General features: G+C 38.5%; 105 protein-coding genes (1 of these 105 only partly in view). 8 read left to right on the forward strand and 97 right to left on the reverse strand.

From position 1 onward, the window contains the following. Positions 1-233: 233 nt before the first annotated feature. The 49 genes from CBM15_RS00305 to CBM15_RS00540 form a co-directional block, all read right to left on the reverse strand. Positions 234-809, reverse strand: a complete 576-nt coding sequence (locus CBM15_RS00305) for a hypothetical protein (protein ID WP_087615320.1) — start codon at positions 807-809, stop codon at positions 234-236. Positions 810-1,329: 520 nt separating this feature from the next. Beyond that, on the reverse strand, positions 1,330-2,244 hold the full coding sequence (era, locus tag CBM15_RS00310) for a GTPase Era (protein WP_087615321.1): 915 nt from the start codon (positions 2,242-2,244) through the stop codon (positions 1,330-1,332). Beyond that, positions 2,231-2,638: a cytidine deaminase gene (locus tag CBM15_RS00315; RefSeq protein ID WP_087615322.1), complete on the reverse strand. Its 408-nt coding sequence runs from the start codon at positions 2,636-2,638 to the stop codon at positions 2,231-2,233. The genes era and CBM15_RS00315 overlap by 14 nt, the downstream gene beginning before the upstream one ends. 25 nt (positions 2,639-2,663) lie before the next feature. Next, entirely contained in the window at positions 2,664-3,014 is a 351-nt protein-coding gene (locus CBM15_RS00320) for a diacylglycerol kinase family protein (protein WP_008403131.1), read from the reverse strand. Then, positions 3,001-3,486 carry an rRNA maturation RNase YbeY gene (ybeY, locus tag CBM15_RS00325; RefSeq protein WP_087615323.1) on the reverse strand — a complete coding sequence of 162 codons (486 nt, stop codon included), beginning with the start codon at positions 3,484-3,486 and terminating at the stop codon, positions 3,001-3,003. The genes CBM15_RS00320 and ybeY overlap by 14 nt, the downstream gene beginning before the upstream one ends. A 14-nt stretch (positions 3,487-3,500) precedes the next feature. Then, entirely contained in the window at positions 3,501-5,615 is a 2,115-nt protein-coding gene (locus CBM15_RS00330; RefSeq protein WP_087615324.1) for an HD family phosphohydrolase, read from the reverse strand. 215 nt (positions 5,616-5,830) lie between these two features. Continuing rightward, on the reverse strand, positions 5,831-5,923 hold the full coding sequence (locus CBM15_RS19430) for a PhoH family protein (RefSeq protein ID WP_139377735.1): 93 nt from the start codon (positions 5,921-5,923) through the stop codon (positions 5,831-5,833). A 16-nt stretch (positions 5,924-5,939) separates the two neighbouring features. Continuing rightward, on the reverse strand, positions 5,940-6,899 hold the full coding sequence (locus CBM15_RS00335; protein ID WP_008403135.1) for a PhoH family protein: 960 nt from the start codon (positions 6,897-6,899) through the stop codon (positions 5,940-5,942). 2 nt (positions 6,900-6,901) lie between these two features. Beyond that, positions 6,902-8,011 (reverse strand): sporulation protein YqfD, encoded by a 1,110-nt coding sequence (locus tag CBM15_RS00340; RefSeq protein WP_087615325.1) that lies wholly within the window; start codon positions 8,009-8,011, stop codon positions 6,902-6,904. Continuing rightward, positions 8,008-8,244 carry a hypothetical protein gene (locus CBM15_RS00345; protein ID WP_008403137.1) on the reverse strand — a complete coding sequence of 79 codons (237 nt, stop codon included), beginning with the start codon at positions 8,242-8,244 and terminating at the stop codon, positions 8,008-8,010. Before CBM15_RS00345 ends, CBM15_RS00340 begins: the two co-directional genes overlap by 4 nt. 110 nt (positions 8,245-8,354) lie before the next feature. Then, entirely contained in the window at positions 8,355-8,864 is a 510-nt protein-coding gene (locus tag CBM15_RS00350) for a hypothetical protein (RefSeq protein ID WP_087615326.1), read from the reverse strand. A 149-nt stretch (positions 8,865-9,013) separates the two neighbouring features. After that, entirely contained in the window at positions 9,014-9,484 is a 471-nt protein-coding gene (locus tag CBM15_RS00355) for a hypothetical protein (protein WP_008403139.1), read from the reverse strand. A gap of 23 nt (positions 9,485-9,507) precedes the next feature. Continuing rightward, positions 9,508-10,515 (reverse strand): flotillin-like protein FloA, encoded by a 1,008-nt coding sequence (gene floA, locus CBM15_RS00360; protein ID WP_008403140.1) that lies wholly within the window; start codon positions 10,513-10,515, stop codon positions 9,508-9,510. Between the two features lie 2 nt (positions 10,516-10,517). Beyond that, the gene (locus tag CBM15_RS00365; RefSeq protein WP_087615327.1) at positions 10,518-11,852 is read right to left on the reverse strand and encodes an NfeD family protein; all 1,335 of its coding nucleotides are present in this window, start codon (positions 11,850-11,852) and stop codon (positions 10,518-10,520) included. Positions 11,853-12,171: 319 nt separating this feature from the next. Next, on the reverse strand, positions 12,172-12,345 hold the full coding sequence (gene rpsU, locus CBM15_RS00370) for a 30S ribosomal protein S21 (protein WP_004227078.1): 174 nt from the start codon (positions 12,343-12,345) through the stop codon (positions 12,172-12,174). A gap of 109 nt (positions 12,346-12,454) precedes the next feature. Continuing rightward, the gene (deoC, locus tag CBM15_RS00375) at positions 12,455-13,123 is read right to left on the reverse strand and encodes a deoxyribose-phosphate aldolase (RefSeq protein ID WP_087615328.1); all 669 of its coding nucleotides are present in this window, start codon (positions 13,121-13,123) and stop codon (positions 12,455-12,457) included. A 91-nt stretch (positions 13,124-13,214) separates the two neighbouring features. After that, positions 13,215-13,754 carry an adenylate cyclase gene (locus tag CBM15_RS00380; protein WP_087615329.1) on the reverse strand — a complete coding sequence of 180 codons (540 nt, stop codon included), beginning with the start codon at positions 13,752-13,754 and terminating at the stop codon, positions 13,215-13,217. A 456-nt stretch (positions 13,755-14,210) separates the two neighbouring features. Then, positions 14,211-15,560, reverse strand: a complete 1,350-nt coding sequence (mtaB, locus tag CBM15_RS00385) for a tRNA (N(6)-L-threonylcarbamoyladenosine(37)-C(2))-methylthiotransferase MtaB (protein ID WP_008403144.1) — start codon at positions 15,558-15,560, stop codon at positions 14,211-14,213. A gap of 171 nt (positions 15,561-15,731) precedes the next feature. Further along, complete coding sequence (locus CBM15_RS00390) at positions 15,732-16,766, reverse strand: HEAT repeat domain-containing protein (RefSeq protein ID WP_087615330.1); 1,035 nt, start codon at positions 16,764-16,766, stop codon at positions 15,732-15,734. 264 nt (positions 16,767-17,030) lie between these two features. Further along, positions 17,031-18,464, reverse strand: coding sequence for a glycosyltransferase family 2 protein (locus CBM15_RS00395; RefSeq protein ID WP_087615331.1), 1,434 nt, complete (start codon positions 18,462-18,464; stop codon positions 17,031-17,033). A 6-nt stretch (positions 18,465-18,470) separates the two neighbouring features. Continuing rightward, positions 18,471-19,514 carry a HEAT repeat domain-containing protein gene (locus CBM15_RS00400; RefSeq protein WP_087615332.1) on the reverse strand — a complete coding sequence of 348 codons (1,044 nt, stop codon included), beginning with the start codon at positions 19,512-19,514 and terminating at the stop codon, positions 18,471-18,473. Between the two features lies 1 nt (position 19,515). After that, on the reverse strand, positions 19,516-20,370 hold the full coding sequence (locus CBM15_RS00405) for a response regulator transcription factor (protein WP_087615333.1): 855 nt from the start codon (positions 20,368-20,370) through the stop codon (positions 19,516-19,518). 86 nt (positions 20,371-20,456) lie between these two features. Then, positions 20,457-22,649, reverse strand: a complete 2,193-nt coding sequence (locus CBM15_RS00410; RefSeq protein WP_087615334.1) for a hypothetical protein — start codon at positions 22,647-22,649, stop codon at positions 20,457-20,459. 146 nt (positions 22,650-22,795) lie between these two features. After that, a complete protein-coding gene (locus CBM15_RS00415; RefSeq protein WP_087615335.1) occupies positions 22,796-23,410 on the reverse strand; it encodes a PH domain-containing protein in 615 nt (204 codons plus the stop codon). A 77-nt stretch (positions 23,411-23,487) separates the two neighbouring features. After that, a complete protein-coding gene (locus tag CBM15_RS00420; protein WP_087615336.1) occupies positions 23,488-25,062 on the reverse strand; it encodes a phytoene desaturase family protein in 1,575 nt (524 codons plus the stop codon). A 340-nt stretch (positions 25,063-25,402) separates the two neighbouring features. Next, the gene (locus tag CBM15_RS00425) at positions 25,403-26,146 is read right to left on the reverse strand and encodes a 16S rRNA (uracil(1498)-N(3))-methyltransferase (RefSeq protein WP_087615337.1); all 744 of its coding nucleotides are present in this window, start codon (positions 26,144-26,146) and stop codon (positions 25,403-25,405) included. Positions 26,147-26,228: 82 nt separating this feature from the next. Further along, positions 26,229-27,167, reverse strand: coding sequence for a 50S ribosomal protein L11 methyltransferase (gene prmA, locus CBM15_RS00430; protein ID WP_008403155.1), 939 nt, complete (start codon positions 27,165-27,167; stop codon positions 26,229-26,231). Positions 27,168-27,181: 14 nt separating this feature from the next. Then, positions 27,182-28,303, reverse strand: coding sequence for a molecular chaperone DnaJ (dnaJ, locus tag CBM15_RS00435; protein ID WP_008403156.1), 1,122 nt, complete (start codon positions 28,301-28,303; stop codon positions 27,182-27,184). A 522-nt stretch (positions 28,304-28,825) separates the two neighbouring features. After that, the gene (dnaK, locus tag CBM15_RS00440; protein ID WP_065217043.1) at positions 28,826-30,682 is read right to left on the reverse strand and encodes a molecular chaperone DnaK; all 1,857 of its coding nucleotides are present in this window, start codon (positions 30,680-30,682) and stop codon (positions 28,826-28,828) included. Between the two features lie 91 nt (positions 30,683-30,773). Next, positions 30,774-31,331 (reverse strand): nucleotide exchange factor GrpE, encoded by a 558-nt coding sequence (grpE, locus tag CBM15_RS00445; RefSeq protein ID WP_087615338.1) that lies wholly within the window; start codon positions 31,329-31,331, stop codon positions 30,774-30,776. A 77-nt stretch (positions 31,332-31,408) separates the two neighbouring features. After that, positions 31,409-32,434: a heat-inducible transcriptional repressor HrcA gene (hrcA, locus tag CBM15_RS00450; RefSeq protein WP_008403160.1), complete on the reverse strand. Its 1,026-nt coding sequence runs from the start codon at positions 32,432-32,434 to the stop codon at positions 31,409-31,411. Positions 32,435-32,563: 129 nt separating this feature from the next. Next, on the reverse strand, positions 32,564-33,709 hold the full coding sequence (gene hemW / locus CBM15_RS00455; RefSeq protein ID WP_087615339.1) for a radical SAM family heme chaperone HemW: 1,146 nt from the start codon (positions 33,707-33,709) through the stop codon (positions 32,564-32,566). Positions 33,710-33,848: 139 nt separating this feature from the next. Beyond that, on the reverse strand, positions 33,849-34,175 hold the full coding sequence (locus CBM15_RS00460; RefSeq protein ID WP_008403162.1) for a hypothetical protein: 327 nt from the start codon (positions 34,173-34,175) through the stop codon (positions 33,849-33,851). A gap of 513 nt (positions 34,176-34,688) precedes the next feature. Continuing rightward, positions 34,689-36,215, reverse strand: coding sequence for a methyl-accepting chemotaxis protein (locus CBM15_RS00465; protein ID WP_087615340.1), 1,527 nt, complete (start codon positions 36,213-36,215; stop codon positions 34,689-34,691). A gap of 814 nt (positions 36,216-37,029) precedes the next feature. Next, positions 37,030-37,896: a 2-oxoacid:ferredoxin oxidoreductase subunit beta gene (locus CBM15_RS00470; RefSeq protein ID WP_008403164.1), complete on the reverse strand. Its 867-nt coding sequence runs from the start codon at positions 37,894-37,896 to the stop codon at positions 37,030-37,032. Between the two features lie 2 nt (positions 37,897-37,898). Next, a complete protein-coding gene (locus tag CBM15_RS00475; RefSeq protein ID WP_087615341.1) occupies positions 37,899-39,632 on the reverse strand; it encodes a 2-oxoacid:acceptor oxidoreductase subunit alpha in 1,734 nt (577 codons plus the stop codon). 661 nt (positions 39,633-40,293) lie between these two features. Next, positions 40,294-40,560 carry a stage V sporulation protein S gene (locus tag CBM15_RS00480; RefSeq protein ID WP_008403166.1) on the reverse strand — a complete coding sequence of 89 codons (267 nt, stop codon included), beginning with the start codon at positions 40,558-40,560 and terminating at the stop codon, positions 40,294-40,296. Positions 40,561-40,681: 121 nt separating this feature from the next. Beyond that, the gene (locus CBM15_RS00485; RefSeq protein WP_087615342.1) at positions 40,682-41,404 is read right to left on the reverse strand and encodes a CpsD/CapB family tyrosine-protein kinase; all 723 of its coding nucleotides are present in this window, start codon (positions 41,402-41,404) and stop codon (positions 40,682-40,684) included. Beyond that, complete coding sequence (locus CBM15_RS00490; RefSeq protein ID WP_087615343.1) at positions 41,405-42,130, reverse strand: YveK family protein; 726 nt, start codon at positions 42,128-42,130, stop codon at positions 41,405-41,407. A gap of 33 nt (positions 42,131-42,163) precedes the next feature. Beyond that, on the reverse strand, positions 42,164-43,999 hold the full coding sequence (locus tag CBM15_RS00495; protein WP_087615344.1) for a polysaccharide biosynthesis protein: 1,836 nt from the start codon (positions 43,997-43,999) through the stop codon (positions 42,164-42,166). 532 nt (positions 44,000-44,531) lie between these two features. Further along, complete coding sequence (locus CBM15_RS00500) at positions 44,532-45,029, reverse strand: VanZ family protein (RefSeq protein WP_087615345.1); 498 nt, start codon at positions 45,027-45,029, stop codon at positions 44,532-44,534. A 513-nt stretch (positions 45,030-45,542) separates the two neighbouring features. Next, positions 45,543-46,340: a TIGR00282 family metallophosphoesterase gene (locus CBM15_RS00505; protein ID WP_087615346.1), complete on the reverse strand. Its 798-nt coding sequence runs from the start codon at positions 46,338-46,340 to the stop codon at positions 45,543-45,545. Between the two features lie 106 nt (positions 46,341-46,446). Next, positions 46,447-47,172 (reverse strand): NAD-dependent epimerase/dehydratase family protein, encoded by a 726-nt coding sequence (locus CBM15_RS00510; RefSeq protein WP_087615347.1) that lies wholly within the window; start codon positions 47,170-47,172, stop codon positions 46,447-46,449. A 48-nt stretch (positions 47,173-47,220) separates the two neighbouring features. Continuing rightward, on the reverse strand, positions 47,221-48,174 hold the full coding sequence (locus CBM15_RS00515; protein WP_087615348.1) for a glycosyltransferase family 2 protein: 954 nt from the start codon (positions 48,172-48,174) through the stop codon (positions 47,221-47,223). A 27-nt stretch (positions 48,175-48,201) separates the two neighbouring features. Further along, positions 48,202-49,113: an ATP-grasp fold amidoligase family protein gene (locus tag CBM15_RS00520; RefSeq protein WP_087615349.1), complete on the reverse strand. Its 912-nt coding sequence runs from the start codon at positions 49,111-49,113 to the stop codon at positions 48,202-48,204. A 525-nt stretch (positions 49,114-49,638) separates the two neighbouring features. Continuing rightward, complete coding sequence (locus CBM15_RS00525; protein WP_087615350.1) at positions 49,639-51,126, reverse strand: sodium:solute symporter family protein; 1,488 nt, start codon at positions 51,124-51,126, stop codon at positions 49,639-49,641. Beyond that, positions 51,123-51,323 carry a DUF3311 domain-containing protein gene (locus CBM15_RS00530; protein WP_065216372.1) on the reverse strand — a complete coding sequence of 67 codons (201 nt, stop codon included), beginning with the start codon at positions 51,321-51,323 and terminating at the stop codon, positions 51,123-51,125. Before CBM15_RS00530 ends, CBM15_RS00525 begins: the two co-directional genes overlap by 4 nt. Before the next feature lie 20 nt (positions 51,324-51,343). Continuing rightward, entirely contained in the window at positions 51,344-52,207 is an 864-nt protein-coding gene (locus CBM15_RS00535; protein WP_087615351.1) for a nitrilase-related carbon-nitrogen hydrolase, read from the reverse strand. 12 nt (positions 52,208-52,219) lie between these two features. Then, complete coding sequence (locus CBM15_RS00540) at positions 52,220-53,836, reverse strand: amidohydrolase (RefSeq protein ID WP_087615352.1); 1,617 nt, start codon at positions 53,834-53,836, stop codon at positions 52,220-52,222. A gap of 831 nt (positions 53,837-54,667) precedes the next feature. On the opposite strand from CBM15_RS00540, the gene CBM15_RS00545 reads away from it, so the two are divergent. The 4 genes from CBM15_RS00545 (at position 54,668) to CBM15_RS00560 (ending at position 57,559) form a co-directional block, all read left to right on the forward strand. Beyond that, a complete protein-coding gene (locus CBM15_RS00545; protein WP_158100181.1) occupies positions 54,668-55,399 on the forward strand; it encodes a conserved phage C-terminal domain-containing protein in 732 nt (243 codons plus the stop codon). Beyond that, a complete protein-coding gene (locus CBM15_RS00550; protein ID WP_158100182.1) occupies positions 55,396-56,661 on the forward strand; it encodes a replicative DNA helicase in 1,266 nt (421 codons plus the stop codon). Before CBM15_RS00545 ends, CBM15_RS00550 begins: the two co-directional genes overlap by 4 nt. Continuing rightward, entirely contained in the window at positions 56,654-57,133 is a 480-nt protein-coding gene (locus tag CBM15_RS00555) for a hypothetical protein (RefSeq protein ID WP_087615355.1), read from the forward strand. Before CBM15_RS00550 ends, CBM15_RS00555 begins: the two co-directional genes overlap by 8 nt. Before the next feature lie 138 nt (positions 57,134-57,271). Continuing rightward, entirely contained in the window at positions 57,272-57,559 is a 288-nt protein-coding gene (locus tag CBM15_RS00560; protein ID WP_087615356.1) for a hypothetical protein, read from the forward strand. Between the two features lie 354 nt (positions 57,560-57,913). Here the strand turns inward: CBM15_RS00560 and CBM15_RS00565 are convergent, their stop codons facing one another. The 40 genes from CBM15_RS00565 to CBM15_RS00760 form a co-directional block, all read right to left on the reverse strand. After that, the gene (locus CBM15_RS00565) at positions 57,914-59,218 is read right to left on the reverse strand and encodes a nucleotide sugar dehydrogenase (RefSeq protein WP_087615357.1); all 1,305 of its coding nucleotides are present in this window, start codon (positions 59,216-59,218) and stop codon (positions 57,914-57,916) included. A gap of 134 nt (positions 59,219-59,352) precedes the next feature. Continuing rightward, complete coding sequence (locus CBM15_RS00570; protein ID WP_087615358.1) at positions 59,353-60,627, reverse strand: lipopolysaccharide biosynthesis protein; 1,275 nt, start codon at positions 60,625-60,627, stop codon at positions 59,353-59,355. Continuing rightward, positions 60,614-61,729 (reverse strand): glycosyltransferase, encoded by a 1,116-nt coding sequence (locus CBM15_RS00575; protein WP_087615359.1) that lies wholly within the window; start codon positions 61,727-61,729, stop codon positions 60,614-60,616. The genes CBM15_RS00570 and CBM15_RS00575 overlap by 14 nt, the downstream gene beginning before the upstream one ends. Before the next feature lie 28 nt (positions 61,730-61,757). Further along, positions 61,758-63,206: a hypothetical protein gene (locus CBM15_RS00580; protein ID WP_087615360.1), complete on the reverse strand. Its 1,449-nt coding sequence runs from the start codon at positions 63,204-63,206 to the stop codon at positions 61,758-61,760. A gap of 1 nt (position 63,207) precedes the next feature. Next, entirely contained in the window at positions 63,208-64,296 is a 1,089-nt protein-coding gene (locus CBM15_RS00585; protein ID WP_087615361.1) for a glycosyltransferase family protein, read from the reverse strand. Positions 64,297-64,298: 2 nt separating this feature from the next. Next, a complete protein-coding gene (locus CBM15_RS00590) occupies positions 64,299-65,408 on the reverse strand; it encodes a polysaccharide biosynthesis C-terminal domain-containing protein (RefSeq protein ID WP_087615362.1) in 1,110 nt (369 codons plus the stop codon). A 50-nt stretch (positions 65,409-65,458) separates the two neighbouring features. Then, the gene (locus tag CBM15_RS00595) at positions 65,459-66,469 is read right to left on the reverse strand and encodes a polysaccharide biosynthesis protein (RefSeq protein WP_087615363.1); all 1,011 of its coding nucleotides are present in this window, start codon (positions 66,467-66,469) and stop codon (positions 65,459-65,461) included. Positions 66,470-66,490: 21 nt separating this feature from the next. Continuing rightward, the gene (locus CBM15_RS00600; protein ID WP_087615364.1) at positions 66,491-67,696 is read right to left on the reverse strand and encodes a glycosyltransferase family 4 protein; all 1,206 of its coding nucleotides are present in this window, start codon (positions 67,694-67,696) and stop codon (positions 66,491-66,493) included. A 68-nt stretch (positions 67,697-67,764) separates the two neighbouring features. After that, positions 67,765-68,478 carry a GNAT family N-acetyltransferase gene (locus CBM15_RS00605; RefSeq protein WP_087615365.1) on the reverse strand — a complete coding sequence of 238 codons (714 nt, stop codon included), beginning with the start codon at positions 68,476-68,478 and terminating at the stop codon, positions 67,765-67,767. A 12-nt stretch (positions 68,479-68,490) separates the two neighbouring features. Next, positions 68,491-69,120 carry a sugar transferase gene (locus tag CBM15_RS00610; RefSeq protein WP_087615366.1) on the reverse strand — a complete coding sequence of 210 codons (630 nt, stop codon included), beginning with the start codon at positions 69,118-69,120 and terminating at the stop codon, positions 68,491-68,493. 12 nt (positions 69,121-69,132) lie between these two features. After that, positions 69,133-70,350, reverse strand: coding sequence for a DegT/DnrJ/EryC1/StrS family aminotransferase (locus tag CBM15_RS00615; RefSeq protein ID WP_087615367.1), 1,218 nt, complete (start codon positions 70,348-70,350; stop codon positions 69,133-69,135). A 160-nt stretch (positions 70,351-70,510) separates the two neighbouring features. Then, positions 70,511-72,331, reverse strand: coding sequence for a polysaccharide biosynthesis protein (locus tag CBM15_RS00620; RefSeq protein WP_087615774.1), 1,821 nt, complete (start codon positions 72,329-72,331; stop codon positions 70,511-70,513). A 31-nt stretch (positions 72,332-72,362) separates the two neighbouring features. Next, positions 72,363-73,127, reverse strand: a complete 765-nt coding sequence (locus CBM15_RS00625) for a tyrosine-protein phosphatase (RefSeq protein ID WP_087615368.1) — start codon at positions 73,125-73,127, stop codon at positions 72,363-72,365. 45 nt (positions 73,128-73,172) lie between these two features. Then, complete coding sequence (locus CBM15_RS00630) at positions 73,173-73,886, reverse strand: CpsD/CapB family tyrosine-protein kinase (protein WP_087615369.1); 714 nt, start codon at positions 73,884-73,886, stop codon at positions 73,173-73,175. A 4-nt stretch (positions 73,887-73,890) separates the two neighbouring features. Further along, on the reverse strand, positions 73,891-74,655 hold the full coding sequence (locus CBM15_RS00635) for a YveK family protein (RefSeq protein ID WP_087615370.1): 765 nt from the start codon (positions 74,653-74,655) through the stop codon (positions 73,891-73,893). Positions 74,656-74,866: 211 nt separating this feature from the next. Next, positions 74,867-75,685 (reverse strand): hypothetical protein, encoded by an 819-nt coding sequence (locus CBM15_RS00640; protein WP_087615371.1) that lies wholly within the window; start codon positions 75,683-75,685, stop codon positions 74,867-74,869. Between the two features lie 157 nt (positions 75,686-75,842). Further along, positions 75,843-77,033: an S-layer homology domain-containing protein gene (locus tag CBM15_RS00645; protein WP_158100183.1), complete on the reverse strand. Its 1,191-nt coding sequence runs from the start codon at positions 77,031-77,033 to the stop codon at positions 75,843-75,845. Between the two features lie 425 nt (positions 77,034-77,458). Further along, positions 77,459-79,012 (reverse strand): ribonuclease Y, encoded by a 1,554-nt coding sequence (gene rny / locus CBM15_RS00650; protein WP_008403194.1) that lies wholly within the window; start codon positions 79,010-79,012, stop codon positions 77,459-77,461. A gap of 729 nt (positions 79,013-79,741) precedes the next feature. Continuing rightward, positions 79,742-80,818: a recombinase RecA gene (recA, locus tag CBM15_RS00655; RefSeq protein ID WP_014824449.1), complete on the reverse strand. Its 1,077-nt coding sequence runs from the start codon at positions 80,816-80,818 to the stop codon at positions 79,742-79,744. A gap of 166 nt (positions 80,819-80,984) precedes the next feature. Next, positions 80,985-82,244, reverse strand: coding sequence for a competence/damage-inducible protein A (locus tag CBM15_RS00660; RefSeq protein ID WP_087615373.1), 1,260 nt, complete (start codon positions 82,242-82,244; stop codon positions 80,985-80,987). A gap of 281 nt (positions 82,245-82,525) precedes the next feature. Beyond that, a complete protein-coding gene (gene pgsA, locus CBM15_RS00665) occupies positions 82,526-83,104 on the reverse strand; it encodes a CDP-diacylglycerol--glycerol-3-phosphate 3-phosphatidyltransferase (protein WP_008403198.1) in 579 nt (192 codons plus the stop codon). 46 nt (positions 83,105-83,150) lie between these two features. Then, complete coding sequence (locus CBM15_RS00670; RefSeq protein WP_239835804.1) at positions 83,151-84,053, reverse strand: helix-turn-helix domain-containing protein; 903 nt, start codon at positions 84,051-84,053, stop codon at positions 83,151-83,153. Between the two features lie 54 nt (positions 84,054-84,107). Next, positions 84,108-84,896, reverse strand: a complete 789-nt coding sequence (locus tag CBM15_RS00675) for a DUF3388 domain-containing protein (protein ID WP_008403200.1) — start codon at positions 84,894-84,896, stop codon at positions 84,108-84,110. A 267-nt stretch (positions 84,897-85,163) separates the two neighbouring features. Then, the gene (locus tag CBM15_RS00680) at positions 85,164-85,421 is read right to left on the reverse strand and encodes a DUF3243 domain-containing protein (protein ID WP_008403201.1); all 258 of its coding nucleotides are present in this window, start codon (positions 85,419-85,421) and stop codon (positions 85,164-85,166) included. A gap of 47 nt (positions 85,422-85,468) precedes the next feature. Then, on the reverse strand, positions 85,469-86,197 hold the full coding sequence (ymfI, locus tag CBM15_RS00685; protein ID WP_087615375.1) for an elongation factor P 5-aminopentanone reductase: 729 nt from the start codon (positions 86,195-86,197) through the stop codon (positions 85,469-85,471). Continuing rightward, the gene (gene yfmH, locus CBM15_RS00690) at positions 86,194-87,498 is read right to left on the reverse strand and encodes an EF-P 5-aminopentanol modification-associated protein YfmH (RefSeq protein WP_008403203.1); all 1,305 of its coding nucleotides are present in this window, start codon (positions 87,496-87,498) and stop codon (positions 86,194-86,196) included. Before yfmH ends, ymfI begins: the two co-directional genes overlap by 4 nt. 3 nt (positions 87,499-87,501) lie before the next feature. Next, entirely contained in the window at positions 87,502-88,764 is a 1,263-nt protein-coding gene (gene yfmF / locus CBM15_RS00695; RefSeq protein ID WP_087615376.1) for an EF-P 5-aminopentanol modification-associated protein YfmF, read from the reverse strand. Between the two features lie 905 nt (positions 88,765-89,669). Continuing rightward, entirely contained in the window at positions 89,670-89,795 is a 126-nt protein-coding gene (locus CBM15_RS19580) for a hypothetical protein (protein ID WP_275584031.1), read from the reverse strand. A 57-nt stretch (positions 89,796-89,852) separates the two neighbouring features. Then, entirely contained in the window at positions 89,853-90,812 is a 960-nt protein-coding gene (locus CBM15_RS00700; RefSeq protein ID WP_087615377.1) for an ABC transporter permease, read from the reverse strand. Position 90,813: 1 nt separating this feature from the next. Then, positions 90,814-91,863, reverse strand: coding sequence for an ABC transporter permease (locus CBM15_RS00705; RefSeq protein ID WP_008403209.1), 1,050 nt, complete (start codon positions 91,861-91,863; stop codon positions 90,814-90,816). After that, a complete protein-coding gene (locus tag CBM15_RS00710; protein ID WP_087615378.1) occupies positions 91,863-93,404 on the reverse strand; it encodes an ABC transporter ATP-binding protein in 1,542 nt (513 codons plus the stop codon). The genes CBM15_RS00705 and CBM15_RS00710 overlap by 1 nt, the downstream gene beginning before the upstream one ends. A 258-nt stretch (positions 93,405-93,662) precedes the next feature. Further along, positions 93,663-94,775 carry a BMP family lipoprotein gene (locus CBM15_RS00715; protein WP_008403211.1) on the reverse strand — a complete coding sequence of 371 codons (1,113 nt, stop codon included), beginning with the start codon at positions 94,773-94,775 and terminating at the stop codon, positions 93,663-93,665. Positions 94,776-94,836: 61 nt separating this feature from the next. After that, on the reverse strand, positions 94,837-95,565 hold the full coding sequence (locus CBM15_RS00720; RefSeq protein ID WP_014824455.1) for a GntR family transcriptional regulator: 729 nt from the start codon (positions 95,563-95,565) through the stop codon (positions 94,837-94,839). 199 nt (positions 95,566-95,764) lie between these two features. Next, on the reverse strand, positions 95,765-98,068 hold the full coding sequence (locus CBM15_RS00725) for an FtsK/SpoIIIE family DNA translocase (RefSeq protein ID WP_087615379.1): 2,304 nt from the start codon (positions 98,066-98,068) through the stop codon (positions 95,765-95,767). 595 nt (positions 98,069-98,663) lie between these two features. Continuing rightward, positions 98,664-100,331: a ribonuclease J gene (locus tag CBM15_RS00735; RefSeq protein ID WP_008403216.1), complete on the reverse strand. Its 1,668-nt coding sequence runs from the start codon at positions 100,329-100,331 to the stop codon at positions 98,664-98,666. 326 nt (positions 100,332-100,657) lie between these two features. Beyond that, positions 100,658-101,569 carry a 4-hydroxy-tetrahydrodipicolinate synthase gene (dapA, locus tag CBM15_RS00740; RefSeq protein WP_008403217.1) on the reverse strand — a complete coding sequence of 304 codons (912 nt, stop codon included), beginning with the start codon at positions 101,567-101,569 and terminating at the stop codon, positions 100,658-100,660. A gap of 17 nt (positions 101,570-101,586) precedes the next feature. Further along, positions 101,587-102,627, reverse strand: coding sequence for an aspartate-semialdehyde dehydrogenase (locus CBM15_RS00745; protein WP_008403218.1), 1,041 nt, complete (start codon positions 102,625-102,627; stop codon positions 101,587-101,589). 84 nt (positions 102,628-102,711) lie between these two features. Further along, positions 102,712-103,302: a dipicolinate synthase subunit B gene (locus CBM15_RS00750; protein ID WP_008403219.1), complete on the reverse strand. Its 591-nt coding sequence runs from the start codon at positions 103,300-103,302 to the stop codon at positions 102,712-102,714. Then, entirely contained in the window at positions 103,295-104,071 is a 777-nt protein-coding gene (locus tag CBM15_RS00755; RefSeq protein ID WP_014824458.1) for an NAD(P)-dependent oxidoreductase, read from the reverse strand. The genes CBM15_RS00750 and CBM15_RS00755 overlap by 8 nt, the downstream gene beginning before the upstream one ends. Continuing rightward, a complete protein-coding gene (locus CBM15_RS00760) occupies positions 104,064-104,336 on the reverse strand; it encodes a YlmC/YmxH family sporulation protein (RefSeq protein WP_008403221.1) in 273 nt (90 codons plus the stop codon). The genes CBM15_RS00755 and CBM15_RS00760 overlap by 8 nt, the downstream gene beginning before the upstream one ends. Before the next feature lie 250 nt (positions 104,337-104,586). Between CBM15_RS00760 and CBM15_RS00765 the strand changes: the two genes are divergently transcribed. The 4 genes from CBM15_RS00765 to CBM15_RS00780 are packed head-to-tail and all read left to right on the forward strand — an operon-like array spanning position 104,587 to position 107,016. Beyond that, positions 104,587-104,958: a GntR family transcriptional regulator gene (locus tag CBM15_RS00765; RefSeq protein WP_087615381.1), complete on the forward strand. Its 372-nt coding sequence runs from the start codon at positions 104,587-104,589 to the stop codon at positions 104,956-104,958. Positions 104,959-104,960: 2 nt separating this feature from the next. Further along, entirely contained in the window at positions 104,961-105,803 is an 843-nt protein-coding gene (locus CBM15_RS00770) for an ABC transporter ATP-binding protein (RefSeq protein ID WP_087615382.1), read from the forward strand. Continuing rightward, a complete protein-coding gene (locus CBM15_RS00775; protein WP_087615383.1) occupies positions 105,803-106,399 on the forward strand; it encodes an ATPase in 597 nt (198 codons plus the stop codon). Before CBM15_RS00770 ends, CBM15_RS00775 begins: the two co-directional genes overlap by 1 nt. After that, positions 106,396-107,016 carry a hypothetical protein gene (locus CBM15_RS00780; RefSeq protein ID WP_087615384.1) on the forward strand — a complete coding sequence of 207 codons (621 nt, stop codon included), beginning with the start codon at positions 106,396-106,398 and terminating at the stop codon, positions 107,014-107,016. Before CBM15_RS00775 ends, CBM15_RS00780 begins: the two co-directional genes overlap by 4 nt. A 43-nt stretch (positions 107,017-107,059) precedes the next feature. Here the strand turns inward: CBM15_RS00780 and CBM15_RS00785 are convergent, their stop codons facing one another. The 8 genes from CBM15_RS00785 to infB all read right to left on the reverse strand — a co-directional run. Beyond that, positions 107,060-108,286 carry a M16 family metallopeptidase gene (locus tag CBM15_RS00785; RefSeq protein WP_008403227.1) on the reverse strand — a complete coding sequence of 409 codons (1,227 nt, stop codon included), beginning with the start codon at positions 108,284-108,286 and terminating at the stop codon, positions 107,060-107,062. 232 nt (positions 108,287-108,518) lie between these two features. Further along, positions 108,519-110,633, reverse strand: coding sequence for a polyribonucleotide nucleotidyltransferase (pnp, locus tag CBM15_RS00790; RefSeq protein WP_087615385.1), 2,115 nt, complete (start codon positions 110,631-110,633; stop codon positions 108,519-108,521). Between the two features lie 283 nt (positions 110,634-110,916). Further along, the gene (gene rpsO, locus CBM15_RS00795) at positions 110,917-111,186 is read right to left on the reverse strand and encodes a 30S ribosomal protein S15 (protein WP_008403229.1); all 270 of its coding nucleotides are present in this window, start codon (positions 111,184-111,186) and stop codon (positions 110,917-110,919) included. Positions 111,187-111,322: 136 nt separating this feature from the next. After that, a complete protein-coding gene (ribF, locus tag CBM15_RS00800; protein WP_087615386.1) occupies positions 111,323-112,273 on the reverse strand; it encodes a riboflavin biosynthesis protein RibF in 951 nt (316 codons plus the stop codon). 10 nt (positions 112,274-112,283) lie between these two features. Further along, positions 112,284-113,195, reverse strand: a complete 912-nt coding sequence (truB, locus tag CBM15_RS00805; protein WP_087615387.1) for a tRNA pseudouridine(55) synthase TruB — start codon at positions 113,193-113,195, stop codon at positions 112,284-112,286. 199 nt (positions 113,196-113,394) lie between these two features. Then, positions 113,395-113,739, reverse strand: a complete 345-nt coding sequence (gene rbfA / locus CBM15_RS00810; protein WP_008403233.1) for a 30S ribosome-binding factor RbfA — start codon at positions 113,737-113,739, stop codon at positions 113,395-113,397. A gap of 58 nt (positions 113,740-113,797) precedes the next feature. Beyond that, positions 113,798-114,076: a DUF503 domain-containing protein gene (locus tag CBM15_RS00815; RefSeq protein ID WP_008403234.1), complete on the reverse strand. Its 279-nt coding sequence runs from the start codon at positions 114,074-114,076 to the stop codon at positions 113,798-113,800. Then, positions 114,076-115,343, reverse strand: the 3' portion of a protein-coding gene (gene infB, locus CBM15_RS00820; protein WP_087615388.1) for a translation initiation factor IF-2. It continues 1,126 nt past the right edge of the window; the window shows 1,268 of its 2,394 coding nt (coding positions 1,127-2,394); its start codon lies off the right edge, out of view; it ends in the stop codon at positions 114,076-114,078. The genes CBM15_RS00815 and infB overlap by 1 nt, the downstream gene beginning before the upstream one ends.

Raw genomic sequence — 115,343 nt, forward strand, 5'->3', positions numbered from 1 at the left:
AACCAACTGTTTTGATCAAACTTTGTTTCAAAACAGTTGGTTTCTTTCTGTATAAAATCAGCGTTTGCAACTTACTTTTAATCGAACTTTGTTAAAATGCTACACGTTTACCGGTTTTTCTGTTGACCCCAAACTTTGATTTGGGAACGTTTTTTGTATGAGAACTGTATAAGATTTTATTAATTAATAGCCAAAGGTTTGTAGCTCCCAAAATTTATCGCTTTGTATAATAGTTAAATATTTAGGTTTTTCACAATTAAATTTAATTCATAATCCAGGCTTGTTGTTGTTTTTAAGCTATCGTCAGTCGTTTCTGTAATGGTTGGATAAACCGATTTATTTATAGTGTATTGTTTTAACTTTAAGTAATAAGCTATTGGGAAATCGGCACCATCCCACATTTCCGAATAACCGACTAGACCAAACTCTGTTAGGAGAGCTTCTAAACTTGTTACTATTGATGCCACGAATTTATCGTAATTACATGAAAATTTCATATTAATGAATGGACGATGCTTTCTACTATCATCTTCATATTGTTTCACTGTAAAAAATAGATTTTCTTCAGTGCTTTTTATATCGGAAATATTGAATTCCCACTCAATTAAACCTGGCTCTTGATGCCAACTACATTCTGTTTCATCTTCATAAAACTCTGAATCAATATCTGGATTCAACCGCAAGATAGCTTCTAAAAATTCTTTCAATGCATCAGAAATACAACTAGCCTCAAATGAAAATTGTTGATTTGACGATTCCAGTTCGCATCTAGCCCAACCAGCATCTGTAATTTTATAATTAAATTTCATTTTTTCACCTTTTCAATTACGAATCATATTTTGAGTAGAGAACATGTCTATACGCAAGTTAGTTTGGTAGCATTAATTATAGCCCAACTTCGTTTTCAAAATCGTATTAGCGTACAACTTTTTTTACGTATGGTCGTAAGCCACTCGAATATGGCAGCCCCTTATTCCACAATCGGGCGCTTTCCTTGAAGAAGGAAAACCCTTTTTTGCGTAGAAGGGCGCTATTGTTTAATAAGCTTATAGCTGTTAACTTATCATAAATATATTACGACAAAAGAAGAGGCTAATTAGTTTCAAACAATTTAAAATATCATTTGCTAAAACTTTTGAACCTGCTGCCCCTTTTAAATACTTCAAATCTCCCGTTGATAACCAATCAATTTCTCCAAAAAATTTTCTGTAACAATTTTATTGCCTGCAATTGCCAATGCTTTTAAACAAGTAATATGTGTCATGCGATAAGATAAAAAAACACACCGATTTCCCCTTAAAGAAAATCGGTGTGTTCTGCTGCTATCTATTAATACTCGTCTTCTCTAAATCCGAAATCGCGTAAATGCGTTTGCTTATTACGCCAATCTTTTTGAACTTTTACCCAAAGCTCTAAGTATACTTTTGAGCCTAATAGCATTTCAATATCCTGGCGGGCACGTGAGCCGACTTCTTTTAAAAGAGCACCGCGTTTGCCGATGACAATTCCTTTTTGTGAATCGCGTTCTACCATGATTGTCGCCTGTACATGAATCATATTTTCCTTTTCTTCATGTGGCTTAATGCGCTCAATGACAACCGCAATTGAATGTGGAATTTCTTCGCGTGTTAAGTGCAATACCTTTTCACGAATCAGCTCAGAAATAATGAAGCGTTCCGGGTGGTCCGTTACTTGGTCTGCCGGGTAATATTGCGGTCCTTCAGGTAAATACTTTTCGATTGTTGTTAATAAGTTTTCCACGTTGTTGCCCTGTAATGCTGAAATTGGGATAATTTCAGCAAAGTCGAACTTATCTTTATACGAATCAATGATTTTTACCAGTTCATCCGGATGTACTAAATCAATTTTATTGATGATTAAAAATACCGGTGTTTGATTGCCTTGTAACAACTCGATGATAAATTCATCACCTTTTCCGATAGCTTGTTCAGCGTTAACCATAAACATGATTACATCGACTTCACGTAGAGCGTTACGGGAAGTTTTCAGCATAAATTCGCCTAATTTATGTTTCGGCTTATGAATCCCCGGTGTATCGATGAAAATCGTTTGAGAGTTTTGTTGTGTTAAAACACCTTGTACTTTATTACGTGTCGTTTGTGGTTTGTCAGACATAATCGCAATTTTCTGGCCGATTACTCGGTTTAAAAATGTTGATTTGCCCACATTAGGACGACCTACAATCGAAACAAAGCCCGATTTGTATCCTTTATTTTCCTGCATTTTTCATATCCTCCGTATTAAATGCACCCGGGATTAGCTCACCTACTGTTGTTTGTTGAACGTCACCATTCAAATTTGTTAAGTAGACAGGCATATCCGGAGCACAAAATTCACTCATTACTTGTCGACAAGCTCCGCATGGGGAACATGGACCCGGTGTGTCTGCTACGATCGCCAGCGCTTTAAAATTCATATTGCCTTCTGACACTGCTTTGAAAAACGCAGTACGTTCCGCGCAGTTTGTCATGCTGTAACCTGCATTCTCGATATTGCAGCCATTGTACACTGTACCGTCTTCTGCTAATAATGCCGCACCTACTTTAAATTTCGAGTAAGGTACATAAGCAAATTCACGTGCAATTTTAGATTGTTCCATTAATTGTTCCATGTTCATCTTTGGTTCCCCCAAAACATTATTTTTAAAACCATTTTGGTAAAAATATGAGTAGTCCGATTATAACACTTGCGAGCGCAAAAACAAGTACAGCACCTGCCGCAACATCCTTTGCCTGCTTGGCGAGCGGATGAATTTCCGGTGATGCCAAGTCCACTACACGCTCGATTGCCGTATTGATCAACTCAGTTCCGATGACAAAAGCTATGACTAAAGTGATAATACACCATTCAACGATTGATAGCCCTGTCAGTAAACCAGCCATCAGGACAATTACTGCACTCACTAAGTGAAATCTGAAGTTTTGTTCCTGTACAGCCGTAACTAGTCCTTCCATTGCATAACGAAAAGAACGAAAAAATTTACGGACGTTCATTCGTATCACGACCTAGGCCGTATGACTGTAAAATAGTATCTTGCTTCCCGAACATAACTTTTTCATCTTCCGGTGTCATATGATCATAGCCTAGCAGGTGCAAAAAGCCATGGACAGCCAAGAAGCCAAGCTCACGTTCAAACGTATGGCCATATTCAGCTGCCTGTTCACGAGTACGGTCTGTCGAGATGATAATATCGCCTAAAATACGTGGAATCCCTTCACCGATAATTTGCAGTTCCCCTTCACCCATTTCCTCCAATGCAAAAGAAATGACATCAGTAGGCTGGTCTTTATCGCGGTATTCACGGTTGATTTCATGGATCGCTTCATTCGTCACAAATGTCACCGACACTTCCGAGCCATCCTCAATCCCTTCCTGTTCCGCTGCATGCTGAAGCAGTTTTTCCACTAACTCCAAGTGGGATTCTTGTACTTCATTTGTTTCATCTAAAAAATCAATTAATAACATGTTGTTCCCTCCTACTATTCCTTTGGATATTCAATACGCGAGTGGAACGTTCCATTCAATGTTTCACATAATACGTCTTCTATCTTTTTCAATTCTTTTAATGAAATATCGCATTCATCAAACTGGTCATCTTGTACACGATCCTGAATAATCGTTTGCACAAGCTTCTGTATTTTCTCTGCATTTGGGTGCTGCATTGAACGTACTGCTGCTTCAACACTGTCCGCAATACTAATGATGGCGGCCTCTTTCGTCTGTGGCTTTGGACCCGGATATCGGAATACACTTTCGTCCAATTCTTTCCCTTCTTCCTTAGCCTTAAACAAAAAGAATTTCAATGTGCTTGTCCCATGATGCTGTAGACAAATATCGATGATTTCCTGAGGCATTTTATGCTTGCGCAACAGCTCTGCTCCATCTGTAGTATGTGCAATAATAATTTCTGCACTACTTTCGGGTGCCATCGTATCATGAGGATTTGTCCCCATTTGGTTTTCAATGAAAAATAAAGGTCTTCGCGTTTTCCCTACATCATGATAATAGCAACCGACTCTTGCTAGCAAGCCATCAGCCCCAATTGCTTCACATGCTGCTTCAGCCAGATTGGCAACCATTATACTATGGTGATACGTACCGGGTGTTTCCGTCAAAATTTTCTTTAACAACGGGTGATTCGGATTCGATAATTCGATCAGACGCACGACCGATAAAAGTCCGAAAGCCGATTCGAAATACGGAAGGAGACCCATCATCAAAGCACCGGATAACAATCCTGAAATAATCGCTGCAGCAACATAAAACGCCACTTCCTTCATTCCGTACCCTGACTGTCCCATTAGTATATAAAATGCGATAAATACGATGTTAACAAGCGTTACGATACCTACCGCCTGCAAAATGTCTGTCCGTTTTTCAAGGCTGCGCATAAAAATAATCGACGCAAATCCGCCAAATAAAATGTAAAGCGCTGTATCCATCTGCAAAATACCCGATAATCCTTCATGGAAGATGATGCCTGCAGACGCAGCAGTAATGATTGTCACAATACTTGCGGTGCGGTCATTGGCTAACACGCGGACTAGCATTGTCACTAATGCCGATGGGAATATAAAGGCAATCATCAGATCAAAATTCGTTGAAATCAGTGCGATCAGTTTCATCATAATTAACGCAATCACATATACAATAATCGTCACGAGCAGTTCATTGCGCTTTGAAGCAATGTCTTTTTCCGTGCGATCAAACAGAACAAACAGGAAAGACATTTGCAGTAAAATCAAAATGATTAATCCTGCAATCGGTTTAATCGATTCTTCACTGTCCAGCATCCCTAATAGTTCAAGCTGACGGTAAATTTCACGTGTAATTACTTCGCCTTCCTGGACAATGATCTGTCCTTGCAAAATACGTGTTGGCTCAACTGCTTCCTTTGCCTGCTGTTTGGCAATGGCCGTTTTTTCTTCATCCAGTACTTCTGTTTCCACAATAGCTGCACGACCAATAACAATCGCCACACTCATTAAGCCTTCAGATATCGAAGGCTGCTGACGGATCTTGCTTTCCAGTTCATTACGGTACGGCAGCAAGCTATCCTTACGAAGCGGATAATTTAAGTTCACTTCAACCAATGTCGCCAATGCATCACGTGCAGACTCAAGATTTGGTTGTGATGCACTTAATACATTCAGCAACTGTGCATCCGATAAAATCAGATTTTGATGGTTATCAAATATATCTTTTAATCCGGAACGCAGCATTTTTATTTGTTCGGCTTGCGGTATTTCTTCCTCCGCCTCTGCAATATCCTTCTTCACTTCCAATGCAATATCAAAAATGGTTGTCACAAAAGTTGCACGCTGACTTGGCACTTCGTCTTTATATATGTATACAGGGTCTACGGCTTTCTCCGCATTTTCCCTTTCTATTTCTGTCTTTACCGTATCTTCCACTGTTTTAGATGAACGAATGGTTTCCGGTGATAATTCAGTTAGTTGGATATCATATGTAACGCCCCGAACATTATCAATCATCAGGAAAAACTGCAGGAGTGCAGTAGCCGCAAGGACGATGAATAACAGTGCGCGAAAGCTGATTAAGTGGATGAGCTTGTTAAATCTTTTTATGATCATGCACCTCCCTTTGTTTCTATGTTCATTTTATCAAATTTATATGTTGGGTGTTACGAAAAGTACGTATGTTTTTCAAATAAATGTCTTTCCACCTACTAATGGATGGAATAATTCCTCCTCTTAGTTTATATACGGAGTTTTTTCCAATAAGTTTCATGCTATTTTTCCCAATAAAAAACTTTCAACCTTTAAATAAAAGTTGAAAGTTCCATTTTTTATAATTCCTGCTCTGTGTAAGCCTGAATGACTCTCGCTACTAATGGGTGACGGACAACGTCGCCCTGTGCCTGACGCTTCGCTTTCGGCACAGAGGATTACTACCCTTTATAATTCCTGCTCCGTGTAAGCCTGTATTACTCTCGCTACTAATGGGTGACGGACTACGTCACCTTGCTCAAGTATTTGGAAATGAATATCTTTTACATAACGTAATGTACGCTCTGCAATAATCAGACCGGACTCCGTGTTTTTAGGTAAATCAATTTGAGTTTTATCGCCTGTAATGACCATTTTTGAGCCAAAGCCTAAACGCGTTAAAAACATCTTCATTTGCTGATGCGTTGTATTTTGAGCTTCGTCTAAAATGACGAATGCATCATCCAATGTACGGCCACGCATATACGCTAAAGGTGCGATTTCAATCGTCCCGCGCTCTATTAGACGCTGCGTCTGTTCCTGTCCATAAATGTCATGAAGTGCATCATAGAGCGGACGTAAATACGGATCGACCTTTTCCTTTAAGTCCCCCGGTAAAAACCCTAATGACTCTCCTGCTTCAACGGCAGGACGTGTTAAAATAATCCGTTTTACATGACCATTTTTTAATGCCTGTGTAGCCATCACAACCGCTAAATACGTTTTACCGGTTCCGGCAGGTCCAATTCCGAAAATCAGGTCTTTATGACGTATTGCACGGATGTATTCGCGTTGCCCAATCGTTTTTGCACGGATTGGCTTGCCTTTTGTATTACGCGCAATTTCTTCATCATATAACTCCGCATAATATTCAATTGTGCCTTTGCTGGCCATTTCAATGGCTGTTGACACATCACGCTGATCGATATTAATATTTTTTCGTATAACTTTCAATAACGCTTCTAAAACGGCATATGCTTGATTTTTCTTTTCTAAATCATCGCCTGCAATTTGTATGACTTCCCCACGCGTAATAATTTGTACGCTATAAGTTTCTTCAATCAATGTTATATTTGCATCTGACATTCCTAAAAGCATTACTGCTTCATTTGGATTGTCGATTTGAAGCTCAACATATTTTTCTGACATACTCATTCTCCTTGGTGAATTGGATGTGGTTGTGCGATATTTTCATTAATTAAATACAAGACTTTCCCTTTAACTGTATCATCATCACTGTAGACGTGCAAAAGTTTTTCTGCTTTTATGGCGGTTTCAAGCGGTAATGAAGAAATCATCTTTTCGTGCAATAATGGCAAGATAGTCGTTTCTACATCCTTTTCACTTATCTTTTCCTTCTTTTTATGAAACATTCGATAAGGCTTATACGTTACAACAGTCTTTAACGGTTCAATAGACATCTGTTCTATCGCTGTTCCGATTTTCTCCCAGTTCACGTCATACTTCCAGCCATGATCATCCAATACTTCGATTTCGATTGTTTTAGGAACAGAAAACGATGTTTCAAGCCAGTAATCAACAAACACTTCGCCTTCCGCACCAACAATGATTTCTTTATCCCCATGCTGCAACACACCTGAAACGAGGATATCTCCCTTGTATACCGTCATATTTTGTTCAACTTGACGAACTCCGCGCTCAATTTGGAAATGAGTAACGACACCACTGTTGTTCGCCACTAAATGCTGGTTCTTATTTACTTTTGGAACCGGCTCAATCTTTGGCGCCAATTGCGGATTAATCGTAATCTTACTTCCATTTTTCATAATATGTACCCATGAAAACTCCCGAAATTCCTTCATCATCGTCTGTCTGATTTCATTATCGGATAAAAACGTTTTTTTCGGTACAGGAAACTCCACACCCATTTCCTTTTGCAAATAGTGTGCCACTTCATCTTCCAGCTCGATTGTGGCGGCATCAACTTCAACTTGCCATACAAACCGTGACAGTATGATCGGCAGGACGATTAACATGATGATGCCAATCGCCGTAACCATATCTTTTTGCAGAATTCTCTCCGGCTCGCTGTAACGGACTGTAATTTTAACTTTCGCTTTTTTTCTTAGTCTGCGCAGTAAAGACAAGTTACTATGCGCTACTTGGAAAGTTATTTCGCTCTGTTTAAAATTCAAGTTGAAAATCCGGATTTTATGCTCTTTCATCAGCATAATAAAAGCGCTAGCTTCTTTAGATTGCTTTAGTTTAATTGTTATAAGCTTTTTATAGGATTTACTCATTTTGCATTCCGCTCAATCGTAAGCTTCTGCAGATTTTTACATTGAATTAAAAAACCTTCTTCGAATAAATGCTGGACTTCCACTTCCCCTGCATGAACATACATCGTAAAATCTTTAGTTGTACAGTTATATTCAGTCGGGGTTACATCACCTATCGTATAGGAACCATCATAGCGGATATCCATAAAAGAGGTGATTTGCAATTTATTGTTTTTAGGAAATAAATTTTTCAATAAAAGCCTCCTTTTTACGTCACTATATGCTTGGAAAAAAGAAGGCATGTATAGATAATTTTATCTCGCATTAACGGGTAGTAAAACTACCCGTAAAAGCCTGATTGGTTTTACTTGATCGGAATTTCCCAGTTTGCAAAGTCACCTAACGCATCACCGGAACTTTCGCTTTCCGGCTCCTTAAATGCAGCCGGAACCCGCATATTCAGTGATTTATTTTCATCGTATATGTTCTGAGGAATCAAATAAGTCACGTTAAAAGTCGTTTCCATTTGAGGATTCACCATAATTTGCTCGTTCTCAACAGAAGACGACAGCTGCTCTATTTCATCCTGCTCTGATGTTTGAATTGTAAAATCCGGCGTATAGTAGACAATTTGGCTGTACTCATTTTCAATAGTACCTTTAATTTCAAGAATTAATTCTCCCGGCTCAGCGGAAACCTTATTGACCGTATAGTCGAGCTTTAAAGTGACACCTTCCATATTATGTGTCAATGACTCCTCACTCTCATATAAAGTAGACGTTCCATCCGTCTCCAAAAGTGTTTCTTCCTCTTCCTTACCGCATGCGGCCAATACTAAAATAAGAATTAACAATAACATCCATCTTTTTTTCATGTCTGTTTCCCCCTCTCCTTATATATATACCCGGTTCAACGGAAATTTAGTTGCTTGAATAATAAATTCCGCTGATACATCTGGACTTCATTTCCTATGTAAAAAACTACCTATCCCCACGTTGATTCGTTGAAATAGGTAGTCTCGTATTATTTTTTTCTTGCTTTAGGGGGGCCCAGAACTTCTGTCATAATAATGGCCTGCATTAAATCACGTTTGCTCGATGGCACAACTTGGAAGGCTTCTGCTTCTTTTTTGGCCATTGCAACAATTGGACGCTCCTTTAATGAACGAGGATTATGGATCTTGTCAGTTACTGGTTCCACGATAGAGCGAGCAGCTTCAACAGGTTTTTCTACTTGTTTAGGGAGCTCTCGTTCTATTTTTTGACTTACTGGTTTTGCTTTTTCATTCAGCTGGCCGAATACTTCATTCGCAAAATCCTCCAATGATTTTGGACGTTTTTGCTCTGTTCGACGTTGAACTTCCTGTTTTCGAGGAGCAGGTTGACTGCTAAATGGCGGCATCTGTTTTGATTCTTTTTTTTGCTGTTGTTCTTTACCTTTACCCAATAAAGAACTGACAATAAAGACAATCACCATAATGATAATTCCTTCCATTTAGTGCTCACTCCTTTCCTCGATTATTTGTTTTTCGGATCTTTGTTGTCGTCATTCGAAACTTTTGAGATCGAATCACGCATTGATGTGTCCGCCTGAATATTTTTGTAGTTCATGTAATCCATAATACCGAAGTTGCCAGAACGTAGCGCTTCTGCAAGAGCCATTGGAACTTCTGCCTCTGCTTCTACTACTTTTGCTTTCATTTCCTGAACTTTTGCAATCATCTCTTGCTCGCTTGCTACGGCCATTGCACGACGCTCTTCGGCTTTTGCCTGAGCGATGTTTTTATCTGCCTGTGCTTGCTCGATTTGAAGCTCGGCACCGATGTTTTTACCGATATCAACGTCCGCAATATCGATCGATAGAATTTCAAATGCCGTACCAGAGTCTAAACCTTTAGATAAAACTGTTTGAGAAATTAAATCCGGGTTTTCCAGTACTTTTGAATGTGATGCGCTAGAACCTAGTGTCGATACGATACCTTCACCAACACGGGCAACGATTGTTTCTTCACCAGCACCACCGACTAAGCGGTCCAGGTTTGCACGTACTGTAATACGCGCTTTTGCTTTTACTTCAATCCCGTTCATCGCAACACCGGCAATAAATGGTGTTTCAATTACTTTCGGGTTAACCGACATTTGTACCGCTTCTAAAACGTCACGGCCAGCTAAGTCGATTGCTGCTGCACGTTCAAATGTTAATTCAATATTCGCTCGGTGTGCCGCGATCAATGCATTAACAACACGGTCTACGTTACCACCTGCTAAATAGTGTGATTCCAATTGGTTAATCGATACTTCTAAACCGGCTTTATGAGCCTTAATTAACGGATTCACAATACGCGACGGAATTACTCGACGTAAACGCATTCCGACTAATGTGAAAATACTTACTCTTACACCTGCTGCTAGTGCACTAATCCATAGTGCAACCGGAACAAATGTGAAAAATACTGCCAGGATAATAAATGCAATGACTAATCCGACAATTAATGTTATTGTTCCTGCATCTGCCAACATATTCATACTTATTCTCCACCTCTTCCAATAAATTCTCTTACGACAATACGAGAGCCTTCTACTTTCACTACTTCAACTGTTTTACCAGCATCAATATAACCGCCTTGTGTTACTACATCAAGTCGTTCCTGTTCAACAACAACGGTCCCTGATGGTCGCAACGGCGTAATAGCCTGCCCTGTTTTGCCTATCAATTCAATTCGGTTTTTGTTTGAAACATAACCTTCTTCCGTCGTCGTTGCATCTCTCAGCACGAGACGGTTGAACATATGCAACTTTTTCCCGAAGAATTTCATAAGTATCACCATTCCTATACCTGCAATTATCATTGCGATTAAAATCGAATAAGCCATATGAACAAAGCTTTCCCCTGCAAAAAGCAAACTTCCTATCATTAATGCGCCACCGATAACACCAACTATACCACCTGGTACAAATAGCTCGGCAATGAGTAAAATAAGTCCGATTACAAAAATGATGACTGTTTCATATCCGGCAAAACCTGCAATCGTATGTCCAAAGAAGAACATACCTAATGAAGCAAGCCCCATTGTCCCTGCAACACCAAAGCCTGGTGAATACAGCTCAACAACTAATCCGATACTTGCAATCGACAGTAAAATAGGAACGATAATCGGATTTGTAATAAAGCGTGCCAGTTTTTCAGCAAATGTTTGCTCCACCTTTACAACTTGACTTTCCTCAAACCCGGTTCTTTCAAGCAGTTCTGTCATCGAAGCGACAGTCCCATTTGAGTACTTAACTTTTTCCGCATCTTTTGCAGTTAATGTGAGGAGCTTCCCTTTAGGGGCTCTTAATTCAGGCAGATCATAGTCGTTTCTGACCATTGCCTTTGCATATTTAGCGTCCCTTCCGGAGTTTTCGGCAGCCGCTGACATTTTGGCCAGCCAGTCGCTTTCCGCCTTCTCACCTGCTGTGTTACCTGCAGAATCAATGACCGCCGCTGCACCCATTGTTGCGTTTGGTTTCATGTAGATTTCGTCAGCATGTAAGGCAATATACGCACCAGCAGACAGCGCATCCGAATTGATGAAAGCAATTATCGGGATTTCGATTTCGTCCAGCATTCTACCTATTTCGGAAGCCGCTGTAACAAATCCGCCCGGTGTATGCATATTCAGAATGATTGCCTCTGCGTTATTGCTTTTTGCTTCATCAAATCCGCGTTTGAGATACTCCACCAACCCTTTTTCAATTTCATTGTTGATGGCAATTTCATATACTTTACCTTTACCATTCGCAGATACAGTTAAAGAAGGAAACATTAATACGAATGACATGACCATCAGAAAAATCCAACTAATCCCTTTCGTTCGTCTCAATTTTATCACCCCTTTAACTAAGTTATGTACAGTTAATTCTACGGATGAGATGAAGAAAAGTTTCAATTTTTTTTAAATCCCTTAAAAAAACTTCCTCCTATATTATTTGCTAACATATACCAATTATACGGTACTGATCGCTAATTATTAAAAGTTTCTCGAAAACGCTTTCTTTCTCTTCTCTATTATGGTTGATTTGAATAATAAAAACAAATGCAAATACCCCGCAGTTATATAAATAACTGCGGGGTATATCATTTGTCTGCTCAGTTAAATCTGAAAATTGCGTGTTATGAACGTAGGGTTTTTACAGGGAAAATTACCACTTACGTTTACGTGCAGCTTCTGATTTCTTTTTACGTTTAACGCTAGGTTTTTCGTAGAACTCGCGCTTTCTAACTTCCTGAATTGTACCTGATTTTGATACAGTACGTTTGAAGCGACGAAGAGCATCTTCAAGCGATTCGTTTTTGCGAACGACAGTTTTTGACATCTCTCTTTCCCTCCCTCCGAACACACGTCATACATGCATTAACTGTTAGATAATGTGTACTAAAGTAGTATAGCGTATGATTAAAAAAGAGTCAACAAAAACTATCGAATTAGTAATTAGAATCTGATTTTAGACCATTCATAATAGCAACACCAGAAGAAGCGCCAATTCGAGTAGCACCATTTTCAATCATACGTTGCATATCTTCAAGGCTACGAACACCGCCGGATGCTTTCACACCAAGATCCGGACCGACTGTTTTACGCATTAATGCGATATCTTCAGCTGTCGCTCCACCTGTTGAAAAACCAGTAGAAGTTTTAACGAAATCGGCACCTGCTTCAACAGAAAGTTCGCAAGCTTTTACTTTTTCTTCATCCGTTAATAGGCAAGTTTCTATAATTACTTTTACTAATGTACCATTTGCAGCGTCTACTACTGCTTTGATGTCATCACGAACTAAATCGTAATTTCCGTCTTTTAGAGCACCAATATTAATAACCATATCGATTTCGCCAGCACCGTTTGCAATCGCGTCTTTTGTTTCAAATGCTTTTACTGCAGATGTTGTAGCACCTAACGGGAAGCCGATAACTGTACATACTTTTACGTCTGTCCCAGCCAATTGCTCTGCACTGAATTTCACCCATGTAGGATTTACACATACTGAAGCAAATCCGTATTCCTTTGCTTCTGCACAAATTTTTTCTACTTGATCTTTTGTAGATTCAGCTTTTAATAAAGTATGATCAATCATTACTGCAAAATTTTGAGTCATTTCTCATTACTCCTTTTACTAAACATTAGTTGTCCGTACATCTATAGTTTAGCATGTATTTTAATTGACGCAAATTATCAGACAACTTAAATTATTCGTCTGAATAGGCAAATTTTGTACGAATAATTTTTCTGTCCAAAGGTTCACCGGTATCTGTGACATACTGAATATTTAACTCAGGAATATTACGGTGCACTAACTGGTACGTTAAAATATTTTTAATTAAATGCTCTTGTGCCAAATCAAATGCTTCTTCGCCTAAAAGTGAATCATCCGATAATACAATTTTCCAATTTGAAAAGTCTTCATTAGCATCGATATGTGTAATTCCATCTTCTGTACTTTGCTCACTCGTTTCTTTGTACTGCTCCAGGAATTGTTCCGTCTGTTGCGCAATTTCAGTTAACTGTTGCTTATTTATCTCTAAAGAAACGGCACCATTTGGCTGAATAGTTTTATAAACGTCCGATGCTTTGTACTCGATATTAAGCGAGCCGTAATGCTGGGCTACTTCCGTGGGGATATTGACTTCTACCATAGCCGATTCACTTTCTACTGTTGGTTCTTCTTTTTTCTCCGTGCAACCATATAAAATAAATAGAATTGCAGCAACCATCCATATTTTCTTCATATAAATTGCTCACCTTCTTTGCCTGTAATCGGGATAAACATAATGTTCCAAATAATAGTGTTAGCTTGTCTTCCTCATAATATACTTAAACTTCCATTAGTTTACGACTAACTTTTTGTTAAATTAATATGCTGCATAAAAGTACATGATGTTTCGCCCGATTATGAAAACTTGCGCACACCCTAATTTCTCTACCCTATTTTACTGGAAATAAAATAGGGTAAGGCTAATATTATATCCGCTTCTTACACGTTGTTCTCCGTTACGGCGGACGCTTTCCTGGGGGCACGGCTCGAGCCTGTAGTCTCTCCCACGTGCTTGTCCCCAAGGAGTCGCCGCCTTCACTCCGAACAACTAATTAACCTTTTATATCAAGTAAATTCGTCTAAACAAAAAGAGGAATTGCATATTGCAATTCCTCTTTTTCCATAAAATTATTTATCGAAGCACAATTATTTATATTGCCTGGCCTTCCAATACGCGAACGAATTGTCCTTCGTTGTACGGGTAGCCTGCTTTAGTAACTTTAACTTTTACAAGCTGGCCGACCATTTCCTCTGTGCCTTCAAAAATTACTTTTAAGTAGTTCGTTGTATAGCCGACATATAGGTTTTCATTGTCGCTATCTTTAAAGCGCTCTTCCGGAATGACTTCCAGTACTTCTCCTTCAAAACGAGAAGCATATTCTTTTGCAAGCTGGTCATTCAGTGCAATCAAACGGTGAACGCGTTCGTTTTTGATTTCTTCATCAACTTGATCTTCCATTCTTGCTGCCGGTGTCCCTGTACGTTGAGAGTACGGGAATACATGAAGCTCAGAGAATTTGTGATCGCGGATAAAGTTGTATGTTTCCATGAATTCTTCTTCCGTTTCACCCGGGAAACCTACGATTACGTCAGAAGTAACCGCTAAGTCAGGTAAAGCAATTTTCAGCTTTTCAAGACGCTCTGCGAAAAACTCCATCGTATATTTACGACGCATACGTTTTAAAACTGTATCTGAACCTGATTGAATCGGAATGTGTAAGTGGTTTACAACGATTTCAGAGTTTTGCAGTACATCAATTACTTCATCTGTTAATTGAGATGCCTCAATTGAAGAAATACGTAAACGTTTCAAGCCTTTTACTTGCGCTTCCAAGTCACGCAATAGCTGCGCTAAGTTATAGTCTTTGAAGTCTTGTCCATATCCGCCTGTGTGAATACCTGTCAGGACAATTTCCAAATAACCCGCATCCACAAGCTGCTGAGCCTGGCGGATAACTTCTTCCGGATCACGTGAACGCATTAAGCCGCGCGCCCAAGGAATGATACAGAACGTACAGAAGTTATTGCAGCCTTCCTGGATTTTCAGTGAGGCACGAGTACGGTCAGTAAATGCCGGTACATCCAATTCCTCATATACACGGTTTTTCATAATATTACGTACCGCATTAATCGGCTGGCGCTCGTTACGGTATTGATCGATATATCCAAGCATTTTCTCGCGGTCCTGAGTACCTACAACGATATCGACCCCTGGAATTGCCATAATTTCAGCAGGTGAAGTTTGTGCATAACAGCCAGTAACACAAATAACCGCATCCGGATTTTGACGGATAGCACGGCGAATCACTTGGCGTGATTTTTTATCGCCAGTGTTTGTTACTGTACATGTATTAATAACATAAACGTCCGCCTGATGATCGAACTCAGTACGCTCATATCCCTGCTCTTTAAATAGCTGCCAGATTGCTTCTGTTTCATAGTGGTTTACTTTACACCCTAATGTATGTAGAGATACGGTTTTCGTACGTTCGTAACTCATAATTTATATCATCCTTTCAAGGTTAGCACTTATCTATTTTACTCCGGCGAATTGCCTCTTTTTAGTCGACCGGTAGCATGCTCTTCATTCTCTAAATGAAGAAAAATATCAACGTGTTTTATAATAGCATAAAACGCTATACAAAGCCTATTTTTTTAACTACTTGTTAAACTACCGGCCTTCTTCCACAGATGTAGCCGGAGAGATATGTTCTTCACTGTCGGAAACCTGCTGCAGTATTACCTGTCCATCCGGTAAATCCATCAGCGATAAAGCTGCCTGTTTTCGAACATGGCTATTTGGATCAAGCAATAACACTTTCAGATAAGTGTATGAATCATCCTCTTTGACAAAACGTAAAATTTCGGCAAGCAATAGACGCTCTTCCCAAAGGGCTGAATGAACAAACACTTCGTAATGCTTCACATGCGAAATTTTGCCATACGATGAAATGGCTCTTAATGCTCGAAGACGGATTCCCGGACACTCGGACGTCAATAACTGTTCAAATAATGAAAGGTATGAAGGATTCATGTTCATGTTCAGGCAAGAAAACTCCAGAAAGGCTAATTTCAGCTGAATCGGCAATTCTTCAAAATGATCTTTAAAGTAGTCACAATAACCATTCTCAATATTCGATAGCAACAGATGGTACTCACTATCATAAAAAGTCAATCTAGGCTTATACATATGCGCCAAAAATAAATTTCTATTATATTTCGCTGCAACCTGTAACATTAATAAATATTCTTCGATAGAGCCGGTACGATTATCTTTTAGCCGGCGTTCGATTAACGGCACTAAAAATTCCAGCTCCAAAATCAATGTGCGCTGTAAAACATGTAGACGGACAGTTTCATCACGGCTATTCAATTGCTCCACATAATAGTTTTTCATATTTAACGCAGCATATGTAGAAGCTCTCTCCAGGATTTCTTCTTTATTCATCGTTGTAACATACGAAACAAAAATAGTATCAATTGCCGCCAGCTCATTCTTTGTAGTTGTATGATTCCGAAGAGGTTTGTTTAAAACTAAATAATTATACCAGTCCCTTTCATTTTGCTGGATATAGTTATTTATTTTATTAAAAGAGTGTTTCTTTCTGTTCTTACGATAAATTGCATAAAAATAAATACATAATAGAATAAAAAGCATTACACTACAGATAATTAAGATCCCTTTTAAAATTTCTTCAATCTCCATTATTATCGCGACCCTCTCAATCTGTTTTCCATGTTATTTACTAATATATCACCTTTTTCCGTTATCTTTATACAACCAATTTTTTCTCCTGTCTCCAATACTTTATTTATATATGGAATTTGCCCCATTTTTTGTTGATTCATGGAGAGTCTTTTTGAATTTGTTTTGGAAAATTTATGTACGGACAAATTCCGGTTCTTTTGAAAATAAAGAAGAAGACAGACAAAATAGACGGAATAGTTCCGCCTATCAACTTAGTCTATATTATAAAGTATCATTTGTTTTCTTTTGCAATCCAGAACGCGTTAGGCTTCCCCAATCGTTTTTACCCCGAATAAAGTACCAGAATCCTTGAAGACGGAAAACAACCATTAGCGGACGGAACCAGAACACTTCCGATAAAGAATACAATAATAGTTTTACCGAATCACGGATACGTGGATAAGTGCCCATACTCCATGCTTCCAGCAAAATAGAAAACATCGAAATGACGGTACTGTAAATTAAAAACAGGACAAATAAAGTAAGAGCCGATTCCAAATAGATGTTCCCGATTACAAATGATAAAATGACATATATATATCCCAATAGTTCAACAATCGGGCCGATTAATTCAATAAATACAAAATACGGAACAGATATGAGACCGATTTGTTTGTATTTCGGATTGAGCAGCATTCCACGGTTCAGCATAAGACTGCTTAACAGTCCCTGATGCCACCGTCTCCGCTGTGTTTTTAAATCCTTTAAATTATCCGGTGCCTCTGTCCAGCATACCGGGTCGGGAATAAATTCAATCGATTTTTTTATTTTATTCTTCAGTAAATAGTTGTGCAGCCGGACGACCAGTTCCATATCTTCGCCGATCGTATTCTTATTGTAGCCACCGACTTTTATTGTATATTCTTTTGAAAAGACACTAAACGCACCGGAAATAATTAATAATAAATTAAAACGGCTCAGCGCAATTCTTCCCATATAAAAAGCACGTAAATATTCAATAATCTGCATGACGACAATCGGGTTATTCGGGACAACCGATTTCAGAACACTGCCGTACTCGATTTCCGAACCGTTTGCTATACGCACACTTCCACCTGCAGCAATGACTTTCCCGTTGGATGAGACTATTGGCTTCATCACCTGCAGCAATGATTTAGTGGATAAAATTGAATCACCGTCAATCGAGCAAAAATAAGGAAATCTTGATACATTTATGCCTGCGTTTAACGCATCAGCCTTTCCTCCATTTTCCTTGTCTACTAAAACAATATTGTAATGAAGCTTCGAGTGGTAAATGCCTCTGATTTCCGCTGATGGCAGCTGATTCTGTACAGTCCGGAAAACAGGCTCCATCTGAAAGACATCAATCACTGTCTGCAATGTCGTATCTTTCGAACCATCGTTCACAATCACGATTTCATATTGCGGGTATTCAAGTGTCAATAATGATTGAACCGTACTGATAATACCGACTTCCTCATTATAAGCAGGGACAATGATTGAAACAGGCTTCGAATAAACCGCATTCAAATTTACCTTTCCTTCCAAATTCTTATCCAGATTCCTGTCTTTCCTCAACTGTAAGAAAGCAAAGACCAGCATTAATGAATAGACTAATATAACAAATAACATGTATATAAAAATTAATGAACTGAACACTTCGTTAAACCAATAAAGTATGTTATCTAGATTCATTTATCATCATCCTAACTTCATGACTTCCCTTGCCATATCTGCTGCATACAAATCGTTTTCACTGTCGATTATTTGCTGTAAAATTCCTCGTCCGTTTGGCATATTCAGTAAAGATAAGGCCGCCTGTTTACGTACTTGCCAATTTGAATCACCTATTAACCGCTGAAGATTTTGATAAGATACCTCTTCTTTTACAAACCGCAAAATTTTCGCCATCATCAGCCTCTCTTCCCAGCTGGCGGAATCGACAAAGCGTTCATACAGTTGGAAATCAGAAACCATCCCAAACGATGCAATCGCTTTTAGAACGCGGATTCTTAATTCCTGATCTTCCGATGTTAACAAACGCTCATAGAAAGAGAGAAAATCATTATTTACATTTGTGCTTAAACTCAGAAAATCAAGAAGGGCAAGTTTCAGCCCGGTTGGCAAGGAATCGAAATGGTTTGTAAAATAATCGATATAGCCTTCATCAATTGTCGATAACAAAAGTTTATATTCATAGTCATCCAGTGGTAATCTCGATTTATAAACATGGGCATAAAACAAATTCTGATTATATTTTGCGACTATCCGCAACATTAATAAATACTCTTCCATCTCATAATCTCGTTTTCTTTTTAAACGCCGCTCAATGAGGGGTACTAAAAATTCCAGCTCCAGCAGTAATGTTCGCTGCAATACATTTAAACGGACCGATCGATCACTGCTTTTTATTTGCTCGATATAATAATTCTGCATATTCGATGCAGCGTATTCGGAAACTTTGCTGTGAATAGAAGCATTATTAAGTGTTGTCAAATATGAAACAAATAGATGATCAACCGCCTTCATCATAATATGATTCTCCGGCCGGTGATCCAGCGGTTTGTTATACACAAGATAGTTATACCATTCCGTTTTATACTGTTCGAAATACGCATTCATCTTTTCATTGATCCGATTTCTTTTCATCCCTTTATAGATTAAATATATAAATAGACATAAAATAACGATCAGCATGATAGTGCCGGCAATGACCGCCCCGACTAAAAATTGACGATCTATCATACTATCGCGACCTTCTCAAATGATTTTTAATACGTATTTCAAAAATTTTCAAATTAAAGGGACGGACAAAGTAAGCATCAGCACCATTTTCAAAACTATAAAGCTGTGCCTCCTCGGAATTACGTGATGAAATAAATAAAATTAAATATTTTTGTTCATTAGGCAAACCGCGCAAATAATGCAAAACCTCAAAGCCATTTTTTCTAGGCAAAATATCATTCAGCACGATAATATGATGATGCTCACTTCGGTACCAGTCGGATTCTATAAATTCAAGTCCGTCATTAAACACCCGTACCTCCAAATCCTGTTCAGCTGTTTCCAGATTGTGAAACAGATTCGAAAATATAGATTGTGTAATATGATCATTTTCGATGATGCTGACTTTCATCTTGATTCGCTCTTTTTCAATAAAATGCGGAATCACCACTATTTGTGCATCTGAAAAATCAAGGCTCATCACCTCTTCCTCGCCAACTTCCAGTATTTCTTCAAGCGGATGCAAAGAATTTGCAATTTCTGCAATAACGGCAACAAGCGGCATTTTGAAAGGTGACATGGCAGTTTGAAGCCGACCTAGAAATGATTTGGATTCCATTGCTTTACTGATCGACAGAACAAGAATGATGTATTGCTTTGACCGATCCGCAAAAACAAAATCCGATTTACGTAAATTTTCTTTTACCAACTGGTAGAATTCTTCATAGCTCACAGACATTTCATCTGAATATTTCACGAAAACAAACGTAAAATGAATCCCCTTTTTTCGGATATAAGTTAGCTGCAAATCATATAGATACTTCAAATTTTGAAAATTCTCTACGCTATTACTAAACTGATTCTCCGTTTCTTTCATCTTTATTTCACCCCTGTTCATACATATGCCTCAACCCACTGCAATCCATTTCAATCGCTCGGAAAACAGTGGATCTTTGCTTTAACTTAATGTATCTCTGAAAATTTTTCCTGCAAAATATAATACGATTGCTTTAAACGTTCCTTATACTCGGGTATTGTCCAGCCTTCCCATGTATAGGTTTTCAGGTCGGATTTATTGTCCGGTATACGGTTTTTCACGGTATTATTTTCGATGAGCAATGCACCGACTTCAATTCCTTCTATCATTTCCTTTGTCATTTCTTCATTTTCATATAAATCCGACCAAACTTCCAGACGGCTCGGATCCGTAAAATTCAGCAATAGCCAAGGAATACGAATTTCGACAATCCCATCCGCTTTGTTGATTTCATAATCAGCAAGCGAATCATAATCAGGGCTTTCCGGGTTACCGTTTCCTTTTCGCAGCTTCCCTGTCTCGTATTTTTCGAATGGATAGGTTTTATCGAGAATCGGAATCGTGAGCTCTTTATTTATCGCATACTCAATAGGGTTAAATTGCCCGCTGTTTTTTTCGGTCATCCCTTCAAACGGGACGAGCTTCAATCGGTCGCCGTACAGTTTCTGGAACACATCATAATAGGCATCGACTTCAATTCTGCTATTTTCCTCATCTTTAATCGTCAGTACAAAATCAGCTTTGTTCAATAACGGGTAGTCCTTATATGTTGAATTCCCTTGCCCTTTCACTGTATTGAAATAAATTAACGGAAAATCGGCATTTGAGAATTCCGTATTTTCCACATCCATCCGTATATACAAATAGCGTTCGTCAGAATCCATATACATGGCCATCTGTTTCGTTTTATACATCGGCTTTTTCCCTGACCAGTCCGATATATCCCCATCCACTTTTATTTTCAATGTATCAAAGCTGAGCAGTCCGAACTGCTGTTCATTTGTTTGTGCATTTGACCAAAATGGCCGTTGATCCGGATTATCGAGATCCATCGTATTCCATGTCCGCTTAAACCATTCATCCTGCCAGGAGAACACTAAACCGCCAAGCATGCCTTCTTGCAGAATATCTTCATAGAGACTGACTAAATACTCCCCTTGCTGGCGCTCGGTCACAAAGCCCTGATTCCAGCCGAACGGATTTTTATGAGTCAATCCACGGGAAGCCGGTATTCCGAATTCGGAAATTAATATCGGCAGACGGTGCGCTTTTTTCAAATCATTCAAATATGCTGCATAGCTATTCGGTTCACCGCGATGGTCCTTATATTGTAGATACTCAGGCGTAAAATTCAAAAAATCCGGATAATACGGATAGACATGGTAGTTAGCAAATTGACCAACATGCTGCAGCTCGTTTTTCTCATAAATGACATTCGGATTTACGGTCGCCAAATCTTCCTCTTCACTCGGTTCGTACGGGTGGTCCAATAAATCGGTTGTTACCCAGTTCGTAAAGCTGAACGGCCGCATCCATTTGTATTCGTCCATTTCGTACCGGGCGGCATATTCCATCTGCTCTGCTAGCCAGATTTCAAATGGAGCAGCATCTTTTGTCGAAAAGTACTTGCCGTCATATTGTGCCTTGCCTTTATATTTCTCATTAACTGAATTAACTGCATCCGGATACCATTCGATGCCCATCATCCAGCCAATAACATATGGAGCGACATTGGCAGTATAATTCCCAAAAGCATGGCCCGGCTGATGTTCAATTTCCGCATTGCCATGTAAAATATCGATAATATGCTTTATCTCCTTTTGAAACTTTTCTGTCGGTTCACCATATACATCCAACTGCTCAATTACCGGCTCTTCTTCCAGCCAAACCCCATGGAACAAGTAAATCGGCTGTTCATGCGACTCATTGTACTCCAGCAACGCTTCATAGAATGCCGGCGGGTGGATTGTATAAACACGGATTGCATTCACGTGCATATCACCAATTGATTTGAGCCATCTTGTATAATCTTTTTTTGTAATTCCTGCTTCACCCGGGAAAAGACCGGGCTTAGCCATCCCCATATTTACCCCTTTTATGGTCATTTCCTGCCATTTACCATTTTGCATCACTTCATATCGATCGCTTAGCACCCGGGCATTATAAGCAATATTTTGCTCATAGACCGGTTCAACGGATGTTGCTACTATATGCTTTGAGGTAGAAGAATCCCCATCTGCATCATTACTTTCCGAAACGGATTTATCATTGATGAAATAAATCCCTAACGGAACTGTAATCATCAGCAGCAATCCTAGTACGAGTAATATTTTTTTCATCAGCGCCACCTATCATCTTTTATAATGGGGAAGTGAAAGAATTACTTTATTGTTTCTCTTCCCCTTAAATTCGGTCCAAAAACGGAAAATAATTGAAAATAAAACACTCATAACCTATTTCAGATATGAGTGTCATCTTCAATCTATTAGTTATTAATATATTTCTCGAAAACATCGCCGAAATCTTTTTTAACAAACGCTTTCTTTTGCTCCAGCAGCCAGCTATGTGAAAATGCTGTGATTTCCTTAAATGCATCAGCTGGTGAAACACCCTCATTACCCGCGCGGCCGATTGCAGATGCAGCTAAATTTAAGCTTTGTTTTGCCGCATCCATGCTGAATGTATTCGCCTTCTGTTCAAGGGAAATGGCATGAAGCGCTTTGTATAAATCTTTAATTTCCGTTAAGTGTTTTTTATGAATATCAATACTTAACGGCACATTTCCGACCACAAATTTAATTTCCACATCCAAATCAATTGTTCCGGCAGTTTCCAGCAGCACTTCTTCAATCGCAAAATGTTCGTAGTCATAGCGACGCAGCATACGTTTTTTACTGATGGCATTTGCCCCGTCTACATGGATTAATGCATAGTTGGTGAAGCAATACTCATCCGCTTTTGTTTTGATCAGGAAATAAATTTGTTCATCCACTTCATTAAAAATAAAATCATCTGCATCTGTTTTATCAAAGTCCTGGCGTGAAATCACTACCCCGATATCCGATAATCCCAATGCATCTGATGCTAATTTTTTAAACATTGAATTGCCTCCTTTAATTGAATAGTTATTATACGTTACCATTCAATCAAAAGTTTCACAAACAATCAATTCCCTAGTCAGACATTTGTTTGAATGGCTGCAGGCTGATGTTTTAATTGGGATTGTTTCTTTCTATACAGTTCCACTTTCGGCAGTGGTTTAACAGGGAGTAACGTCTGTTTATCCTGCTGTAAAATGCCGTTTGCTGTAATTCGGGCCGATTCCAGAATAATCGGCAAGCCACTGCCCGGATGTGTACCACCACCGACTAACCAGCAATGATCGAGCTCTTCAAATTTATTGCGCGGGCGGAATACAAGCATTTGCGATAATTGGTGCCCTAAATTGAACGTTGCCCCTTTATATACATGAATATCGCGTTCCCAGTCGGCTGGTGTAAGCATTCGCTCCTCTTCGATATATTCCCACATATCCTTAACACCCAGTTTATCCGCTACCATATTTAAAATCATATCCCTGAAAGGACCTGCCTTTTTTGACCAGTCAATTCCGCTCATATTATTCGGCACCGGAACTAAAATGTATAATGTCGACTTCCCTTTTGGTGCAACCGTTTCATCCGTAACGACGGCATTTTGAATGTAAATCGAAGGATCCTCAGACATCAATTTCGTTTTTGTAATTTCCTCTACATTTTTCCGGTAATCTTTTGCAAACCAGATTGTATGGTGCGGTAAATCGAATCGTTTATTGACACCTAAATACAGCATGAACGTTGAACAAGAGTATTGTTTTTTCTCGAGCTTTTCCGGAGTATATTTTTTCAATAGACCGGGTTCCACAAGATTCGTCATCGCATGTGCGAAATCTCCGTTAATGATTACTTCATCTGCCTCAATTTCCTGACCATCTTCCAGCAATAGACCCGTTACTTTTTTGCCTTTTGTTCTTAATTTCTTCACACCGTTATTTAATAAAATTTTCCCGCCTGATTCCAGGACAACTTTCGCCATCGCTTCTGTCAGCTTATTGATACCACCTTTAATGTGGTAAACGCCGTAAGCGTGTTCAATATACGAAAGAATTGAAAATGCGCCGGGACTTTCCCATGGAGACATCCCCAGATATTTTGCCTGGAATGTAAAAGCGAGCTGTAATTCCTCTTCGTTATAAAACTTTGAAAGCGTATCAACAAGAGAATTCCCTACTTCCAATTCTTTGAAAGCTTTCATCACTTTCGGATTGAACAGGTCTGTCAGCTTGTTCATCGGTGCCTGTAATACTGGAGCAAGCACTTCAAGTTTCTTTTGCGTCTGCTCCATATAACGTTCATAACTTCCTTCATTTCCAGGGTACAGCTCATCGATTTGACGGATCATCTCACCTGCATCACGCGTCATATTAATCTTTTTATTATGGTAGATTAATTGATACATCGGATTTAAATCGATTAAATCCACATAGTCGTGAATATCGCGACCTGTTAACTCAAAAATTTCCTCCGCAATGTATAACATATTTAAAAATGTTGGTCCCATATCAAATTTATAATCACCAAGTTTAATCTCGCTTGTTCGCCCACCTACATAAGCCTGCTTTTCATATACCGTTACCTCATAACCTTTATGCGCCAATAACATGGCAACCGCTAATCCACCAGGTCCTGCCCCTACCACTGCAATTTTTTTCATCTATAGTTCCTCCCTGTTTCGATTCAATATTGTACAACGATTCCCTCGCACAGAATAATTTGTATAATGTTTAGTACTATTCTTTATTCATTTCACGATTAATAGTAATAAAATTCCATATTGTAGCTGTTTACAATAATAATTTGTCCAGAGACACTGTTATATGTTATACAAACATTATACATATTTATATTTTGTTATACAAGGGAGAAATACATTTAATTTGAGATAGTTTGTAAATAACGGATTTCCGGTGTACAAAACAAAAAGCCTTAATTTCTCTTTGTGTGAGAAATTAAGGCTCTTCGCTTTCTTTAGGTCTGTCATTTTAAATCATTCACTATTCAAATTCATACGAAATGGCAGATAACGCATACAAGGGTGCCGTCTCTGCTCGTAAAATACGAGGCCCCAGTGACATTGTCTGTGCCCCGGCTTCAAGGAATACTGCCGATTCATTACGCGAAATGCCGCCTTCAGGACCGAAAATACATAAAATGCGCGGTGTTTTTTCCTTATTTAACGATTGCAGCTTTTGTTTAAATGTCGTACGTGTTGCCAATTTCGCATCCTCTTCATCTGCAATATAGACAGCGTCATAGTTAGAGAATGTTTGTACAAGCTGCTTAAAACTGATTGGCTGTACAACATCCGGGACATATGTACGATGCGATTGTTCGGCTGCTTCCTGAGAGATTTTTTGAAGACGTTCCTGGTTTTTCTTTGCTTTTTTATCATCCCATTTTACAATCGAACGTTCCGCAGCAAACGGAATTAACGCGTGCATACCAAGTTCTGTCGCTTTTTGCGCAATCAGTTCCAGTTTATCGCCTTTTGGCAAGCCGCAAGCAATATCGACATGTACCGGCAGTTCCGGCGAAGGGATTGTCGTACCTGTTTTTTTCACACGTACATCCTGGTCCAGCTCGATAATTTCACAAACATACGCTACATTGTCATGTACAACAATGATTTCTTCCCCTGCCGTCATACGCATAACTTTTGAAATATGGCGCGCGTTTTCCCCGGAAATCATAAAGTGGTCTATATCATTTTCCACAGTATCTACAAAATATCTTTGCATTGTCTTCACTCCTAATTGGTAACGTAAAAATCGAACATTTTGCCCATTAGCAAAATGTTCGATTTTCGATTAAACGATTTAATTAAGGACGACGTGAAATAATCGCTACCCAATCTTCCATCATTAATACTTCTTCAATGACAAATCCGGCTTTTTCAAGAGCTGCTTTTACATCGTCTTTTTTCGCTCCGATAATGCCCGATGTCACGTAGATGCCGCCTGGTTTTACAATTGAAAATGCATCATCCGTAAATGACATAATGATTTCTGCTAAAATATTCGCTACGACAATATCAGCCGGTTCTTTTACTGTGTCCAATAAATTGCCGTGGAATACTTCTACAATATCACTCATTTTATTCAATTCAACGTTTTCACGCGCTGCATTTACTGCCACTTCATCTAAGTCCAATGCATGAACGCTTTTCGCGCCAAGCATGGCAGCACCAATTGACAGTACGCCAGATCCTGTACCAACATCGACTACTGTGTGGTCATGTTGTACAACTTTTTCAAGTGCCTGTAAACACATTACCGTTGTAGGGTGTGTTCCTGTTCCGAACGCCATTCCCGGATCCAGCTCAATGATCAGCTCATCCGTTGATACAGGTTTGTAGTCTTCCCAAGTCGGCACAATTGTAAAGCGTTCCGAAATTTTTACCGGATGGTAGTATTGCTTCCACGCCGTTGACCAATCTTCTTCATCGACTTCACATAAAGTTAATACATTTTCACCAATATTAATATCAAAGTTTACAAGGTTTGCGATTGCAAGCTTAATTTCTTCGATTGTTTCCGCTAAAAAACTTGAAGCCGATAAGTATGCTTTTACAATGACACCTGTTTTCGGAAAATCTTCGGGGTTCAGTGCGTAAATTTCACCAAATTTATCGATTCTCTCTTTGTCTAATTCCTTTGAATCTTCAATTACTACACCGCTTGCACCAGCTTCGTGTAAAATGTTCGTCACTGCATCAACAGCTTCATGCGTTGTTAAAATCGAAAGTTCTGTCCATTTCACTTGCAATACACTCCTTAGTCGCCTTTAATTTTTTTCTTGATTTTGTCGAACAGGGAGCTTCCGTGTTCTTCCGGAATGTCTCCACTAATTTCTGCGAATTCACGTAACAATTGTTTTTGTTTTTCCGTTAATTTCGTCGGTGTGACAACATTTACGATAACATACTGGTTCCCCATACCATAGCCGTGTACATTTTTTACACCTTTATCTTTCAGGCGGAATTGTGCACCCGATTGTGTACCTGCAGGGATTTTCAGCTTCACTTTACCGTGAATTGTCGGTACTTCGATTTCATCACCTAATGCAGCTTGCGGGATTGTTAGTTTTAATTCATATAAAATATCATCGCCGTCACGTTCGAAATACTCATGCTTGCGAACATTGAAAATAATGTATAAATCGCCGGCCGGACCATTGTTGAATCCTGCTTCACCTTGACCTGCTACGCGTAATTGTTGACCATCGTCAACACCTGCAGGGATTGTGATTTTGATTTTTTTCTTTTTCGTAATCGTACCAGTACCGCGACATGGTGTACATTTTTCCACAATGATTTTACCTTGACCACGACATGATGGACAAGAACGTTTGTTTACCATACGGCCAAACGGTGTGTCGACCGCTTGGTTAATTTGGCCCGCACCATTACATTGTGTACATGTTTGTGGCTGCGTACCTGGTTTTGCACCGGAGCCGTGACATGTATCACATGTTTCTTCTTTTGGAATTTCGATTTCTGTTTCTTTTCCGAATACTGCTTCTTCGAAAGAAATGTTCATACGGAACTGAAGATCGTCGCCTTTACGCGGGGCGTTCGGATCTTGGCGTCGGCCGCCTCCGAAGAACGAACTGAAAATGTCTTCGAATCCGCCGAAGCCAGCGCCGCCTCCGAAGCCGCCGCCACCAAAGCCTGCATTTGGATCTTCATGGCCGAACTGGTCATAGCGTGCGCGTTTTTGATCGTCTGACAGCACTTCATACGCTTCTGCGACTTCTTTGAACTTTTCGTCCGCACCCTCTTCTTTGTTTAAATCCGGGTGATACTGTTTTGATAATTTACGATACGCTTTTTTTATTTCATCTTTGCTTGCACCTTTGCTCAGGCCAAGTACTTCATAGTAATCGCGCTTACTCATTGTTCACTCTCCGCTCTTTTTACATAACGTCTATTTTAACATGTTGAAAAAATGATGTATAGCTTTTGCTTTGGCACATCTTATGTGAAATTAAATAATGTTTTGGTTTGTTCATCAATTTTGTTGCTTCTTATATAGTCCAGTGCTTTCCATTCCGGGTCGGACGCTTTCCGCGGGCACGGCCTGAGCCTGTAGTCTCAGGCGCGCGCTGTTCCCGCTGGAGTCGCTTCCTTCCATTCCAAGCACTTCACGTGTAATTAAAAGTTTCGTTTCATTACCATATTCTGTGTATAGCGTCTCCGTCTATTCAATGAGTTCTACTTTATGGGCCAGCATTTCTACTTTTTAGGAGATCTATTCTAGTTTTCCATGAATAGCTTCCACATTAGTCACTGAAATTTCTACTTTCGGTTCAATAAGTTCTACTTTCCCACGAGAATCCGCTAATAAGCCCATATCACTACAAACTTAAAAGCCAAAGCCGCAAGCGGTCTTTGGCTTTTATGTGAAAATCAGAAAGAATTATTTATTGTCTTTGTCGTCTTTAACTTCTTCAAAGTCAGCGTCTACGATACCGTCGTCTTTTTGACCAGCGTCTGCTGCGCCTTCGAAGCCTTCAGCGCCGCCTTGTGCTGCTTGCGCTGCTGCCGCTGCTTGCTCGTATACTTTCATTACTAATGGTTGTAGTACGCCTTCTAATTTTTCTTTAGAAGCTTTGATGCCTTCAAGCTCGCCTTTTTCTAAAGCTGCTTTTAACTCGTCGCGTGCATCTTCAACAGATTTCTTTTCGTCTTCTGTGATTTGCTCACCTAAGTCTGTGATTGTTTTATCCACTTGGAATACTAATTGGTCTGCTTCGTTGCGAAGATCTGCTTCTTCTTTACGTTTCGCATCTGCTTCAGCGTTTGCTTCTGCATCTTTCACCATACGCTCGATTTCTTCTTCTGATAAACCTGAATCAGATTGGATCACGATTGTTTGTTCTTTTTGTGTACCTAAGTCTTTCGCTTTAACTGATACGATACCGTTCGCATCAATATCGAATGTTACTTCGATTTGTGGAATCCCACGTGGTGCTGGTGGAATATCAGATAATTGGAAGCGACCAAGTGTTTTGTTGTCTGCAGCCATTGAACGTTCACCTTGTAATACGTGAATGTCTACTGCTGGCTGGTTGTCTGCAGCTGTTGAGAACACTTGAGATTTAGATGTTGGGATTGTTGTGTTACGATCGATTAATTTCGTCATAACACCGCCCATTGTTTCGATACCTAATGATAATGGTGTTACGTCTAATAATAATACGCCTTGTACGTCACCAGCTAATACGCCGCCTTGTACAGCAGCACCCATTGCTACTACTTCATCTGGGTTTACGCCTTTGTGTGGTTCATGACCAGTAGCTTTTTTGATTGCTTCCACTACTGCAGGAATACGAGTAGAACCACCAACTAAGATTACTTTATCTAATTCAGAAGCAGAAAGACCTGCATCTGATAATGCTTGACGTGTAGGAACGATTGTACGTTCTACCAAATCTTTTGTTAAATCATCGAATTTCGCACGTGATAACGACATTTCCAAGTGAAGCGGGCCATCAGCACCTGCTGTGATGAATGGTAATGAAATTTGAGTAGAAGTTACACCTGATAAGTCTTTTTTCGCTTTTTCAGCTGCATCTTTTAAACGTTGCATTGCCATTTTGTCTTTTGATAAGTCTACTGAGTTCTCTTTTTTGAACTCTTCTACTAAATAAGCAATGATTTTGTCGTCGAAGTCGTCACCACCAAGTTTGTTGTCACCTGCTGTTGCTAATACTTCGAATACGCCGTCAGCTAATTCAAGGATCGATACGTCAAATGTACCGCCACCTAAGTCGAATACTAAGATTTTTTGGTCAACATCTTGCTGATCTAAACCGTAAGCTAAAGCAGCTGCTGTCGGTTCGTTGATGATACGTTCTACTTCTAAACCAGCGATTTTACCAGCGTCTTTTGTTGCTTGACGTTGAGCATCGTTGAAGTATGCAGGAACTGTAATAACAGCTTTTGTTACTTTTTCGCCTAAGTAGTCTTCAGCATAGCCTTTTAAGTATTGTAAAATCATTGCAGATACTTCTTGTGGAGTGTACTCTGTATCATCCACTTTTACTTTATCATTCGTACCCATTTTTGATTTGATTGAAATGATTGTGTTCGGGTTTGTTACAGCTTGGCGTTTTGCTACTTCACCAACTTGTTTTTCTCCATTTTTGAATGCTACTACAGATGGAGATGTACGGTTACCTTCTGGGTTTGGAATTACTTTTGGTTCTCCGCCTTCTAATACAGATACACAAGAGTTTGTTGTTCCTAAGTCAATACCGATAATTTTACTCATAATTTAATTTCCTCCTAATAGTAAAAACAAAATGTGTTTCATATAAACATCAAATTTATTAAATATATAAATAGCACCGAAAAGCACTAAATTACTCGTTTACAGATACCATTGACGGACGCAGTACACGGTCCTTTAACTGATACCCTTTTTGCAGTTCGCGTAAAATGATGCCTGTTTCCTTTTCACTGTCCTGCTCCTGCATAACAGCTTGGTGGAAGTTCGGATCAAAGCTTTCGCCCTCTGCCGGAATGATCGAAAGACCTTCTTTTTCGGTTGCAGCAAGTAACTGGTCATATACCATTTGTACACCTTTGTACAATGATGCCGCTTCTTCTGTTGTCACTTCTATTTGCAGTGCACGGTCTAAATTGTCCAGCACTGGTAAAAGTTCAGTCAGCAGGCTTTGTGCACGGTATTTCTCCGCTGCTTCACGATCTAAACGTGTGCGACGTGCCAAGTTATCGTAGTCTGCACGCAAACGCAGATAACGTGCATCCTCTTCAGCAAGTTTTGCTTCCAGTTCAGCGATTTTCTGATCTTTTTCATCTACTGCAATTTCTTCTGTTTCAGTAGTTTCAGCTGTTTCCACTACTTCTTCCGTAGTTTCTTCGTGCTGCAATTCTTCATTGTTTTTTGTTTCTGACACTTCTTTTCCTCCTCGAGTATCAATCATTTATGAATTCAGCGGTAATGTATTACGCTACGACCGCTGAATCAACGGCATTACTGCTTTTTATCGAAAAACGCTCTGGACAGACTGTTTGTCATAACATCCAATAATGTAACAACACGTCGGTAATCCATGCGCGTCGGACCGATAATTGCGATCGCCCCCTGCTGTTCTTCCCCGACAAGGAAGGAAGCGGTGATGACACTGCAGTTTTCCATTGCTAAATGATTGTTTTCTGAACCTATTCGGATTTGAATACCATGTTTCTGTTCATTGAATAAAGTTTGAACTTGGCTTTCCTTGTCGATCAGATCCATCAGCATTCGCATTTTCTCTAAATCATGGAACTCCGGCTGATTCAACATGTTGGACTTACCACCGTAATAAACTTTATTTTCGTGATGGTTTGAAGTAATGGATAACAAGGACCGGACAATCGAATCGGATGCATGAATATGAGACTTCAATACCGATATTGCCTCAGTTTGAAGCTTTACCGGCAGCTCATATAGTGGTACACCGACTAGGCGGTCATTCAAAATATTAACCATCTTTTCAATATCATGCGGGTTAAAACCCGGTGGTAACGTTAATGTGCGATTTTCTACATGACCGTTATCTGTGATGATAATAGCCACCGCTGTCTGTTCTGTTAACGGTACAATCTGGAATTTCTTGACACGATGTTTTTGAACATCCGGACCGAGTAAAATCGTCGTGTATGTCGTTAACTCCGATAATATATTTGCGGATTCTTTTATAATTTGTTCTGCTTCAACAATCTGCTTTTTAAAGAGCGACTGGATTTGCGCTACTTCGCCACTCGAAATGATTTGAGGCTGAAGTAAATGGTCGACATAAAAGCGATACCCTTTTTCAGAAGGTACCCTGCCTGAAGAAGTATGCGTTTTTTCTAAAAACCCTAACTCCTCCAAATCTGCCATTTCATTACGTATTGTAGCAGCACTATACGTAATTCCTTCTTTTTTGGATAGTTGACGCGAACCAACAGGCTGTGCTGACATCACAAATTCGTCTATGATTACTTGCAATAGTTGTAACTGCCGATTTGTTAACATCTTTCTCACCTCTGTTAGCACTCGATTAAGAGGAGTGCTAATATATTTATAAATTAGCAAATCTCTAAATTGATGTCAATGAATTCGTCCGTTTTTTTTAACTTTTTTCAAGCATCGGCTGTAAAAAGATTATTCCCCTACTAAAAACCGCTGAAATACTTCATTGCCGATAAAACGGCCTTTTCTAGTTAAACGGATCCCTTCAGAGTCCAGTTCAATCAGTTGCTCTTCCTTTAATTGGTCGATTATTTCCTTATATATAGAAAGCATTGGCTGAGCGAATTTCATTTCAAATTCTTCATGTGTCACACCAGCAGATTTTCTTAATCCTAAAAACATCTGCTCTTCCAGCTTCTCATCAGCTGTCACTTCATGCTCATGCAATAAAGGACGCTCCCCTGCCATCACCGTTTCAATATATTTTTTGATCGGTGCGACATTCGAATAACGTATTCCTTCCAAATAACCGTGAGCACCAGCGCCAAATCCTGCGTATTCGTCATTATCCCAATAGATTTTATTATGTGTGGATGCATAGCCTTCATTCGCAAAATTACTGATTTCATATTGCTTTAATCCGTGCGCTTCCATCGTATCCATCAAAACACTATACATGTCCGTTTCCAGATCTTCTGTCGGCAAGTGCAGCTTTCCTTTAGCATACTGAATATAAAAGATCGTTTTAGGCTCTACAATAAGCGAGTACGCCGAATAATGCGGCAGCTTCAGTGCCAATGCCTTTTCAAGCGTTTCCTGCCATTGTTCCATCGTCTGGCCAGGCAGACCATACATTAAATCAATGCTTATATTTTCAAATCCAACATTTTTTGCGTTTTGGATTGTTTCATATACATGTTCATTTGAATGGGTACGTCCGATTTTTTCGAGCAGAGATTGGTCGAATGATTGTACACCCATGCTTAATCGGTTGACGCCTCCATTATAAAGTGCCTGTAATTTATCGATTGTCAGCTCATCCGGATTGGCTTCACTACTAAATTCTTTTACGGATGACATCGGAATATGTTTCGTAATAAGTCCCAATAATTTTTCAATTTGCTCTGCGGATAATGCCGTCGGGGTACCGCCGCCAAGGAAAATCGTTTCGATATTCGTGAACGCTTCCGGCATTTGCGCTACCGTCATTTCCATTTCCCGTCCAAGCGCTTCAATATATTCATCAACTGGCTGATTTTTAAAAAATACTTTATTAAAATCGCAGTAGTTACAAATTTGATGACAAAAAGGAATGTGAATATATACACCTCTAGCCATTTAAATCACTTCCTTATTATAGTTGTTCTCCTTTATTGTAGCCTTTCTCCACTAAAATACAAATACGGACCCTCGGAAAAAGAACAACAAAAAAAGCTTTGTTAAATGAAGATTCATTCAACAAAGCTGGATTAATCTATTAAATAGAAAATACAGGCTCTTCCTTATTCATTAGCATAACCAAATCAATAGCCGTCATTTCAGGCAGCTTTGCGCAAAATTGCTGCGCTTCTTCAGCAGTGTCAAATTGGAAGGCATCCAATTCTTTTGTTATTTCATATTGGTCATTAAATAGTTGGATCATATAAAGTCGAACTGTTGGATGGCATCGCTTTGTTGCATCGAAGTTTTCACCTGCAATGACAATACCTGTATCCGCTGACGTTTTGCTTACGATCGTTTCGATAATATGTAGCTCATCCTGGACAAACCACTTTGGTGCAATTAGTTGAATTTGACTGTTCATAAAAAATACATCCCCTTAATTAATATATTTATCTAATGACAAATCTAATTGATCACAGCAATTATTAGTTTTTTTGTCATGTTGAACATAAACACTGCCTTTTTACAAACATTCAGAAAAATGAAGTCTGCTATGAAATGAAATGCTGCCAAACAAGTATTTTCTACTAACTATTCTCTCTATATAATTTCGTATTAATAAATAAAACACATATTTTTATACCACTATTCTACTACAGTCAATAATTTATTAAAAGCTACATTCTTAAAAATATTCTTAATATTGAATTAATGACTATAGGTGTATTGTATTATGGAATAAATTTACATATCATTCATTAATATGACTTCTTGATTAAAGATACCAGTTTTCATGATAAATTTCATCAGTTTTCAGAAAATAATTACAAATTTTATCGTATTTTTATCTTTTTCTGTAAATTACTTATAAATATTACAGTAATATAACAAAAATTAAAATGCTTTCGACAAAAATCGTCAAAAGCATTTTTGTTTAAATTTGAAATCGTTTTACTGCATGTGTTAAGGACCGCATATTTTTTGCGATGCTTTGGATCTCTTCATAAATTTCGGTCGTTGATTTTTTCTGCATGTCAATCTGTTCCTGAATGAGGTGCATCAACACGAGATTTTCCTCGGAGCGGTTGCTTAATTCAATGGAACTATGCGCCACATCATGGGTATGGTCGGAAATTTCATTCATAATAGTAGAAACGTGCTCCATTTGCGGACTGATTTGTTGTACTTGCATCGTAATTTCTCTGAACTTGACCGCACTGAGTTCCGTTGTAGTGACGCCCGTATCAACACTGCGCATCGCATTTGCCATATTGTTCGTCGCTTCCAAAGTCCCTTGCTGAATTTTTGTGACAATTGTTGCAATCGATTTTGTGAACTCCTGGGACTGTTCTGCCAATTTACGTACTTCCTGGGCTACCACAGCGAAACCTCGACCATGGTCCCCCGCTCTTGCCGCTTCGATCGAGGCATTCAGCGCAAGCAAATTCGTCTGATCCGCAATCGAGTGGATCATCGTGACCGCCCTTGAAACATGCTGTGTCTGTTCATTCAGCTCGTTAATCGTATTACTCGCTGTTTGCATCGCCTGTTCCACATCCTGCATTTGTGCTATATTTTGCCCGACGATTGCTTCCCCGTCCACTGCCTGTGCAATTGTTTCTTTTATATAATGATCGACATGGTGCATACGCTCGGTTATTTCATCAATTCCGGCTGCCACTTGCTGTACAGATGCCGCATTATCCGATAATCGGGCTGTGGCATATTGCAGAGAACCTCTCATGTCATCCGAGCTTGTCGCAATCCGGACTGCCCCTGTCGTAATTTGCTCAGCATTTGTTTGAAGCTCGTTATTCGCTTCTGTCGCCGATTCAGTATTTTTCCGGACTGTTTTCAGGAGTTCCTTCATGTCCGCGATCATTAAGTTATAATATTTTGTTGTTTTCCCAAGCTCATCACGCGCCGAGTATGTCGCGTATTTCGTTAAATCCCCGTGCTGCACAAGTTTGAATAGCTGCTTTAGCTCCCGTGTCGGCTTATTGATCGAGCGAATCGCCTGAATGCCGAAAAACAGGATAAGCACCATTAATATGATCGAAATCGATAATAGGAGACTGTAGCCGAATTTTATATCGTTCTCATGATTGGTTAATTGTGCGGATGCCCGCTCGATTATGTATGCGTCTATTTCCTCGAATAGTACCGCTGATGGGTCGCTTACCAGCTGCTTCATATAAAATTCCATTTTGGAATCAAATGCGGCTGTTGTTAATTGCTCTGTGGATTGCACCGGGATTTCATTCGTTTGGAGATACTGTTGTTCGATGTCCTGTATTGTATTTAGCGTTAGGAGCTTTTCTTCATATAAAGCCTGTGCTTCCCTTTCCATTTTCCGCAAGTAATCCATACTAAATACGGTTAAAATGATATTCGAGCAAATACAAATGATCATTAATACGGCAAGCCGGTCTTTAAATTTAATCGCATTCCGAAAGCGCACGTTATATTACCTCATTTATCTATGTATTTTGATTTAGTATAAAGGGACTATGTAAACGGATATATGTAAATATGTAAAATTGTTGTAAAAGTGTGTTAATGGGGGAAGGAAAAATAGCGGTCAATATATCTGTTACCTTAGAAGAAGTAACGAAGTTCATTGGAATAATAGTTATAGTGTCGGATAATCTGTATTATAAATGCTGCCGTCAAGTCAACGATGAAGCCTGCGTTGGTAAGTTTATCAGTTATCTTTGGCAGGCAATTCATTGTATGGGGATTTACTTTAGTTCTTTTTTTATTAGGAAGGCTGGCGGCTGGAGATGTTCTAATATATTTAGAAATCTTCTAATATATTTTTATTTGTTCTAATAAAAAGCGGATTTTCTAATATACCCCCCTGTTGTTCTAATAAGTGTTCAGAATGTTCGAATATCACCTACTGATTTGCTAATATCACGGTGACTTTTTCTAATAAACCACTGAATTGTTCTAATAAAAACCGAAGCCAACTCATTCCCTATCGCATCTGCATTCAAAAATAGCTCTAGAGAATCTTTATTCAAATTTTCTTGTTCGTTTTTCTAATAACGCACTAACTTTTTCTAATAAACATCCTTATTGTCTAATAAACCACTACAATGTTCTAATAAAAGCCAAAGCCTGCTACTTCACTGGTGCATCTGCCGTCAATCGGTACTCTTTTTTAATATACCGCTGCATTGTTCCAATAAAATGCCCAAATCTATGATTTCCTTAACAACAAAAAAACTATACAAGCTGGAAAAACTCCAGCCTGTATAGTTCCAAATTATTTACATAAATTCCTTAGTCAACTGATCAAATTGTTCTTCTGATAAGCTAATATCGATATCTGTTAACGGCAGCTCTGAGTAGCCTTTGATTTTTTCCTGATACGAAGTTGTTTCAGTATCCTGATAAATAATGCCTGTTACAAGACCTTCATGGCGCATTACTGTTTGCATTGCCATTTCGCGGTTAGAAGAATCATAGCCTTCGATGTCAGCAAGCTTTGTTAAATTCTCTTTGAACCAGTCGTACGTGTTTACTTTGTTGTACGTTACACATGGTGAGAATACGTTAATGAATGAAAAGCCTTTATGGTTTAAACCGGCTTCAATCATTGCTGTCAGTTCTTTAATATCCGTTGAGAAGCCTTGTGCCACAAATGTCGCACCTGCTGTTAACGCAACTTCCAATGGTTTTAATGATGGCTCGATTGCTCCGCCCGGTGTTGATTTCGTAATGAAACCAGCAGCAGAACGTGGAGACGTTTGCCCTTTTGTTAATCCGTAAATTTGGTTATCCATTACTACATACGTAATGTCGATGTTACGGCGGATTGCATGGATTGTATGACCCATACCGATCGCGAAGCCGTCACCGTCACCGCCAGAAGCGATAACTTTCAGGTCTTTGTTCGCCATTTTAAGGCCTTGTGCGATCGGCAATGCACGACCGTGAATGCCATGGAAACCGTATGAGTTAATATAGCCTGAAATACGACCAGAACAGCCGATTCCTGAAATAACTGCCAATTCGCTTGGTTCATAGCCTACGTTAGCTGCTGCACGCTGAATCGCCGCTTGAACAGAGAAGTCACCACAGCCTGGACACCAGTTAGGTTTTACGGAATTTCGGAAATCTTTAAATGTTGCCATGATTAAATTTCCTCCTTCACTAAGTTTGTTAATTCACGTGGTAAGAATGGTGTACCATCGTATTTTAAAATCGATTTTGTCTTCGCGTGACCACCGATATTCATTTTCATAATATTTGCAAGCTGCCCTGTCGCATTGTTTTCCACGACAATCACTTTTTTCGCTTTATCCATCTGTGCAATCATTTCTTCTGCTGGGAACGGATGGATCAGCTTAATATGTGCGTGGTTCACTTTCACACCTTCAGAGTTCAGCTTTTCCTGTACTTCTTCCAATGCACCGCGCGTTGAGTTGAAGCCTACAAGTAATACGTCCGCATCTTCATGAGGCGCATTCACATATACCGGATTTTCAAAGCGGACATGCTGTAATTTACGCATACGCTTATCCATTTGCGTGCGACGGTTGCCCGTTGCTTCAGATGGCTTACCTGTTTCATCATGCTCAACACCCGTTACGTGGTGAATACCGCCTTTTGTACCTGGCAGGACACGTGGTGAAACGCCGTCTTCTGTATTTTCATAACGCTTGAAGTAATCTTTCGTTTCTTCATCTTCCACCGCTTCGACGATTTTACCGCGGCGAATTTCAATTTTGCTGTAATCAAATGGATCAACCGACTGTTTACCTAATGATAACTGCAAATCTGTCATAACGATTACTGGTATTTGTAATTCTTCGGCAATGTTAAACGCCTGAATCGTATCATAAAATGCTTCTTCCATTGTAGAAGGCGCAATGACTACTTTCGGGATTTCTCCGTGTGTACCGTAAAGCATTGCCATTAAATCCGATTGCTCCTGCTTTGTCGGTAAACCTGTTGATGGACCACCGCGCTGTGTATCAAAAATAACAAGCGGCTGTTCTGTCATACCTGAAAGACCGATCGCTTCCATCATTAATGAAAGACCAGGACCAGCTGAAGCCGTAAATGCACGCACACCACCGTAGTTTGCGCCGATCGCCATTGTTGCTGCAGCAATCTCATCTTCTGTTTGAATAACCGCTCCACCTACTAATGGAAGCTTTTTAATCATGTATTCCATAATTTCAGATGCCGGTGTAATCGGGTATGCTGCCATGAAACGAGAACCTGCTGCCAATGCACCTAATGCTGCTGCATCGTTACCGATCATGAACATACGGCGTTTTCCGTCAGCAGGGGCAATTTCCCATGTGCCTACACGGTCACCGATCTGCTCTGAAATCGCCTGACGTCCGCGTTCGATCGCTTCAATGTTTTTCGCAACGACTTCTTCACCTTTACGTCCGAAAATTTCATTAACAACACTTTGGAAAACCGATTCATCCAAGTTTAAAAGTGCTGCCGTTGCACCAATCGCAACCATGTTTTTCATAAGAGACGTACCAAGCTCAGCCGCAATTTCCGTAAATGGCACCGCGTATAATGGCGCGACACAGTCTTCCGGATTTTTCGGATCAAATTTCGCATCCGCTAAAATGATACTTGATGGTGTTAATTCTTTATAGTTCACGTCGATCGTTTCCTGGTCAAACGCCACTAGTATATCTAAGTCGTCCGCAATTGCGCGTACTTCTGTCGGACGAACCGTAATTTTATTATTCGTATGGCCACCTTTAATACGAGAAGAGAAATGACGGTAACCGTATAGGAAATACCCTAGACGATTCATTGCCATTGAGAAGATTTCACCTGTACTCTCAATCCCTTCACCTTGCTGCCCACCGACTTTCCATGAAAGCTGATGTAACATATCAACATCTCCTTAAAGTTTCTGTATTTATAAATAAAGCGTACAAGATGCTTTATCGAACAGCTGCCGTATTGCACAGCCTTTTTATAGTTTTTCCCTAAATTAGTTTAACATGAAGTGTTAGTCTCTACTATTGCAAATGTCATATCAAGTCAAAAAATCAGACCTTTGACGGAAAGTTCTGTACACAAATTGTTTTGATGTAAATTTAGATTTCTATTCCCTAAAATTTATATGGGAAATCTTTTATTGGAGGACGATTGGTTATGTAAAAGGGTTGCGTTCTAAAAATAAATGAGATGCGGATTATAATTTATGAAGTGAGCGTTTCATTTCTCATCAAAAATGGAAGTGACGAATATCCGTTCATGATTGACGATTATCTACTGCAAAGTGACGATTAAGCAACAGAAACTGACGATTAAATGAATCATTTTGACGATTATCGTGATAAAAGTGACGATTAAAATTCCCATCCTTATCAAGTGGCGAATAAAAAATCTCTTTTGACGATATAACGTCAAAAGTGACGAATAACTAGCCCAAATTGACGATTAAAACTCCCACTATTTTAAATCCCTTCTATTTAAATATACCCCGCAAACCAAAAAACACCCGCTTAGCAAATTGGATGCTAAGCGGGTGTATGGCTCTTCATGAATTAACGACTTCTTTTTTCAACGAGTAGTTTTAATGCCGTACGATCTTCTCCTGCAATGATGATGTCCGCGAAAGCCGGAGCACAAATTAAATCTGTGCCGCTTGGGGCTACAAACCCTCGAGCGATTGCTACTGCTTTAATTGCCTGGTTTAACGCACCTGCACCTACCGCTTGCATTTCAGCAAACCCTTGCTCTCGTATAACCGCAACGAGTGCTCCTGCAACAGAATTAGGATTAGAACGAGATGATACTTTTAATGAATCCACAGCTATTTCCTCCTCATCTAGTACTGCTTTATCTTTTTTTAGGCAATTTTTATTGCCTGTACGTCATTGTATGCGCTTCAATGACCAATTAGAATCCGTTTTTCCTAACTACTGCAATAAATTATTCAGCGTAACGGTACCCCTCATAATAATTATAATGATTCGGTGTTTTGAAGTTGTTCAACACGACACCTAATATCTTAGTATGTGAAGCTGACAGTAGCATTTGCGCTTTTTTCGCGGCGCGTTTGTCGGTTACCCCTGTATTTAAAACCATAATCGCCCCGTCGCATTTATTTGCAAGAATCTGCGCGTCAGTTACCGATAATAATGGCGGTGAATCAATAATGATGATGTCATATTGATTTTTCACTTCCAAAAATAAAGCTTCCAACCCTTGAGAAGAAAGTAGTTCAGCAGGGTTCGGCGGAATCGGACCGCTTGTAATAACGTCAAGCCCTACAATAAATGTCTCCTGAATTGCCTCATGCAGCACAGACCTTCTTGCAAGGATATTCGAGAGGCCTACTTTATTGAACGTTTTAAATGTATGATGCAGCGTCGGTTTCCGCATGTCCGCATCAATAATAAGCACCTTTTTGTCTTCCTGTGCAAACACGACACCAAGATTCGCCGCATTCGTTGATTTCCCTTCCCCCGGTGTAGAAGACGTAATTAAAATAGTCTTTAACTGCTCATCCGGCATGGAAAACTTGATGTTTGTTCGGATTGTGCGAAACTGCTCGATAATATGGGATTTTGTTTCAGTAAATGTGACGAGTTTCCTTGCTACATTTGAATCTTGCAAAACTTTTTTCTTTTTTCTCAGACTCAGCCTCACCATTTAACCTCTCCTCGCTTTTCGGGGATTCAAAGAAAACCTTTTTTGATTTTCTTCTTTTATCAAATCAACCATTCCGATTACCGGTAATTCCAGATAATCTTCCACATCGCGCTCGCTTTTGATCGACATATCCAAAAACTCAACAAGGAATGTTAGCCCTATGCCAAGCATGACCCCAATAACAGCGCCAATTGCAATGTTCATCAGCTTATTAGGCTTTACCGGTGACGGATTTTCACTTAATTTCGCTGACGACAAAATCGAAATATTGTCCATACTCATCAACTTTGGAATATTTTCTTTAAATACTTCTGCTACTGTATTCGAAATGTCTACTGCCCTACCTGGAATAGGATCCTCCACACGAATATTGACCACTTTGGAACCCGTTTTACTGGATACGGAAATTTTCTCCGCCAATTGCCCGGTAGTCAGATCCAAATCAAGGCTTTCCAGTACCGGTGTCAGAATAACCGGGCTCGTAATAATGACTTGATACGTATTGATTAACCGTAAGTCGGTATCCGTACTTTGCATTGAGTACACCTGATCGGCATTGCCTTTTTGATTTACCAGTAGTTGTGTTTGTGCCTCATAGATCGGGGTAATCGCGTAGAAACTAATGCCAGCTGCCACTGCACAGCCGATTACTGTAAGAGCGATAATGAGTACGAGCCTTTTTTTAATGATTTTTATAATCTCCTGTAGACTGATTGTTTCTCCCAATTGTTTTCCCCCTCAACTGTTTCTATTTATAATTCAGGCAATCGTCTCATGTGAATTCACGATAATTTGATTCCAGTTCGCATTTGCAATTTTAATCAGTTTCGCTTTTAACTCTGACGGCTGACATTCATCTATGTCTTTCAGTAAAGTAGTCAGCAATTGTCCCTCAATCTGGCTCGCTTTCCCGACATGAATTTTCGGGTAAATATGCTCTTCCTGAATCTCTTCTGCATTTAATAATTCCTCGAACATTTTTTCGCCTGGACGAATACCGGTAAACTCAATCTCGATTTCCTCTTCCGAAAAACCGGATAGACGAATAAGATTTTTGGCCAGGTCGACTATTTTCATCGGTTCCCCCATATCGAGGACGAATACTTCTCCGCCACGAGCAAGTGCTCCCGCCTGCAATACGAGTCTCGACGCTTCCGGAATCGTCATAAAATAACGGGTCATATCAGGGTGCGTCACCGTAACAGGACCACCTGCCGCTATTTGTGCTTTAAACCTTGGAATGACACTGCCTCTTGATCCAAGCACATTGCCAAAACGTACTGCTGCAAAATTTGTCCCGCTGTACGTTGCGAGGTTTTGAATAATAATTTCGGCGATACGCTTTGTCGCACCCATCACGTTAGGAGGATTGACCGCTTTATCGGTTGAAATCATGACGAAATTCGGAACACCAAATGTATGGGCTGCCTCGGCTATATTTTTAGTACCGAAAATATTGTTTTTCACCGCTTCCCGAGGATTGCTTTCCATCATCGGTACATGCTTATGTGCTGCCGCATGGTAAATAACATCCGGCTCCAACTGCTGAACAATTTCAAAAATCCGGTCCCTGTCCTGCACATCTGCAATTACCGGAATAAATTCAATATCCTTGTATTCAGTTTTTTCAGATAATTCTAGGTGGATTTTATAGATCGAGTTTTCTCCATGCCCAAGCATGATGATCTGTTTTGGGTGGAACTGGGCGGTTTGCCGGCAAATTTCCGAACCTATTGATCCCCCCGCACCTGTAATGAGGATCTTTTTATTCGATAAAGTATTAGAGAGCGCCACCATATCAAGTTGGACTTCTTCCCGTCCGAGCAGGTCCTCGATTTTAATTTCCTGCATATCGTTCACCGATACTTTTCCGGTCATCACATCTTCAATTTTTGGCATGATTTTAATCGTTGCTTTCGTTTCACCTAAGCGGTTATAAATTTCGCGGATTTCTTTTTTGCTTAAGGAGGGAATGGCTAAAATAATTTCCTGGATCCCCTTCGTCTGTACAAGATGCGGGATATCCTTTGTTGTTCCGCATACATTCACATCCAGCAGTTTTAATTGCTGTTTATTCAGGTCATCGTCAACAATTGCGACTACCCGATGTTCGGATGGATTTCGCTTCAAGCTGCGTAACAGCATGGTACCCGCTTCACCGGCACCCACAATCAACACCCTTTTGACATCAACAGCTGGTTTGTGGGTTGACCAGTCATGCGCCACCCTCAGCAAGAAACGCGACCCGCCGATCAGTAAAATATGCAGCAGCCAAGTAACAGCCATTACACGAAAATAAATATCCTGCTTAATAACAAACTGCATGATACTAGCTGCTATAACAGAAGTCGTAACGGCATAGCCGATGATGAGCAGTTCTTTAACCGATGCAAGACTCCATAGCCGGTTATACAAGTGAAAAAAATGCGCCGTAATATGATGGCTGACGAGCAGTGTAACGGAGCTTAAAACAATGACTGTATCCGAATAGACTACTAATGACGGATGCAGTAAAAAATAACTGATGAAAATAGCCGACACGACAATCAATGAATCCAAAATGGAAAATGTCGTGTACCTTGCAGTGTAACTCAATCCAAATCCTCCCCCGACTAGACAATACAATGTTTAATAATTACGTCCGAAATACTTGGCATCTTAAGATGTTAGGTATTAAAGACTACCTATCTTTTAAATCACTATAAAAAACTTATTTATGATTCTAAAATACTCTCATAATCTCCTTTCTTGTCTTAAATACGTAAAAAGGAACTATATAATACTTCTATATTCTTACTTTTTACATGATTAACCAAATATATAGTTATTTTATCATATCATAAATTATTCCAAAATATTCATTTTCCCTAAAAAAAGAGAGTAAAACCTTGTATTCGACAAAGTTCTACTCTCTATACTCTTTATAAAATTTTATGTGCTATGCCTTTTATCCCTTTAAATATTGAGCGAGATGATCAGCGATACGATGCAAAATACAATTACGATGATAATCCCCCATTTCCATCGCTCTTTCATCAGGTGCTCCCTTCAATCTATTGTTCATGTACCTTTATACATATTCATAAAATCGGGGAGCTATTCATTTTTCATATAACTAATTTCTTAGTTAACGCTCGCTTATTTTATAACTAGTGTTTGATTTTCTATTTTCAGAACGAGGTTTTCTGATTTTCCCTAATAGACCAAGGAGCGTTGCAACAATAATCCCAGTAGCAGCACCTGCCCAATCGATAAAAATGTCTTTCATCTGAGCCCCTCTGCCGCCAACGAACAGCTGATGATATTCATCGGTCACCGCATAAATCATACATACAACCAGTGCAATTACTGCGCTAGTCGAACGCTTTAAATTCGTTAATTTTAGGGCCAGCAGTGCGAAAATGCCGAGGAAGAAATAAATAATAAAATGCGCATTTTTCCGGACAAGATGATGTACCTGGCTTTCCTGTACATTTTCCAAGGGCGTCACTTTTTCTGCAATATCTATTAGTTGTTTTGTAATGTTTGAACTTAAGTCTCTCGAATCGGATACAGGTTGTTGTGAAAAGTAAAAAATGAGCATCATCCACAGTACAACAATCACCCAAGCGAGTATTTTTCTCATTTTTGTTTTTCACCTCTTTTATTGGCAGCCAATTTTATTTCATTTCTCTTCATTTATCTATTTCCACATATTTTCCATTTTATTCTAATTAATATTAAAATGCTATTATCTGTTCCAATTATTAAACGATTTTACTGGTTTGCGGAATATGATGCAAATATAATCTTCAATACGCAACGGGTAATCCTCAATCTCAAGAAAGCTGGGGTCAATTTGTTCTTGTACAAAATATAATCCCCAGTTCTAACCCGGTAATCCTCAATCTGAGCTTTTTTATCCTCACTTGCCCTTGCTTAATCCTCAGTTCATGTTTGATAATCCTCAACAGCTTGCATATAATCCTCAAATTTGATTTTAGTCCTCAGAGACCGGTAATTTCCAATCCGTTTCTGACGTTTTCAAGGGCCCGGCTTGAGTCTGCTGCCCCCCCCTAATTTAAAGCACTAAAAAACACCTATCACTAGATTCAAAAGGCGCTTACCTCTTGTATAAGTAATAGGTGTCAATATTCACTTACGCTTGAAACGGGTTATCCTCATTAATGAGTACACGTTCCTGGCGAATTGCTTTACCTGTTTTGTCATCAATTTCTACGAAGAATGCACTTAACACAGCACGGCCTTTTTTCGGTACTTCGTAGCGTGCCGGCATATTTGTCAGGAATTTATAAATGACATTGTCTTTTCCCATGCCTAACACTTCATCATAGGGACCTGTCATACCGACATCAGTAATGTATGCTGTGCCACCTGGGTAAATACGGTTATCTGCTGTTTGGACATGTGTATGTGTTCCGACAACGACAGATGCTTTGCCGTCCAGATGCCAGCTTAAAGCGATTTTTTCACTTGTTGCTTCAGCGTGGAAATCGACAAATACGATTGGCGATGATTTTTTCGCTTCTTCGACCATTTCGACCGCCATCGCAAACGGATCTTCATGCGGCGGCAAGAATACGCGACCGTGCAGATTAATGACTGAAATCGTCACACCGTTTTTCGATACTTGTGTCACTCCGCGGCCTGGCGCATCTTTTGAAAAGTTTGCCGGACGCACTAAGTAATCCGCATCATCGATAAAATCAAAAATGTCTTTGTTGTCCCATGTATGGTTGCCCATTGTAATGACATCGACACCCATTTGCAGTAAATCATTGTAGATTGCACGTGTAATGCCGCGCCCTGCTGCAGCGTTTTCACCGTTAGCAATTACTACATCTAAATTATATTTTTTCTTCAATCGAGGCAAATACTGCTCTACCGCATCGCGACCGATTGAACCGACGATATCGCCAATAAATAATACTTTCATTTTTAAAAACCACTCTTTCTGTTCTTCAACATCTAATCATTTTACCACTGTTTTCACACCGGACGCAAAAAAACTGCTACAAATTGAATTGTAACAGAGTAAGACGCTAACATTTTGAGTTTTCATGCCAATTCCATGCATCTTCAATCATTTCATGTACATTCCGTTCCGCCTGCCAGTCCAACTCCTGCTGCAAATTTTCCGAGCTAACTGCCGATAAATCATATATTTTATAAGCCAATTCGCCCCGCTCCAGCGCTTCGAGCACCAAAACATGGGCATTCGCTACATCGGTCACATTTTTAAAACCCCGAGTGCCTGTTCCTTCAGAAATCTCATCTTCAGGACTTTCACTAACTGAAGCTTGTACACCGGTACTCTTACAATAACGAAGAACAATTCCATTCATATCATAAGCTTTTGTATAAACTTCCAGCATCTGTTCAATCATACACTTTTGCTCTTGTAGCTTATTTTCCGCTGTAACTGCTGAAGAGAGCACGATATTTTTCACTCGGCATGCCCGCATGACTTTCAGTAACGCCAATGTACCGCCGACATTATTTTCATAGTAATATTCAGGATTCCCCATTGCCTCCCTGACTGAGTCCGATGCTGCAAAATGGAGTACAGATTGAACCGGAAACAATGTAAATATTTGTGTTAACCGTTTTTGGTCCGATAAATCGCCTTCAATAAAAATAGCCCGCTCATCGACGGCTCCGCGGTGTCCTGTGGATAAATTATCATACACAACGACCGGCCCTTTTTCCAGTAATAAATTTACGACATGGCTTCCAACATAGCCTGCTCCACCAACGACTAATATCACAAATACTCCCCCTTATCAGCTTCGAATTTTTCTGTACATTACCTGTGTTTAAGCTTTCACTCTATGAACTAACCGGAAAAATGTTGGATACACCCTCATTTTCACTAACGGTTTCATGATGCGAAGATTCCATGGAAGTTGAGAAAAATTCTTGCTTTCACGAATGATTTGACGTTCCAGCGATTTCACTTGTCGTGTGTTAGACGTCGTTAACAATACATGATGATAACGATGAATATATAGACGTAAATTTAATCCTTCAATCACATTACGGTATTGTCTTTTATCAAAAAACTGTTTCATTTGTGCATACGTTTGCGCATGTGAGTGGGCAATTGACGGACTATAGTTTTTCATCAGCATGTCTTCATATTGTACAAAGTTATACTGCGCTTCGTTCACAATAGCAATCTTTTTCGCAAACGATAAGTACTGCGCGATAAACCCGACATCTTCAAAAAACGGATGATTATCAAAATATAATTGTTCCCCCATAATGATGGAACGTAAAAACAGTTTGTTCCAAGGCACAATATACGCTTCATTGTGCTTTGTAAGGTAATAGTTAACAGGGTTCGGTTTTGTTAATAACGCTTCATTCACTTTCACCTGTTTTTTGCGCTCCGTTTCCGGCCAGTATTTCGTATACCCGCACAGTACGAGATCCGCATGCTTCTGCTCTGCACGCTGTACTAGCTTTTCATACATTGTACTTTCCACAAAATCATGCCCATCTACGAACGCAATATATTTTCCGGCAGCTTCCTGCATCCCGTAATTGCGCGCTTCACTTAACGTAAGGTTTTGCGCGTTAAATAAACTGAAACGCTCATCTTCACTGACAAATTCTTCACAAATAAGAGCCGTTCCTTTAGAAGAACCATTGTTCATAATCAGGATTTCAATCGCTTGCAATGTTTGCTGCTGCAGGCTTTTCAGACATTCTCTTATCGAATATTCAACATTATGTGTTGCCACAATAATAGACACAATTGGTATCATGGAAATCCTCCTAAATAGTTAAGGTGATTAATATTTTGAACGGGCTACAGTAACCGGATGCCTTGACTTCCCAATATCCAAATCAAGCCATTGCCCAAGCTTCAGACTGTCATCTTCTTGCATTTGGTTATTTAAACAAGCGTCCGGTGTAAACGTAAAGTTGTTAAAGTAAACTTTCTCATCCACTACCTTTAAATCGATCCGTACATACGTAAACGGCTTGCTTAGCTTTTTCGCAATAGCGAGCAGTTCGTCCAACTGTGCAGGCCTTGCTTTTGCTTCGTCAAACGGATGCTTTTTCTTTAAATAATTCGTATTAAACCAATCCGGTGTTAACATTAATGTTTGCTCTTTCGGTGTAAAGCGGTCGAAAGTGGATTCGATAATCTTCGGTACTCCATGGAAACAATGAATGTTGTACTCTTTTACATCATCGCCAGTCGATGATTCGATTAAACGTTCGATAATAATTCTAGGAAAGATTGATGAATAGTGAGGCTCCGCATATTTCAGCGAATAATCCGTTGCCATCATTTCCGCCAAATGCTGCCTTGTTTCCCGGTAATCCATTTCTCGTTTGTTCTCGCAAACAATTGTCATGCCCTCGCCGTGTGAACATTTCAATACAAATTTTCTCGGCAACTGTTCGAAAATAATATCTTCTATTTCATCAAAAATACCGATCAGCGGCGGCAGTAAATAGTTGTAGCCGACTGTGATCATATACTCGCGCGCCTTCACTTTATCTATAAATCTTCTTTTAAATTCAACATCTTCAAATAGTTTTAGCCACATCAGTTTTTCATTGAAGGTCTTTGGGTTTTCCAGGTTTAAACGGGTTTTGAATCTGTTCCAATATAATAATTTACTTGCGGCAATTGGGGATAACTTTACGACTTGTGTGAATGCATAGCGCTTTGCATGTACAGGGATTTGCATAACAGGTCCATGCCTCCTTCTCATATTTTTCACATAACTAGTTTTGAATGTAGGGAGTTAGTGTAATTTAGCTGTGAATGTAGAGTGGGTATGGTAGTAAAATGGTAGGTACTGTGTTTTTTAGTGTTATAGCCGAACTTTATGAAAATTCAAATGTGTTCTTTTTTATAGTATAGTCATGAATCATTTAATATATTCCAGATATTATAAGTTTTCTTTTATACAGAGAGAGAAAAGAAAACGACAAAAAAAGCCCATATCTTTTGCTGATGGGCAGGTGCTTTCTAAAACTTTGTGGTTATTCCACCCATTTTTCGCTAAAAATTATCGTTTTTCTTCAAAATAAGTCTTCATTTTTTGAAGACCTGTGTTGAAAAAAAGAGAAATCTAACAAAGTCTAACCTCTCCTTCATTCTAAATATTTTTGTAGAGCTAAGGAAAAACGACAAATAACACCAGTCTGTATTTGACTGGTGTTATTTGACTAATCTACTTTTTTCAAAATAAGCTCCTTGAAGTAGTTTTCTAATTATTTAGGTCTACTTCGAGAGATTCTTTTTTCTTAGCTGCAATTATACTGCTTGTTGCTAAGCTGACCGTGATAGCAACCACAACATTTACAAATACAGCGATCAAGCCCGTATTTAAGTCGTTTAAATAGCTAGGAATATTAGGGAATAAATCGACCAACTTAATACCGGTTAAAGCATTGTATAATACAATTGTTACACCTACAATAATCCCAGCCATTGCACCAAACTTATTCATTAAGTGTGATTTAGTGAAGCTGAATAATAAAGCAGGAACAAGCTGTGTGATCAAGCTATAGGACATAATATTTAGTATCGCTAGTGCCTCACCACCTGAGATAGTGAAAATAAATGCGATGATGATAATCACAAATACTAGTAACTTTGAAACTAGCAATTGTTGACGATCCGTTGCATTAGGCTTTGTTAAACGGTAAATTCCTGTCATTAAACCTACAGAAGCAGACATCAACATGACGGAAGCCGGTACCAAAGCTGTTAATAACCCAGCTGCACCTATAATACCGATTATCCATGGATCAAAGGTTTGCAAAGATAAACGCAAAAGTGATAAATCTCCATCGGCACCTTGTAAACCTGGTACTTCGACAATTGCTGCAAAACCAATAAAAAAGGCAAATAATAAAAGCAATGTGTAAAGCGGTAAAACGATGGCATTTTTCTTTAAACCTTTTTCACCATCTGCAGACAAAATAACAGAGAATGATTGTGGCAATAAATAGAAACCAAATGCATTTAAAATGATAGTTGATATAAACCAAGCTACACTTAGTCCCTCAAGTGGTAGAGTTAGACTTTCAGGTTTGATCGCTTGAACGGATTCAAACATCGGTTGTATTCCCCCAAAGTAATGGTAGGGAATGTAGAGCCCTAATAAAAGAATAACAAATAGAATAAGGATATCTTTAATAACTGCTGTCCAAGCAGACCCGTGAATACCAGAAATAGTAACGTAAATTGTAATAATAATAGCACCAATAGCACTCGCTGTAATTGGACTAATTCCACCATAAGAAGCTTCTGATACTATAATTCCTAGACCTTTTAATTGAATAACAATATAAGGAATTAAAGCAATGGTACCCAACAAAGCAACAATTACACCTAGAATGGGGCTTTTATATTTAGCAGAGAAATAACTTGGCTGTGAGATTATATTATTTTGTTTAGAGTAACGCCATATTTTAGGAATCATCCAGTAAGATAAAACGTATGCTAAAGTGATATAAGCAGGTACATAAAAAGCTGCTGCCCCTTTTGAATAAGCCCAGCCACTCCCTCCTAAAAAGGTGAAAGTTGTATATACTTCACCAGCGATTAATAAGAAAATAAATAAAGTACCAAATCCCTTATTCCCCACTGCAAATTCGTTTACATTCATGTCTTTTCCTTTTGTAGCACGAATCCCTAAAAATAAAGCCAGTGCTGCAAAGAAGAAAATAATAATTAATGCAATATTCATTCCGTCCCCTCCTCTTGATTATCTGGATCGTATCTGTAGACAATCATTAAAATAAGAGAGGATAACACCATCCAAAGTACAATCCAAAACAAGATAAATGGCAAGCCAAAAACATAAGGTTCAATCCTATTTGCAAAAGGTAAGAAAAATGCCATACCAATAAAGGGTATAAAAAGCAATAATTTAATATGTTTCATTAGGACCCTCCGATTTCGAATTATACTTTTTGGGCTGTATTATAGAGACTACTTCGTCTTTTGCGATCCTTTACTGTCGTGGCCGCTCCAGTAAGACGGTTTTCATACAAAACTTGTAAATTTAAAGTTGATGTAATGACATCTGTACTGTCTATATTCGATTCAGCTAATATGCCGTTAGCTGTCCAAGGTACATCACAGGGAGAGATAATAGAGGTTCTTCCATAACCACTTTGGACTATTCCTTCCATCTGACCCACAGTGGGACTATGCACCACAAAAACTTGGTTTTCAATAGCTCTTGCCTGTGCACAATGTCTCACTCGCCAATAACCATATTCTGAAAATGTATAAGAAGGACAGAAAATGATATCGGCACCTTTTTGCTGATATATTTGTGCAATTTCCGGAATCTCAATTTCATAACAAATGGCGATTCCAAATGTGATGGGTCCAATACTAAATACGTCTAGATTATCTCCTTCAACTGTGTTCCAATTAGCTTCAGCAGGGAATATGTGCGTTTTACGATGAAAATTTACATTTCCTTGACCGTCAAAAATGTAAGTTGTGTTATAGACACCATCATCTGCCTTTTCTAAAGTGGAACCAGCAATAATAACTTGTTGCCGCTCCTGAGCTAATTGTTGGAATAACTCCATATAATGTTGGGTAAAGTTTGTGAGCTGTTGATAATCATAGACTGTGAGCGAATCGTAGTCAGGATTAGAAGTTAACAGCCCAAATGTAAATAATTCTGGTAATAAAACATAGTCACTATTAAGCGGTACTTGTTCAAATACTTCTAATACCTGCATCTTAAAATCATCGAAGTTGGAAACTCTTTTTAATTCAAATTGGCAGCTGGATACTGTTACTTCCATTAAAATTCCTCCCTATATGATCGATAATGACCGCTCATAAACGATTTCGCCATCAATCATTGTTAGTTCGATACCAATATCTTTAAGATCTGTAGGATTCGTTGAAAGAATTGAACGGTCTAACACTATTAAGTCCGCTAACTTGCCTACTTCCAAGCTCCCCTTTATGTGTTCATCGAAACTTGCATAAGCTGCATTATATGTGTAAAGCCTAATTGCTTCTAAAAGTGTTATTCGTTGTTTTTGTCCAAACTGAATGCCAGAATTAACTTCCCGATTGACTGCTGTGTGTATCCCAATCATGGGATTGCATGTTGTAATCGGTGTATCAGAGCCAGCAGCACACATAATATCCTGGTCAATAAAGTCTCTAACCGGATACATAAATTCTGTCCGTTCCCCATAGTTTTGAAGATAACTTTCTCCAAATTCATAAGGAAATGGCGGGTTAGGAATTGGAATCATTTGCAGTTGTTTCATACGAGCTTGTAAATCGGGTGTCGAAATGCCCGCATGTTCGATTCGATGTCTGTGATTGTCTCTTGGTGATTCATTTAATGCACGTTCAACAACATTAAGATACATTTCAATGGCCTTATCGCCCTGTGCATGTACGGTCAGTTGATAGCCCATTTTATGAGCTTCACCGAGCACTTCATATAATTCTTCTTCAGAATAATACAAAATACCGTAATCTTCAGGGTTACTTGTATAGCCTTCCCTCGTAGCAATTGTAGGGCCTGTACTACTACCATCTGTGAATAGTTTAGCTGGACCGATTTTAAAGAAATCATTTCCGGTACCCGTAACCACGCCTGAATTTAGCATGCTTACCGTAAATTCCTTACAATTATTCAGGGTACCTATCATGGCGTAAACTCTAATTTTCAGATCCCCGCGATGCGAGGCAAGCTGCATTAAGCGAAAGCTTTCTTGATCAAACGTACCAGCTTCGTGAACACTTGTTATCCCCTTTTCAATAAAATGCTGTTGGGCAATTTGTATCGCTTGTTCCAATTCCTCTTGTGAATAACGCGCTACTTCATTGAACTGCATATAAGAATTTTCAATGAGTCGCCCTGTTAATTTCCCTAACGAATCTTTTTCAATAATTCCACCTTGAGGATTAGGGGTATTTTCGTCGATTTCTGCTAATTTTAATGCAGCACTATTTGCTACCCCTATGTGCCCACAAGTACGGGTAATAACAATTGGGTGATTTGTTGAGATAGCATCCAGTTCTTGTAGAGTTGGATAGCGTTGTTCCTTTATAAATTTTTCATTAAACCCCCAGGCACGGATCCATTTTCCTTCAGGGGTAGTTTTTGCTCGTTCTGAGACTGCTGTCAATATATCTGATATGGATTGGATAGCAGCATCTTTACAACTGATATTGAGTTGAAACGCCCCATAAAGCACTAAATGTAAATGTGCATCTATGAATCCAGGCATTAATGTCTTCCCGTTTAAGTCTATTACCTTTGTGTTCGCGTCAATTAATTTTTCAATTTCGGCATTAGACCCAACGGCTGTTATTTTGTTTCCCGAAATTGCGACTGCTTGTTTTACCGTGTCATTTGAATCAACTGTTATGACTTCCCCATTCACAAATACAATTGTCGCGCTCACTCAAATTCCTCCTCAAATTCTATTGATTGAAAATTCACTAAATTACCCATATAAAGTTACGAATAGACTGATTTACCGCGATATATACTACTTTGTTACAACGGCCCCTACAGCTTTAGAATTTTTCAATCAATCATTAAATCTAGCAATACTTAAGGATTTATATCACTAGCAAAGAGTATATATACATATTTTGTTTCTTTATGTAATTTTAGTCATTATACAAAGTGTAATATATATATACACCTCTCTTTTACAAAAAGCTAACAACTATAAAAAAGCTATTCTCGATATGAGAATAGCTAAATTCTATGATTCGAGTATATTTGGGCATTACTAATGATTAAACCTAGGCGGCTTGCATCCGGATTAGACGTATTTTCACTGAGTCATTTTGACTAAAAGCGTATGCACGAAGAGCAGAGCGACTTCAATAATTATTATGTAAGTTAACCTTCTCCACTAGGAACAAATAATTATTATATTAATATAAAAAGTTTATAATTTTCCAAACAAATTATGACCCAATTCTCCCCTTATTTCCACGGTCAAAAAGTTACCCTCCATCGACCTGCTTCAGTTCCCTCTGGAACGAGCCACTTAATTCCCTTCCACATGAGCCCAGATAAGTCCCCTCTAAAAGATTTTATATCTTTTAAATAATTTAAAAAATATATATTGTTGCGTTAAAACGCAACGGGGTGAATTTTTTCTTTGTGGCTTTTAATATACTGTTCTCCCTAAAAACTATTTTCATTTAGTTTGTCCCTTTTTTTGTTTTTGGAAGCCATATATAAAACAACGGAGTATCCAAAAATGGGAGGTTGGAACATGAAATTATTAGTGAGTGGTAGACAGCTATTTTTATCACAGGATCTAGCGGCACGCATCGGTGTTGAGGAGGCGCTATTCCTTCAGCACCTGTATTATCGATTAGAAACGCAAGGTATGGAGAAAGAGGGACATATGTGGTATCGGCAAACTTATCAAGGATGGGCTAAGCAATGCTTCCATTGGAACATTAGGAAAATTAAAAGGATCATAACAAAATTGGAGCACTACCAAATTATCGTGTCATCAAATAAATTAAACAGTTTCAATACAGACCGCTCGAAATGGTACCGAATTGACTATGAAAAAATTGATGAGCTGCTACAGAAGAAAATTTATGCACAGGAGGAGCTGTTCCATGAAGAATCAAACCTACCAGAAGTGAAAATGACAAAAGCAAATACTGACCAAAGTGATGAGATTGCTAACATCATCAACTACTTAAATAAAAAAGCCGAAAAGCAGTTTAATGAACATTCAAAAACAAATATCCGACTTATCAAGGCCATTTTAAAGGAAGGCTATACTGTTGAAGATTGCTACTTAGTCATTGATGAACAGGTAAGAAACTGGAAAAACGACTTGCAGATGAACAAATATTTAAGACCGATCACATTATTCCGACCTGGGAATTTCGAAAGCTATTTAAACGATGCACTTACAAGACTGCAGGATAAAAATATCGATTTTGAGCCAGTCGTACTCGATTTTGATGAAGGTGAATGCTATTGATTAAAAAGGAGTTTTTGGAGCAGAGTATTTTAGCAACGATGCTCGAAGAAAACTATTTGATTATGGATAGTCAGCTGAAGCCGGAAATGTTTTATGGGCAACACCATCGACAACTTTTTATGCTGATGCAGCAGCTCGTAACAGAAGGACATCCTGTCGATTACTTAACTCTTAGCGCACGATTTGAACAGATGGAAACGATCGGCCTGTCCTATATTACGGAGCTCATGATGTTTGCCAATGCGGAGAAATTTGATGATTATGCTCAACTGTTACGAGAGATTTGGCGTGAGCGGCAAAAAGCCCAAATATTATTTCAAGCGGCTGAAGGAGATTGGGCGATTCCTCAAATTATCGAGCGGCTTGATCATACACAGCTTGAAGGCAATCATATTGATACATCCATCACACAAAATTTAGTCGCAATGCATAACCGTCCTTGGGAGGAAGTGAACACACCAGGGCTTATTGTCCCCCACATTCATGATCTCGCTTCAATAATCGATGGGTTCCGACCAGGCGAATTGACGATTATAGCTGCCCGACCTTCGATGGGAAAAACCGATGTCATGAACAATTTCGCCCTACAAGCTGGCTGGCAAGGACATTTACCAATTATCTTTTCATTGGAAATGAGTAAAACCATTTTACTGGATAGGTTTATTGCGACGACAGGCCACTATTCCCGATTAAAGATGCGCAACCCGAAACAATATTTCTCGGAGGACCAAAAAAATAAGTGGATGCACGTTCTAGATGATGTCAATAAGTCGAGCATCCATATTGATGATCGAAGTAGTTTAACAATGCCCCAAATTCGTAGCCAGGCACGCCGTATTATTCGGCAAAATCAAAACAAGACACCCGTAATATTAATTGATTACTTACAAATTATTCAGACTGATGGTGACTACGAGCATTCGGCTATGGCGATGGGCAAAATTAGCCGCGCTTTAAAGCAAATGGCAAAGGAGTTTAACTGTCCGGTTATTTGCCTATCACAGCTTAACCGCAATGTTGAGGCGCGTAGCAATAAGAGACCATTAATGAGTGACTTACGTGATTCCGGATCTATCGAACAAGATGCGGACGTAATTATTTTACTGTATCGAAACTCGTATTATGAAACAGAAAAGACCAATGCCCCTGATCTACTGGAATTCATCGTTGCGAAAAACCGCAATGGTCCGACTGGATTAGCAAAAGCCATCTATAACAAGAAAACAGGTCATATTTGGACAAGGAGCGAAGTTAATGCCTAAAGTAACCGTCTATAAACTTTTATTAGATATGATAAAACACGAAGAGAACTTTGGTGCTTACTGGATATACCTTGCTTTAAAGAAAGGCTATTTACAAAAGGAGGATGATCCAAAGAGTATTTACGATGTACCGTTTACTGATGAAGAAATCGTTGAAATCAAAGCAATGAATAAACGCGATGTTCTCGGCATTAACCGGATTAAACTATATGCAACAAGCATTTCAGATACTAAGTACGCCCTATATTTTGCAAGAACACCATACGATGCTCAAATGTTGCACGCCACTATTTACGGCTCCAAACCAACAAAATGGCATAGTATTTACAATCAGCATAAATACACGAGTATCCTACATAACGAAACAAATGAGGAAATCTACCTGTTTATGTTGAAGGAGCGAGTTAAGGAATTTCCTTATTATATTGGGGAAGTTGTTGTGGGGGATGGTGAGAGCGGGGTTAAATATTAGATCATATCTATTAATAATATTCCCCTTCAAAAAGCTTGAAAAAGCATTTTTGACTACTAAATTATCAAAAATGGATGATAGGATTATCTAAAACTTTCACATATAATCTTATATAATACAACGAATGGAGGGATTTACTTGATTGGATTAGAAAAATCGATTATTTATGAATTAGGTACATTTGAAGCCGAAGTCTATAGTGTTGAAGTTTTTAATTACGAAGATTTAATGATCTCCATCACATTAAAAAAGTTTACCGATCAACAATATTCTGCAGATTATACTATTGAATTTGAAGATCAAATAATAAATGGTGCAACCGGTATCTTGTCTTCTAAAGTACAAGCTTTATTTACTGCAGAGAAGTTTATTGTAAAAACATTACAAAGGCAACATGGCAAGGGTGCTAAAAAGGAGTGGAAGTAAATAGTGCGAAAGCAAATAATATATGTTTAAGTTTGCAAGAAAAGGCCGGATCATCGGAATTAATTTTTTCACACTACCTGGTGAAGGTGATGACAGAGCAACCGTATTTACCGAGTCATCAACAGCCTGAATTTTTCATAATTATTTCCCTGGGGTGAACATATTCAGGTTACATGTGCAATTTAGCCAACTACCCGAAAAAGTTTCAGATAGTTGGCTATTCGTTATGCGTACGGAAAAGGTGGGCTATTTTTTTATTACGGGTTTACTAAATATCTTTTCATTCTCTATATAAAATTCAGCTTTAATTGTTGTAATCCTTCAAATACTATTGGCAAGCATCTCAATTACTTTTTAGATACTATAATTAAGCTCTCTTTCATGCTTATATTCGTTCTTCGCATCTCCAAGCAAGTGGAACTCGAAGCCTGCTTTTTTCCATGCTTCGCGGTTTAGGCAGTTTTTCGTATCGAATACGATTTTGCTTTTCGCTTTTAATGTTGACGGATCTAGCTCTTTAAATTCTTTGTGATCTGTCAGGAACACTAAAATATCCGCTTGCTCCAACGCTTCCTGCATGCTTTGTGTTTGTGTTTTATGTTTGTTTTGCTTAATGTGCGGGTCATGTGATACAACAGTTAAGCCTAGTTTCTCCAACTCATCTATTACGATTGTCGATGGGCTTTCACGCATATCATCCACATTTCCTTTAAATGCCAAACCTAATGCAGCAACTGTGGCCCCTGCAATACCGTTTTTGTTTAAAATTGCCTGTGTTTTTTGTGCCGTGAAGCTTGGCATTGAATCGTTCGTGTTTCGTGATAAATGAATGATTTGGGCTTGTTCCCCGCCTAATTCAACTAAGAACCAAGGATCAACCGCGATACAGTGACCGCCTACACCTGGTCCCGGGAAATGGACGTTTACACGTGGGTGATAGTTCGCAAATTTAATTGCTTCCCAAATGTTCACATCTAATTTCTCAGCCATTTTCGCTAATTCGTTCGCAAATGCAATGTTCACGTCACGGTACGTGTTTTCCATTACTTTTACTAATTCAGCTGTCGTCGCATCTGTTAAATGGATTGTACCTTTAACAAATGTTTCGTACAGTTCTTTCGTAAGCTCTGCTGATTTTTGTGAAATCCCGCCAATAATACGGTCATTGTTTACAAGCTCTTCAAAAATACGTCCCGGAATAACGCGCTCTGGAGAATGGGCTACAAATAGTTCTGTCCCGATTTCTAATCCAGACTTCACTAATTCAGGCAGCATTACATTTTCTACAGTTTTTGGTGGTACTGTTGATTCTAAAATAACTAAATCGCCCTTTTTCACGAAAGGTAGAATTGAAGCTGTTGCTTGACGAACATATTCTAAATTCGCTGTATTGTCCGGATTGATCGGAGACGGTACCGCGACAATATACACATCTGAAGCGACAGGTGTTGTTGATGCAGTTAAAAAGGCCTCATCGACCGCTTTGTTCAGGCGCTCCTGTAGGCCGGTCTCCTCAATATGTAATTGTTTATCCTGAATACTTTTCACAGCTGCTGGATTCACATCAACACCATGTACCTTTACGCCGTGATTTGCGAACATTACCGCCGTTGGTAAACCGATGTACCCTAAGCCAACGACACAGATTGATTTTGTCATGATCGTTTCTCCTTTTCACTATCAAAAAAGCTATTTTTCTTTAATAGAATTTTAATATTTAAACCAACCTTTGTTTTGCAAGTTACTCTTTAATCTTATAGTTAAAATAAATAAATAAAAAATGTAGAATAGCTTTAATTAATTTTCATTTTACTAATTTTGTACATTTTAAAAATCATAATTCCATGTACTAAAAGGTATAATAAAGAAATATACACTAAAAATACTTCTATAGAAGTGTTTAAAAAATAAGAAAGCGTATAAATTATTAATAGTCCTAATAGAAGCATGCTTTGAAATAAAAGTTCAATATTTTGTTTTTTTGATACTATAAAACTTGTAGTTAAAGATTCTGAAATTAATCTAATCGCAAACATCGGAGCAAGAAGTCTTATATAATTTCCTGCATTAGCCCACTCTACACCAAAGACAGTGGAGAAAAGCCAAGGCGAGAAAATCGCTATTATTAGGATTATTGGTACGACAGTAATAATTAATAATATTAATGTACTTTTGAATGTCTTAGAAAAATTACTTCTGGAATTAAATTCTTTTGTCGCACTATTAAAAAAAACCCGTGCTATATTTGCACTTATTATTGTAAATGGTATACCTAATACACGATACGATAGAGAATATAATCCTAATTGTTGAGCTGAAAAAGCAATTGCAATAAATAAATTAATGCTTGAATATACAGAAGTAGTTATTAAAGCAGAACTGGCATTAAATATAGGTAATTTTTTATAATCTAAAAATACTTGTTTCATTTCAATAAATCCTATATTTTTCCCATACCTAATATTTCCCAATAAACTTTTGGATTGCCTTTTTAACCCAACTAAAGAGCTAATAATTTGAGAGCCCAGTAATCCAATTACCCCCAATTTTGATATACCACTTAAAACTAATAAAATATTGTTTACTAACGATTTAATAACTGTGACAGATGACATGATTTTATATAAACCATGTCTATTATTATAGGCTAAAAGAATATTGTTGAGACCATATGTTATCAGAAGCATTGCTATCGCAAAAATATAACCCCATAATTGTAATAGTGAGTAATTCCCCCTTATTACTGTCATACTATATAAAATACTAATTAACAAACTTAAAGGTACGATCATAATTCCACAAAGTAATATTAAAGAAAACGCTTCTCTTTCACTTTTCGCATTTACTATCCCCATATCATACTTTAAACATATAACTGGACCAAATAAAGACATAGCAGTTATCACAATTGTATAAAGGCCAAATTGTTCTGGAGTAAATAACCTTGTTACTATGGGAGAAATTAGTATAGTTATTATTTGAGCTATGACAGAACCACTAGCTAGTAAGGCAAAGGATCTAAGGAAATCATTAGAAACTAATTGTTTTCTGAAGTTAATATTTTTCATTATAATTACTATTACCTATTATTCCTAATATTTTATTTGCAGTTTCAGAATTATACTTTTGCACAGATACTCCTGAAATAAAAGATTCTACTTTATTTTTATAACCACTTATATTATTACTAACTTCTAATATTCCATTATAAAAATTATCATCCGCTACTCCAACTTTATATTTCCCACAGAATTCTTTCAGTGGTTCGTTTTCACTAGTGACTATTGGTAAACCCTCTGCTAAATATTCATAAACCTTACCTGAGGCACAGTATCTATTATTTAAATCATTTTTATGATAACTAACTATTCCTATATCACATTGTTGGAGAATATAACGTAATTCTGATAAAGGAACTTTATTAATAATAGTTATATTTTTTAAATTATTTTTTCTAATAATTTCTTCAATTAAATTCATATCTTCCTTTGTTCCATCTCCAATAATATATAAGCCATAATTACTTGGAATTCTTGTCATTGAATAAACTAATTTATCAATATTCCTTTTAACAGATATCCCACCTGTACTTACTATGTTTACATCAAAATTGAAAAATTTTTTATATTTATCATCTAATATATTACTATCAAAACTATCCGTTAAAAACCTTATATTTTCAAAGACAATTGGTGGATTTTTTAAATTGTAGTATTCAAACATAATTTTAGATCGTTGATGGTTAGCACATAATATAACATCAGCTTTTTTCATTAGAATTGTTTCAAATTTGCACAAAAATTTTCCGGTCCAATTTTTTATATCTTTATAAAAATACAATTCCCTAACATCTTGAATAATCTTTTTTGGTTTAAATAATGTACGTATTAATAACGCGGGTAAAGAAGCAAATAAGTTATCCGAAACTAAAATATCAATTTCCTTCATTTTGTATGCAGTTTTTAAAGATAACAAAATAAAGGAGAGATATAGCTTTATACTTAAATATTTTGAACTAGTCATCAAAACAATATTTTCATTTTTATTATTACCTTTATTTTCCCCTACACAAACAATAGTCACATCCCCTATATTTGAAGCTACTTTATATAGTTCCGATAATCTTCCATCATATTCCTTTATTCCATAGGAAATCAATAAAATTTTCATTTACTATTTCCTTTCTAATTTAATTTTATTAACTTTGTTTAGGAACTCTAACTTTATAATATTGTTTACTTTTAAAATAATTAGCAACTAAAAATAATAGACCCGCTGTGAATAACATTATAGTTGAAAGGCTAATTAACGGGGGCGTATTAACAAATATATTAGTCGCAAATCTTACTAGCATATATCCCACAATATACTTTAATTCATATGAGTCAGTGTTATTAAACCATTTTTCTAACTTTATAGCTATAAATACGTTAAGGCAAACAATAATTGGAGAAAATAATACTCCTAAATAAAAATATCCATAACCAATACCTGACATCACATGTCCGCCAGCTTTATTAAAACCATATATAAAAGTATTAAAATATTCAGTAGTCATAATCATTTTATCTTTTAAGAAAAAACTTATCCCAAAAAAAGAACGCCCATAATCATAGAGCATATTAAATACACTTAAATCTACCGCACTTTTTAATTCTATAGTGGCAGCAACATTTTGAATTCCGAAAAAATACAAATGCAAAGTTTCTGACAACCATTTTATATCTGAATTTGAGGTTGACAAAGCAGCTGTATAGGATCCGTAATAAAAAGCAGCAAAGTGTTTATAGATACTCATAAAAAGTAAAACTATACCTGTAGCAATTGAAACTGAAACAATAATTTTTTTTCGATGCTTCTTAAATATCTTAATAAGTATAAAAACTATTACTAATAAGGTATAAAGCTGTTCTGATCTTCTCTCTCCTATAATTACTCCTACATTTAATATTGCAAGAATAATTGCAAATAAGACATATTTTCTGCTATTTGTTTCTATATACCTTTTATAAAAATAGCTAGTACACCAAACAAATATAAAAATCATACTAACTTTAAATATCTGTCTTAATAAAACAAGTGGGGTTGATGTGATATCACTAAAACGCTCACTAGTGTTTATTGATATCACAAAAAATTCCAGTAGATTTAGTTGTCTACCAATAGTGATATATAATAAAAAAGAAACAAAAATAAATACTGCATATACTATTTTGTTTCCTTTTAATTCTAAGTTGCTTTTTAAATTAAAATCTCCATAATAATAATTATTTTTTAAGTGTATTATGAATGCTAGAAAAAAAGATACTACTATAAATTCATATATAATTAAAAAGTTTGCTAAATTCAAACTTTCTTGAGATACATTTATATACGATGCCCCTTCAAATTGGCCAGAAATAGAACTAATGAAAGGAATCATTACTAAACGTAACCAAGATAAAATTAATATTGAATAAACTGTAATCTTATATTTCTTAGTTCTTAATATTTTTAAATAAATTAAAAAGTAACTTAGTAAATATACCAAAGGTTGTATCCAGATTAATTCATATCCTAAAGGTATATTTCCAATAGATAATAGACAATAAAGTATACTTAATAAGGATGTTAATATAATAAATAAATTTAAAATTAAACTTTTCATATCAATATTCCATATGTCCAATATATTTATTAATTGTATGCTCAAGTTTCTTATGGCTATTAGTTATTTCATCTTTAAATAACTGAGATTTCTTTACTATTTCTCTATGATCTAATCGATGATACCAATCATAAAAATTATTACCTAAATTTACAAAATCATCTTTACCAATTGCGAAACCTATACCACACTTAGATGAAACTTCTTCCATATATGTACCTTTAAATACAATTATAGGTAAATTCATATAAATCGCGTAGTACAATTTTATAGATAAGGCTGTATCAACATGTAAATTACCTACCCCATATAAATTATATATAACATCGGAATTTTGTATAAAACCTGATGTTTCTGATGGTTCAAATCTCCCATGACATATTACATTTTCAATTTCCCTTTCTCTTGCATATACCATTAATTCATCAGAACCCTCACCATAAAATTGTAAAATAAATCTTTTATCATTACCTAATGCATCAATCATTTTATAGCAATTTTCAACAAAAGAAATGTACCCTATATAAGTTATTCTAATGGGTTCATCTATTTTTCTTAAAGATGTTCTTGGGATACAATTTTGTAAAACTTTCAGATTCATACTGTGTACAGTTAGATAGTCATACTTGGGTAAAAAATTTTTAAATCCTTCGGAAGAAATAGTTGTAAATGAAGATTGACTAATAACTTTTTTCATTCTTATGAAAACAGGAAATAAACTCTCTTTTGCATAATCTCTTATATTGATACAATATTTATTCTTAAATTTATTTGTTAAAATATCAGCAAACATGAAAGCAGTAAAACTATTCCAAACTATAATAAAATCATATTTCTCGGATAATAATATTTCTTTTGCATATTTTTTAAACCCCCAATAATTAAAGAGTTTCCGCATAAAAGTCCAATTTTTGTTAATTTTTAGATTATATTTATATATTTTTTTAGCTGATGTGGCTTCTTCGCTATTATATTTATCAATATAAATAATATCATAAGGAATTTTATTATTATCCATATATTCTGTATATAAAGATACTAACGTCATATGCTTTATATTTACCGTACTTAAAATACAGATTTTCTTCATATTTACACCTCTAAGTAATATGTGTCGGGTATATTCGGGTTAAAGTATTCATTAGCCCACATAATTGTAACCATGTTATCACACCCTAAATTTTCTATATTATGTGTATAACCTATTGGAATATCTACAACCTCCAATTTATCCCCGCTAACATAGTATTCTATCACTTCATTTGTATCAATTCTTCTTAACCGAATTACGCCTCTTCCACTAACTACGAGAAATTTTTCATTTTTAGTATGGTGCCAATGATTCCCTTTAGTTATACCGGGTTGGGAAATATTCACTGAAACTTGACCTCTTTCAGAAGTTTTAATAAATTCAGTGAATGAACCTCTATGATCTATATTCATATTTAATTTATAACTAAAATCATTTTCTGGTAAATAGCTAAGATAAGTACTATATAATTTTTTCGAAATAGGATTAGCCATGTCTGGAATAGAGAGATCTTGGCGACTGTTTTTAAAAGAATTTATTAAATCAACTATGGCACCCAGTTTTATTTTATGAATAATAGGCACTTCACAAATATCACCAATGTAATTTTCATTACCATTTAGTGCATTAATAAATTCATTAATAACATCATCTATATAAACTAGCATTAGCTCGATATTAGGATTACTTACAGTAATCGGTAAACCTCGAGAAATATTGTAGCAGAAGGTTGCAATAGCACTATTATAGTTCGGTTTACTCCATTTACCAAAAACATTTGGAAGACGATATATAAGCACTTTTGCCCCTGAAACATCCCTATATTTAAGAATTTCTTCTTCTGCTGCTTTCTTACTACTGCCATATAAATTATCCAGTATTGCTTGCGATGAAGATGTAAATAAAATTGGACAGTTATTATTATTTCTTGTAAGTGAATTTATCAATTGACTTGTAAATCCATAATTACCATCTATATATTCCTTTTCTTCTATTGGCCGGTTCACTCCCGCTAAATGAAATACAAAATCACAATCCTGTGTTAATAAATCTAATTTTTCTCTATTATCATTTTTATTGAAAGTTAAAATTTCTATATTATCTAATTGTTGCAAAGTTGCAATTAAGTTTTTCCCAATAAATCCTTTAGAGCCTGTTATTAAAACTTTCATTAACTACTCCTCCTGAAAAAATCTTTCTATCTTTCTACATTATTTCATCCTTATTTAAATAGTTCTTCCCTTATTTCATCTAGCATTAGTAATCTTTCTTTAATTTCTTCAACTGAAAGAATTTTAGTATTATTTGAGTTATACTCGTCAGTAAGGGTAATTCTGTGGGAACCTTCTTCTAGGTATTTTTCATAATTCAAATCACGGTTGTCCGCAGGTACTCTGTAAAAAGCCCCCATATCGATCGCTTTAGCTGCCTCTTCTTTTGTAAGTAATACTTCATACATTTTTTCACCATGTCTAGTACCTATAATTTGAATTTCATTCTCAGCATTAAACAACTCTTTAAGTGCTTGTGCTAAATCCCCAATATAACAAGAAGGTGATTTTTGAACCATAATATCACCTGTTTCAGCATTCTCAAAAGCATATAATACTAATTCTACTGCTTCATCCAAACTCATAATAAATCTTGTCATGCTCGAATCAGTAACCGTTAATGGAAGTCCCGCTTTTATTTGTTCTATAAACAGAGGTATTACTGAGCCTCTTGAAGCCATTACATTCCCATATCTTGTCCCACAAATTAACGTTGTATCTGGAGAAACTGTTCTTGATTTAGCAATAAATGTTTTTTCCATTAAAGCTTTGGATATTCCCATAGCATTAACAGGATACGCAGCCTTATCAGTTGAAAGACATATTACCTTTTTTACACCCGCCTCGATTGCTGTTGAAAGAACATTATCCGTTCCTATTACATTAGTCTTTACAGCTTCAACAGGGAAAAATTCACAAGAGGGAACTTGTTTTAAGGCAGCAGCATGAAAGATATAATCTACATCATGCATTGCATTTTTTAAGCTCTCTTTATCCCTTATATCGCCAATATAAAATTTAATTTTTGAATTTTGATAATGTCTCCTCATATCATCTTGTTTTTTCTCATCACGAGAAAAAACACGAATTTCTTTAATTTCTGTATTAAGAAATCTTTCTAATACAATATTGCCAAATGAACCTGTTCCTCCCGTTATCAATAATGTTTTGTCTTTAAACATATTTCTACACCTTCTTGTTTATTATAGTAATTCTGAAAACAAGCGAATAAATTTCTTTGTATTTTCACTTCTCGAATAATATTGAGCTCCAAATTTGTTGCCATTTTCGGCCATAAGAATGCGTTTTTCTTTATTATGATATAACTCTAAGATAGCTTCAGCGACTTTAGCAGGATTATCATTCGGAACAGAGATACCCATTCCCTCTCTATGGAATATACTGTAATAATCGGAATCTCTATCAACAGAATTAACAATAGTACGACTACATGCCATTAGTAACCCGGCTTTACTAGGGACGGAATTCCCAATTATGCCTTTTTTTAAGGGGATGAAGCATATAGTACAAGTACTGTAAACATCGGAAACCATCTCTTGTGGTTCAAGCGGATAAAAAGTTATATTTGTTAAATCACGAATTTCTTTTTCTTTAATAAATATATCTCTTTGGCTTCCCTGCCCTATCATTTGAAATTCTATATCCTTATATTCCTTCAATAATGCTGCTACATTCAATACCATTTTATAATCAAAAACATAACCCATAGTTCCAGCATATTGAACGTAGAATTTTCCTTTTGATAAATTATATTTCTTAACAAATCTATTTTCTTCCCATGGTACTTCTCGTACAGAACGATCATCAAACCAATTAACAATAGAATGTACTTTTTTCTTATCTACACCCTGTTCTATTACTTTTGTTCTCATGTCCTCTGAAATAACAGTTAAAATATCACTATTTTTATAGGCGATTTTTTGTATATTGTAAAATAAAGATGCAAGTAATTTATTCGAAAGTACTCCACTATTTACAGCACTTCCTGGCCACATATCTTGAACACTATACAAAATTGGTTTCCTTAAAAAGAATTTAACCAAAAGTATTGAAAAAATTACTGTGGGGCACGATTGAACAAACACACCATCAATGTCTTTTATTTTTTTCCATATTTTAAAACTATTAAATGCATATTTAGCTTCTTCAAAATATCTGTGGATAAAAGAACTTTTTTTTATAATTTTTCTATCAATAGTATATACTTTTAAATATTTTTTATTTTTTAATGTATTTGGTATATCCTCATTTATTTTTGTTCTTCTACTTTGTATAAGAGTAATTTTATAACCACTATCTAACATATCTTCTATCAATGAACTAATTAAATGATTAGAAGGTCCAGGTGTGTCAAACCCTTCTGTGCATATGAATAAAATATTCTTCATGCTCCCATAGTTCTCTCCTTTATTAAACAATTCCCTATTTCAACAACTAACTTATTCCAGTAATCCTCTTATTTCCAGATATGAAAAACTTGATGACACCCTACCTGTTTACAACCTACCTTATGATAAAAATTAATTGCTTCCAGATTCCGTATTTGAGTGCCCACTTTTATTTGCTTACATCCATACTGATGAGCTTCATATTCTACAGCCTTAAATAATGAACTCCCAATGCCTCCCCTTTGAGAGACAGCTATTAATTCAATTAAACAAGAACTATTTCTAAACGAAAATAAGGCAAATCCATTTATATTACCTTCTTCATTTTTGGATAATGCAAAAAACTTATCCTTCATTCCAAAGGAGTTATTAAGCCATTGTTGATAAATTTGATCTCCACCGCGTTCTGCTAATTCTGGATCTTCTTTAAATTTAGAGAATTGAAAATTCGCAATTTCTAGAACTTGATTATTTTTTTCTAGTGCTTGATGTATTATTACATTTGAGGGTTTTTCTTCCACTACTGATATTTCCTTTTCAAATTGGATATTTACATCTACTAAGAATCCTGCTGTATCTTTACCGATTAGCTGTGCATTAATAGGTTCAGAGTTTTTATTAATTAAAGAAATAAAGCTGTAATTTTTAAACTGATTTTTTAGTTCAAACCACTCTGTTAATGAAAGAGCTTTATTTAACGTAGCTTTAGCACAACTAACACCAAAAAATTCTGTATCCCATATCAACTCATTTAAAGTTACTGCCTTTTTTAGATTTTTCAATATAATCCCCCCTCACGTTTCTACACCCGTATTTTTATTTGATTCTTTACTGTTTTTATTTAAAAATACATCTTCACGTTTTAAAACAGACCTAGCAGTTTTGAAGAAGATTTTAATATCAAGCCACCAAGATAAATGATCAATATAATAAATATCATTTTTAATTCTTTCTTTCCAAGGTATAGTGTTTCTATAGTAAGCTTGATTAAACCCAGTAATACCAGGTTTAATTTCAAGTTTTCTTTTTTCATTACCCTCATATAAATATTTATGTTCTGGTAAGTCTGGTCTAGGACCAATAATACTCATGTCGCCCTTAATAATATTTAACAACTGAGGTGTTTCATCTAGGCTAGTTTTACGAATAAACTTACCAATCTTAGTTAACCGAGGATCATCTTCTGCATTAAAAGTAGACCCATCATCATTTCTTATATCAAGAGCATTTATTTTCATAGAACGAAATTTATACATTTTAAATACTTTTCCATTTTCACCTAGACGGGGTGCGTTATAAAAAATAGTGCCCTTGTCTTGAAGATATATTATTGGTGCTAAAATAACTAATATTAAAATCCAAAAAGGTAAGGCTAAAAAAGCTAGTAATAAATCAAGTATTCTTTTAAAAACTTTTCGATACATACTTTAACCACCTTAAATTTCATTTAATATTTTTTTAAAATTCTTAACCACATATTCTATATCCTCATCATTCAACAGAGTGTGTAGTGGAAGTGTAATTTCATTTATATATTGATTATAAGCATTAGGATAATCTTTTATCTCAAATCCTAAATTCTTATACGCAGTAAACATAGGCAATGGCTTATAGTGTACATTACATGCAATACCTACTTCAGCCATCTTAATAATAATATTATTTCTCTCTTCTTCATTAATATTAGGGATTCTCATTAAATATAAATGACCTGATGATGAAAAGTATTCCCCATAATGTTCTAAGCGTTGGATGCCAAGAGGTAGTAATGCTTTATCATACATCTCTATAATTTTTCTACGTCTTGCCAATAATCCTTCATATCTATTAAGCTGAATTAAACCAATACTTCCCATTATATCTGTCATGTTACATTTATAGGCTGGATATACAATATCATATTCCCATGCACCTACTTGCATTTTAGCAAGAGCATCTTTTGATTGTCCATGCAGACTATACAACATAAATTGCTTATAAATCCACTCATCATTTAAATTCCTATTGTTTGACCATACAACAGCTCCACCTTCAGCTGTTGTTAAATTCTTCACAGCATGAAATGAGAAACAAGTAAAATCAGCAACTTTCCCGCACTTTTCACCTTTCCTTTCGGCTCCAAATGCATGGGCTGCATCTGACATAACAATTACTCTATTAAAAAGCTTTTGTAATTCGCTATTAGGCTTAAATAATTTATTTTTTTTATTAACTATTTCAAATAGAGTATCATAGTCACACATCTTCCCCGCGATATCTACTGCAATTATAGCTTTAGTTTTTTCATTTATTGCTGTTGCAAGTTTTGAATAATCCATTTCAAAAGAATCTGGAGCTGTATCAATTAATACAATTTTAGCTCCAACATGTTCTATAACTGAGGCAGAGGCAGTATATGTGTATGCAGATGTTATAACTTCATCCCCAGGCCCTATCCCTAAGATACGAAGTGTTAACTCCATTGCTGCCGTAGCTGAGTTTAGGCAAACAGCCTTATCAACTCCAACAAAGTTTGCTATTCTTTTTTCTAGTTCTTTAGTTTTAGGTCCTGTTGTAATCCAACCAGATTTTAATGTTTGTAAAACCTCATTAATTTCAGCATCAGTAATATCAGGGGGAGAAAATTGAATATTTCTTATTTCAGTTTTAGTCATTAAATTTTCCTCGCTTTTAATATTTTTAGAAATAAAAGGAAACCGATTTATCCACTTATAAATAGTTTTAATATCAGTTACATTAAAACTATTTGGGCTTTCAAATAAAAAATAATAATGTGGTTATTATTTATTCAGTAGCTGTATATCCTCCTTCAGATTAAAAATGACTAACGACTTCCCATCTTCCGTTAGCTACAGCAATTACCTTTTCTTTTAGTTCAAGATTATTCTGTTGTTCTAACTCATTTAGTAATATTTCCAGTTGTTTCGCAGTCATGCAGTTCGCTTTTCCGACATGAATTTTTGGATAAACATGTTCTTCTTGTATTTCATCAGGACTGAGCAGTTCCTCAAACATTTTTTCACCTGGTCGAATGCCAGAATATTCGATGCCGATTTCTTCTTCTTTAAAACCGGATAATCGTATCAAATTTTTCGCCAAATCTGTAATATATACTGGTTCACCCATATCTAGCACAAATACTTCCCCACCATGAGCTAATGCACCTGCCTGTAATACAAGGCGACTTGCTTCAGGTATCGTCATAAAATAGCGTGTCATTTCCGGATGTGTTACAGTAACAGGTCCGCCTGCAGCGATTTGTGCTTTAAAACGAGGTACAACTGATCCGCGCGATCCTAAAACATTGCCGAACCTTACTGCCGCAAATGTCGTCTTACTTTGTGTAGCCAAGTTTTGAACGATCATTTCCGCAATTCGTTTTGTCGAACCCATCACATTTGGTGGATTGACTGCTTTGTCTGTAGAAACGAGTACAAAGCGGTCGACACCAACAGCATGTGCGGCATCAGCCACATTTTTAGTACCAAACACATTATTTTTAATCGCTTCTAATGGATTGGCTTCCATGAGCGGTACATGCTTATGTGCTGCTGCATGATAGATGGCATCCGGTTTATATGTTCGGATAACTTCGAAAATTCGATTTCGATCTTGTACATCCGCTATAACCGGAAGCATTTCGATGCCAGAATTTTTATATTGTTCCGTCAATTCAAGGTGGATTGAGTAAATTGAATTTTCCCCATGACCGAGTAATAGTAATTGTTTCGGCTGGAATTTCATTACCTGGCGGCAAATTTCCGAACCAATTGATCCACCCGCACCCGTTACTAAAATAACTTTATTAGTAATGCCTTCTGAGATAGCAAGCATATCAAGCTTGACTTCATCACGGCCGAGCAGGTCTTCGATATTCACTTCCTCCATATCGTTAACCGTTACTTTACCTGTCAGCACATCTTCAATCTTCGGCATAATTTTAACGTTTGCATCCGTTGTTGAACAGCGCTCGAATAATGCTTTCATTTCACTTTTAGGAAGAGATGGGACCGCTAAAATAATTTCTTGGACACCTTTTTTCTCCACTATTTTTTTTATTTCTTTCGTAGTACCGAGAACACGGTAATCTACGAGTGTTAAATGTTTTTTATTTGGATCATCATCAACATAGCCTACAATTTGATATTCGGAATACTCATCGCGGCTAATATTACGTGCAAGAATTGTTCCTGCCTGACCAGCACCTACGATTAACACACGAATTGCTTCACCATCAAATTTTATTTTTCTTTTTTCATGTAAAAGTCTTAATAAAAAGCGTGAACCGCCGATCATAATAATATGGAGCAGCCACGTGATCATCAGTACGCGGAAATAAATGTCTCCGTTAATTAGCTGCTGCATAATCATCGCCATCACTACGGAAATTGTTACAGCAACTCCGATAATGATCAGCTCTCGAATTGAGGCAACCGCCCAGATACGGCTGTATAGCTTATAAATATTCGCGACAATATGATGTGCGATTAGTAGCGTAATCGCACTGATGAATAAGGTTTTATTCGTATACACCTCAACGGTTGGATGCAGCAGCCAATAACTAATATAAATTGCGGTCAATACAATGATAGAATCTAGTATAAAAAATACTGCGTATCTTCTACGATAGTTCATGTTACCCATAACCTTTCTATATGCTTTATTTTTAGAAAATAGTCCACCATTTTTTAGCACTTATCTCCTGTGGTTCATATAATAGAAAATCCCTATTTTCTATTATCCTCATATTATTTTCCAAAAGCAGATCCACTGCGTCTAATTGTTTCTTTTTTTCCAAATAGGTCAGCCCGGCATCAAACAGATATGGGCGAGTTGTCAAGTTATGAACATCTGAACCATATGTATGAACTAAATTAGCCTTCACTAAATCAAGTGACAGTTTTTGAATGTTTTTCCCGAAGTGTCCTGCGAGACTTCCGGCGGTAATTTGCGCCATCGCCCCTTCCCTCACAAGCTCTTCCAGCTTACTCGGTCGTTCAGCGATTGTTTTATTGCGCTCTGGATGAGCAATAATTGGGATGATTCCATTTGCCTGAAGATTGATCACGATTTCTTTCGTAAATTTCGGAACTGTACTGGACGGTAATTCCAGCAGTATGTAGTTGGAGTTTGCGAGAGTCAAAGCTTCCTTTGCCTCTACGAGTGTGACAATATTTTCTACTAAACGGACTTCTTGCCCTGCATGAATTTTCAATGGAATGTTGTTTATTTCCACCTGTTCTTGGATGACTGTAAGTTGCTCCATTACTTGTTTAGCTGAAACATTGTATTGTGGATGAAAACTATGTGAAGTTGCAATAATTTCTGTAATGCCTTCATTTGAGGCTTGCTGCAGCATTTCGAGTGTTTCAGATAAATCATCTGGTCCATCATCGACCCCAAATAAAATATGACTATGTATGTCGATCATTGTATTGCCCCTCTTCTTTATGTTAAATTCGAGGGGCTAAGTCTCTTACTCTACAGCCCCGTAGTATTGATAATAGTAATGGTTTTTGTCGATCGCATAATTATTCAATACTGCCCCGATAATATTCGCCTTGGAAGCGATCAGCATTTCTTTTGCTTTTATGACATTTTCCTTTTCTGCTTTCCCTGAATTAATAACAAGGATCGTACCTTCGCATTTATTTGATAGGATTTGAGCATCTGTTACCGATAAAACAGGCGGTGCGTCAAAAATAACCAAATCGTATTTGCCTTTAACTGTTTCAATAAACTGGTCCATCGTTTTGGATGCAATCAGTTCGGCAGGGTTTGGCGGAATCGGACCACTCGTTATTAATGAAAGGCCTTCGATATGCGTTTCATGTACAACTTCCTCAACCGTATCTTGGCGTATTAAAACTGTTGATAAACCGCCTACATTTCTCACGCCAAATGTATGGTGTGTTGTCGGTTTACGCATATCCCCGTCAACTAAGAGTACTTTCTTCCCGGACTGTGCATAGACAACAGCAATATTCGAAGCATTTGTCGACTTTCCTTCTCCCGGTGTGGATGACGTAACAACAAGTGTTTTTAAATCTTTATCCGGCATCGAGAAGTTAATATTTGTACGAACTGTTTTAAATTGTTCTGATACGATTGATTTTGGATTCGAATCGGTAATGAGTTTTCTCGCTAATGTAGTTGGCTGTGATTTTTTGCGTTTAAACTTGTTGAACATATCCTCACGCCCTCACTTTTCGGTCAATAATCGTTTTTTTTTGTTTCCGGTGTCTTGAAGCTCTTCTCGCTTCCTCTTTCCGCATTTCTTCTGGATTTATTATACTAATAACCCCAATAATTGGCAATCCAATTATTTCTTCTACGTCTTGCTCTGTTTTCACTGTTGTATCAAGGTATTCCAGTAAAAAGGCTAAACCTACACCAACCATTAACCCGATAACTAGTGCAATCGCGATGTTCAGCATTTTATTTGGCTTAATCGGTGTCGGGTTGTCCGAATATTGTGCCGGCGCCAGTATATTGACATTATCGATATTCATCAGTTTCGGAACTTCTTCTTTAAATACTTCCACAACCTGGTTGGCCATATCAGCTGCCACATTATAATTTTCATCCTGTACGCTTACATTTAATACTTGCGAATTGTTCGCATTCGTTACTGAAATCTTTGATGCCAGTTGTACAGGAGTTAACGGCAAATCCAAGTTTTCTACGACAATCGATAAAATCGCAGGACTTTTAATAATTTCATTGTATGTATTAATTAATTGTAAGTTGGACTGAATATCCTGTGATGTCATTTGCTGTGTCATGTCTTCTTTTTTTTGATTGACCAGTACTTGTGTGTTTGCCTGGTAAATCGGTGTCAGTAAAAAATAGCTAACAATTGCTGCAATAACCCCTGCAAAAATGGTAAGCGAAAGAATAAGAGCAACCCGCTTTTTTAATGTTTTGAATATATCTTGTAAGCTAATTGTTTCTTCCAAAAGTGTACGCTCCTTTATTTAAACTACTAAAAGTATACATGAGTTGATACCATTATTACATAGATCTTCCATATAAGTATTAAATATATAACAAATTAAGTATTTTTTAACTTATTTGTAAAAAAAATTATTATTCTGCAATGAGTCTGTAACTTAATTTTGGAGAATAAAAGGTTTGCATGACGATATTCGTACTGCAAACCTTTAAAGGCTAACGGAAGCTAAGTGCTTTGTCCATCATTTCAGAACGCAGAGATTCTTTCATCGCATTGTATTCTTCCTTAAAGCTCTGGGCATAGGATTTATCAAAACCATTTTTTTGCAGGTCTTTTTCCACTAACCCTACTACAACATTAACTGTTGAATCTGTAGCAGATTCAACCCCTTTTGCCGCACCCATGTATTTCTTATAGAAATATCCATAGCTGATTGATTCACCATTACTCTTTTTCGTCGAGTATTCATTAGCTGCCTGACTGATTAATGAATTCATACGAGCTCGTGACTGGTTTTCAAGACTTTTAAATGTTCCCTCATATTTCGATTTAATTGACGCAACTGTTACTTTTTCAGCTGGTGTATTCGAGCCGCCTGTGTTTGTGTTTGTATTCGGGTTTTTGCTTGTGTTTGAATTTGAGTTTGATCCTGTTGATCCTGTATTTGAACCAGTGTTTGAGTTAGCAGATGTTCCCGTTTGACCGGAATTCGAATTCGAGGAACCATTCCCGCTATTCGTAGTACCGGTTTCTGTACCTTCTGCATCTTCATCCGTACTTGAAGTTTGAGCTGATGCAGTTGTCACGCCATTCTTTTTGGAATCCGATGTTTTGTTTTCAACAATATTTCCTTCTTTGTCAACAACAATGACTGTTCCGTCCGGCAGCTCAACATCATATGTTTCTTCGATTAAAGCATCTACTTCAGGATCTGCAGTATCATAGGATTTGAACTTTAATTCGTAAATAATATATCCACCAATACATAACACAATCACTGCCAGAGCTAGTAATATATACTTCAGCTTTTTCATCAGTTGTAGGCTCCTTTGCAGTATTTTGGTTTATCCTCAATCTAAAGGATCACGAACGGTACCTTATTACCCCTTATTTTCAATTATAAACCAAATTCCTCTTTTTAATGAAATTCCCCAGAACAGTTTGCTCTAGGGAATTTGTGATGCTTATTTTTTACAGATCTTCAGATAACGTAATAGTTATTGTTTTTGAAGTACCATCTTTATAGTTTAATGTGATTGGACCTGAATATGAAGATTTCGTTAAAGCATCCCAAATTGATGCTGTTCCACTTAGTCCATTCAACGCAGTTGCTTCAGTCGTAGTAACGCCTAATGCTAATGCTAAATCAAGAGCAATTGCAGATTCATTCGCCAATTGTGCTGGAGAATTGTAAGGCGTAGTATTAATTGTTACTGAGCTTAATAATGCAGTAGTTCCAATTCCTACAAAGCTTTCAACTACTGAATCTCTTACTGTAGCTAATTGAGCTTTTGTAATACTTGGAGAAGCCGTAATCTTAACAGTTGTTCCCTCTGCATCAATTACAACACCAGGTACGTTCAAGCCTTCTAGTTTTTCTGTTAACTTAGTTTCAAACGCAGCCTTCTCTTCTGGTGTAATCACTGGAGTAGATGGTGTTCCAGGATCCGTTGGAGTACCAGGATTTGGTGTTGGTGTTGGTGTCGGTGTCGGTGTTGGTGTTGGTGTTGGTGTTGGTTCTGGTGTCGGTTCTGGTTTCACCGCTTTTTCAGCACGTACAACGAATGAAGATAACTGGCCACGTGTTACGAAAGACTTCGTATCAAAGAATGTTGGTGTAACACCTGTTGTTACGCTGTTTTCAAATAATGCAATAATATGTTCTTTGTATTGGGATCTTTCAACGTCTGTAAATGGAACAGTTTCACCAGTTGCAGTTAACTTGAATGCTTTAGCAATGATTTTAGACATTTGACCGCGTGTCAACATATCGTTTGCACGGTATGTACCGTCTTCGAAACCATTAATAATGCCGGCATTTGCTAATGCTGCAATAGCACCGTAGTTTGAGTTTTTCGTAGAGATATCTTTGAAGTTAGGGTTTGTAACGTTTTTAGTATCTAGTCCGATGATTTCTGCAATAATATGAGCTGCATTACCACGTTTGATAGGGTTTCCAGGGCGGAAAGTTCCATCTTCATAACCACGGATTACACCGCGCTCTGCTAGATTCATGATGTTTTCATAATGCGTGTTAGTTTCTTTAACATCTTTGAAGCTGATTGCCGCTTCTGCTTGTGGCGCTACTGCTACAACTGCACCGGCTGCTAGAGTGGTAGTTAATGCCACATTGAACAGTTTTTTATACGATTGTTTTTTCATGTATAAACCTCCATTTTTTATCAAGATATGCCGATTATAACATAGAGATTTGAAAGGTGGAAATATTTGCACATTATTCCATTCAAAAAGTATTATTTTACTATTCATAATACTTTAAGTTAATTTAATTTTCTATATAATTTTTTGTAACTAAATTAGTAATTAAATTGCAAATATTAAGATTCCCTAATAAAATATTACTATTTTCTATAAATTATGGAGATGAAAGTAGAAGTATAGTTCGAAGGAAGCAAAGAATCTGGTATACAAAGAGAAAGAGTTTGACAGAAGAATGCTCGCATTCACCTCAATCTGCTGGAAATTAGCCCCAATAACAAAAAGACATCAACTTCCCCCTGTTAGAGAAAAATTAATGTCTTGTATTCTATCCTAAGTTATCGGATTTTCAATTGTTAGCAAGCTGATTATTTCGCATACTCCACTGAACGTGTTTCACGAATAACCGTCACTTTAATGTGACCTGGGTAATCGAGTTCTTCTTCAATACGTTTGCGGATATCTCGCGCTAAACGATGTGATGCCAGATCATCGATTTTTTCAGGCTGTACGATGATACGTACTTCACGACCTGCTTGAATCGCAAATGATTTTTCAACGCCGTCATAGCTTTCCGAGATTTCTTCCAGCTTTTCAAGGCGGCGAATATAGTTTTCTAATGTTTCACTGCGGGCACCTGGGCGCGCTGCTGATAATGCATCAGCTGCTGCTACAAGTACAGCGATAACTGAAGTTGCTTCTGTGTCACCATGGTGGGATGCAATAGAGTTAATCACAACTGGGTGTTCTTTATACTTCGTTGCCAGTTCCACACCGATTTCTACGTGGCTTCCTTCGACTTCATGGTCAATCGCTTTACCGATATCATGCAGTAAACCTGCACGACGCGCTAATGTCACATCTTCGCCTAGTTCAGCAGCAAGTAATCCTGCTAAGTGGGCTACTTCGATTGAGTGTTTTAATACATTTTGACCATAGCTTGTACGGTATTTCATACGACCTAGGATCTTCATTAAATCCGGGTGCAGGTTATGAATACCTACTTCAAATGTTGTTTGCTCACCTGTTTCGCGGATCTGTTCGTCCACTTCACGGCGAGACTTTTCAACCATTTCTTCGATACGTGCCGGGTGAATACGACCATCTTGAACTAGTTTTTCTAATGCAAGACGAGCTGTTTCACGACGAATCGGATCAAAGCCGGATAAAATAACTGCTTCAGGCGTATCATCAATAATCAGATCGATACCTGTAAGCGTTTCTAATGTACGGATGTTACGGCCTTCACGACCGATAATACGGCCTTTCATCTCATCATTCGGCAGATTTACAACGGACACTGTTGTTTCTGCAACATGGTCAGCTGCAAAGCGTTGTAATGCAAGTGATAAAATTTCTCGAGCCTTTTTGTCTGATTCTTCTTTTGCACGCAATTCTGATTCTTTCGTCATTACAGCGATATCTGTAGAAAGTTCGTTTTCAACTTCCTTCAAGATAACCTCTTTCGCTTCTTCGCGCGTCAGAGCTGCAATGCGCTCAAGCTCAGTTTTTTGACTTGCAACAAGTTGTTCTACTTTGCTTTCCATCTGTTCAATATGCTGTTGTCTGCTTGCCAGAGCTTCTTCCTTACGCTCTAAGCTTATCTCTCTTTTGTTCAGAGTTTCATCTTTGCGGTCAAGGTTTTCTTCTCTTTGCAATAAACGGTTCTCTTGTTTCTGAAGTTCTCCACGACGGTCACGAATGTCATTTTCCGCTTCAGTACGAAATTTGTGAGTTTCATCCTTTGCTTCAAGCAGTGCTTCTTTTTTCAGTGCATCCGCTTCACGTTTCGCGTCTTCCACGATTTGCTCGGCAACATGCTTTGCACCAGTCACTTTTGAATCATTCACGTTTTTCATGTAGAAATAGATAACAGCGACACCGACAGCGAATCCTAGCAAAGCAGGGAGTATCATTTCCATATCGTTTCCCTCCTATGCCTATATATGTCTGATGTTCTTTTAGTCGGCATAATATATCTGAATTATTCAAACATACCGCCTATTCATTTCAAAATTTAGAAATTATACATTTTAATTGTATAGTTCAAAATTAGGTATGTCAAGAATAGCCATGGTTTAAGGGGTTTTTTATATTTTTATGGTCCATTAAGGGACTTCCAGAAATTAGTCCCGATTGGGGTGGCGGGTTACCAATCTTTTCTATAATGAATTCGATTAACGCGATTTACGGGCTACCAGGCAGCGGGAAGTTCTAATAAATCTCGAAATGTTCTAATATTTTTTTATTTGTTCTAATAAACTTGCGATTTTCTAATATATTCTGTAATTCTTCTAATAAGTCGGCCCGATTTTCAAATAACCTCTTCGAATCTTCTAATATGAGGTGGAAATTTTCTAATATAGCAAACATTCGTTCTAATAAAAATCCCTGCTTTATTTTTCCCACCGGTTTTACCTAGAAAAATTCAATTAAAGTCGGCTAAGCTAGCCATTTTCTAATATCTGCTTCTAATCTTCTAATATCACGCAGAGACCGTCTAATAAAACCCATATTTATTCTAATAAACTCCAACGCTCCCCTGACCCAACTGGTACTTAAACCAAAGACCGCGCTACCTTATCCATAAAACCGCCTTTCCCCAACAAAAACAAAAACCCAAGCAAAATTCTTCGCTTGGGTCTGTAACATTATTCTTTATCTTTTTCGTCTTCGAATAGTTCTAGTTCGTCCAGTTCTTCTTCTTCAGTTGTATCGTTGGCGCCGATTGTGTAGCCTAGTTCGCCGATACCGAAGTGTTGACGGATTTTTTCTGTCACTTCTTCTTTGATCGCTGGGTTTTCTTTGAAGAATTGTTTTACATTTTCACGACCTTGGCCGATTCGTTCGCTGTTGTATGAATACCAAGAACCGCTCTTTTGGATGATGTCCAGTTCTGCACCAATGTCGACGATTTCGCCTTCTTTTGAAATCCCTTCGCCGTACATAATATCCACTTCTGCTGTACGGAATGGTGGTGCTACTTTATTTTTTACGACTTTGATTTTCGTTTTGTTCCCGATAATTTCTGTACCTTGCTTGATCGCTTCACCGCGACGTACTTCTAAACGGATAGAAGAGTAGAATTTAAGGGCACGTCCACCTGTTGTTGTTTCCGGGTTACCGAACATAACACCGATTTTTTCACGAACTTGGTTGATGAAAATAGCAAGCGTATTCGATTTATTAATAACACCTGATAATTTACGTAATGCCTGTGACATTAAACGCGCTTGGAGACCCATGTGCGAGTCACCCATTTCGCCCTCGATCTCGGCTTTTGGCACTAATGCCGCTACAGAGTCGATTACGATAATATCGATTGCACCAGAACGTACTAATGCTTCTGCGATTTCAAGTGCTTGTTCACCTGTATCCGGCTGTGATAATAATAATTCGTCAATATTAACGCCCAGTTTTTGTGCATATACCGGGTCAAGTGCGTGCTCAGCATCGATAAATGCTGCTGTACCGCCGTTTGCCTGAATTTCTGCGATGGCATGTAATGTAACTGTTGTTTTACCAGATGATTCTGGTCCGTAAACTTCTACAATACGTCCGCGCGGGTAGCCGCCTATACCTAATGCTGCATCAATTGCGATAGAGCCTGATGAAGTTGTCTCCATATGACGGTTCGAGTTTTCGCCCAGTTTCATGACAGAACCTTTACCGAATTGTTTTTCTATTTGTTTTAACGCCATATCTAATGCTGCTTTACGATCGCTCAAACTATTTCCTCCTTAAGAAAAAGCTTTATTTAACTTATGTCTCTATTATACTTGCTAATGAGATAACATTCAAGAAAAAAGCGAACATATTTTCGCTTTTTCTTTGAATGTTTCTAAATGCCTTTAAATCATTGATCAAATCGTCTTTAACAAAAGAAAACGACAACTAAATCAGCTTTTTGTAGCCTTGATTCGCTAATTCCCTCATTAAATAGCTGAATGTAAACTTCACTGCGCGGATTCGGTTCGTATTTCTTGAACCGGTTAATTGCAGTCGGTACGTGAGCGGTTCTGTGTCACCGATCTTAATGCCAACCCAGATTGATCCTGCAGGCTGTCCGTCGTGATCACCCGGTCCTGCTGCTCCAGTCAGCCCAACGCCGATATCTGTACCGAACTTTTCACGGACTTGTGTCGCCATTGCCGCTGCACATTCACTGCTGACGATCCCGTATTCATCAAGCAATTCACCGGAAACACCAAGGTGTTTAATTTTCGCTTCTTTCGTATACGTGACAACACCGCCGATTAATGCAGATCCGACACCCGGAATTTCTGCCAGCTCCGACTGGAACAGACCGGCCGTTAAACTTTCAGCAGCGGAAACTGTCAGTTCATTTTCAAGAAGCATTTGCACAAGCTTGAAACCCAATGATTCATCATTTACGCCGTAATAGTATTCTCCGACAATATCGAGAATTTCACGTTTCTTTAACTCGATCAGACGGAATGCCTGTGGTTCGTTTTGCGCTTTTGCCGTAATACGCAATGTTACTTCACCGTCTGAAGCAAGGGGGGCAACTGTAGGATTTGTCTGTTCATCCAAAATGTTCTGTATACGGGTTTCTAGATCTGCTTCACCGATCCCGTAAAAACGTAGTACATGAGATAAAATTACCCCGCCGTCATGTAGAAGTGCCGCCAGTTTTGGCTTCGTTTCATATTGGAACATTGGCTCAAGTTCTTTTGGCGGACCCGGCAGTAAAATATAAATACGGTCATTTTCCTCCAAAAACATACCCGGTGCCATCCCATGCTGGTTCAACAATACATCACAGCCATCCAGTACTAGCGCCTGTTTCCGGTTGTTTTCCGTCATCGGACGTCTTTGCTTCGAGAAGAATTCCTCAATCGCAAACAGCGCCGTTTCATCAAATACTAACGTACGATTCAAATGCTTCGCAATCGCTTCCTTCGTTAAATCATCCTTTGTCGGACCTAAACCACCTGAAAAAATAATAATATCCGCGCGCTGTTCCGCAATTTTAATGGCCTCTAAAAGTCGCGCCTCGTTATCTCCTACAACTGTATGATAATAAACATTAATGCCAAGTTCCGAAAGCTGGCTCGAAATAAATTTTGCATTCGTGTTGGCAATTTGTCCTAATAATAATTCCGATCCTACCGCTATAATTTCTGCATTCATTCCTAAAACCCCCTATAGATCAATTATGCCTTGGCGTAATTGAGTCCAGATTTTTTGAGTATACGCTATAGCGTATACTCAAAAGTACCTTTAAAAAATCTGTGACATCTGCCAGAGGCTTTTTTACAGCAGTTGTTTTGGCAACTGCTGTAAAAATAAAGAAAACTAGATTAGAAAAACAGCGCCGTCCAAAATGCACGGGCAACTGTTATATCTTTTATGGATACTTATTACTATTACCTATCCTAAAAGAAATTCTAACCTAGTTTTAGAAATTTTATTTATTTTGAATCCAATAATGCACGACGGTTTATATAGAAATAATCCCATCCAGACCATACTGTAAAGAACAATGCTACATAAAGCATAATCATATCAAAAGGTATGCCAACTAATGTAAAAATCGTATTGTGTAAAATTAATGCAGAAATCGCCACGATTTGGGCCCAAGTTTTAATTTTACCAAGCTGGTTCGCCGCTACGACTTCCCCTTGTCCTGCTAAAATCAGTCGAAGTCCCGTTACCGCGAACTCACGCGAAATAATGATAATGACAATCCAGGCAGGTGCCAGGTCGATTTCAACCAATAAAATAAAGGCAGCGGAAACGAGCAGCTTATCTGCAAGCGGGTCTAAAAACTTCCCTAAGTTCGTCACTAAATTATATTTGCGGGCATAGTAGCCATCTACCCAGTCCGTTGCAGAAGCGAAAATAAAAATAAGTGCCCCGACAAAATAGTTCACTTGCATTTCCGCGCCAAACAGCGTCATATTCCCCCAACCGAAATCAAACATCATTACAATCACAAATAGTGGGATCAATAAAATGCGCGAGACTGTAATCTTATTTGGTATGTTCATTTGCTAACACCTTTCGTCTAAAGAAAAGAGCCATCTTTTAAGATGACTACTCTCCTTGTCCTTCATTCACTAATTTTAAAATCACGTTTTGAGAAACCATATCTTGTGCGTAAGCTAATTCTACATCATTTACGTAAACTTTTGCCACTTTTGAGTTTCCTAAGCGAATACGTGCATAACCGTTTGCCGTTGAATCATGTTCTACTACTTCTCCAGCTTTGTAGACACGTGCATTTACTTGCTCTTGGCGGTTTTCATTACGAATGCCAACCCATGTATCACCTGCTACTTCAACACGGATATTCAGGCTGTCTGTTCCCGATACTTCAAACGTTGTATCTTCTCCTTGTACAACACCTTCACTGATCGTTTGAGCTGCTTCAGGCTCTTCTGTTACAGGTTCTTCAGGCTCAGTGTTTTCTTCAGTGTCTGCTTCTGTGTTTTCTTCGCTGCCTTCAACAGGTTTTGTTGGTGTTGAATTTGGATTTTGTTCGTATTCAATCGGTTCAATTTCCTCTTCTGCTCCATCCGGGGTACTGCCCGTTTTTTGAATGTATAGAGTTGTAATCACGACAATAATGACAATCGCAAACAATGCGACGATCAACTTCGGCATTGCTTCATTCATTTTATTGCTCGATGTCGCTTTCATATTGCGGCGACTCGGACTTTGTGTGAATGATTGCGCAACTTCTTCTTTTTGCATTTCCGGAATATCTTTTCGATACTCAGTCAATACTTCATCCGCATCTAATCCAACTGCCTCTGCATACTGCTTAATAAAGGCACGTACATAGAAAGAACCAGGCATAATTGTATAGTTGCCTTCTTCGATTCCTATTAAATAACGTTTTTGGATTTTTGTGATGTTTTGTAAATCATCTAAACTATAACCTCTAGCTAATCTCGCTTCTTTCAAGCGAGCTCCTAGTTCCGTCAAAAAAAACACCTACTTTTAATATATTCAAATAATGGTGGCACATATTATGTACCCTCATATTTACTAAAAATCAAATCCGCCAAAATGGTCTGTACTTGATAACATATTATTCTTTTCAATAATTTCATATGTTATTTCTTCATCCGGCTCATGGCGCAATTCGATAATATAGTCAAAATCTTCTATTTTATATGATGAATGCTGTACGAACAGATCTGGATGCTCTATGACTTTAATCGTCGGCATACCCATGATTTCCCGAACTAACTGCTGGTGGCGTTCATCCGTCGAGCGACGTGTGACGGCACCGTCCATTATAAAAATATTATTCCCATTAAACTCATCGCCCATTAACGTATTCCGGACGGTTTGTTTAATCATAGTAGAAGAAATGAAAATCCATTTTTTATTCGCGCACACACTTGCGGCAACGATTGACTCTGTTTTTCCTACACGCGGCATTCCACGGATCCCAATTAATTTATGCCCTTCCTTTTTAAATAATTCGGCCATAAAATCAACTAAAATTCCTAATTCGTCACGTACGAACCGGAATGTATTTTTTTCATCCGCATCTTTCGGTATATAATGCCCATGCCGAACAGCCAACCGATCACGCAGCTTTGGCTCACGAAATCTTGTTACATTAATATTTTCCATTGTTGAGACGATTGAAATAAAACGCTGGATAGATTCTTCGTTTTCTGTAGATAACAGCATTCCGCGATGCTCCTCATCCACACCGTTAATCGAGACAATATTAACGCGAAGCATTCCTAACAGCGATGCAATATCTCCTAATAAACCTGGTCGATTCACTTGAATTTCATATTCAAAATACCATTCGCCCATTTTGTATCTGTCCCCTCATAATAGAAACGTATTTATTTCTTACAAGTTCCATCATAGCGGATTTTCTACCTATTGAAAAGTTAGAAAGCCACGTTTTTGTTAGTTTTCTTGAAATAATTTTTAAAAAAACACGTTCTGGAAGGAACAATGTTGGACAATCATGCATTTATAGTTGGAGATTGGTTCGATTAGTAAATCATGCAAATATGTAAACCGAAAAAAATGCCGCTCACTTATGCAGTGAGTGACATTTTTTCGTATAGCCGATTAGTGTTGTGGCTTATTTTGAACGAGCTTCATAATACAGCTTGCAATTGCTTGCTTTTCGTCCTTTTCGGCAACAGACCATAAGTCTGATAACACACGCTCTTGCTCGTTTTGTGGGTCAACGTTTTTCGCAAGATATTCACCAATCTGAACTGCGGCCTTCTCAATCATTTTATTAGGCATGCCGCTTTCTTTTGCATCAGATACTTGTTTACCTAAGAAGCTTGTCCATTGTTCCCAGTTTTGTAAAAGTCCCATTTGCTTTCCCTCCTCTCGCACAATTAGTATGTGCGGATATCAGGAAATTATATGTACCAACCGCCATTAACTCGAATTATTTGCCCTGTCACATAATCCGCACGTCCGCTTAAATAAAAAGCCGCCATATTCGCGATATCGAGCGCTTCGCCAAAAGATTGTAAAGGAATTTGACTTTCGATCATTTCGCGCTCCTCGGCATCAAACTTTGCGTTCATCTTCGTATTAATAATTCCAGGTGCAATTGCATTAACACGAATGCCGCTAAACGCCGCTTCCTGCGAGTATGCTTTTACGAAGCTGTGCTGAGCGCCTTTTACAGCTGAGTAGGCGACTTCGCCCGCTGCTCCGACGTCACCCCAGATCGAACCGATGACAAGCACATAGCTGACTTTGTTCGCTCGTAATTTGCCCGCGAGCAGTGCGGTTGTTCGCATCGGATTTTGTACATGGACGTGCCAAAGTTTGGCCATTTCCTCGGCTGGTGTGTTTTCCAGCAAATCATAATATGCATGGCCGTTCGCATAGACGATCGCCTGCAATGAATAAATTTGGGCGGCGATTTGGTCCGCCCCGGTGTCACTGCTGAAATCTGCTTTTACTGGGATAAACTCCTGATCCGGAAAGTTTTCGGTAAACGTTTGAAGCATACTGTCAATGACAGTATGCCCTGTGTGATAATGCAGATAGAGTGACCAGCCATCCTGTGCTAACTGCTGGCAAATCGCTTGCCCAATCGCACCAGATGCACCGCAAACTAATGCAAACTTCTTCATTTTTGATCGCGCCCGCTAACCGGCATGATTGTAAACACCGTTTGTTGCTCTTCACCTTGAATCGTCTTAAATGCATTGACGATATCTTCGACTGTAATCGTCTCCAGCACCGGTACCACATCAAATAAGTTCATGTCGTTAAATTTATAACGTGTAAACTGGTTGGCGATAAATTCAATCGAATTCAGTGCGCGCAGGAAGAAACCGATTTTTTTGCGTTTAATACGTTCTACATCTTCAGAAGTGAATAAGTTCTCTTGTTCTGATTGTGCAAGCTTCTCTTTAATCAATTTGGCAAGCTGCTCCGGCTGCTCCGAATCAGAGCCGATCAGTGCAAAACCGTAGCCATTTTCCAATGAGAAATCATAGCCGTATGATTCGTCAATTAAGCCGTTTTCATATACATCTGTATAGAACGATGAAGCGCGGCCGAATAAACATTCAACACCAATCTGAACAGCAAGCTCATGCTTCAGCATTTCTTCGCCGCTTAAATCAACCTGCTTCGCCTTTAAACCAACATACACTTTTGGCTTTTGGACATCCATATGAAGCACGCGCTCTTTTTCTGCCACATTTGTTGGTTCTTCATCAAACAAACGTTTTAAATCTGTCGGCTTCTGGAACGTCTTTTTGTTTTGGTTATCTTCAATAAATGCCATCATTTCAACAGGATCTACTGCACCGATTACGAACAATAGCATATTCGATGGGTGGTAAAACGTGTTGTAGCACGTATATAAATGCTCGGCCGTAATTCCGTCAATTGACTCGATCGTACCGGCAATATCAATTTTCACCGGGTGGTTATGATACATGTTTTCGATCGCGCCAAAATATAAACGCCAATCCGGCTGGTCATCGTACATCGTAATTTCCTGTCCGATAATGCCTTTTTCTTTATTCACCGTTTCTTCCGTGAAGTACGGCTCCTGTACGAAATTCAATAATGTTTCCGTACTTTTATAAATATGGTCTGTTGCTGAGAACAGATATGCTGTGCGGGTAAATGATGTAAACGCATTCGCCTGCGCCCCGACTTCACTGAACTTTTGGAATACATCCCCGTCTTCTTTTTCGAACATTTTATGCTCTAAAAAGTGGGCAATCCCGTCCGGCACAGTAACCGGTTCTGTTTCTCCGATCGGTACGAATGTACGGTCAATCGAACCATATTTCGTTGTAAATGTCACAAATGTTTTTGAAAAGCCTTTTTTCGGCAAAATGTATACGTCTAATCCATTGTTTAGCTGCTTGTAATATAATGTTTCATCTAGTTGCTGGAATTCAATTGTTTCCATGGATTACTCCCCCTTACCGCATAAGAAATACGTTGCTTCTAATTTAATATCCTGTGCCACTTTTTGCACATCTTCTTTTGACACAGCTTGCCAGCGTGCAGTCCACGTATCCAAATTAAACGGTTCGTCTAATGCTTTGTATTGGTCAAAAATTTCAATTTGGCCACGAGGTGAATCCAATGCTTCTTTTAACTGGTTAATAAGCATCGCTTTCGTTTGAGCCAATTCTAAATCGGTAATTTCTCCGTTTTGCATCACTTTTAACTGTTCCGCAATTAATTGGCGGGCCTTTTCTTCATTTGCCGGCTCAATACCTGACACGACAAACAATAATCCGTATTGAGAAGCGTAAGAACTTGATGCATAATAAGCTAAACTTTCTTTTTCACGGACATTCATAAATAATTTTGAATGGGCATATCCGCCAAAGATACCGTTGAAAATTTGCATGATTGGGAAATCTTTATCGCCAAACCGGACAGGTGTCGAGTAGCCGATATGCAGTTTCCCTTGTTTCATTTCCTGCGTTTCTTTCGTGTACGGTTCAACGTTTGCAGGAGTTGTATCTTCTTTTGTTGTCTGATGTGCATCGCGGTCAGCAAACGGGAATGCTGCTTTTAGCTGCTGCGTCATTTCTTCAATATTAATATCGCCGACAACGTAAATATCAATGACATCATTTGCTAGCATATCTTCATATGTTTTTGTTAATGATTGTGGTGTAATTGCTTTTACGGCTTCGATGTTTCCGTTTGCAGAAAATGATGCTGCGCTGTTTGGACGGATAATTTCTGTTAAACGTTTTTGTGCATAGCGTGACTTGTCATCAAAAATGGATTGGATACGTTGGATGACCATCTCTTTTTCACGGTTGACAATTGATTCTTTAAATACACCGTTTTCGAAGTTCGGTTTGAAAATTGCTTCATGGATCAGATCGATTACTTCATTTAATACATTGCCATGTGATAAATACTGGTCGTTTACTGTTTCGACATTTAATAGTACAGTATGCTCCTGACCGCGCTTTGCTGTGTCAAAATACAATACTGTGCCAAAAAGGTCATCTAAATAGCTGCGGTAACTTGCCGATGTTGGAAATTTTTCGTTGCTGTGCTGCAGGACATTCGATAATACTGTACGCTGTGCCGCTGTTTCTTCATTTAATGGTGCTCTCCATTTGATCGAAAAGTTCACCGTTTTGAATTGGGCGGTTTGTCGTATATGAAGCGAAACACCTTTCGCAATTTCGGTTGTTAAAAACAAAAAAACTCCTCCTGACTACCTCGTGAATATAAATATAAATGCTTCTTCTCTACTATACATGTGTTGCCTTGATTTGTGCAAAGTTATTATCCGTACTAAGTGTTCCCTAATTCGTGACATTTATGAATGAAAAATATCAACAGTTAAAAAATTAAAAATATTTCTTTTTATAATAAAATTTCTAGACGCTTTCTGCGTTTCTTAATGGAGTCCGTTGTGCTGCGTTCCGGGAGGCCAACATGAGGTTGGTCACGAATGCGTTGTCACACGATGTGACGATCTTAGCATTCGTTCCATTATTCCTGGGGGCGTGGCTCCAACTAACTTGATGTATGCCTCTACGGCGGCATACATCAAGTGGATTTTCCGCGCACGCTTAATCCCCTAGGAGTCGGCCCCTCCACTCCGCACAACTAAGGTTTGGTATGTGGTCTGGGCTTCTTATTTAATTTGGGTAAAGGTTTGTTGAATTTTATTGCCTTTCTCTTCAATAAGTTCGCGTTTCAATTCAACTTGGCTAATTAAATTCGCGTTTTCTATTTTCCAGAGGGGCATTTCCACTTTATATGAATAGCTTTCACTTTCGCTGTAAAAATTCTACTTTCTTTTTAGGATGTTCCACTTTCTTATGCAACTTAGCTAATAAAACCCGGGCTTTCTTCTTTTCGAGTGCGCCGTTCTACTTTTCTATAAATAGCTTCCACTTTAGTCGCAGGCCTTTCTACTTTTTCTTCATTACCTTCTACTTTCCCACGTGACTTGGCTAATAAATTTCAGCTTTCTACTTTTCAGGCGAACTGTTCTACTTTTGCAGAAATAGTTTCCACTTTAATCGCAGAACCTTCTACTTTCTATTCAAAACATTCTACTTTCTACAGCAACTGGGTTAATAAAATTCGGGTTTTCTACTTTCCAGAAATCCGTTCTACTTTTACATGAAAAGTTTCTACTTTAGCAGCAGAACTTTCCACTTTCTCTTCAATCAGTTCTACTTTCTCCAGCAAATTGGCTATTAAATTCAGTGCCCACACTTATTCCACACAAAAAAACCGCCTGTACAAATCCACTTTGTACAGACGGTTTTATAATTAGCGTTTTCCTTTGATGTATGGAATGCCTGATGCTTTTGGTGCTACTGCTTTTCCTACGAAGCCTGCTAATGCCAGGATTGTCAGAACGTATGGCAGGACTTGCAGGATTACTGGTGGGATATCCTGGATGTATGGGATGTTCCCGCCACCGATACTTAATGTTTGTGCCAAGCCGAAGAATAGTGCGGCACCTAATGTTCCGATTGGATGCCATTTACCGAAGATCATTGCGGCAATGGCGATGAATCCTTGTCCGGCTACTGTAGAGCCAGAGAAATCACCAGATGATGTCATAGCCAATGAAGCACCACCAACACCTGCTAATGCACCGGAAATCATAACGCCGATATAACGCATTTTCGCTACGTTAATTCCCATCGTATCCGCTGCCATTGGATGTTCTCCTACTGATCGAATACGTAAACCGAATGGCATTTTGTAAAGAACAAACCATGCTCCTATCGCAACAACTAATGCGATAATTGTTGTAGAGTATACATTTTGGAACAATAGCGGTCCTAAAAACGGTATATCGGATAAATAAGGTATTTCAAAACGTTGTAATGGCGCTGAAACCATGTCTGTTTGACCTTTACCGTAAATTAATTTTACCAAGAATACTGTAATCGCTGCAGCAAGCATGTTCAGTGCAACACCTGTTACAGTTTGGTCTGCTCGGAACGTTACGGCTGCAACGGCAATAATCAACGAGAAGATGGCCCCTGCCAACAACGCTGCCAATAAAGCCAGCCAAATGACGTTTTTCCCAAAATCAGCATAGTATTCAAGGTTTATATAAATACCTGTAAATGCACCGACAATCATTAACCCTTCAACACCAAGACCGATTACCCCTGCACGCTCCGAGAATAGAGCCCCGATACCTGTTAAAATAAGCGGTGTTGCGTATAAAAGGGCAGAAGGGACGATAAAGTATAACACTTCTAAAAAGCTCATGTTACTTGCCCTCCTTTTTCTTTCCGAATTTCTGTAAACCAACACGTAAAATATAGCCTGATGCTACGAATAAAATAATTACTGCGATAATGATCGATACGATTTCTTCCGGAATTCCAGCTTCGTTCGGCATGTTTAAAGAACCGTATTTCAGGGAACCGAATAATGAAGCTCCGAAGAATACACCGATTGGATTGTTTGCACCAAGTAATGCTACGGCAATCCCGTCGAATCCGATACCTGAAGCAGCTGCTTTAATCGATGCGTTCTGGTATGTTCCCAATGCTTCCATCGCACCGCCAAGACCGGCGAATACACCGGAAATTGTCATCGCTAAAATGATATTACGGTTTACGTTCATACCTGCATATTCAGCAGCATTTTTGTTGAACCCTACAGCTTTTAACTCATAACCGCGCGTTGTTTTTTCTAAAATGAACCACATGACAACAACCATGATAAGTGCAACGATAATCCCTAAGTGAAGACTTGAATTATCTGTAATGTCACGTAACCACTGATTACGTAATGTAGCGGACTCTAATACTGTCGGCGTTTTGAAACCGCCGTCTGATAATGATTTAATCGCAGCATTTGTTAAATATAATGCTGTGTAGTTTAACATAATCGACGCAATTACTTCGTGTACTTGAAGTTTTGCTTTCAGGAAACCGACGATAAATGCCCAGAATGCACCAGCTGCCGCAGCCGCTAGTAATGCTAATGGCAAGTGGATAATACGCGGTAATCCTTCAATTGCATATCCGACATATGCCGCTGCAAGCCAGCCCATTAATAGCTGACCTTCAACACCGATGTTGAATAATCCTGTACGGAAGGCGAATGCTACCGCAAGACCTGCTAAAATATACGGTGTAATTTGGCGAATTGTATTACCGATAGAATAAGAATCTCCGAAAATACCATTCCATAGGGCAGTATACCCATCGATTGCATCATAGCCGCTGACAACCATGATGATTCCGCCAACGAGTAATCCTAAAACTACCGAGATGAGTGGAACGAGCAGATTCACAACTCGATTTGACATTATTCGTTCCCCTCCTTAACTGCCTTTGCTTTACGTTTTTCACCGGCCATTAATAAGCCCAGCTCTTGTTCAGATGTTTCTTTCGGATAAACCGTATCGACGATTGTTCCGTCATAAATAACGGCAATGCGGTCAGAAACATTCATTACTTCATCTAATTCAAACGAAATTAATAATACGGCTTTTCCTTTATCACGTTGCTCGATTAAACGAGAGTGGATAAATTCAATTGCCCCAACGTCCAATCCACGAGTAGGAAGTGCTGCAATCAGCAGATCCGGATCACGGTCAACTTCACGGCCGATAATTGCCTTTTGCTGGTTACCGCCTGAAAGTGCACGTGCAGGCGTCATTTCGCCTTGACCTGTACGAACATCATACTCTTCAATGATTTTACGTGCTTTTTCGTTAATTTTCTTATAATCCATGATTGTACCTTTTGAAATTGGCGATTTATAGTAAGTTTGTAATGCGATATTGTGCCCAATAGGGAAATCCAGGACAAGCCCGTGTTTGTGACGGTCCTGAGGAATATGTCCTACCCCTGTCTCCGTAATTTCACGCGGTTTTAAACCTGTAATATCTTTGCCGCCTAAAGTAACTTTTCCGCTCTTAATTTTACGCAGTCCTGTGATTGCTTCGATTAATTCTGATTGACCATTTCCGTCAATCCCTGCAATACCAACAATTTCACCACGACGAATCGATAAATTCAAACCTTTTACTTTTTCGACATCACGGTAATCCGTTACAACAAGATTTTCGACTTTGAAGATTTCTTCAGTAGGGTTTGCTTCCCCTTTTTCTGTTTTGAATTCTACTTGTCGGCCTACCATTAATTCCGCAAGCTGATCCGGGTTTGTTTCGTTCGTTACGACTGTTCCAACCCCTTCACCTTTACGGATAATCGTTACACGGTCAGATACTTCCATAATTTCTTTCAGCTTATGCGTAATGATAATGATCGATTTGCCTTCTTTAATCAGAAGTTTTAAAATCGCCATTAATTCCGTAATCTCCTGCGGTGTTAATGATGCAGTCGGCTCGTCAAAAATAAGGATTTCCGCACCACGGTATAACGTTTTCAAAATTTCTACACGTTGTTGCATTCCGACAGAAATATCTTCAATTTTCGCATATGGATCCACATCCAGATTGTATTTCTTCGATAATGCAGCAATGTCTTTTGCGGCATCTTTAATGTTGATAGCTCCTAGTTTTGTAGGTTCGCTACCTAAAATGATATTTTCCGTAACCGTAAAGTTCTCCACAAGCATAAAGTGCTGGTGGACCATTCCGATTCCTAAATCATTTGCTTTGTTTGGATCTGTAATTTTTACTGATTCTCCGCGTACTTTAATTTCTCCGGCTTCTGGTTGATATAGACCGAAAAGTACATTCATTAAAGTCGATTTACCTGCACCGTTTTCTCCTAGTAGTGCATGAATTTCGCCTTTTTTTAACTGGAGGGTGATATTGTTGTTTGCTACGAAATTACCGAACTCTTTACGGATTCCTAGCATTTCAATCACGTATTCCAATAGACTCACTCCCTTAGGCTATTTATCTTTTAAAATTATTTTTATAAAATTAACACATGAAAGATTTTTGGTAAAATCTTTCATCTATCAATTTTCAGACGAATTCTACACTAAATAAGTCTTTTTCTTACGATTCTACGAATATACAACGCTTACATTTCTATCAATACTAAATTTACTGAATTTTTAAAACAAACGTTTACATTAGAAAATCATCATAGGGAATAATTCCCCTATGATGATTACCATTAAGAATTATTATTTATCTTTCGGTTTTTCTTCTGAAACTTTAATTTCGCCAGAAGCAATCTTCTCTTTATATTCTTCTACTTTATCTAATACTTCTTGAGGAATTGCACCACGAGAATCTGCTAAGCCAACACCGTCTTCAGCTAAACCGTAAACAGTTGTTTCACCGCCTGGGAACTCACCGTTTTTCGCTTTTGTAGCGATATCCACTACTGCGTTGTTAACACCTTTTAACATAGAAGTTAAAGTGATGTTTGTAGAGTCATCCACTTGACCTTCTGCATATTGGTCAGCGTCAACACCGATTACCCATACGTTAGCATCTTTGTCTTTTGCTTTACGCTCTTTTGCTTCTGAGAATACACCGTTACCAGTACCGCCAGCAGCGTGGAAAATAATGTCTACGCCAGAAGAGTACATTGAGTTCGCAGCAATTTTACCTTTAGATGCATCATCGAACACACCTGTGTAGTTTACTTGAATTTCGATATCCGGGTTAACAGCTTTTGCACCTTCGATGAAACCAGCGTGGAAGCGGTTAATTACAGGAATATCAACGCCGCCTACGAAACCGATTTTGCCTGATTCAGACATTGAAGCAGCAACAACACCAGCTAAGAAAGCACCTTCTTGTTCTTTGAACAGGATGTTTGCTACGTTGTCAGCTTCAACTTCAGCATCGATTAATGCCAGCTGTGCATCTGGATTGTCATTAGCGATTTCTTCAATTGCATCACCCATCATGAAACCAACACCGAATACTAAATCGAAGTCACGACGTAATAAGTTATTTAAGTTTGTGTTGTAGTCAGCATCTGATTGAGATTGTAAGTAGTCGAAACCACCTTCACCTTTAGAAAGGCCGTTGTCAGCACCGAACTGTTGAACACCTTCCCAAGCTGATTGGTTGAATGATTTGTCGTCTACACCACCAACGTCTGTTACCATTGCGATTGAGAAATCGCCAGAACCAGCGTCTGTGCTTGTTTCAGAACCAGACGTAGAATCGTTTTTAGAAGTGTCTTTTGAATCAGTGCCCTCATCGTCAGTTCCACATGCTGCCAAAATTGCACCAGTTGCTACTACAGAAGAAATTAATAAACCAAATTTACGCTTTTTCATTAATGAGTCCCCCTCAAAGGTAATTGATATTAGCAGGAATTAAATAATAGAAATTATTGTTCTACACCCGTTTACGTACTACATGGAAGCTGAATTTGTCAGCTCTGAAATAATTTTTTGAATAAAGAACAACACGATCATTTTCATCATAGTGAAGTTGCTTTAATACAAGCAATGCTGTTTCCGGCCCACATTTCAATATCGGTGATACTTCATCGTGGAAGCCTACAGGATCGATATATGTCACTGCATATGCGACTCGGATGGATCCGGTTTGCTCTAAAGCCGAGAAAATAGAAACGTTTTGATTACTTATAAATTCTTTTGGCAATAAATTGGCCGGTACTTTGTCTACACAGTAGACGACCGGTTCATTGTCTGCCGTTCTTACACGTTCAATCGTGATAACATTGTCATCAATGTCAGCTTGGAAACGTTCCACATCATCTTCCGTGGCTTTTTCTTCCTTCGCACTGATGAAGATTGTGCCTGGATTCATACCAGCGTTTTCAATCATAGATGATACACTCGATAAATGTTCAATACCTGACGTAAAGACCGGCTTTGGATTGACGAATGTACCAACACCATGACGACGGACAATAATGTTTTCTTCTTCCAACAGTCGCAGTGCTTCACGAAGCGTTGCACGACTTACACCTAATGTCTTTGAAAGTTCGAACTCTGAGGGTAATTTTTCGTTCTCACGATAGGTCCCTTTATCTATATCTGACTTCAAACGATCAATAACTTGTAAGTATAAATGACGATGATCTGCTTTAATTGTCAATTAGTATCACCACCATAACATAGAGATCAGACATCTGATGTACAACATTCCTACTAATTCGTGAATAATATAACACTTTAAACGAAAAAAGAAAACATATTTCTTTAAATGTGTTACGTTAATGTGAAAAATTAGCGAATTTATTTCAAAACTTATAGAAAAGAATATATTCCGAAAAGTCCGATAATGTCAAGGTTTTCTAGTTAAATCGGTTCCCTAGAACTTGACGCGGTTTACTGCCTTCAGGTGGTCCGACGACACCGCGTTGCTCCATTTGATCGACAATTCGGGCTGCACGTGAATAACCGATTCTAAATCGGCGCTGCAGTAAAGATACGGAAGCTGTTTGCATTTCCAGTACGAGCTGAACTGCATCGTCATACAAGTCATCCGTTTCATCCATCACATCAACAATCGGTTCATCTGTCGGAATCATCGCCTCCTCATATTGTGCTTTTTGCTGTTCAATGACACTGTTAATAATTCGTTCCACTTCATGATCACTTACAAATGCACCTTGCACACGGACTGGTTTGGATGCTCCTGCCGGTAAATACAGCATATCGCCGCGGCCAAGTAGTCGCTCTGCCCCACCCATATCCAAAATGGTGCGGGAATCGACTGCAGATGACACGGCAAATGCAATACGGGAAGGAATATTTGCTTTGATGATGCCGGTAATAACATCAACAGACGGTCTTTGTGTCGCGATAATGAGGTGAATTCCTGCTGCACGCGCCATTTGGGCAAGTCGTGTAATCGCATCCTCCACTTCACTTGACGCAACCATCATTAAGTCCGCCAACTCGTCGACAATTACGACAATGTAGGGAAGCTTCGGCTGTTTCTCCATTGCCTCTTCATTGCTTATATCGATATATTCGTTATATCCTTCAATATTCCTTGTACCGGAATGGGAAAATAGATCGTAGCGTCGTTCCATTTCCGACACAACTTTTTGTAAAGCCTGTGCCGCTTTACGCGGATCTGTTACAACCGGTGCCAATAAATGCGGAATACCATTATATACACTCAGCTCCACCATTTTCGGATCGATCATCATCATTTTCACTTCACTAGGTTTTGCGCGCATTAATAGTGACACAATAATGCCATTGATACATACACTTTTACCGCTACCGGTTGAACCAGCGACCAGTAAGTGGGGCATTTTGTTAAGCTCTGCCGCAATCGCTTGGCCTGTTACATCGCGTCCCAAACTTACCAGCAATTTGGCTCCGACTTTCACCTGCTCATTTGCTTCAAGCACTTCACGTAATGTTACGACAGCTACTTCACTGTTCGGTACTTCAATCCCGACAGCCGACTTACCTGGAATCGGAGCTTCAATACGAATATCTTTTGCTGCTAGGGCAAGTGCCAAATCATCTTGAAGGCTGACAATTTTACTTACTTTTACACCCGTGTCCGGCATGACTTCATATTTTGTAACTGCAGGACCTAAATGAACCTGTGTCACTTTCGCTTTTACACCAAAGCTTAAAAACGTTTGTTCCAGTTTTTTTGCATTCATTTGAATGACCGAATATTCACCGCTTTGATCATGTTCTGGTGGTGGATTCAGTTGCTGCATGGACGGCAAAATGTATGTTTGGTCCGGTTCGGAAGTTACAGCCATGATCGGCTCACTTATTTTTTCCTCAACCTCAATTTCGCTACCCTTTTGCTTTTCCTGTTTTACTTGCTCCACAAAATTTGAAATGATCGGTTCATGATGTGGTGTTGGTGCTGGCGTTGCCGTTGTAATAATCAGGTCTTCCAAATCAGCCGCTTCCTCTTCTATATTCGGTTCGGTTTTAGAACGACGCTGCTTCTCTTTCGTTTCAGGTTGCGGCTTACTTCTTGTGCTGCGTTTCGTTCTTTTGAACTTTCCCTTAAGTTTCGGGGCTTTCTCCACTAATATTGGCACGAGCGCTTTTCCGGTAATTAAAATAATTCCGATTGCCAATAATACAAATGCGGCAATTTTAGCTCCCGAAGCATCGAATAAAACGTGGAACAGGCTGAATAACAATCCGCCGATCATCCCTCCGCCGAGTGCATTGCTGCGGTTTACGATTCCGTCAGTACTGATGAGAATTCTCCAAGTTTCCTTTAATACGGAATTGGACAACAATGTATTCGTTGCATGCATTTGTTCGAATAACAAACTGTGACTGAAAATCGTCAAGCTTGCCCCGACAAACAGCACACCGTATACGACACGGGTATTAAATGCGACACCCCGTCGTTTAACCATTAACATCCCTGCGATTAAAAAGCATAGTAACGGAATGATAAAATGTAAATTGCCGAAGAAAAACATAGCAATTGAATGGAGCATTCTTCCAACAAGTCCGAACTCCAGAAATTCGATAATGGCTAATGCGATGAGCAGCAATCCGATAATTTCATATGCGAGCGGATGCATCTCTTCTTTTGTTTTTGGCTTTAGCGTCGGCTTTGCTTTTGCTTTTGATTTACTACTTTTCTTTTTATCCAATCGTTGTTCACCTACTTAAAAATTGTTCCTTATTGTTAGACGCCAAAGTTGCAATATAGGCTTCCGGATTATGATGATGGGTTATTTAATCGATTAACTTAGTTTGCGCTGAATTAAAATAGTTTTTACCACTAAGTACCGAAAAATCAGTTTTCTTCACGTAATCTTCAGGTTTTACTGCCTTTATCCAGCTCTCGCTAATTTCAACTCTATAAAGAACATCTCGACTCCGGAAATTTAGTTAGAAAAAGGGCTTTCTCACGCTTAATGTAAGAAAACCCTTTTTGATTATTAGATATAGCGCATCCTCATGAGACAAGGATGATTTCAATTACGGGTCGGACGCTTACCGCGGGCACGAGGCCAACACGATGTTGGTCACAAAAGCGTTGCCACAGGATGTGGCGTTCTTAGCTTTTGTTCCTTATGCTCAGACATCGGTGCTCCTGTCGCTTCGCTTTCGTCGCAAAATAAATTTTGCTGTTACCGCTGGAAACTCGCTTGTAGCGAAAGGCGCTAGCCGTCAGCTACAGTCGCCTCCCCTTCATTCCAATCATCTATTTTAATAGTTGATGTGGTTTTTTTAATATTTAAATTAGTACTCCATAATGATCGGAATAATCATTGGACGACGTTTTGTTTTTTGGAATAAATATTGATTTAGTGTGTCGCGAATTTCTTGCTTAATGTTTGTCCATTCGAACGTTTCTTTGCCGACATATTTCTCGATCACTTCGCGTGCGATTTCAGATGCTTCTTCCATTAACTGTTCTGATTCACGAACGTAAACGAATCCGCGCGATAAAATTTCGGGACCTGAAGCAATTTTCTTCTGTGCACGGTTCAATGTTACAACAACAATGAAGATACCATCTTGAGAAAGCAGTTTACGGTCGCGCAGTACGATATTCCCTACATCGCCTACACCGATTCCGTCGATTAATACATTCCCTGCTTGTACACGACCTGTCATACGCACTTTGCCGTTTTTGTACTCAACAATATCGCCTTTATCTGCGATGAAGATTTGTGATTTTTGCAGACCTACTTGTTGTGCAAGTTTCGAGTGCGCAATTAACATGCGGTACTCCCCTTGAACCGGGATAAAGTATTTCGGCTTCATAAAGTTCAGCATCAGTTTTAAATCTTCCGCGCTACCGTGACCTGAAACGTGGACTTTCTTGTTCGAAGTCATGACATGCGCGCCCGCTTTTGCCAATTGGTTCATCGTGTTATACATTTGCACTTCCATGCTTGGTGATGGTGTAAATGTAATTAGGACTGTATCTGTATTTCTGATTTTAATGTCACGGTGGTGTTTACGCACAATTTTATCTAGTGCATCAAGTGGTTCACCTTTGTTGCCCGTTGCCATAATAATAATTTCGTCATCATGATATTTATGAATTTCGTTTACTGGTACAAGTGTTGATTCATCGATTTCCAAGTAGCCTAGGTTCACACCGATATCGACCATTTTTTCTAACGATTTTCCGACTACCGCGACTTTACGGTGCGATGCGGCAGCTTGTCTAAACACTTGCTGAATACGAATAAAGTTTGATGCATATAATGCTACGATAATTCGACCTGGTGCCGAATGGAACGTTTTTTGCAATTCTTCTGCAATAACTGCTTCACTTGTTGTATAGCCTGGGCGTTCTGCTTCCATTGATTCTGATAAAAGCATGAATACGCCTTCTTCACCGAGCATCGCCATTTTTGCCAAATCCGGCTTGAACTTTCCTGTTGCCGACTGGTCAAATTTAAATTCGCCCGTGTGAACGATTGCCCCTTCAGAAGTATGGAACACGATACCTAATGAATCTGGAATACTATGTGTTGTATGGAAGAATGTCACATAAGTAGAATTGAAGTTCATGCGACTATTGCTCGATACTTCAAAGAATTTCACTTGGTAAGGTGCAGGCAATTCTTTTAAATGCTCCTTCGCCAATGCGATTGTTAACTTCGAACCATATACCGGTGCTTTAATTTTCTTTAATACATACGCAATCGATCCAATTGCATCTTCATGTCCATGTGTAAGGAAAATCCCTTTTACGCGATCTTTATTTTCCTCTAAATACGTGATATCTGGAATGACGATATCAATTCCAAGCATTTCGTCTTCTGGGAACATGAGCCCACTGTCTACTACGAAAAGCTCTTCATCGATTTCTATTACATACATTGATTTTCCGATTTCGCCAACTCCACCTAATGGAATGACACGGATTAGTTCATTTTTTGATTTTGTCACTTTATTTCCTCCTAAATTGTTCCGAACAGCAACCACTTAAAGTTCATTATACGGTGAGAATGACGTTAGTACAAATAAAAAAGTGATTTTCTTTTTTTACGTTATGCCGGGCAAATTAAAATCGCAGCCGTTTTACTTGGCGCCGAAATTTTAATCCTCAGTTTAAAGTGTGTAATCCTCAGTTAGTGACGGATAATCCTCAAGCATTGACGCATAATCCTCAGTTACTTACGTATAATTCTCAGTTCATCCTCTATAATCCTCAAATTCGCAAAATAAAAAAAACAGTCACCCGCTTCTCATCGGAAGGAGTGACTGTGTATGTGTTAGTTTACTTGTAATGCGCGGAAACCTTTTGCTTTTTCCTGATACGTATCCCAAATTTCATCAAATGCTGCCTTTTCTTCCGGTAGCATTTCCATCATTGGCATCCGTACATCAAGCGTATCAAAGCCTAGTTTTGTCATCGCGTATTTAATTGGTGATGGGTTCGGTTGTGCAAACAGCGCACGAACGAGCGGCAGTAATGCACGGTGAATTTTTGCAGCCTCCTGATGACGGCCTTCTTCAAATGCGCGAACCATTTGCTGCATATCTTTTCCTACAACATGTGAAGCGACAGAAATAATACCGCGACCGCCGATTGCAAGAAGTGGCAATGTTAACCCGTCATCACCTGAATACACATGGAAATCCGAATCGACATTTTCAATGATGTCGCCCATCTGATCCAGGTTACCGCTTGCTTCTTTAATGCACGTTATATTCGGTACATCTTTGCTGATCGCAATCGTTGTTTCCGCTAAAATATTGGCACCTGTACGACCAGGGACATTATATAGCATTACAGGGAGTTTCGTTTCTTTTGCGATTGTTTTAAAGTGGGCATACATGCCGCGCTGGTTTGGCTTATTATAATATGGAGTTACGAGCATGATTCCGTTTGCCCCATTTTCCTCTGCTTTATGAGTCATCATAATCGAGTAAGCTGTTTCGTTATCACCTGTACCTGCGATAACAGGGATGCGTCCTGCCACTTTTTCAACTGTAAAGCGCACGACCTCGATTTTTTCCTCAGTTGACATTGTCGGGTTTTCCGAAGTTGTTCCACAAGCAATAATTGAATCTGTACCATTTTCAATTAAATGATTAATGATACGTTCTAACTCAGGATAATTAATCGTACCGTCTTTTTTAAACGGCGTAATCATCGCTGTACCAATACGTCCGAAATCCATAACTAATAATCCTCCCCTTATAGTAAGTGATCCTCTAGCATAGCTTCTGCAATTTGAATTGAGTTGAGTGCAGCCCCTTTTAATAAATTATCTGACACAATCCATAAGTGGAATCCTTTTTTGTTGTCTAAATCTTGGCGAATACGTCCAACATATGTCGGTTCTTCATTTTCCGCAAAAATCGGCATCGGGTAAAGCTGTTCGCGAATGTCATCTTGCAGTACAATCCCCGGTGCATCCGTTAATGCATCAAAAATTTGCTGTACTGTTGCTTCTTGCTCAAGTTCGATATAAACCGATTCTGAGTGGCCAGAAACAACCGGAACACGTACACATGTTGCAGCGACTTTCAGCTCAGGTGCTTCCATAATTTTTTTCGTTTCATTGATCATTTTCATTTCTTCATATGTAAAGCCATTGTCCGTAAATTTATCGATTTGCGGAATGACGTTACGTGCGATTGGATAATGTTTTTTATCTGATTTTACCGGCAAAACTTTCGCTTCAACGTTTTTCCCTGCATCCCACTGTGCACTTTGCTCACGCAGCTCTTCAATTGCTGCCACACCAGAACCGGATACCGCTTGATATGTCGATACGACAACTTTTGTTAGACCGAACTTTTCACGGATTGGCTGTAATGCTGCAACCATTTGAATTGTCGAACAGTTTGGATTTGCGATAATCCCTTTTGGAATCGTTTTTAATGCATGGCGATTTACTTCCGGTACAACAAGCGGTACCTCTGGATCCATACGGAAATGGCTTGTGTTATCAATCACAATCGCTCCACGCTTTGCTGCTTCAGGTGCCAATACTTCTGATACAGCCCCGCCTGCTGAAAATAATGCTAGATCGATCCCTTCAAAGCTTTCCGGTTTCGCTTCTTCTATCGTATAGTTTTCACCATTAAATTCAATTTGTTTTCCCGCTGAACGAGCAGAAGCTAAAAACTTGATAGATGCAATTGGAAATTTGCGCTCAATCAGCTTCTCCATCATTTTTGAACCTACAGCTCCTGTTGCCCCAACTACGGCAACATTCAATTTCTTTGTCATGTCTCATCTCTCCTAAAATTATCGGTATGTATATAATGTTGGATATTGTATCATATATTATTAGAATTGTGCGAGATAATTTGATTATTTAAAATATTGTATAAATATTGGCTGAATCTGTTTTTTATGAGCGAGCGTATATGCTACAGTATCGAGCATTTTTGTGAAATCCGCTATGAGCGACGTCGGTTTTTTTATTGGATCGTCCTGACCGAATGGAATGAAGAAAATGTTTTTCGCATTCATTAATTTCATTAAATTCATCCCGTTTAACCCAAGCGCATCATTCGTTGAAATACCAAGTACTACAGGTGAACCATTTCGGAGTGTTGCCTTTGCTGCCATTAGTACGGCACTGTCTGTTGCGGCATTCGCAAATTTACTGATGGAATTCCCTGTCATCGGCGCGATTACCATGCAGTCTAACGGATTACTCGGCCCAAATGGCTCCGCTTCCGCAATGGAACTAACAACCTTTTCCCCAGAGAATTCTTCGATTTTCGCAATCCATTCTTCACCCGTTCCAAATCGTGTAGCAGCGTGTAATACAGAAGGCGTTATAATCGGTACAACGGTTGCACCGGCTTCACGAAATTGGGTAATTTTCGGTATGACATCTTCATACGTACAATGTGATGCGGTAATTCCTAAACCAATGCGTTTTCCCTCAAGCATTTGCTTCCTCCTTTCGTAAATCTAGTATCGTTTCGTATAACAAGTTTGCTGCAGCTTGCGGAAAGTATTTCCCAGGTAATGCAGGTAGCAGCTCATATTGAGATAATTTGATATCGTTCAAACATCCCGGGCTTGATGCGACATCATAAATTGGACGGACCATCCATGATTCAAAATCCTTTGTCAGCCATTTTGTCGGAATCGTATTAATTAGAAAATCCGCTTCCATATCATTTTTCTCATTTAATTCAATCCCAGTATAGCCATATGCAAGGGCCTCGGCTTTTTGAGTTTCCGAACGAACGGCGATGATGACCTTTGCATTGAGACGTGTTAAAAACAGGGCAAGCATTTTTGCTACACGTCCAAACCCTGTAATCATAATTGTTTTATACTGCACATTTACTTTTTCTTTATACAGGTGCGCTAAAAAGCCCTCTGCAGTAAGTGCGGCATTTTTCCAGATGAATGTTTCATCTTCCAAATAATAATGCAAGCACTTGTTTTCAAGTATTTCTTTCCACTGATCTGTCAATTTCCCCGCAAAAAACTGTGCCTGTCGAATGCCTAGAAGCTCCTCCACTTGAATCGTTAAAGGGTGGATCGGCAACACAATTTCTGTCGGGTGCAGCTCCAACGCCACTTTGTTCAGCGCTTCATCCCAAACAGTCGTGTTTTTGTAATACACCGTGCGATCATTTGTCGATAATTGCTTCGCCAAAAACTTCATCCGCTCATCTGTCCCGATCACAAGCCAGCGTTCAGTCATCATAGGCATGCTTTAATGTCGATGTTGTTTTTTGAAATAATACCCGGTCTTCCCCAATTAAAATAATTTCACTCCAGGGAATGTATTTTACCATACCTGCCTTTTTCTTTTGGAAGGGCATTTTCACCATTTGTGCCGGCATTTCAAATCCGACAATCTTCCCTGTTTTGGCATCAAAAATACATTCCGTCTCGGCTAAAAATCCATACCGAACACCGTTTTCCATTTCGATCAGTTCTTTTTCAGCGAGCTCCGATAAAAGCATTGCATCCCTCCTCTTGTAAGAGCCTACATTACTATATGCATCAACTTTGGCAGAAGTGAAATGGTTCATCATTTAAGTTTGAAGGACCTACTCACAGGAAACGAGTCACACAGCACTCGGTCGGAAAAATAATGGTAATAATTAATCTAATTTAAAAACCCCTCTGAAATTGCTTGATTTTTCAGTAGACATAATCCGCCATATCTGTATATACTGTATATACACAGTTTGAACATGTGAGGTGAAACGATTGATAATCAAATTAAGCAATAATAGCGAAAAGCCTATTTATGAACAAATTACCGATCAGCTAAAACAGGCCATTTTGACAGGCACATTACTAATCGGTGATTCTCTACCTTCTATTCGGGCATTGGCTAAAGAACTGAAAATCAGTGTGATGACAACGAAGCGGGCGTATGCCGATTTGGAGCGGGACGGCTTTATCGTCACGATTGCCGGTAAAGGGAGCTATGTATCGGAGCGCAATCAGGATTTCCTGCGTGAAGAGCTGATCCGCCAAATTGAAGTGCATTTCACAAAGGCAGTATCCATTGCCAAAACGGCAAATGTGCAAAAAGAGGAACTGCATGACTTACTCGACTTACTATTGGAGGAATGATGATGAATGCAATTGAAGTAAAAAATGTTTCGAAGCAATTCAAAAAATTTCGTTTAAACAATATTTCTTTCACTGTTGAGAGCGGGACCATTGCAGGCTTTATCGGGCAAAACGGTGCCGGGAAATCAACGACGATCAAACTGATGTTAAATTTGCTGAAAAAGATTGACGGCGACATTCTTTTATTCGGAAAAGATCATATCGAACATGAGGTGGAGTTAAAGGCGCAAATCGGGGTCGTGTTTGATGAACTGCATGTACCGGAAAGCTTTACCCCAAAGGAGCTCGATGTCCTGTACGGGAATGTGTATCCTACTTGGGATCGTCCTTATTTTGTTCAATTGCTGGAGCAGCTGGATGTACCGAAGTATGACAAGATCAAAACGATGTCAAAAGGAACGAAAATGAAGCTCGCCCTTTCACTGGCACTGGGACACCGGCCGAAACTCTTGCTGCTTGATGAACCAACGAGCGGGCTTGATCCGATTGTGCGCGATGAAGTGCTAAGTATGCTTCAACACTTTATGGAACAGGAAGACCATGCCATTCTCTTTTCTTCGCATATTACAACGGATCTAGAAAAAATTGCGGATACAATTACATTTATCCATGAAGGCGAAATTTTATTCAGTGAAAATAAAGATGACCTTTTGTACGGTTACGGGATTTGGAAAGGAACGTATGAAGAAGCGAAAGTGATACCGAACCATTCGATTATCGGCAAACGGGATTATGTATTTGGAATCGAGTACTTAGTCTTGCGAGAATTTGTGAATCCAGTTATTGAATTGCAAAAACCGACGATTGATGATTTGATGCTATTTTTCGTAAAGGGGCGAAAATAATGAAAAAAATGCTTCTTCATTATTACGAACAGGGATTGGCTTCCTGGCTTTTGTTTACACCACTTGTGGCATCTTTTTTTGCTCTTCCTTTATTATTTGAAGGTGCCGAAATGGCTGCGTACTTTATACTGTCTATCAGTATTACAGCGCTATGTGCCGTCTATTTGGATCAACGTGAGAACCAGCTCGTCATGACAAGTTTATTTCCGATTTCCAGAAAGACATTTTTCATTGTGGATCTCTCTTTTTTAGGTCGTTACACACTATATTATATCCTTTATACAATCATAGCAACGACCTCTATTCAAACATTACTGGAACAGCAGCTTGTTTTGCCTTCCGTCAGACAGCTATTAGTAAGCTTCGCCATCAGCTTTTTTATTATCGCTTTTTTCCTGCTGTTTCGTCGTAGCAAGTTTGGGCAAATGATAAACTTCTCAATATTTCTTATTCCATTAGGATTTTCTCAACTACTTGTATTTTTAGGAAGCTTATCTACTTTTCAGAGTTTCAGTTTATTTATGAGTTTACTGATACTTCTCATCATCGCAGCAAGCATTACTTACTTTCGTGAATACTGGAGGGACGTCCCATGATTGCAATGCTTAAAATGCATTTTTATTTATCAAGAAAGATATTCATCACTGTTTTTTTATTCTTTTTAATCATGATCGGAATTCAGTGGGCGATTATTAAAGAAGTTAATTTAGGTTTTTTGACACTCTATTTTTTAGCTTTGTCGCCGGCATTAGGTGTTAGCCATTTACTCGAAAACCACTTTATAAAGCGATTCCGGGTCATGCCGATAGACCCAAAGACCTTTGTGAAAAGCTTATTTATTTTCAGTTTGCTGCTCGTGCTGATCATCACGGTTCCAATCGGGATTTATCAAACTTATTTATATTTAAATAATCAAATGGGAGGCATTGAGGTTTCATTAATTTCAATCGTCTTTGCTGCTGGAATTGCTTCTATCGGCTCGATGCTGAAAAACTATTTAAGCACTCCGACAAAGGGTACGAAAAGCATATCAATTGGGACAATTATCGGCTATTTTTTTATCTTCACCTTTGTTCATTTACTGATCATGCTTATATTTAGTATTATGGACATTGAGCTTATAGGGGCACCGATTGCTCCAGTTTTAGGATTGATTGTTTATTACCGCTACTTTAAAACAGCCATCACAAAATTTAAAGCGGCCGAATTTTAAAAGGACAGCGCATGCTAACTGCTAGCCGCGCTGTCCTTTTGCGTTATTCGTTTTCCGGTCCGATAATCGCAATTGCCGGTTCGGATAATAAAATTTGTGTAATTAACTCATCAATCGTTTCCATCGAAATGGCATCGATTTTTGCCAATACTTCATCAACTGAACGGTGATTTTGGTGAATGAGTTCATTGACCCCGTTACGGTTCATAAAGTCTTCTGTACCTTCAAGCCCTAAAACGAAGCCGCCTTTTAATTGCTCCTTCGCATTTTCAAGCTCGGTTTCCGTTACCCCTCCTGCAACGAGGTCAAATAACGTCTGGTCGATCTGCTGCTTTAATGAATCGAGGTTTTGTTTTGATGCCGACGCGTAAATCGTAAATGTCCCTACATCCTCATAGCTCGACTGGTAACTGAATACAGAATACGCCAAGCCGCGATCTTCTCGCACTTCCTGGAACAGGCGTGAGCTCATATTGCCGCCGATTATATTATTCAACGCAATAAAGCTGTACATTTTCGGATCTTTTACCGCAATCGCAGGGAAAGAAATCGCAATATGCGCCTGTTCCGTATCACGCAATTTTTCAATTTCACCTGGTGTAAATGTCGGATAAGATGGTTTGGAAACAATCGATTTCGCACTTGCTTCATAGTTTCCGAATAATGCTTCCACTTTTTCCAGTAAACTCTCTTCAATATTACCGGCAATTGAGATGACAACATTTTGAGGGCCGTAATGTTTCGCCATATACGTACGGATCATTTCTTCATCAAATGTCGCCAATGTTTCCGGTGTCCCTAAAATTGGACGGCCAAGCGCATCATCCGGGAACATGACGCCCCATAATTTTTCATGGACATCATCTGCCGGATCGTCTTCGCTCATGTAGATTTCTTCAAGAACAACTTGGCGTTCTTTTTCGATATCTTCCTGCGTAAACAGCGAGTTAAAGAACATATCGGCCAAAATATCGATAGCCAGTTCCCCGTGATGGTCCAGTACTTTCGCGTAATAGCATGTATGTTCCTTCGATGTGAAGGCATTAATCTCTCCGCCGATGCGGTCGAACTCTTCCGCTATTTGACGGGCTGTACGGTTTTTCGTTCCTTTGAAAAGCATATGCTCGATGAAATGGGTAATCCCATTTTCTTCTTTTGTTTCGTAGCGTGAGCCCGCGTTGACCCAAATGCCGACCGATAAAGACCGGACATGCGGCATTTGCTCTGTGACAATGCGCACGCCATTTTTTGCTGTAATTACTTGTACCATAAATTTCTCCTTTATTTCGGCTAATAAAATATAAGTATTATTTAAAAATCTGTAATATTACAATTTTAAGCTTATTTTTGTAGTAAGGGTATGCTCCATTACGCATACCTCCCATTTTCTGACTTCATCAAGTAATGGATATCGCAAATCATCAGCTTAACGTTATTTAAAAAAGAGGCTGTACAATAGTGTACAACCTCCCTTTTTATCTTGTTGGTAACGCTTGTTTCAATTATTTCCCTTGTTCTGCGCGCTCTTTTTCTTCTTTGATCACTACTTTACGTGATAAGTTTACGCGACCTTGTTTATCGATTTCGATACATTTCACAAGTAATTCATCGCCTAGTTTTAATACGTCTTCTACTTCTTTCGTACGTTCTTCCTGAATTTCCGAAATGTGCAGTAAGCCGTCTTTACCTGGGAAGATTTCACAGAATGCACCGAATTTTTCAATGCGTTTTACTGTTGCCATGTAGTACTCGCCTACTTTAGCTTCGCGTACGATTGATTCGATCATTTCTTTAGCACGGTTAATCATTGCTTCATCAGCTGAAGCGATGTAAATTGTACCATCTTGTTCTGTATCAATTTTAACGCCTGTTTCATCAATAATTTTATTGATGACTTTACCACCCGGTCCGATTACATCGCGGATTTTGTCAGGATTAATTTTGATTGAAACGATTTTTGGTGCGTATTGTGATAATGAAGTGCGAGACGCTGAAATCGTTGACATCATATGCTCTAAAATGTGCATACGGCCGATTTTTGCCTGTGTTAATGCTTCTTCTAAAATATCACGAGACAGACCATCGATTTTAATGTCCATTTGAAGTGCAGTTACACCTTTAGCTGTACCTGCCACTTTAAAGTCCATGTCGCCAAGGTGGTCTTCCATACCTTGGATATCTGATAATACTGTATAGTGTTCGCCTTTTTTAACAAGACCCATTGCAATACCTGCAACCGGTGCTTTAATTGGTACACCAGCAGCCATAAGTGCCATTGTTGATGCACAAATTGATGCTTGAGAAGTAGAACCGTTTGATTCCAATACTTCCGATACGCAACGGATTGCATACGGGAATTCCTCTTCTGTTGGCATTACCGCTAAAATCGCACGCTCACCTAATGCACCGTGACCAATTTCACGACGGCCTGGGCTACCGTAACGGCCTGTTTCCCCAACCGAGAATTGAGGGAAGTTGTAGTGGTGCATCCAGCGTTTTGACTCTTCAATACCTAGGCCGTCAATAATTTGAACGTCGCCTAAAGCACCTAAAGTACAAATTGATAATGCTTGTGTTTGTCCACGAGTGAATAATGCTGAACCGTGTGCACGTGGTAATAGATCTACTTCAGAAGAAAGTGGACGGATTTCATCTTGCTTACGACCATCCGGACGAACTTTGTCTTCTGTAATTAAACGACGCACTTCATCTTTTACCATTTTATCTAAAATAGCATTCACTTGTTTCATCGTAGCTTCGTCAGCTTCTTGGGCTTCATAAGCTTCGATCACACGTGTTTTTACTGCTGTAATATTTTCTTGGCGTAATTGCTTGTCCACCGTTTGGATTGCTGTATTCATATCAGCTTCACATTCAGCTTTGATCGCCGCTGTTAAGTCTGCATCTAATTCATATAATGTTACTTCAAGTTTTTCTTTACCAACTTCAGCAACAATCTGCTCTTGGAAGGCAATTAACTTTTTAATTTCTTCATGACCGAACATGATCGCTTCAAGCATAATATCTTCAGTTACTTCTAAAGCACCTGCTTCTACCATGTTAACCGCGTCTTTGTTACCTGCTACTGTTAAGTGAACAGTCGATTTGGCAGATTGTTCTACAGTCGGGTTCACAACGAATTCACCGTTGATATATCCTACATGTACACCTGCAATCGGTCCGTCGAATGGGATATCAGAAATTGCTAATGATAATGAAGAACCAAACATTGCCGCTACATCAGCAGGGCAGTTTGAATCATTTGACATAACCATTAAAATTGATTGTACTTCGTTACGGAAACCATCCGGGAACATAGGACGGATTGGACGGTCAATTAGGCGGGAAGTTAATACTGCCGCTTCTGATGGGCGTCCTTCACGTTTAATGAAACCACCAGGGATTTTACCTGCTGCATATAGACGTTCTTCAAAGTTTACTGTTAACGGGAAGAAATCTAATGCTTTTGGTTGTTTTGACATTGTTGCCGTAGCTAGAACTGCTGTTTCGCCGTAGCGGATCATTGCAGCACCATTTGCTTGTTTTGCCAGCTGTCCTACTTCTATTACGAGTGGACGGCCTGCCCATTCATACGAAAAGACCTTTTTTTCGTTCATTAAATGAACCCCTTTCTTATTGAAACACTCTACGTATCATATTATGTACCATAGTTAGTGTATCAAAAAAGCGTTTTCTATGCTAAATTTTTTGATCTAAATATCGATAAATTTAATAAAATATTTTTGGCTTTCCAGCAATGGTTTAACTTCTTTCAACAGGCGTGTTGACACCTGCTCAAAGAAGTTAAACATCGCACCATTGATTCGGAAAGCTGACTCATTTTCAAACATAATAAAAAGCGGGAAAAATCCCGCTTTTTATTGTCAGATTAACGACGTATTAGCGACGTAATCCAAGTTTAGTAATTAATTCACGGTAACGAGCTACATCGTTTTCACGTAAATATTTTAATAAATGACGACGTTTACCTACCATTTTAAGAAGACCACGTTGAGAGTGGAAATCTTTCTTGTGAGTAGCTAAGTGAGCGTTTAATGCGTTGATTTCTGCAGTTAATACAGCTACTTGTACTTCTGGAGAACCAGTGTCTGTTTCGTGTACGCGGTACTCAGCGATAATTTCGTTTTTACGTTCTTGTGTAATTGCCATTTAAAATGACCTCCTGATAATTAAGATATCCCCAATAGCACAGCAGTCGCTGGAGTTGCGAAAAGCCGAGCTAAGGTTCATACGAGAATTTCGTACTAGTGAATAGTACCATAATTGTTTATGGATGCGCAACTATTTAGCGTAGTTGTTCAAAATAGGCGATCGCTTGCTGTTTGTCCAATTCGATTTGCTCAATCAACGCTTCGATGCCGTTAAATTTCCGTTCGCTGCGAATGCGGTTATACCAACCTACAACGACCTCTTCACCGTAAATATTTTTATTGAAATTCAAAATATGCACTTCTATCGACAGCTGCTTTTCATCCGGGTTGTTGAATGTCGGTTTATAGCCTACATTACAAACACCGTCATACCATTTATTTTGAACTAAAATTTTCACCGCATACACACCTGTTGCCGGTATGTAGCAGCCTTCCATCGCTTGGACATTCGCTGTCGGGAAGCCCATTGTCCGTCCGCGCTTATCTCCGTGCACGACAATTCCCGGCACTTCGAATGCGCGGCCTAATAGATTACGAGCCTGTTCCATATCCCCGTCCTGCAATGCTTTGCGAATGCGTGTGGAACTAATTTTTTCAACTTCATCCTGCTGCTTTTCGATTACCGTCACACCATACTTTCCGTTTGACAGTTGTTTCATCAGCTCCATATTGCCTTTGCCGTAAGCGCCAAACGAGAAATCAAAGCCTGCAGTTACATGCTGTACATTTAAATCTACGATAAAGTACTTAATGAATTCTTCAGGTGTAAGCTTCGCAAAATCTGACGTAAAGTTTACAACAAATACTGTATCGATATTCAATTTTTTAAAAGTATCTATTTTTTGTGAAAGTGGCGTAATGTAGAATACTTTTTCATTACGTCTACCTAATACAATCGATGGATGTGGATCAAAAGTCATCACGGCACTTTTAATATTTAGCTGCTCAGCTTTTTGCTTTGCCACTTCAATAACTGCCTGATGTCCTTTATGTACCCCATCAAAAAATCCGATTGCTAATGAGTACGCCTCTTTTTCTATTTCCTGTGCTAATTGATGGGGGTATTTCAAATGAATAACGTTCATCTCGTGCCTCCTAATTAATTTCGGGAAACATCTTATCCGGCTTCATTTGCCCGCTCTTTGTCGGATGGGCGATGTAAACCGCAAATGCTCGTCCCTCTACACCATATACAATTTTATCATGTTCCGTTAATAAAGTATGCATCGGGAGAACTTGCCCATTGAAAATTTGCTTTTCAATGTCTTCCGTAATTTCAACGTATGGATAGTCGGATAATGCATATTCAACCGGCAACAGAAACTTCTCCTGCTCCCCGGCTTCCATCATTTCCGCGATTTCGGCCAATGTGAAGCAATTGTCTTTTGTGAATGTGCCTGATGCTGTTCGTACTAATTCATGCATATGTGCCGGGTAGCCTAATGCTTCACCGATCTGAACAGCTAATGTACGGATATACGTCCCTTTAGAACATTTGATGCGAATAGAGAACGTCACTTCTTCCCCTTCGAATGTTTGTGCATCATCCAATAATTCCAGCTCATAAATCGTAATTTTACGTGTTGGGCGCTCGACTGTTTGACCAGCTCTTGCATATTCATACAGCCGTTTCCCGTTCACCTTTACAGCGGAGAACATCGGTGGCGTTTGTTCGATTTCACCTGTCAATGTTTGAAGTGCGTGTAAAATTTCTTCACGTGTAAACGATTTGAAATCTGTATTTTGCTCGACCGTTTCACCTTCTGCATCTTCTGTTGTTGTTGTGCGTCCAATCGATACGACTGCCTCATACGTTTTGCCGGCATCTGTTAAATATTCGGCAATGCGTGTTGCCTGCCCGATACAGATCGGCAGTACGCCTTCTACACCCGGATCAAGTGTCCCGGTGTGCCCTACTTTTTTCGTCTTTAATATTTTTCGTAATTTAAACACACAGTCATGACTTGTCATGCCGCGCTCTTTCCATAATGGCAAAATACCGTTCATTGTTTTTCTCCTTTGTTAGATCCACATTTTCGTAAAGTATACAGTATGGGGGTACTTTTCATGTACTCCGCTTCGCGTCACTCTACCTTAGCATAAAGTTTATTTCCTTAACAAAACTTCTGTATTCAACAATTCCGTTAAAAATTTTTCAAAGCAAAAAAGTCTGCCCGCATAGTTATGCAGTGCAGACTTCTTAGTTTTATTTCTCTTCGTGTAAACCACGTAGTAATGCATCGATTTTGTTACCGTATTCGATTGCTGTATCGAATTCGAATGCCAGTTCAGGCGTACGGCGTAAGCGGATACGTGAACCAACTTCCGAACGGATGAAACCGGATGCTTTTTCCAACGCTTGCAATGTTTCCGCACGTTCGCGGTCATTGCCTAACGATGTAATATAAACAGTTGCTTGCTGTAAGTCTCCTGTTACTGCTACATCTGTAACCGTAACGAAGCCTACACGCGGATCTTTGATTTTGCGCGCAATGATTTCAGTAATTTCTTTTTTCATTTGCTCCGCAACTCGATTGGAACGTAGAGACATAAATGTCACCTCATTTAAATTGCGTAATTAATAGTACATTTGCCACAAATCGTGGGCTTTATAAATATTCACGATAGAAATCCAGCTGTTCCCATTGCGGATTTGACTGCAGATAATGGATCGCCCGCATTAGCTCGCGTTCAGCCGCTTCTTTGGAAGAAGCAACTGCGACAAGCGCAAGCTTTGTACGCTGCCATACATCCTGATGATCAATTTCAGCAACGGAAACATTGAATTTTTGTTTCGTACGCGTCACCATCCGCTGAAGGACGGCGCGCTTTTCTTTTAATGAGTGGGCAGTCTGAATCATGAATTCAACTTCTGCGTATACAATCATTATTTACGAACGATTTCTTCCATTACGAAGGCTTCGATAATGTCGCCTTCTTTAATGTCGTTGTAGTTTTTGATCGTAATACCACACTCATACCCTTTTGCAACTTCTTTTGCATCATCTTTGAAGCGTTTTAGTGAATCCAGTTCACCTTCGAACACAACAACGTTTTCGCGGATAACACGTACTCCGGCATCGCGAACGATTTTACCTTCAATAACGTATGAACCAGCGATCGTACCCACTTTAGATACTTTAATTGTTTGACGAACTTCCGCTTGACCAACGATTTTCTCTTCGAACTCAGGATCAAGCATCCCTTTCATCGCGTGTTCGATTTCTTCGATTACTTTATAGATGATACGGTGCAGACGAATATCTACGCCTTCTTCATCAGCAGCACGTTTTGCATTTGTGTCCGGACGTACGTTGAATCCGATAACGATTGCATTTGATGCTGCAGCAAGAGAGATATCCGATTCTGTAATCGCACCCGCACCAGTGTGGATAATTTTAACATTAACGCCTTCAACATCAATTTTCATTAATGAAGAAGCCATTGCTTCCACTGTACCTTGTACGTCTGCTTTTACGATTAAGTTTAACTCTTTCATTTCGCCTTGGCTCATTTGTTCAAATAAGTTATCAAGAGTTACACGTTGTTTTTCTGAACGTGACGCTTGGATAGCTGTCATTGAACGAGATTCACCAACTTGACGAGCTGTTTTCTCATCTTGGAATACTACGAAACGGTCGCCCGCTTGTGGTACTTCGTTTAAGCCTGTAATTTCAATCGGCATAGAAGGACCAGCTGTTTTAATACGACGGCCAAGATCATTGACCATTGCACGTACACGACCATATGCATGACCGACTACGATTGGATCACCAACACGTAATGTACCATCCTGAACTAAAAGTGTTGCAACTGCTCCACGACCTTTATCAAGCTGTGCTTCAATAACTGTACCGATTGCTGAGCGAGTTGGGTTCGCTTTTAATTCGCCTACTTCAGAAACTAATAAAATCATTTCAAGAAGCTGGTCAATACCTTCACCTTTTAGTGCTGAAATTGGTACGAAGATTGTATCTCCACCCCATGCTTCAGGAACTAATCCGTGCTCTGTTAATTCTTGTTGTACACGGTCCGGATTGGCAGTTGGTTTATCCATTTTGTTGATTGCTACGATAATTGGTACTTCTGCAGCTTTTGCGTGGTTGATCGCTTCAACTGTTTGAGGCATTACACCGTCATCCGCTGCTACTACGA

The organism is Solibacillus kalamii (assembly GCF_002174535.1).
In the GTDB taxonomy this organism is placed as follows: domain Bacteria; phylum Bacillota; class Bacilli; order Bacillales_A; family Planococcaceae; genus Solibacillus; species Solibacillus silvestris.

Coding starts and splice junctions, on each gene's coding strand:
- CBM15_RS00410 (WP_087615334.1), bottom strand. CDS start 22,649: ATGAAAAAAATATTACTCGTACTAGGATTGCTGCTGATGATTACAGTT.
- CBM15_RS00775 (WP_087615383.1), top strand. CDS start 105,803: ATGAAAAAAATGCTTCTTCATTATTACGAACAGGGATTGGCTTCCTGG.
- CBM15_RS00785 (WP_008403227.1), bottom strand. CDS start 108,286: ATGGTACAAGTAATTACAGCAAAAAATGGCGTGCGCATTGTCACAGAG.
- hemW (WP_087615339.1), bottom strand. CDS start 33,709: ATGGCTAGAGGTGTATATATTCACATTCCTTTTTGTCATCAAATTTGT.
- CBM15_RS00380 (WP_087615329.1), bottom strand. CDS start 13,754: ATGAAGAAAATATGGATGGTTGCTGCAATTCTATTTATTTTATATGGT.
- CBM15_RS00405 (WP_087615333.1), bottom strand. CDS start 20,370: ATGAAAGAAACGGAGAATCAGTTTAGTAATAGCGTAGAGAATTTTCAA.
- CBM15_RS00595 (WP_087615363.1), bottom strand. CDS start 66,469: ATGTTTAAAGACAAAACATTATTGATAACGGGAGGAACAGGTTCATTT.
- CBM15_RS00500 (WP_087615345.1), bottom strand. CDS start 45,029: ATGAGAAAAATACTCGCTTGGGTGATTGTTGTACTGTGGATGATGCTC.
- dapA (WP_008403217.1), bottom strand. CDS start 101,569: ATGGATTTCGGACGTATTGGTACAGCGATGATTACGCCGTTTAAAAAA.
- CBM15_RS00715 (WP_008403211.1), bottom strand. CDS start 94,775: ATGAAAAAGCGTAAATTTGGTTTATTAATTTCTTCTGTAGTAGCAACT.
- CBM15_RS00425 (WP_087615337.1), bottom strand. CDS start 26,146: ATGCAAAGATATTTTGTAGATACTGTGGAAAATGATATAGACCACTTT.
- rpsU (WP_004227078.1), bottom strand. CDS start 12,345: ATGTCAAAAACTGTCGTTCGCAAAAACGAATCGCTTGAAGATGCTCTT.
- CBM15_RS00610 (WP_087615366.1), bottom strand. CDS start 69,120: ATGTATCGAAAAGTTTTTAAAAGAATACTTGATTTATTACTAGCTTTT.
- CBM15_RS00420 (WP_087615336.1), bottom strand. CDS start 25,062: ATGAAAAAAATTGCAGTGGTAGGGGCAGGACCTGGTGGATTAGCGGTT.
- dnaK (WP_065217043.1), bottom strand. CDS start 30,682: ATGAGTAAAATTATCGGTATTGACTTAGGAACAACAAACTCTTGTGTA.
- CBM15_RS00575 (WP_087615359.1), bottom strand. CDS start 61,729: ATGAAAATTTTATTGATTTCCTATGGAATAAAGGAATATGATGGAAGA.
- CBM15_RS00515 (WP_087615348.1), bottom strand. CDS start 48,174: ATGATACCAATTGTGTCTATTATTGTGGCAACACATAATGTTGAATAT.
- ybeY (WP_087615323.1), bottom strand. CDS start 3,486: ATGTTATTAATTGATTTTTTAGATGAAACAAATGAAGTACAAGAATCC.
- CBM15_RS00535 (WP_087615351.1), bottom strand. CDS start 52,207: ATGGAAGTAACAGTATCCAGCTGCCAATTTGAATTAAAAAGAGTTTCC.
- CBM15_RS00750 (WP_008403219.1), bottom strand. CDS start 103,302: ATGCTTGAGGGAAAACGCATTGGTTTAGGAATTACCGCATCACATTGT.
- CBM15_RS00475 (WP_087615341.1), bottom strand. CDS start 39,632: ATGTTACATCAGCTTTCATGGAAAGTCGGTGGGCAGCAAGGTGAAGGG.
- CBM15_RS00760 (WP_008403221.1), bottom strand. CDS start 104,336: ATGCTTTTATCGGAGCTCGCTGAAAAAGAACTGATCGAAATGGAAAAC.
- CBM15_RS00640 (WP_087615371.1), bottom strand. CDS start 75,685: ATGAAAAAGCTGAAGTATATATTACTAGCTCTGGCAGTGATTGTGTTA.
- CBM15_RS00755 (WP_014824458.1), bottom strand. CDS start 104,071: ATGACTGAACGCTGGCTTGTGATCGGGACAGATGAGCGGATGAAGTTT.
- CBM15_RS00355 (WP_008403139.1), bottom strand. CDS start 9,484: ATGGAAGGAATTATCATTATGGTGATTGTCTTTATTGTCAGTTCTTTA.
- CBM15_RS00555 (WP_087615355.1), top strand. CDS start 56,654: ATGCCTAAAGTAACCGTCTATAAACTTTTATTAGATATGATAAAACAC.
- CBM15_RS00680 (WP_008403201.1), bottom strand. CDS start 85,421: ATGGGACTTTTACAAAACTGGGAACAATGGACAAGCTTCTTAGGTAAA.
- ymfI (WP_087615375.1), bottom strand. CDS start 86,197: ATGAAGAAGTTTGCATTAGTTTGCGGTGCATCTGGTGCGATTGGGCAA.
- CBM15_RS00620 (WP_087615774.1), bottom strand. CDS start 72,331: ATGAACTATCGTAGAAGATACGCAGTATTTTTTATACTAGATTCTATC.
- CBM15_RS00615 (WP_087615367.1), bottom strand. CDS start 70,350: ATGACTAAAACTGAAATAAGAAATATTCAATTTTCTCCCCCTGATATT.
- CBM15_RS00315 (WP_087615322.1), bottom strand. CDS start 2,638: ATGAACATGGAACAATTAATGGAACAATCTAAAATTGCACGTGAATTT.
- CBM15_RS00630 (WP_087615369.1), bottom strand. CDS start 73,886: ATGTTCAACAAGTTTAAACGCAAAAAATCACAGCCAACTACATTAGCG.
- rbfA (WP_008403233.1), bottom strand. CDS start 113,739: ATGTCTCTACGTTCCAATCGAGTTGCGGAGCAAATGAAAAAAGAAATT.
- mtaB (WP_008403144.1), bottom strand. CDS start 15,560: ATGAGTTACGAACGTACGAAAACCGTATCTCTACATACATTAGGGTGT.
- deoC (WP_087615328.1), bottom strand. CDS start 13,123: ATGACTCAAAATTTTGCAGTAATGATTGATCATACTTTATTAAAAGCT.
- hrcA (WP_008403160.1), bottom strand. CDS start 32,434: ATGTTAACAAATCGGCAGTTACAACTATTGCAAGTAATCATAGACGAA.
- CBM15_RS00675 (WP_008403200.1), bottom strand. CDS start 84,896: ATGGGCGAATGGTATTTTGAATATGAAATTCAAGTGAATCGACCAGGT.
- CBM15_RS00390 (WP_087615330.1), bottom strand. CDS start 16,766: ATGGAGATTGAAGAAATTTTAAAAGGGATCTTAATTATCTGTAGTGTA.
- CBM15_RS00770 (WP_087615382.1), top strand. CDS start 104,961: ATGAATGCAATTGAAGTAAAAAATGTTTCGAAGCAATTCAAAAAATTT.
- CBM15_RS00600 (WP_087615364.1), bottom strand. CDS start 67,696: ATGAAGAATATTTTATTCATATGCACAGAAGGGTTTGACACACCTGGA.
- CBM15_RS00330 (WP_087615324.1), bottom strand. CDS start 5,615: ATGATCATAAAAAGATTTAACAAGCTCATCCACTTAATCAGCTTTCGC.
- CBM15_RS00700 (WP_087615377.1), bottom strand. CDS start 90,812: ATGAGCTTTTTAGAAGTGTTATACTTTATCGTCCCTTCTGCCCTTTTA.
- CBM15_RS00625 (WP_087615368.1), bottom strand. CDS start 73,127: ATGATCGACATACATAGTCATATTTTATTTGGGGTCGATGATGGACCA.
- CBM15_RS00565 (WP_087615357.1), bottom strand. CDS start 59,218: ATGACAAAATCAATCTGTGTCGTTGGCTTAGGGTACATCGGTTTACCA.
- CBM15_RS00350 (WP_087615326.1), bottom strand. CDS start 8,864: ATGAAAAAAAGATGGATGTTATTGTTAATTCTTATTTTAGTATTGGCC.
- CBM15_RS00705 (WP_008403209.1), bottom strand. CDS start 91,863: ATGTCAAATCGAGTTGTGAATCTGCTCGTTCCACTCATCTCGGTAGTT.
- floA (WP_008403140.1), bottom strand. CDS start 10,515: ATGAATATGTTGGCAGATGCAGGAACAATAACATTAATTGTCGGATTA.
- CBM15_RS00505 (WP_087615346.1), bottom strand. CDS start 46,340: ATGAAAGTATTATTTATTGGCGATATCGTCGGTTCAATCGGTCGCGAT.
- CBM15_RS00580 (WP_087615360.1), bottom strand. CDS start 63,206: ATGAAAAGTTTAATTTTAAATTTATTTATTATATTAACATCCTTATTA.
- dnaJ (WP_008403156.1), bottom strand. CDS start 28,303: ATGAGTAAGCGCGATTACTATGAAGTACTTGGCCTGAGCAAAGGTGCA.
- CBM15_RS00395 (WP_087615331.1), bottom strand. CDS start 18,464: ATGAATCTAGATAACATACTTTATTGGTTTAACGAAGTGTTCAGTTCA.
- CBM15_RS00780 (WP_087615384.1), top strand. CDS start 106,396: ATGATTGCAATGCTTAAAATGCATTTTTATTTATCAAGAAAGATATTC.
- ribF (WP_087615386.1), bottom strand. CDS start 112,273: ATGAACGTTATTCATTTGAAATACCCCCATCAATTAGCACAGGAAATA.
- CBM15_RS00460 (WP_008403162.1), bottom strand. CDS start 34,175: ATGAACAGTCAAATTCAACTAATTGCACCAAAGTGGTTTGTCCAGGAT.
- pnp (WP_087615385.1), bottom strand. CDS start 110,633: ATGAACGAAAAAAAGGTCTTTTCGTATGAATGGGCAGGCCGTCCACTC.
- CBM15_RS00530 (WP_065216372.1), bottom strand. CDS start 51,323: ATGAAACATATTAAATTATTGCTTTTTATACCCTTTATTGGTATGGCA.
- CBM15_RS00585 (WP_087615361.1), bottom strand. CDS start 64,296: ATGAAGAAAATCTGTATTTTAAGTACGGTAAATATAAAGCATATGACG.
- CBM15_RS00545 (WP_158100181.1), top strand. CDS start 54,668: ATGAAATTATTAGTGAGTGGTAGACAGCTATTTTTATCACAGGATCTA.
- CBM15_RS00305 (WP_087615320.1), bottom strand. CDS start 809: ATGAAATTTAATTATAAAATTACAGATGCTGGTTGGGCTAGATGCGAA.
- CBM15_RS00520 (WP_087615349.1), bottom strand. CDS start 49,113: ATGCAAATCCCTGTACATGCAAAGCGCTATGCATTCACACAAGTCGTA.
- CBM15_RS00815 (WP_008403234.1), bottom strand. CDS start 114,076: ATGATTGTATACGCAGAAGTTGAATTCATGATTCAGACTGCCCACTCA.
- CBM15_RS00745 (WP_008403218.1), bottom strand. CDS start 102,627: ATGACAAAGAAATTGAATGTTGCCGTAGTTGGGGCAACAGGAGCTGTA.
- CBM15_RS00335 (WP_008403135.1), bottom strand. CDS start 6,899: ATGTCAGAAAAATATGTTGAGCTTCAAATCGACAATCCAAATGAAGCA.
- CBM15_RS00400 (WP_087615332.1), bottom strand. CDS start 19,514: ATGATAGATCGTCAATTTTTAGTCGGGGCGGTCATTGCCGGCACTATC.
- CBM15_RS00415 (WP_087615335.1), bottom strand. CDS start 23,410: ATGTTTAAAAAATTAGCATCAGATGCATTGGGATTATCGGATATCGGG.
- era (WP_087615321.1), bottom strand. CDS start 2,244: ATGCAGGAAAATAAAGGATACAAATCGGGCTTTGTTTCGATTGTAGGT.
- rny (WP_008403194.1), bottom strand. CDS start 79,012: ATGGAAATGATACTCCCTGCTTTGCTAGGATTCGCTGTCGGTGTCGCT.
- CBM15_RS00570 (WP_087615358.1), bottom strand. CDS start 60,627: ATGAAAAATATTAACTTCAGAAAACAATTAGTTTCTAATGATTTCCTT.
- CBM15_RS00320 (WP_008403131.1), bottom strand. CDS start 3,014: ATGAACGTCCGTAAATTTTTTCGTTCTTTTCGTTATGCAATGGAAGGA.
- rpsO (WP_008403229.1), bottom strand. CDS start 111,186: ATGGCAATTACACAAGAACGTAAAAACGAAATTATCGCTGAGTACCGC.
- CBM15_RS00470 (WP_008403164.1), bottom strand. CDS start 37,896: ATGGCAACATTTAAAGATTTCCGAAATTCCGTAAAACCTAACTGGTGT.
- CBM15_RS00660 (WP_087615373.1), bottom strand. CDS start 82,244: ATGAATGCAGAAATTATAGCGGTAGGATCGGAATTATTATTAGGACAA.
- CBM15_RS00590 (WP_087615362.1), bottom strand. CDS start 65,408: ATGAAAGTTTTAATAACAGGCTCTAAAGGATTTATTGGGAAAAACTTA.
- CBM15_RS00525 (WP_087615350.1), bottom strand. CDS start 51,126: ATGAATATTGCATTAATTATTATTTTCTTCTTTGCAGCACTGGCTTTA.
- CBM15_RS00645 (WP_158100183.1), bottom strand. CDS start 77,033: ATGAAAAAACAATCGTATAAAAAACTGTTCAATGTGGCATTAACTACC.
- CBM15_RS00485 (WP_087615342.1), bottom strand. CDS start 41,404: ATGGTGAGGCTGAGTCTGAGAAAAAAGAAAAAAGTTTTGCAAGATTCA.
- yfmH (WP_008403203.1), bottom strand. CDS start 87,498: ATGGAAACAATTGAATTCCAGCAACTAGATGAAACATTATATTACAAG.
- CBM15_RS00340 (WP_087615325.1), bottom strand. CDS start 8,011: ATGAGTAAATCCTATAAAAAGCTTATAACAATTAAACTAAAGCAATCT.
- truB (WP_087615387.1), bottom strand. CDS start 113,195: ATGAACGGTATTTTGCCATTATGGAAAGAGCGCGGCATGACAAGTCAT.
- pgsA (WP_008403198.1), bottom strand. CDS start 83,104: ATGAACATACCAAATAAGATTACAGTCTCGCGCATTTTATTGATCCCA.